Origin of the sequence: Reyranella soli (genome assembly GCF_007992495.1) — a bacterium.
GTDB lineage: Bacteria > Pseudomonadota > Alphaproteobacteria > Reyranellales > Reyranellaceae > Reyranella > Reyranella soli.
Window position 1 is genome coordinate 1 of the sequence record NZ_BKAJ01000032.1, and the last position, 112598, is coordinate 112598.

Annotated in this window: 107 protein-coding genes, 2 tRNA genes and 1 pseudogene (1 of these 110 running past the window's edge); 67 read left to right on the forward strand and 43 right to left on the reverse strand. The window is 65.8% G+C overall.

Annotated features, from left to right (window positions below):
- Positions 1–46 precede the first annotated feature (46 nt).
- The 3 genes from RSO01_RS09420 to RSO01_RS09430 form a co-directional block, all read right to left on the reverse strand.
- Positions 47–1447, reverse strand: a complete 1401-nt coding sequence (locus RSO01_RS09420) for an amidase (RefSeq protein WP_147148531.1) — start codon at positions 1445–1447, stop codon at positions 47–49.
- 107 nt (positions 1448–1554) lie between these two features.
- Positions 1555–1917, reverse strand: a complete 363-nt coding sequence (locus RSO01_RS09425) for a VOC family protein (protein ID WP_147148535.1) — start codon at positions 1915–1917, stop codon at positions 1555–1557.
- Positions 1918–1948: 31 nt separating this feature from the next.
- Positions 1949–2533 (reverse strand): TetR/AcrR family transcriptional regulator, encoded by a 585-nt coding sequence (locus RSO01_RS09430; RefSeq protein WP_147148537.1) that lies wholly within the window; start codon positions 2531–2533, stop codon positions 1949–1951.
- Between the two features lie 48 nt (positions 2534–2581).
- On the opposite strand from RSO01_RS09430, the gene RSO01_RS09435 reads away from it, so the two are divergent.
- The gene (locus RSO01_RS09435; RefSeq protein ID WP_147148540.1) at positions 2582–3040 is read left to right on the forward strand and encodes a VOC family protein; all 459 of its coding nucleotides are present in this window, start codon (positions 2582–2584) and stop codon (positions 3038–3040) included.
- A gap of 145 nt (positions 3041–3185) precedes the next feature.
- Here the strand turns inward: RSO01_RS09435 and cutA are convergent, their stop codons facing one another.
- The 4 genes from cutA to RSO01_RS09455 form a co-directional block, all read right to left on the reverse strand.
- The gene (cutA, locus tag RSO01_RS09440; protein WP_147148542.1) at positions 3186–3500 is read right to left on the reverse strand and encodes a divalent-cation tolerance protein CutA; all 315 of its coding nucleotides are present in this window, start codon (positions 3498–3500) and stop codon (positions 3186–3188) included.
- Positions 3497–4543 carry a S1C family serine protease gene (locus RSO01_RS09445; protein ID WP_147148544.1) on the reverse strand — a complete coding sequence of 349 codons (1047 nt, stop codon included), beginning with the start codon at positions 4541–4543 and terminating at the stop codon, positions 3497–3499. The genes cutA and RSO01_RS09445 overlap by 4 nt, the downstream gene beginning before the upstream one ends.
- 119 nt (positions 4544–4662) lie before the next feature.
- A complete protein-coding gene (locus RSO01_RS09450; protein ID WP_147148547.1) occupies positions 4663–6102 on the reverse strand; it encodes a glutamine synthetase family protein in 1440 nt (479 codons plus the stop codon).
- Between the two features lie 5 nt (positions 6103–6107).
- Positions 6108–7442, reverse strand: coding sequence for an aromatic ring-hydroxylating dioxygenase subunit alpha (locus RSO01_RS09455; RefSeq protein ID WP_147148549.1), 1335 nt, complete (start codon positions 7440–7442; stop codon positions 6108–6110).
- Positions 7443–7559: 117 nt separating this feature from the next.
- Between RSO01_RS09455 and RSO01_RS09460 the strand changes: the two genes are divergently transcribed.
- Positions 7560–8360, forward strand: coding sequence for an IclR family transcriptional regulator domain-containing protein (locus RSO01_RS09460; protein ID WP_147148552.1), 801 nt, complete (start codon positions 7560–7562; stop codon positions 8358–8360).
- A gap of 25 nt (positions 8361–8385) precedes the next feature.
- Here RSO01_RS09460 and RSO01_RS09465 read toward each other — a convergent pair whose 3' ends face one another.
- Genes RSO01_RS09465 through RSO01_RS09480 form a run of 4 tightly spaced genes read right to left on the reverse strand, consistent with a single transcriptional unit; the run spans position 8386 to position 11164 of the window.
- A complete protein-coding gene (locus tag RSO01_RS09465) occupies positions 8386–8619 on the reverse strand; it encodes a ribbon-helix-helix domain-containing protein (protein ID WP_147148554.1) in 234 nt (77 codons plus the stop codon).
- Between the two features lie 21 nt (positions 8620–8640).
- The gene (locus RSO01_RS09470; protein WP_147148556.1) at positions 8641–9507 is read right to left on the reverse strand and encodes an alpha/beta fold hydrolase; all 867 of its coding nucleotides are present in this window, start codon (positions 9505–9507) and stop codon (positions 8641–8643) included.
- An 18-nt stretch (positions 9508–9525) separates the two neighbouring features.
- On the reverse strand, positions 9526–10101 hold the full coding sequence (locus RSO01_RS09475; protein ID WP_147148558.1) for an amino acid synthesis family protein: 576 nt from the start codon (positions 10099–10101) through the stop codon (positions 9526–9528).
- A gap of 31 nt (positions 10102–10132) precedes the next feature.
- Positions 10133–11164, reverse strand: coding sequence for a WD40/YVTN/BNR-like repeat-containing protein (locus RSO01_RS09480; RefSeq protein WP_147148560.1), 1032 nt, complete (start codon positions 11162–11164; stop codon positions 10133–10135).
- A gap of 190 nt (positions 11165–11354) precedes the next feature.
- Between RSO01_RS09480 and RSO01_RS09485 the strand changes: the two genes are divergently transcribed.
- The 7 genes from RSO01_RS09485 to RSO01_RS09515 are packed head-to-tail and all read left to right on the forward strand — an operon-like array spanning position 11355 to position 17362.
- A complete protein-coding gene (locus RSO01_RS09485; protein ID WP_218037289.1) occupies positions 11355–12305 on the forward strand; it encodes a Bug family tripartite tricarboxylate transporter substrate binding protein in 951 nt (316 codons plus the stop codon).
- A gap of 26 nt (positions 12306–12331) precedes the next feature.
- Positions 12332–12949 carry a glutathione transferase GstA gene (gene gstA / locus RSO01_RS09490; RefSeq protein ID WP_147148564.1) on the forward strand — a complete coding sequence of 206 codons (618 nt, stop codon included), beginning with the start codon at positions 12332–12334 and terminating at the stop codon, positions 12947–12949.
- An 8-nt stretch (positions 12950–12957) separates the two neighbouring features.
- A complete protein-coding gene (gene gstA, locus RSO01_RS09495) occupies positions 12958–13626 on the forward strand; it encodes a glutathione transferase GstA (protein ID WP_147148567.1) in 669 nt (222 codons plus the stop codon).
- Positions 13623–14678, forward strand: a complete 1056-nt coding sequence (locus RSO01_RS09500; RefSeq protein ID WP_147148569.1) for a cyclase family protein — start codon at positions 13623–13625, stop codon at positions 14676–14678. The genes gstA (RSO01_RS09495) and RSO01_RS09500 overlap by 4 nt, the downstream gene beginning before the upstream one ends.
- 10 nt (positions 14679–14688) lie before the next feature.
- Positions 14689–15672, forward strand: a complete 984-nt coding sequence (locus RSO01_RS09505) for a tripartite tricarboxylate transporter substrate binding protein (RefSeq protein WP_147148571.1) — start codon at positions 14689–14691, stop codon at positions 15670–15672.
- Entirely contained in the window at positions 15669–16343 is a 675-nt protein-coding gene (locus RSO01_RS09510; protein WP_218037290.1) for a GntR family transcriptional regulator, read from the forward strand. The genes RSO01_RS09505 and RSO01_RS09510 overlap by 4 nt, the downstream gene beginning before the upstream one ends.
- Positions 16344–16357: 14 nt before the next feature.
- Entirely contained in the window at positions 16358–17362 is a 1005-nt protein-coding gene (locus RSO01_RS09515; protein ID WP_218037291.1) for a Bug family tripartite tricarboxylate transporter substrate binding protein, read from the forward strand.
- A 35-nt stretch (positions 17363–17397) separates the two neighbouring features.
- Here RSO01_RS09515 and RSO01_RS09520 read toward each other — a convergent pair whose 3' ends face one another.
- Positions 17398–18462 carry a tripartite tricarboxylate transporter substrate-binding protein gene (locus RSO01_RS09520; protein WP_147148573.1) on the reverse strand — a complete coding sequence of 355 codons (1065 nt, stop codon included), beginning with the start codon at positions 18460–18462 and terminating at the stop codon, positions 17398–17400.
- 113 nt (positions 18463–18575) lie between these two features.
- Here RSO01_RS09520 and RSO01_RS09525 point away from each other — a divergent pair, with 113 nt between their 5' ends.
- From RSO01_RS09525 to RSO01_RS09540, 4 genes are read left to right on the forward strand one after another with little or no spacing between them, the layout of a single operon-like run.
- On the forward strand, positions 18576–19769 hold the full coding sequence (locus RSO01_RS09525; protein ID WP_218037292.1) for a serine hydrolase domain-containing protein: 1194 nt from the start codon (positions 18576–18578) through the stop codon (positions 19767–19769).
- Positions 19766–20536: an SDR family NAD(P)-dependent oxidoreductase gene (locus tag RSO01_RS09530; protein ID WP_281291436.1), complete on the forward strand. Its 771-nt coding sequence runs from the start codon at positions 19766–19768 to the stop codon at positions 20534–20536. The genes RSO01_RS09525 and RSO01_RS09530 overlap by 4 nt, the downstream gene beginning before the upstream one ends.
- A 31-nt stretch (positions 20537–20567) precedes the next feature.
- Complete coding sequence (locus tag RSO01_RS09535) at positions 20568–21260, forward strand: GntR family transcriptional regulator (RefSeq protein ID WP_218037294.1); 693 nt, start codon at positions 20568–20570, stop codon at positions 21258–21260.
- 2 nt (positions 21261–21262) lie between these two features.
- Positions 21263–22018 (forward strand): SDR family NAD(P)-dependent oxidoreductase, encoded by a 756-nt coding sequence (locus tag RSO01_RS09540; protein ID WP_147148578.1) that lies wholly within the window; start codon positions 21263–21265, stop codon positions 22016–22018.
- A 13-nt stretch (positions 22019–22031) separates the two neighbouring features.
- Here the strand turns inward: RSO01_RS09540 and RSO01_RS09545 are convergent, their stop codons facing one another.
- Positions 22032–23006 (reverse strand): Bug family tripartite tricarboxylate transporter substrate binding protein, encoded by a 975-nt coding sequence (locus tag RSO01_RS09545; RefSeq protein WP_147148580.1) that lies wholly within the window; start codon positions 23004–23006, stop codon positions 22032–22034.
- Between the two features lie 172 nt (positions 23007–23178).
- Between RSO01_RS09545 and RSO01_RS09550 the strand changes: the two genes are divergently transcribed.
- The 9 genes from RSO01_RS09550 to RSO01_RS09590 all read left to right on the forward strand — a co-directional run bounded on the left by RSO01_RS09550 (position 23179) and on the right by RSO01_RS09590 (position 31722).
- Positions 23179–23940 carry an IclR family transcriptional regulator domain-containing protein gene (locus RSO01_RS09550; RefSeq protein WP_170302958.1) on the forward strand — a complete coding sequence of 254 codons (762 nt, stop codon included), beginning with the start codon at positions 23179–23181 and terminating at the stop codon, positions 23938–23940.
- 14 nt (positions 23941–23954) lie between these two features.
- Positions 23955–25145, forward strand: coding sequence for a M24 family metallopeptidase (locus tag RSO01_RS09555; protein WP_147148585.1), 1191 nt, complete (start codon positions 23955–23957; stop codon positions 25143–25145).
- Positions 25146–25371: 226 nt separating this feature from the next.
- Positions 25372–26259 carry an alpha/beta fold hydrolase gene (locus RSO01_RS09560; RefSeq protein ID WP_246158261.1) on the forward strand — a complete coding sequence of 296 codons (888 nt, stop codon included), beginning with the start codon at positions 25372–25374 and terminating at the stop codon, positions 26257–26259.
- Entirely contained in the window at positions 26256–27278 is a 1023-nt protein-coding gene (locus RSO01_RS09565; protein ID WP_147148587.1) for a zinc-binding dehydrogenase, read from the forward strand. The genes RSO01_RS09560 and RSO01_RS09565 overlap by 4 nt, the downstream gene beginning before the upstream one ends.
- A gap of 80 nt (positions 27279–27358) precedes the next feature.
- Positions 27359–27976, forward strand: coding sequence for a glutathione S-transferase family protein (locus tag RSO01_RS09570; protein ID WP_147148589.1), 618 nt, complete (start codon positions 27359–27361; stop codon positions 27974–27976).
- Between the two features lie 16 nt (positions 27977–27992).
- Positions 27993–29156, forward strand: coding sequence for a COG1470 family protein (locus tag RSO01_RS09575; RefSeq protein ID WP_147148591.1), 1164 nt, complete (start codon positions 27993–27995; stop codon positions 29154–29156).
- A gap of 10 nt (positions 29157–29166) precedes the next feature.
- Positions 29167–30105 (forward strand): ABC transporter ATP-binding protein, encoded by a 939-nt coding sequence (locus RSO01_RS09580; protein WP_147148593.1) that lies wholly within the window; start codon positions 29167–29169, stop codon positions 30103–30105.
- Complete coding sequence (locus tag RSO01_RS09585) at positions 30095–31063, forward strand: ABC transporter permease (RefSeq protein ID WP_147148595.1); 969 nt, start codon at positions 30095–30097, stop codon at positions 31061–31063. Before RSO01_RS09580 ends, RSO01_RS09585 begins: the two co-directional genes overlap by 11 nt.
- A gap of 92 nt (positions 31064–31155) precedes the next feature.
- Positions 31156–31722 carry a hypothetical protein gene (locus RSO01_RS09590; RefSeq protein ID WP_147148597.1) on the forward strand — a complete coding sequence of 189 codons (567 nt, stop codon included), beginning with the start codon at positions 31156–31158 and terminating at the stop codon, positions 31720–31722.
- Between the two features lie 13 nt (positions 31723–31735).
- Here the strand turns inward: RSO01_RS09590 and RSO01_RS09595 are convergent, their stop codons facing one another.
- Genes RSO01_RS09595 through RSO01_RS09605 form a run of 3 tightly spaced genes read right to left on the reverse strand, consistent with a single transcriptional unit; the run spans position 31736 to position 34961 of the window.
- Positions 31736–32443, reverse strand: coding sequence for an RluA family pseudouridine synthase (locus RSO01_RS09595; RefSeq protein ID WP_174825924.1), 708 nt, complete (start codon positions 32441–32443; stop codon positions 31736–31738).
- Positions 32428–33849: an amidase gene (locus RSO01_RS09600; RefSeq protein WP_246158263.1), complete on the reverse strand. Its 1422-nt coding sequence runs from the start codon at positions 33847–33849 to the stop codon at positions 32428–32430. Before RSO01_RS09600 ends, RSO01_RS09595 begins: the two co-directional genes overlap by 16 nt.
- Positions 33846–34961 (reverse strand): fumarylacetoacetate hydrolase family protein, encoded by a 1116-nt coding sequence (locus RSO01_RS09605; RefSeq protein WP_147148601.1) that lies wholly within the window; start codon positions 34959–34961, stop codon positions 33846–33848. Before RSO01_RS09605 ends, RSO01_RS09600 begins: the two co-directional genes overlap by 4 nt.
- A 59-nt stretch (positions 34962–35020) precedes the next feature.
- On the opposite strand from RSO01_RS09605, the gene RSO01_RS09610 reads away from it, so the two are divergent.
- Positions 35021–35962, forward strand: coding sequence for a dihydrodipicolinate synthase family protein (locus tag RSO01_RS09610; RefSeq protein ID WP_147148603.1), 942 nt, complete (start codon positions 35021–35023; stop codon positions 35960–35962).
- 7 nt (positions 35963–35969) lie between these two features.
- Here RSO01_RS09610 and RSO01_RS09615 read toward each other — a convergent pair whose 3' ends face one another.
- A complete protein-coding gene (locus RSO01_RS09615; protein WP_170302959.1) occupies positions 35970–36947 on the reverse strand; it encodes a serine hydrolase domain-containing protein in 978 nt (325 codons plus the stop codon).
- A complete protein-coding gene (locus RSO01_RS49430; protein WP_170302960.1) occupies positions 36932–37402 on the reverse strand; it encodes a serine hydrolase domain-containing protein in 471 nt (156 codons plus the stop codon). The genes RSO01_RS09615 and RSO01_RS49430 overlap by 16 nt, the downstream gene beginning before the upstream one ends.
- A gap of 198 nt (positions 37403–37600) precedes the next feature.
- Between RSO01_RS49430 and RSO01_RS09625 the strand changes: the two genes are divergently transcribed.
- Entirely contained in the window at positions 37601–38257 is a 657-nt protein-coding gene (locus tag RSO01_RS09625) for a methyltransferase family protein (RefSeq protein WP_147148609.1), read from the forward strand.
- Here the strand turns inward: RSO01_RS09625 and murA are convergent.
- Entirely contained in the window at positions 38251–39564 is a 1314-nt protein-coding gene (gene murA, locus RSO01_RS09630; RefSeq protein ID WP_147148611.1) for a UDP-N-acetylglucosamine 1-carboxyvinyltransferase, read from the reverse strand. The two genes, RSO01_RS09625 and murA, sit on opposite strands and share 7 nt — an antisense overlap.
- Before the next feature lie 216 nt (positions 39565–39780).
- Between murA and RSO01_RS47180 the strand changes: the two genes are divergently transcribed.
- The 4 genes from RSO01_RS47180 (at position 39781) to RSO01_RS09650 (ending at position 45165) form a co-directional block, all read left to right on the forward strand.
- On the forward strand, positions 39781–40233 hold the full coding sequence (locus RSO01_RS47180) for a GNAT family N-acetyltransferase (RefSeq protein ID WP_170302961.1): 453 nt from the start codon (positions 39781–39783) through the stop codon (positions 40231–40233).
- Between the two features lie 32 nt (positions 40234–40265).
- Positions 40266–40547 (forward strand): hypothetical protein, encoded by a 282-nt coding sequence (locus RSO01_RS09640; protein ID WP_147148615.1) that lies wholly within the window; start codon positions 40266–40268, stop codon positions 40545–40547.
- 286 nt (positions 40548–40833) lie between these two features.
- Positions 40834–41589: a hypothetical protein gene (locus RSO01_RS09645; RefSeq protein WP_147148617.1), complete on the forward strand. Its 756-nt coding sequence runs from the start codon at positions 40834–40836 to the stop codon at positions 41587–41589.
- 12 nt (positions 41590–41601) lie between these two features.
- Positions 41602–45165 (forward strand): hypothetical protein, encoded by a 3564-nt coding sequence (locus RSO01_RS09650; RefSeq protein ID WP_147148619.1) that lies wholly within the window; start codon positions 41602–41604, stop codon positions 45163–45165.
- On the opposite strand, the gene RSO01_RS09655 is transcribed toward RSO01_RS09650, so the two are convergent.
- A complete protein-coding gene (locus RSO01_RS09655) occupies positions 45131–48064 on the reverse strand; it encodes an ATP-binding protein (protein WP_170302962.1) in 2934 nt (977 codons plus the stop codon). The two genes, RSO01_RS09650 and RSO01_RS09655, sit on opposite strands and share 35 nt — an antisense overlap.
- A gap of 189 nt (positions 48065–48253) precedes the next feature.
- Complete coding sequence (locus RSO01_RS09660) at positions 48254–48871, reverse strand: glutathione S-transferase family protein (RefSeq protein WP_147148623.1); 618 nt, start codon at positions 48869–48871, stop codon at positions 48254–48256.
- A 46-nt stretch (positions 48872–48917) separates the two neighbouring features.
- On the opposite strand from RSO01_RS09660, the gene RSO01_RS09665 reads away from it, so the two are divergent.
- Positions 48918–49274 carry a cupin domain-containing protein gene (locus RSO01_RS09665; RefSeq protein WP_170302963.1) on the forward strand — a complete coding sequence of 119 codons (357 nt, stop codon included), beginning with the start codon at positions 48918–48920 and terminating at the stop codon, positions 49272–49274.
- A gap of 78 nt (positions 49275–49352) precedes the next feature.
- Here RSO01_RS09665 and RSO01_RS09670 read toward each other — a convergent pair whose 3' ends face one another.
- On the reverse strand, positions 49353–50885 hold the full coding sequence (locus tag RSO01_RS09670; protein ID WP_147148627.1) for an acyl-CoA synthetase: 1533 nt from the start codon (positions 50883–50885) through the stop codon (positions 49353–49355).
- A 69-nt stretch (positions 50886–50954) separates the two neighbouring features.
- Between RSO01_RS09670 and RSO01_RS09675 the strand changes: the two genes are divergently transcribed.
- Positions 50955–51158, forward strand: a complete 204-nt coding sequence (locus RSO01_RS09675; protein WP_147148629.1) for a hypothetical protein — start codon at positions 50955–50957, stop codon at positions 51156–51158.
- Here the strand turns inward: RSO01_RS09675 and RSO01_RS09680 are convergent.
- A complete protein-coding gene (locus RSO01_RS09680) occupies positions 51155–52714 on the reverse strand; it encodes an acyl-CoA synthetase (RefSeq protein WP_147148631.1) in 1560 nt (519 codons plus the stop codon). The two genes, RSO01_RS09675 and RSO01_RS09680, sit on opposite strands and share 4 nt — an antisense overlap.
- Positions 52715–52921: 207 nt before the next feature.
- On the opposite strand from RSO01_RS09680, the gene RSO01_RS09685 reads away from it, so the two are divergent.
- Genes RSO01_RS09685 through RSO01_RS09705 form a run of 5 tightly spaced genes read left to right on the forward strand, consistent with a single transcriptional unit; the run spans position 52922 to position 57939 of the window.
- Positions 52922–54160: a cytochrome P450 gene (locus RSO01_RS09685; RefSeq protein ID WP_147148633.1), complete on the forward strand. Its 1239-nt coding sequence runs from the start codon at positions 52922–52924 to the stop codon at positions 54158–54160.
- Positions 54161–54175: 15 nt separating this feature from the next.
- Complete coding sequence (locus tag RSO01_RS09690) at positions 54176–54883, forward strand: PP2C family protein-serine/threonine phosphatase (RefSeq protein WP_147148635.1); 708 nt, start codon at positions 54176–54178, stop codon at positions 54881–54883.
- Complete coding sequence (locus RSO01_RS09695) at positions 54880–55878, forward strand: asparaginase (RefSeq protein WP_147148637.1); 999 nt, start codon at positions 54880–54882, stop codon at positions 55876–55878. The genes RSO01_RS09690 and RSO01_RS09695 overlap by 4 nt, the downstream gene beginning before the upstream one ends.
- Complete coding sequence (locus RSO01_RS09700) at positions 55875–57143, forward strand: class I SAM-dependent RNA methyltransferase (protein WP_147148639.1); 1269 nt, start codon at positions 55875–55877, stop codon at positions 57141–57143. The genes RSO01_RS09695 and RSO01_RS09700 overlap by 4 nt, the downstream gene beginning before the upstream one ends.
- 28 nt (positions 57144–57171) lie before the next feature.
- Positions 57172–57939, forward strand: coding sequence for an SDR family NAD(P)-dependent oxidoreductase (locus tag RSO01_RS09705; RefSeq protein WP_147148641.1), 768 nt, complete (start codon positions 57172–57174; stop codon positions 57937–57939).
- A gap of 113 nt (positions 57940–58052) precedes the next feature.
- On the opposite strand, the gene xth is transcribed toward RSO01_RS09705, so the two are convergent.
- From xth to RSO01_RS09720, 3 genes are all read right to left on the reverse strand, one after another.
- Positions 58053–58841, reverse strand: a complete 789-nt coding sequence (gene xth / locus RSO01_RS09710; RefSeq protein ID WP_147148643.1) for an exodeoxyribonuclease III — start codon at positions 58839–58841, stop codon at positions 58053–58055.
- Positions 58842–58900: 59 nt separating this feature from the next.
- A complete protein-coding gene (erpA, locus tag RSO01_RS09715; RefSeq protein ID WP_147148646.1) occupies positions 58901–59233 on the reverse strand; it encodes an iron-sulfur cluster insertion protein ErpA in 333 nt (110 codons plus the stop codon).
- Between the two features lie 106 nt (positions 59234–59339).
- The gene (locus RSO01_RS09720) at positions 59340–60236 is read right to left on the reverse strand and encodes a DMT family transporter (RefSeq protein WP_147148648.1); all 897 of its coding nucleotides are present in this window, start codon (positions 60234–60236) and stop codon (positions 59340–59342) included.
- Positions 60237–60306: 70 nt separating this feature from the next.
- On the opposite strand from RSO01_RS09720, the gene RSO01_RS09725 reads away from it, so the two are divergent.
- Genes RSO01_RS09725 through RSO01_RS09735 form a run of 3 tightly spaced genes read left to right on the forward strand, consistent with a single transcriptional unit; the run spans position 60307 to position 64623 of the window.
- Positions 60307–62547, forward strand: coding sequence for a CHASE2 domain-containing protein (locus tag RSO01_RS09725; RefSeq protein ID WP_170302965.1), 2241 nt, complete (start codon positions 60307–60309; stop codon positions 62545–62547).
- Positions 62528–63445: a glutamate cyclase domain-containing protein gene (locus RSO01_RS09730; RefSeq protein WP_147148652.1), complete on the forward strand. Its 918-nt coding sequence runs from the start codon at positions 62528–62530 to the stop codon at positions 63443–63445. Before RSO01_RS09725 ends, RSO01_RS09730 begins: the two co-directional genes overlap by 20 nt.
- A gap of 11 nt (positions 63446–63456) precedes the next feature.
- Positions 63457–64623 carry an acyl-CoA dehydrogenase family protein gene (locus RSO01_RS09735; RefSeq protein ID WP_147148654.1) on the forward strand — a complete coding sequence of 389 codons (1167 nt, stop codon included), beginning with the start codon at positions 63457–63459 and terminating at the stop codon, positions 64621–64623.
- A 45-nt stretch (positions 64624–64668) separates the two neighbouring features.
- Here the strand turns inward: RSO01_RS09735 and RSO01_RS09740 are convergent, their stop codons facing one another.
- Both RSO01_RS09740 and RSO01_RS09745 read right to left on the reverse strand, forming a co-directional pair.
- Positions 64669–65793 (reverse strand): aromatic ring-hydroxylating oxygenase subunit alpha, encoded by a 1125-nt coding sequence (locus RSO01_RS09740; protein ID WP_147148657.1) that lies wholly within the window; start codon positions 65791–65793, stop codon positions 64669–64671.
- A gap of 5 nt (positions 65794–65798) precedes the next feature.
- Positions 65799–66056 carry a hypothetical protein gene (locus tag RSO01_RS09745; protein WP_147148659.1) on the reverse strand — a complete coding sequence of 86 codons (258 nt, stop codon included), beginning with the start codon at positions 66054–66056 and terminating at the stop codon, positions 65799–65801.
- A gap of 278 nt (positions 66057–66334) precedes the next feature.
- On the opposite strand from RSO01_RS09745, the pseudogene RSO01_RS49835 reads away from it, so the two are divergent.
- Positions 66335–66964 (forward strand): annotated as a pseudogene (locus tag RSO01_RS49835) (CARDB domain-containing protein); the annotation flags it as partial.
- Between the two features lie 6 nt (positions 66965–66970).
- Complete coding sequence (locus tag RSO01_RS09750; RefSeq protein WP_246158270.1) at positions 66971–70240, forward strand: CARDB domain-containing protein; 3270 nt, start codon at positions 66971–66973, stop codon at positions 70238–70240.
- A 494-nt stretch (positions 70241–70734) separates the two neighbouring features.
- On the opposite strand, the gene RSO01_RS09755 is transcribed toward RSO01_RS09750, so the two are convergent.
- Genes RSO01_RS09755 through RSO01_RS09765 form a run of 3 tightly spaced genes read right to left on the reverse strand, consistent with a single transcriptional unit; the run spans position 70735 to position 72688 of the window.
- Positions 70735–71364, reverse strand: coding sequence for an exopolysaccharide biosynthesis protein (locus tag RSO01_RS09755; protein ID WP_147148662.1), 630 nt, complete (start codon positions 71362–71364; stop codon positions 70735–70737).
- Positions 71361–72224: an HpcH/HpaI aldolase/citrate lyase family protein gene (locus tag RSO01_RS09760; protein ID WP_147148664.1), complete on the reverse strand. Its 864-nt coding sequence runs from the start codon at positions 72222–72224 to the stop codon at positions 71361–71363. Before RSO01_RS09760 ends, RSO01_RS09755 begins: the two co-directional genes overlap by 4 nt.
- 5 nt (positions 72225–72229) lie before the next feature.
- A complete protein-coding gene (locus RSO01_RS09765) occupies positions 72230–72688 on the reverse strand; it encodes a MaoC family dehydratase (RefSeq protein WP_147148666.1) in 459 nt (152 codons plus the stop codon).
- A gap of 104 nt (positions 72689–72792) precedes the next feature.
- On the opposite strand from RSO01_RS09765, the gene RSO01_RS09770 reads away from it, so the two are divergent.
- The 10 genes from RSO01_RS09770 (at position 72793) to pcp (ending at position 83825) form a co-directional block, all read left to right on the forward strand.
- Complete coding sequence (locus RSO01_RS09770; protein ID WP_147148668.1) at positions 72793–73770, forward strand: NADPH:quinone oxidoreductase family protein; 978 nt, start codon at positions 72793–72795, stop codon at positions 73768–73770.
- Positions 73771–73778: 8 nt separating this feature from the next.
- Positions 73779–74747 (forward strand): Bug family tripartite tricarboxylate transporter substrate binding protein, encoded by a 969-nt coding sequence (locus RSO01_RS09775; RefSeq protein ID WP_147148670.1) that lies wholly within the window; start codon positions 73779–73781, stop codon positions 74745–74747.
- A gap of 4 nt (positions 74748–74751) precedes the next feature.
- Positions 74752–75507 (forward strand): SDR family NAD(P)-dependent oxidoreductase, encoded by a 756-nt coding sequence (locus tag RSO01_RS09780; RefSeq protein WP_170302966.1) that lies wholly within the window; start codon positions 74752–74754, stop codon positions 75505–75507.
- A 9-nt stretch (positions 75508–75516) separates the two neighbouring features.
- Positions 75517–76614 carry a M14 family metallopeptidase gene (locus RSO01_RS09785; RefSeq protein ID WP_147148674.1) on the forward strand — a complete coding sequence of 366 codons (1098 nt, stop codon included), beginning with the start codon at positions 75517–75519 and terminating at the stop codon, positions 76612–76614.
- 82 nt (positions 76615–76696) lie between these two features.
- A complete protein-coding gene (locus tag RSO01_RS09790) occupies positions 76697–78631 on the forward strand; it encodes a glycoside hydrolase family 17 protein (protein ID WP_147148676.1) in 1935 nt (644 codons plus the stop codon).
- Positions 78632–78693: 62 nt separating this feature from the next.
- The gene (locus RSO01_RS09795) at positions 78694–79302 is read left to right on the forward strand and encodes an SRPBCC family protein (protein WP_147148678.1); all 609 of its coding nucleotides are present in this window, start codon (positions 78694–78696) and stop codon (positions 79300–79302) included.
- A gap of 135 nt (positions 79303–79437) precedes the next feature.
- A complete protein-coding gene (locus RSO01_RS09800) occupies positions 79438–79923 on the forward strand; it encodes a (2Fe-2S)-binding protein (RefSeq protein ID WP_147148681.1) in 486 nt (161 codons plus the stop codon).
- A gap of 2 nt (positions 79924–79925) precedes the next feature.
- A complete protein-coding gene (locus RSO01_RS09805) occupies positions 79926–82301 on the forward strand; it encodes a xanthine dehydrogenase family protein molybdopterin-binding subunit (protein WP_147148683.1) in 2376 nt (791 codons plus the stop codon).
- 13 nt (positions 82302–82314) lie between these two features.
- Positions 82315–83112: an FAD binding domain-containing protein gene (locus tag RSO01_RS09810; protein ID WP_147148685.1), complete on the forward strand. Its 798-nt coding sequence runs from the start codon at positions 82315–82317 to the stop codon at positions 83110–83112.
- Between the two features lie 71 nt (positions 83113–83183).
- Positions 83184–83825, forward strand: coding sequence for a pyroglutamyl-peptidase I (gene pcp, locus RSO01_RS09815; protein ID WP_147148687.1), 642 nt, complete (start codon positions 83184–83186; stop codon positions 83823–83825).
- A 62-nt stretch (positions 83826–83887) separates the two neighbouring features.
- On the opposite strand, the gene RSO01_RS09820 is transcribed toward pcp, so the two are convergent.
- A complete protein-coding gene (locus RSO01_RS09820) occupies positions 83888–84673 on the reverse strand; it encodes a helix-turn-helix transcriptional regulator (protein ID WP_218037297.1) in 786 nt (261 codons plus the stop codon).
- A gap of 76 nt (positions 84674–84749) precedes the next feature.
- On the opposite strand from RSO01_RS09820, the gene RSO01_RS09825 reads away from it, so the two are divergent.
- Positions 84750–85817 (forward strand): zinc-binding dehydrogenase, encoded by a 1068-nt coding sequence (locus RSO01_RS09825; RefSeq protein ID WP_147148691.1) that lies wholly within the window; start codon positions 84750–84752, stop codon positions 85815–85817.
- Between the two features lie 13 nt (positions 85818–85830).
- Here RSO01_RS09825 and RSO01_RS09830 read toward each other — a convergent pair whose 3' ends face one another.
- Positions 85831–88935 carry an efflux RND transporter permease subunit gene (locus tag RSO01_RS09830; RefSeq protein ID WP_147148693.1) on the reverse strand — a complete coding sequence of 1035 codons (3105 nt, stop codon included), beginning with the start codon at positions 88933–88935 and terminating at the stop codon, positions 85831–85833.
- A gap of 39 nt (positions 88936–88974) precedes the next feature.
- The gene (locus tag RSO01_RS09835; protein ID WP_147148695.1) at positions 88975–90129 is read right to left on the reverse strand and encodes an efflux RND transporter periplasmic adaptor subunit; all 1155 of its coding nucleotides are present in this window, start codon (positions 90127–90129) and stop codon (positions 88975–88977) included.
- Between the two features lie 113 nt (positions 90130–90242).
- Here RSO01_RS09835 and RSO01_RS09840 point away from each other — a divergent pair, with 113 nt between their 5' ends.
- On the forward strand, positions 90243–90902 hold the full coding sequence (locus RSO01_RS09840) for a TetR/AcrR family transcriptional regulator (protein ID WP_147148697.1): 660 nt from the start codon (positions 90243–90245) through the stop codon (positions 90900–90902).
- A 66-nt stretch (positions 90903–90968) separates the two neighbouring features.
- Here RSO01_RS09840 and RSO01_RS09845 read toward each other — a convergent pair whose 3' ends face one another.
- Positions 90969–91271 carry a putative quinol monooxygenase gene (locus RSO01_RS09845; protein WP_147148700.1) on the reverse strand — a complete coding sequence of 101 codons (303 nt, stop codon included), beginning with the start codon at positions 91269–91271 and terminating at the stop codon, positions 90969–90971.
- 18 nt (positions 91272–91289) lie between these two features.
- Positions 91290–92975 (reverse strand): N-acyl-D-amino-acid deacylase family protein, encoded by a 1686-nt coding sequence (locus RSO01_RS09850; protein WP_147148703.1) that lies wholly within the window; start codon positions 92973–92975, stop codon positions 91290–91292.
- A 68-nt stretch (positions 92976–93043) separates the two neighbouring features.
- Here RSO01_RS09850 and RSO01_RS09855 point away from each other — a divergent pair, with 68 nt between their 5' ends.
- Together RSO01_RS09855 and RSO01_RS09860 are read left to right on the forward strand one after the other, a co-directional pair.
- Positions 93044–94111, forward strand: a complete 1068-nt coding sequence (locus RSO01_RS09855) for a tartrate dehydrogenase (RefSeq protein ID WP_147148705.1) — start codon at positions 93044–93046, stop codon at positions 94109–94111.
- Between the two features lie 35 nt (positions 94112–94146).
- Positions 94147–95130, forward strand: coding sequence for a tripartite tricarboxylate transporter substrate-binding protein (locus RSO01_RS09860; protein WP_147148707.1), 984 nt, complete (start codon positions 94147–94149; stop codon positions 95128–95130).
- Positions 95131–95338: 208 nt separating this feature from the next.
- Here RSO01_RS09860 and RSO01_RS09865 read toward each other — a convergent pair whose 3' ends face one another.
- Both RSO01_RS09865 and RSO01_RS09870 read right to left on the reverse strand, forming a co-directional pair.
- Entirely contained in the window at positions 95339–95707 is a 369-nt protein-coding gene (locus tag RSO01_RS09865) for a hypothetical protein (protein WP_147148709.1), read from the reverse strand.
- A 100-nt stretch (positions 95708–95807) separates the two neighbouring features.
- Complete coding sequence (locus RSO01_RS09870) at positions 95808–96857, reverse strand: alkaline phosphatase D family protein (RefSeq protein ID WP_147148711.1); 1050 nt, start codon at positions 96855–96857, stop codon at positions 95808–95810.
- Between the two features lie 48 nt (positions 96858–96905).
- On the opposite strand from RSO01_RS09870, the gene RSO01_RS09875 reads away from it, so the two are divergent.
- Positions 96906–97415 (forward strand): hypothetical protein, encoded by a 510-nt coding sequence (locus RSO01_RS09875; protein ID WP_147148713.1) that lies wholly within the window; start codon positions 96906–96908, stop codon positions 97413–97415.
- Between the two features lie 10 nt (positions 97416–97425).
- Positions 97426–98265 carry a TauD/TfdA dioxygenase family protein gene (locus RSO01_RS09880; protein ID WP_147148715.1) on the forward strand — a complete coding sequence of 280 codons (840 nt, stop codon included), beginning with the start codon at positions 97426–97428 and terminating at the stop codon, positions 98263–98265.
- 115 nt (positions 98266–98380) lie between these two features.
- Here the strand turns inward: RSO01_RS09880 and RSO01_RS09885 are convergent, their stop codons facing one another.
- The 5 genes from RSO01_RS09885 to RSO01_RS09905 form a co-directional block, all read right to left on the reverse strand.
- Complete coding sequence (locus RSO01_RS09885; RefSeq protein ID WP_147148716.1) at positions 98381–99574, reverse strand: CaiB/BaiF CoA transferase family protein; 1194 nt, start codon at positions 99572–99574, stop codon at positions 98381–98383.
- Positions 99571–100437 (reverse strand): HTD2 family dehydratase, encoded by an 867-nt coding sequence (locus RSO01_RS09890; RefSeq protein ID WP_147148718.1) that lies wholly within the window; start codon positions 100435–100437, stop codon positions 99571–99573. Before RSO01_RS09890 ends, RSO01_RS09885 begins: the two co-directional genes overlap by 4 nt.
- A gap of 162 nt (positions 100438–100599) precedes the next feature.
- Complete coding sequence (locus tag RSO01_RS09895) at positions 100600–101016, reverse strand: nuclear transport factor 2 family protein (RefSeq protein ID WP_147148721.1); 417 nt, start codon at positions 101014–101016, stop codon at positions 100600–100602.
- 123 nt (positions 101017–101139) lie between these two features.
- Positions 101140–102546, reverse strand: coding sequence for a type I glutamate--ammonia ligase (gene glnA / locus RSO01_RS09900; protein ID WP_147148723.1), 1407 nt, complete (start codon positions 102544–102546; stop codon positions 101140–101142).
- Between the two features lie 57 nt (positions 102547–102603).
- Positions 102604–102942 (reverse strand): P-II family nitrogen regulator, encoded by a 339-nt coding sequence (locus tag RSO01_RS09905; RefSeq protein ID WP_092828392.1) that lies wholly within the window; start codon positions 102940–102942, stop codon positions 102604–102606.
- Positions 102943–103142: 200 nt separating this feature from the next.
- Between RSO01_RS09905 and RSO01_RS09910 the strand changes: the two genes are divergently transcribed.
- The 11 genes from RSO01_RS09910 to clpX form a co-directional block, all read left to right on the forward strand.
- Entirely contained in the window at positions 103143–104309 is a 1167-nt protein-coding gene (locus RSO01_RS09910) for an aminotransferase (RefSeq protein WP_147148725.1), read from the forward strand.
- Positions 104310–104499: 190 nt separating this feature from the next.
- Entirely contained in the window at positions 104500–105132 is a 633-nt protein-coding gene (locus RSO01_RS09915; RefSeq protein ID WP_147148727.1) for a TetR/AcrR family transcriptional regulator, read from the forward strand.
- An 8-nt stretch (positions 105133–105140) separates the two neighbouring features.
- Positions 105141–105755: a TetR/AcrR family transcriptional regulator gene (locus tag RSO01_RS09920; protein WP_147148729.1), complete on the forward strand. Its 615-nt coding sequence runs from the start codon at positions 105141–105143 to the stop codon at positions 105753–105755.
- Positions 105752–106378 carry a TetR/AcrR family transcriptional regulator gene (locus tag RSO01_RS09925; protein WP_147148730.1) on the forward strand — a complete coding sequence of 209 codons (627 nt, stop codon included), beginning with the start codon at positions 105752–105754 and terminating at the stop codon, positions 106376–106378. Before RSO01_RS09920 ends, RSO01_RS09925 begins: the two co-directional genes overlap by 4 nt.
- 238 nt (positions 106379–106616) lie before the next feature.
- Entirely contained in the window at positions 106617–107189 is a 573-nt protein-coding gene (locus tag RSO01_RS09930; RefSeq protein ID WP_147148732.1) for a TetR/AcrR family transcriptional regulator, read from the forward strand.
- Between the two features lie 54 nt (positions 107190–107243).
- A tRNA-His gene (locus RSO01_RS09935) sits at positions 107244–107320 on the forward strand.
- A gap of 56 nt (positions 107321–107376) precedes the next feature.
- Entirely contained in the window at positions 107377–108870 is a 1494-nt protein-coding gene (locus RSO01_RS09940; protein WP_308933086.1) for an NAD(P)H-hydrate dehydratase, read from the forward strand.
- A gap of 34 nt (positions 108871–108904) precedes the next feature.
- A tRNA-Leu gene (locus RSO01_RS09945) sits at positions 108905–108989 on the forward strand.
- A gap of 231 nt (positions 108990–109220) precedes the next feature.
- Positions 109221–110582 (forward strand): trigger factor, encoded by a 1362-nt coding sequence (gene tig / locus RSO01_RS09950; protein ID WP_147148734.1) that lies wholly within the window; start codon positions 109221–109223, stop codon positions 110580–110582.
- Between the two features lie 91 nt (positions 110583–110673).
- Entirely contained in the window at positions 110674–111321 is a 648-nt protein-coding gene (locus tag RSO01_RS09955; protein ID WP_147148736.1) for an ATP-dependent Clp protease proteolytic subunit, read from the forward strand.
- Positions 111322–111464: 143 nt separating this feature from the next.
- Positions 111465–112598: the 5' portion of an ATP-dependent Clp protease ATP-binding subunit ClpX gene (gene clpX, locus RSO01_RS09960; protein WP_147148738.1), read on the forward strand. The gene runs 138 nt beyond the window's last position; 1134 of the gene's 1272 nt are visible here — the first part of the coding sequence; its start codon is at positions 111465–111467; its stop codon lies beyond the right edge, outside the window.

A 112598-nucleotide genomic window follows, 5' to 3' on the forward strand; every position in this document is an offset into this window, starting at 1 on the left:
AACATGACCATGAGCGGGCCTGGAGGCCCGCGGTCCGGCAAGATTCTCAGTGCTCAGGATCGATCGGCTTCACCACGCCTTCGGCGGCCTCGATGACCTCGCCAGCATCGAGGCAGAGATCCTCGCGATTGCGCATGCTCATGATCTGCACGCCAGTCCGCAGCTTCTCGTGGCTGCCGACGGGCACGGCGAGCCCCGGCAGGCCGAGCAGGGGCGCCAGCAGGGCCGAGCGCATCGATTGCAGGACGTCCCTCTGTCCCTCCACGGTGACGTCGGCGCGCTGCTTGGGCGGCAGGTCGCAGAGCGTCGGCAGGATCACCAAAGGCCATTGATGGAAGAAGGTCATCCAGCGCAGCATCAGCCCTTCGCGCTCGGTCAGCGCTGCGACGTAGCCCTGCAGGTCGACGGCCTTCTGGACCTGCAGCCACGCCTGCATCGCGGCAATGGCGTCGGGATCGCCCATCTTCTGCATCTGCGGCCACAGGCCACCGAAGACGTCGGTGACGCAGATCATGTGCCAGAGCTCGACGCCGCGCTCCATGTCGGGCGGCAGGATCTCCTCGACGACATAGCCCGCGGCCTGCAGATGCTTGCCGGCGAGCCGCACGGCGGCGGCCTGGGCGGGATGGGTCGGGCCGCCCGGCACCTCGGGCACGATGGCGACCTTGATGGGCCGCGCCGGCGGCGGGCCCTGCATCGGCACGTCGTTCCAGCGCCAGTCGCGGCGATCGCCGCGCGCCATGACCTCGAGCGCCAGCCGGGCATCGCGCACCGAGCGCGTGTGGGGGCCCTGCGTCGCCATCAGGATGGCGCCGATCGGCCGGCCGGTCGGCGCGCTGGGATTCAGCGAAGGAATGCGGGCGAAGCCGGTGCGCAGGCCGACCACACCGTTGCAATAGGCAGGGATGCGGACCGACCCGCCGATGTCGTTGCCGTGGGCGATGGCGCCGATGCCGGTCGCCGTTGCCGCACCCGCGCCGCCGCTCGAGCCGCCCGGCGTCACCGTCCGGTCGCGCGGATTGTAGGTGCAGCCATGCAGGGCATTGTCGGTGAAGATACGCATCGAGAAGGCCGGCGCATTGGTGCGCCCGACGATGATCGCGCCGGCATGCTTGAGGTTGGCGACGACCGGGCTGTCCTCCTTGGCGATGAAGTCCTTCAGCGCGACGACGCCGTTGTCGGTCGGCAGCCCCGCCTGGTCGACGTTGACCTTGGTCGTCACGGGCACGCCATGCAGCGGCGGCAGGGCATGGCCACGCGCGCGGGCGGCATCGGCGGTCTCGGCGGCGGCGCGCGCCTCCGGCTCGAGCACGCGAACGACGGCGTTGACCGTCGGATTGACCGCGTGCAGCCGCTTCAGGACCGAATCGACGGCTTCGCGGGCTGAGGCTTGGCCGGTGCGGATGAGGCGGGCAAGGTCGGTCGCGTCGTATTGCCAGAGTTCCATTAAGCAAAGTCCTTCGGTTTGAGGATGACATGCGGTGTCATGCCGGAGCGCGGACCTCCAGGTCCGCCTCATGATCATGAGCGGACCTGGAGGTCCGCGCTCCGTGACTAGGAGGCTTTCTGCGATTCCATGCCGAAGAAGATCATGTTGCCGTCGAGGTCGGCAACGTCGAAGTCGCGCAGCCCGTAGTCGTAATCCTTCGGCGCCTTGAGCACGCGGGCGCCGCGCTTCACCAGGTCGGCATGGAGCCCATCGACATCGTCGACGAAGATCGACACCGCGCCATGTCCCGGCAGCCGTGGCGTCTGCGAGGCGGCGACCAGGTGCAGGCTCACCTCGCCCGAGCACAGGCCGACATAGAAGGTGGGATTGCCGTATTCGAAGGCGACGTCGAAGCCCAGTATGTCGCGGAAGTAGGCGAGGCTCGCCATGACGTCCTTCACGGTGAAGATGGTGATGCTGGCGCGCATCAAGGTGCTCTCCCCAAGATCAGGCCGAAGCCTAGAGCGCAGGGACGACCGCGTCGAGAAGCTGGTCGACGAAGCCGCGCGTGATCGGCGCGTGGCCCATCAGCAGGCGGTAGAAGAGCGGACCGAAGATGAGGTCGAGCGCCAGATCGATGTCGGCCGGCGGGAAGACCAGTTGCTCAGCGATGCACCGTTCGAGCATCAGGCGGGCCGCATCGCGGTTGCGGGCGATGAACTCGTTGCGGAACGCCTTGGCGAGCTCGGTCTCGGACTGCGCGGCCGCGACCATGGCGGCGACGCTGCGGCCGCCGGGTGCGGCGAAAGCGTCGGCCACGGCATGAAGCTGGGCGCGCAACGCCGCGAGCGGCGATCGGGACGTCTTGCCGGCGGCGGGAGCGCCCGAGGCTTCGAGAAACGCCGCCATCGCCACGGCCGGTGCGTTGGGCCAGTAGCGATAGATCGTGGGTCGGCTGACGCCGGCCTTGGCGGCGATCGCCTCGATGGTGACCGCGGTGAGGCCGCCGTTGTCGAGCAAGGCACGGGCGGCGGTGAGGATGGCCGTGCGGGTACGCGGATCGCGCGGGCGACCACGGCTGGCAGGAGAGGGGGCTTGACTCATGGGCTATTAACGTTACGATACGTAACGTAATATAACACAGGTGAGGTCATGAGCGCAAAGGATCAGACCCTTCGAGCCCACATGACGGTGCACGATGCCAAGGAGGCGATCGCCTTCTATGCCAAGGCGTTCGGCGCCACCGAGCTGTTCCGCCTGACCGAGCCGTCCGGCCGCGTCGGGCACGCGGAGATCAGGATCGGCGACAGCGTGCTCATGTTGAACGACGAGTACCCCGACTTCGGTGCGAAGAGCCCGGCGGCGATCGGCGGTTCGCCTGTGGCGTTCCATATCCAGGTACCCGACGCCGACAAGGCGGTCGATCGCGCCATCAAGGCGGGCGCCACGCTGATGCGCGAGGTGCAGGACCAGTTCTATGGCGACCGCTCGGGCATGGTCGCCTGTCCGTTCGGCTACCGCTGGTTCCTGGCGGCAACGAAGGAAGTCGTCAGCCCGGAAGAGATGCAGAAGCGCTGGACCAGGATGCTGGAAGGCGGGAAGGTCGAGTAGTCATTGGACCGCGGGCCTCCAGGCCCGCTCATACTCTTCCGGACTGCCGGCCTCCGGCCGGCATTCATGATCATGAGCCGGCCAGAGGCCGGCGGTCCGGAAGACGAAGACCATGAGCGGGCCTGGAGGCCCGCGGTCCAATGAGTCAATCCCCAGCATTCTCCGCGATCCACTCCGCATACGCCGGATAGACGTGCTCGAAGGCGAAGGCATGAATCGCCGGCAGCTCATAGGGATGCAGCTCGCGGATGGTGCTCTCGACCAGCGCGTAACGCTCGTCGGTGGTCTTGAACAGGACGCGCAGCTCGGGCTCCTGCTGGATCTCGCCCTTCCAACTGTAGACGCTCTCGATTTGCGAGATCTGCGCACACGCCGCGAGCTTGCGCTCGACCAGCGTGTGCGCCAGGCGATGCGCATCCTCGCGCGTGGCGACAGTGGTGACGACGGCGATCGGCTTCACTTGCGCTGTTCCTCGCTCCGTCCCTCCAGGCGCTCGGCCGGCAGCACGACGACCTGCTTGAGCACGCTGCCGGCGATGACGGTGAAGGACGTGGCAACGTCGATGAGCGCTCCGCTCAGCAGCCGAACCAGGTCGTCGGCGCCGGTCACCGGCTCGCCGTCCAGGGCCAGCACGATGTTGCCGGTCTGAAGGCCGGCTTTGGCCGCCGGACTGTCCGGCTCGAGGCTGGCGATCGCCACGCCGAAGGCCTGCTTCAGTCCCAGAGCGAGCGCGAGTCGGCGCGGCAGCGGCACGGTCTGGCCGGCGACGCCGATGAAGGCGCGGCGCACCCGGCCATGGCGCACGATCTCGCTCACGACATGGCTTGCCGTGTTGCTGGCGACGGCGAAGCAGATGCCCTGGGCGCCGGCGATCACGGCTGTGTTGATGCCGATGACCTCGCCGCGCGAGGAGACCAGCGGGCCGCCCGAGTTGCCGGGATTGAGCGCGGCATCGGTCTGGATGACGTCGTCGATCAGCCGGCCGCTGTAGGAGCGCAGCGAGCGGCCGAGCGCCGACACCACGCCCGCCGTCACCGTCGATTCGAAGCCGAGCGGATTGCCGATCGCGACCACGAGCTGGCCGCGGCGCAAGCCCTTGGAGTTGCCGAGCTTCGCCGCCGGCAGGGACACGTCGTCGACCACGCGCAGCAGCGCCAGGTCGGTATGCGGATCGTCGCCCAGCACGCGCGCCTTGACGGTGCGCGTGTCGGCCAGTGCCAGCCGCACGGCCGACGCGCCCTGCACGACGTGGCTATTGGTCAATACCAGGCCATCGGGCGAGATCACCACGCCCGAGCCGGTACCGCCGCGCTGCCGCTTCTCGCGGTCGGGCGGCGTCTCGACCCGCACGACGGCGGGACCGACGCGGTCGACGACGTCGACCACGGCCTGGGAGTAGGCATCGAACAGAGGCTGATCGTTGGGGGCGGTTTCCGGGAGGGAACCAACTTCCCCCGACGGGGTCGTCTCGTCGAGGACGAGAGACGGATGGAAGTCGAACATGCCCGTATATGGGGATTGGGTCGCAAGACGTCACGTCGTCCTGAGCGCAGCGAAGGACCTCATCGCCGCTTGCAACCGGAATGAGATCCTTCGCTTCGCTCAGGATGACGGCTGCGCCGTCAGAACAGCGAGAAATACTCGCGCTGCTCCCAGTCGCTGACCTCCGACTCGAACCGTTCGATCTCGGCCTGTTTCAGCTTGAGGTAATAGTCGACGAAGAAATCGCCGAACCCGGCCCGCAATGCCTTGTCCTCACCGAGGGCTGCCAGCGCCTCGCCCAGCGAGCGTGGCAGGGCTGCCGCCTTCGTTTCGTAAGGGCTGTCGGCCGACGGTCCGGGATCGAGCTTGCGGTCGATGCCGTCCAGGCCGCTCACGATCTGGCTCGCCATATATAGGTAGGGATTGGCGGCGGGCTCGCCGACGCGGTTCTCCAGATGCGTCGCCGGATCGCCCGGCCCGCCCAGCACCCGGACCATGACGCCGCGATTGTCCTGGCCCCAGACGGCATGGTCGGGCGCCAGCGAGAACGGCCGATAGCGCTTGTAGCCGTTCAGCGTCGGCGTCGAGAAGGCGGCGGCGCCACGGGCGTGGTGCAGCAGGCCCGCCATGTAGTGCATGGCGAGCGGCGACAATGGCTCGCGCCCGTCCATGAAGGCGTTGGCGTGCGTCTTGCGGTCCTTCAGCGACTGATGCAGGTGCCAGCCGCTCGACATGACGTTGGCGAGCCGTGGCCGGCACATGAAGGTGAGGTGATAGCCGTGGCGCTGGGCGATCTGCTTGGCGGCGCTGCGGAATAGCACCATGGCATCGGCCGGCTCCAGGCCAGTTCCGGCGCGGAAGGTGAACTCGACCTGGCTCGGCCCGAACTCGACCTCGATGGAACGCAGAGGCAGGCCGAGATCGACGATGTTGGTGCGCAGGATCTCCAGGATGGGATCCATCTCGTCGTAACGTTGCTCGGTCAGGTACTGGTAGCCCTGGTTCAGCAGCGACACGTCGGGCGGCTCTCCCGGCTGGCCGGGTTGACCGGCATCGCCGATGCCGAGCCTGCTCTTCTCCAGCTTGAACAGATGGAACTCGACTTCCAGGCCGGCGTAAAAATCGTAGCCGCGGTCGGCCAGCGTCTTCAGCGCGCGCTTGTAGACGTGCCGCGTGTCGAGCGGCATGGGCCGGCCGTCGGCAAAGAAGATGTCGCACAGCATCCAGCCCGAATGTGGCGCCCAGGGCAGGGCGTGGAAGGTGGCGGGGTCGGGCAGCATCAGCACGTCGGCCGCACCCTCCAGTTCTTTCATGCCGAAGCCCGCGCCCGGCTGCCAGACCGGGAACACCGTGCGGTGCGCGGTGTCCTTCAAGAGCATGGTGGCCGAGAAGCCGACGCCGTTCTTCAGCGCGGCGTCGATCTCGCTTGCCGCAAACGTCTTGCCGCGCAGCACGCCGTGCTGGTCGGCAAAGGCCAGCCGCACGACCGACATTTCGCCCGCCTGGATGCGGCGCTCGGCTTCGCGAGTCGCCGTCCTGCGTTCGTCCGTCCAGAGACCAGCGCGTTCGACCAGGGTCATGCGGGCTACGCCACCAGAGGCGAGCGCGTGTGCGCCGCCCAGCTGGACTCCTTGCGGCGGCGCTCGTCGAACTCCTTCCAATAAGACTCCCAGCCCTCGGTCGGAGCCATGCCGTCGACGGTCGCCGGCCCTCGAACGGTAGCCGCCTGCGCCGGGTCGAGCCACATCAGCGGCTTCTCGCCGTTGCTCACCTGGCCGATCGCCGATAGCAGCAGGCGGCGATAGGCGATGATCGCCTTGTCGCTGTAGCCCAGGTGCTCGCGCGTGCGGTCCTGGATCAGGCCCTGGCTTTCGATCGCCCACTGGTCGTGCACGTTGATGTCGAAGCCCATGCCGGTGAAGGTCTGGGACTTCTGTTCGGTGATATTGTAGCCGTAGTTGTTCTGCCGGCCGATGCGCGGCTTGTAGTCGGGCAGCTCGTAAAGCTGGAGCCTCTGCTCGCGCATCTGCTGGTGATCGACCGGCTTACCGAAGCTGGTGAAGATCGCGTACCAGTAGCAGGAGGTGTCGTCGATCGGCACATGCCACTGGGTGATCGTCATCTCCGTGCTCATCGGGATCACGAAGGCATAGGGGAAGACGAGGTTGGTCACCCGCACGTGGGTATGCTTTTCGCTGATCTTGCGTAGCGTGAACAGGCGCAGGCCGTAGTCGGTGCCCTCGACGTCGATGGTCGGCCGCGCATACTCGCGCATCATGCGGCTCATCGGGATGTTCGAATCGGCGGAGTTGGCGCGGAACTGCTTGCCGTAGGCCTCGCCCGACGGATCCTCGTCTTCGTAGAAGCGGTGAAGGTAGGAGGCGTGGGCGGGATCGATGCCGACCTCCAGCGCCTGCAGCCAGTTGCAGTCGATCATGCCCTTGAAGGCGAAAGCGTGTGTGCCGGGCGCCAGGAAGCAGTCGAAGTCGGGGAAGGCGGGCGCCTCGCCCTCGCCGAGATAGGCGAAGATGATCCCGTTCTTGACCACGACCGGATAGCTCTTCTGGCGGACGCGCTGGCAGAGCACGCTGCCGTCGGGCTCAGCCGGCGTCTCCAGGCACTTGCCGTCGACGTCGAACAGCCAGCCGTGGAACAGGCAGCGCAATCCGCCATCCTCGAGGCGGCCGTAGGCGAGGTCGGCACCGCGATGCGGGCAGCCGCGGTCTAGAAGGCCATGCCGGCCGCGCTCGTCGCGGAACAGCACGAAGTCCTGGCCCAGCACGCGCACCGCCTTGGCTGGGCGCTCGTCGGGCAATTCGTCGGTCAACGCCACCGGATGCCAGTAGTGGCGCATCAGCGCCCCGCACTTGGTGCCCGGACCGACCTGGGTGATCAGCTCGTTCTGCTGCTGGCTCATCATGCTGGCTGCCCTCCGACCGACTATAGGCCAAGACAGAGTGTTACATTAACGAACATTCGTTCTATAATGGATTATTCGGCGATCCGCCCTTTGCTGGCAAGACCCCATGAGCAGCGCATGAGCAGACTGCGTCCACAAGATGCCGAGGCACGCGCCCAGCGCGCCCTTGGCGCCGATTTCTCCGAGGCCCTGGCGCGCGGGCTCGGCGTCATCAGCGCCTTCGACGAGCAGCGCCGCCAGATGACGCTGAGCGACGTGGCGCGTGCCGTCGACCTGCCGCGCGCCACGGTACGACGCTCGCTGGCGACGTTGGTAGCGCTTGGCTACCTCGAGGCCGACGGTCGGATGTTCCGCCTGACGCCGCGTATCCTGAAGCTGGCGATCGCCTACCTGTCATCCGATCCCGTGCCGGCGATCCTGCAGCCGGTTTGCGAGCGCCTGTGCCGTCAGGTCGGGGCCTCGTGCTCAGTGGCGGTGCGGGACGGCGAGGAGGCGGTGATGATCGCACGCGCCGTGCCGGCGCGGCCGGCCTCGGTCGGCCTTGGCGTCGGTTATCGCCTGCCGGTGTTCTGCAGCGCCCTCGGTCGCGTGCTGGCCAGCACCATGTCCGACGCCGAACTCGACGCCTTCCTGGCGCAATTGAAGCCGGTCCGCTTCACGCGCCAGACCGTCGTGACCAAGCCCGATATCCGCCGCCTGATCCTCGACGTCCGCAAGAAGGGCTATGCGCTCGCCGACCAGGAAGCCGAAATCGGCATCCGCTCGATCGCGGTGCCGCTGGTCCGCTTCGACGGCAGGGTCGTGGCGGCGCTCAACATCGGCGTGCAGCCCGAGCAGGTGTCGGCCAAGACGATGATCGCGGACTATCTGCCCTTGCTGCTCAAGGAAGCGGCGGCGCTCAAGGAGCGGCTGGTCTGACTACGACAGCTCTCACATGCCGACATCATCGAGCGTGACGCACCCGGCTCCTGAGGCTATCGAAATAGCTATCATCGACACCGGCCGTAGTTTTCGATGCGGCGCCGTCGAGCAGGCGATCACGTAACACGACGCGATCCTGATCCGCGCGAATCAATTCACAAATATACTCGCCGCTCGTGGCGTAGCCGTGCTTGGTCGCTTGCTCGTCAACGAAGGACATGAGCGCATCCGGAAGTGAAATGTTTAGCGTGCTCATCATATGCCTTCTGGTTGGCCACTATCCCTTATCCGCAGCTTTCTCCGGTGCGGTCAAGAACGCCGAGACGCAACTAATGAACACATCAAGCTGGTCGTCGTGGATGTAGTGCCCCGCGTCCGCGATCTCTCGCCATTGGATGATGTGGTTCCGGACACACAACGACCCGGCGACATCCCGCGCCAGGTAGTCCGAACGGCCGCCGCGCAGGACGAGTGTGGGCGACCGGATCGCTTCGACATGCGGCCACAGGTCGACCTGTCGTGACGGGTCGGGGTTGAGGCGGGCCTCTGCGATGCCAGCATGATCGTACTGCCAGGTCCATGTACCGTCCGCCCGTCGCTTCAGCATGTTCTGCAGCCGGTCCAGGCGTGCAGCTTCGCTGACGGTCGGCCTCAATCTGCGCATGAACTCGGCGGCGGCATCCCAGCTTTCGAAAGAACTGGGCGCGGACTGAAGCTCCTGCCGGATGCGCGCGGAACCCGAACTGTCTGCCGACGCACCTGGGCCGGCATCCTCGATGACGAGGCGGCGAACGCGGTCGGGGTTTGCCGCGGCATAGACATAGGCGGCAATGCCACCCATCGAGTGGCCGAGCAGATCGAAGCGCTTCAGTCCGAGCTGCTGCACGACGGCCTCGAGGTCGCGAACGTAGTCTTGATTGTAATATCGCCGCAGCGGATCCCAGTCGCTCTCGCCGCGGCCTCGCTGGTCGTAGGCAATGGTGCGAAAGTGCGGCAGCAACGCCTGCGCCAACGGAGCGAATGTCCGCGCATAGCCTCGAATGCCGTGCAGCATGACGATCGGGGCCGCTGCCGGGCTACCCCATTCGATCACGCGGAGGGCGAGCCCGTCGCTCCCTTGCAGCTTGTAACTGCGCTCTTCCATCAGGTCAGCCTTTCCTGGTCACGGAGCCTGCGGCCCACCGAGCCGCGAGTGCAGGCGACCACGGGTGGCGAAGGCAAAAGCGATGACGATCTCATCCGGATTGGGGGCGTCGGCGAACATTGCGCTGATCGTGTCGTAGTGGGAGCGGACGTAAAGTTCGTCCTTGTGGGCGAGCGGTATGTCGATCGCAGACCCCGGAGAGCCGCGTTTTCCGGTCGAGGGGATCCAGGCCTTGGCGCCGCCGATTGCCGAGCGCACCGGATCGGCGAAGACCGTCGTCAGCAGCGCATTGCCATGTTCGTACTCGCCGGCCGCGCCCACGATACAGGCCTTGCCGTAGCTGGCGACGTGGGCGTTTCCAATGGCACTGTTCAGGCGTTTCCCGAATTCCTCTCCCAGCGCCGCCGACTCCCGGACCCATGCGCTCAGGTCGTCGACGAACCGGCCGGAAAAGGCGTTATGGATCGCCGCGCCGATGACGATCTTGCGGACAGGGTCGCCGTCCGCCAGGACGCCTGTTTCGTTTGCCAGGGTATCCTCGACCTGCAGGTACCATTTGCGGATGTGGAATTCGCCGAAATTTTTCGTTCGCATGGGTCGTTTGTCTGCTTTTGGAAAATCGTGCCTAGTTGACCGAGCGTGGGTGGGTCCGGACGGGCGCCTCGAACGGCGTCCATGCGACAGCGGTGATCTCCGGGAACGCTCGCCATTCCTTGAACCAGCTTGCGCCACCGTCGACAGACCGAAAGAGGTCGCCGTATTTCGTGCCGGCAAAGAGGAGGGAAGGATCGGCGGCGTGCACGCCGAACGCCCAGAAAGTGGAGTTGGGTTCAGCGTGCAGGAGGGCCGGTGCCCACGTCGCGCCGCGATCCGTTGATCGGTAGAGCCTGCTGCGCGTACCGGGCGTGCCGTCGCCGACGGCCAGGATCAGCGTCTCGTAGCCGGACAGGGGCTGGACGGTGCGCGTATAGTAAAGGCCCTCGAAGCGATCCTTTGACGCCGCGCCGCGCCAGACCTTGCCGTCATCCGTGCTGGTGAATACCGAATTGACGGTCAGCACAAAGGTCGTGCGCGGCTGCTTCGTTGCCGGCGGCAGGATGGCGATGGCATGGATGTCGGAACTGCTGATTCCGCTTTCCTGGTCGATCCGCCGCCAGGTGACGCCGTGGTCGGAGCTGCGCCAGGCGCCGCCTTCCTCGACCCCGAACCAGACCTCGGCATTGTTCGCAGGATCGACGCAGATCGTGAGGATACGGGGTCGGTTGACGCCCTGGCAGAACTCGGGGATCTCGGGCGACAGCCGCTCCCAGCTGCTGCCGCCGTCGGTCGAGCGGAAGACGATGGCGCGGGAGGGAGCTCCGGTGCCGGCATAGATGAACGATGGATCGACCGGGTCGATGGCGATCGACCAGACCGCGAGGCCATTCATCGGCGAATCGATCAGTGAAAAGTGCGCGCCGCCATCCTTGCTGAGGCAGATGCCGCAGTCTGCGCCGGCCAGAACGATGCTGGGATCGCTGGGATGGACGACGACGCTGCGGACGACGCCATCGAATTCGATGGCTTCCTTCAGGCCAAGCCGATGCCAGCTCGCGCCGTTGTCGACGCTCCGCAGAATGCCTTGGCTCGCCGTGCCGACGAGAATGGTGCCTTTCATTGTCGGTCCTCCAACGGTGTCGATGGTCAGCGTCTCATAAGGATCGGCCTGCCGACCATTCATGCCAATGGATTCGGTGCATATCAATAAAATTGTAGTACGGTAATTGACTATATTACCGTTTTTGTCGTACTAGACGCCTGCAAACGACCGGAGGCCAATGGGGATGGCGTGCAGCGTCTTGAGAGGCTTGCAATCGTTGCTGGCACTGCTGGCTTTGGTATTGCCGCTGACGGCGATGGCCGGGCCGTATCCCGACAAGCCAGTGACGCTCGTCGTGCCTTTCGAAGCGGGCGGCTCGACCGACGTGTCGGCCCGCGTCGTCGCCAAGGCCTTGTCGGAGATCCTGCGCCAGCCCGTGATCGTCATGAATCAACCAGGAGCGGGCGGACGCATCGGAACGCGTCGGGTCGCGACAGCGGATGCCGACGGATACACCTTGCTTTGGGGGAGCGGCAGCACGCTGGCGGTCGCGCCCATCCTGTACCCCGACCAGACCTATCTGACGACGCTTGTGCCGGTCAGCCTCGGCGCCCTGCAGCCGTTCCTGTTCGTTACTTCGCCTGAAACGGGTGCGCGGACGGTTGCCGACCTCGTGGCGCTTGCCCGACAGAAGCCCGACATCCTGAATTTTGCGTCGGCCGGTGTGGGTTCAAGCAACCACCTGCTTGGTGAGATCTTCATGTCGGCGACGGGCACCAAGTTCGTGCACGTGCCGTACAAGGGCTCGACGTCGGCGCGAGACGCCGTGATCAGGGGCGACGCGCAGTTGATGGACGAGGTGCTGGCGCCGTTGATGGCACAGATCAAGGCCGGGCAGCTGGTGCCACTGCTGGTCACGAGCGAAACGCGTATCCCTTCGTTGTCCGACGTTCCGACCGCGAAAGAAGCGGGCCTCCCGGACCTCTCGATCACCGGCTTCTTTGGGCTCATGGCGCCGCCGAAGACGCCATCGGAAGTCGTCGCGACGCTCAATGCGGCGATGAGAAAGGCCCTGGACTCACCCGATCTCCGCAAGTCCTTCGAGACCATGAGCTTCGACGTCGGCAATGGGTCTGCCGAGGATCTGGCGACCATCATTGCTCAGGGGCGCGAGCGCTACGGTCGCATCGTTGCCGATCGCAACATTCGGGTCGAGTGAGCGACCGTCCTACAACGGAGACCAAGATGAAGCTTTACCTTACGCCACATGCCTGCTCGCTAGCCGTCGACATCGTCGCGCGCGAGCTGGGTATTCCCCTTGCGCTCGAGTGGGTCGACGTCCGGGCCAAGCGACTTCGCGACGGGTCGGACTATTACAAGGTCAATCCGAAAGGGCAGGTGCCCACCTTGGAGTTGGATGATGGCCAGCGGCTTACCGAAGGCCCGGTCATCGTGCAGTACCTTGCCGACCGGAAGCTGGGGAGCCCGTTGCTGGCCCCCGCCGGGACGCTGGAGCGTTACCGGATCCTTGAATGGATGAACTTCATCGGCTCGGAGCTCCACAAGGGCTTCACGCCGCTCTTTCGTCCGACGACGCCCCCAGAGTACCGGACGATCGCCCGGCAGAACCTGCAGATGCGGCTGCAGTGGGTGAACGATCAGCTGGCAGGCCGGGAATTCCTGACGGGCCCGACCTTCACCGTCGCCGATGCGTACTGCTACACGATCGTGATGTGGACGAAGCTCCACGACATCGACATGGCGCCGTGGCCGCATCTCAGGGCGCATCTGGCGCGCGTCGCGTCGCGCCCAAGCGTGAAGGCTGCCGAGCAGGCCGAGCAGGAAGCAAAGGCCGCCGCCTGATGGTCCCGATGAGGCTCTATCACGAAGTCCGAGGCTGCTCGCTCGCCGTCGACATCGTCGCGCGCGAACTGGGGATTCCGCTCGACCTTATTTGGGTCGACGTGCCCAGGAAGCTTCTTCCCGACGGTTCCAACTATTATGACGTGAATCCGAAAGGGCAGGTGCCGGCCCTCGAGCTGTCCAACGGCGAATACCTCACCGAAGGCGCCGTCATCATGCAGTACCTCGCGGATCAGCGGCCCGAAAGCGGGCTTTGCGCTGCGGCCGGGACCCTCGAGAGGTACCGGATCATGGAGTGGATGAGCTTCATCGCGTCGGACCTGCACAAGGGGGGATTCATGCCGCTGTTGAAGAAGGTGACCCCGGACAACTATCGGCCCATCGCGCGCGGCCTGGTGGTGGCCCGCCTGAAGTGGCTCAACGATCACTTGGCTGACCGGGAGTACCTGACCGGGTCGCGGTTCACGATCGCCGATGCGCACTGCTACACGATCGTGATGTGGACGGAGTATCAGGGCATCGATGTCTCGCCGTGGCCGAACCTGCAGGCGTACCTCAAGCGTATCGGCGCGCGCAGCAGCGTCATTGCCGCGAAGGAAGCCGAACGCAGGGAGGCCGAGCGCCTGCTGCAGGCGGTACCTGCCGGAACCAAGTCCGCAAATGAGATTGGCCAATGAAGGCGCGCTGGAAGGTCCGGCCGGAAGGGTCGAACTGGGGCGACTTCGGTCCTGACGATCAGCTTGGGTCGATGAACCTTGTCGGTAGGGAGCAAGTCCTGAAAGGGCTGGCGGAGGTCAGGAGCGGCCAGACCTTCAGCCTATCGCTGCCACTGGATTATCCGGGCGGTACCGCTTTGCATCCCAGTCGCCATCCGCCCCGGCGCTTTGCGACGTTGCGCGCGGGGAAGAGCGCGGGCGCGCAGTGTTTCTGCTTTGCACTCGCTCGCGACAATCCGCTGCTGACGGACGTCGTCTCGGACGACGTCGTCCTTCTGCATACCCAGTACTCCACCCAGTGGGACGGCTTGGCTCACATGGGGAGTCTTTTCGACTCCGATGGATCGGGCAAGCCGGACATCACCTTCTACAACGGCTATCGCCTGCGCCACGGACTGAAGCTCGCCGAACGCAGCGACAGCGCGGAGCCCTGGGCGACATATGAGAACCCGCGGGCCGACGTCCTCGGGGTGGAGAACCTGGCGAAGCACGGTGTGCAGGGCCGTGCCGTCCTGGTCGATCTCTTCAAGCACTTCGGCCGCGCCAACCATGCCGTCACCTATGACGATCTCCAGAAGATCCTCGAGCTGGACAACGTCGTCATCGAGAAGGGCGACATGGTGTGCTTCTACACCGGACTGGACGATGTCATTCTCGGCATGGGCGGCAAGCCGGATCCGGGCGTGTTGCATGGCTCGTGCTCGGGCCTGGACGGCAGCGACAGGCGCTTGCTGTCGTGGATCACCGATACCGGGATCGCCGCCCTGATCTCGGACAATTTTGCGGTCGAGCTCATGCCCAAGGCCCCGGGTCCGCAGGTCAGTCACGCGCTGCTGCCCCTGCATGAGCATTGCTTGTTCAAGAACGGCATTCACCTCGGCGAGCTCTGGTTCCTGCGAGACCTCGCAAAATGCCTGAGAGAAGATGGAAGGAGCCGCTTTCTACTGACGGCGCCGCCGCTTCATCTTCCGGGCGCGGTGGGGTCGCCCGTGACGCCGATCGGCACTGTGTAGGAGATCGTCGATGAAGCGGAGGCTCTTCAACAGGTCGTTCCTTTCGCTGCTGGCGGCCGGCGCCAGCTGGCCGACCGCCGGTCGCGCCGAGCCTGGCGGCTTTCCTTCTCTCGTGTCGCTCGTTGTGCCTTTCGCTCCAGGCGGAGGCGCCGATCAGCTTGCCCGTGAATTTGCGAATGCGGCACAGCCACTGATTCCCGGCACCACCTTCGTCATCGACAACAAGCCTGGAGCGAATGGCGCCATTGCCAACCGGCATGTCGCGCGGCAGAAGCCGGATGGCTCGACGTTCCTGCTCGGCACGTCGAGCACGCACGCCCTCGGCCCCTTGCTGACGCGATCCGAAGTGGACCCGGTCGCCGACTTCAGCCCGGCGACGCTGCTGGCCGAGACGTCGACGGCGTGGGCCATCCAGGCAACTGCGCCGTGGCGCAATCTCCAGGAGGCGATTGCCGCTGCCCGGAAGACTCCAATGACCTATGGGACATTCGGCGTGGGCTCGTCGGCGCACCTCTACGGCCTGGTCCTGGCCGGCGCCACCGGCGCGAAGCTGGAGCATGTACCGTACAAGGGCTCCAGCCAGGCCATTACCGACCTTCTTGCCGGACACGTCGACTCGGTCTTCCTGACGACGAGTGCCCTCGATGCGATGGCAAAGCATGGCAAGATTCGTCTTCTTGCCGTAAGCGGCGCCGAGCGGACACAAATGCTGCCCGACGTTCCGACTTTCGGCGAACAAGGCGTGCCCCGCCTGGAGTTCAACGGATGGTTCGGCCTGTTCGGCCCGAAGGGTGTCGCTGCGCCGCTTCTCGATCGTCTGGCCTCGGTCGCCAGGGTTCTGGCCGACGATCAGGGCTTCAAGAACCGTCTCGTGTCGCAGGGCTACGACTGGGTGGGCTCGACGCCATCGGCCTTCGGCCGGGAACTGACGAAGACCATCGACATCTATCGGCAAATCGTCGCCACAACCCCAGCAGATGAGTTGACCCGATGAACGGCAGCACGATGAACCATGTCGAAAGCGCGACGCCGCTGCGCAAGCAGGCCGAGGAAGGTCTGCGCAAGGCGATCCTTTCAGGCCGCTACGACGCCGGGGAGCGCCTGAAAGAGCGACAGCTCATGGAGGCACTCGGTGTCAGCCGCACCGTCTTGCGGGAGGCTCTGCGCCAGATCGAGGCAGAGGGACTCGTGACGCTTGTTCCAAACAGGGGACCCGTCGTTTCCGTCCTGTCCTATGAGGATGCCGAGGAAATATACGAAGTGCGCGGGATCCTTGAATCGCAGGCCTGCATCGGCTTCGTGCTTCGGGCCTCGAGCGGCCATGTGCGCAAACTGGAGAGTGTGTTCAAGGAATTGAGACGTGCGGCGGAGGCAGGCGACGTGGGCCGCACCTTGGAGCTCAGCAGCGACTTCTACGACGTCATACTCGAGGGAAGTGGCAACAAGGTTCTTAGCTCGATGCTGAAGCTGCTGCACAACAGGATTGTCCTGTTGCGCCGAGCATCGATGTCGGAGCCGGGGCGGCTGCCGGAGACGCTCGACGAGCTCACTCAGATGTTCACGGCCCTGCGCGCGAGGGACGAGTCGGCTGCCAGCAAAGCATCTATCCATCATGTTCGTCAGGCCTCGCGCGCCGCCTTGCGGATCATGCGACAGGGGCGCTGATCGAGCGCTTGGGGATGAGCGCCAAAAACAGGCGCCGGCTGGTCGAACGGGGGATCGCGATGCATTTCTTCAGGATTCTTCTTCTTGTGTTGTTTCTGGCCGTACCTGCTCGTGCGCAGCCGGCCTATCCGTCGAAACCGATCACGCTCGTGGCGGCTTTCGCGCCGGGCGGTGCAACCGACACGGCGGCACGCATCATCGCCAAGGAACTCTCGATCGAGCTCGGCCAACCGGTCGTCGTGGACAATCGCGCCGGCGCCGGCGGTGCGATCGGTGCCTCGTCGGTCGCCCGGGCGGCTCCTGACGGCTACACATTGTTGCTGGGAACGGGATCGGAGCTCGTCGTATTGCCGGCCGTGAAGATCAAGGCGCCCTACGACGCGTTGAAGGCCTTCGAGCCGATCGCCGAGATCGGCACGATCTCCTTCGTGCTGGTCGCCCATCCTGCCGTGCCTGCCAACACCGTTCAGGAGTTGGTCGCGCTCGCGCGGGCGTCGCCGGGAAAGCTGTCCTATGCGTCGTTCGGCATGGGCTCGACAAATCACCTGCTGGGTGAGTTCTTCATGAAGAGGTCCGGCACCGACCTGCTCCATGTCCCCTACAAGGGCAGTGCCGCCGCTGCGACCGATCTGGTCGCTGGTGAAGTCAAGCTCGCATTCGATACGACGACCGTGGCAATGCCTCTGGTGCAGAGCGGCAAGCTGAAGGCGCTCGCCGTCCTGTCGTCCGCGCGGTCCAATGCCGCCCCGGACGTGCCGACGCTGACCGAGAGCGGGATCGCCCTGGCGACCGTGGGATGGGTGGGCGTGCTGGGGCCGCACGGCATGCCGGCGCCGATCGTCAGCCGACTCAACGAAGCGATCAACAAGGTGCTGGCGACGCCTGCCATCAGGGATGCGTTCGCCGAAAGAGGCGTCGGCGTCGTGACGACCACGCCGCAACAGTTCGGTGATTTCCTGAAGTCGGAAGTCAACGAATGGACGGAGGTCGTGAAGGCATCGGGAGTCCAGGTCGAGTAGGCGAGGGTGGTGGGCGCCGACCGGCCTCCAGGACTCTAGTCCATTGCCTCAAAACCGGTCGCCCGCACGATGGCTGCCCAGCGCTGGCGCTCCTGTTCAAGGCGAGCCCTGAACTCGCGCGGGCCCTCGCCGGATACCTCGAAGCCGTAGTTGCGGATCGCGTCCTGCAGATCCTTGGCCTTGAGCGCCTCGAGCGTCGCGGCATTCAGCTTGGCCACGACGTCGGCCGGCGTCTTCGCCGGCACATAGAGACCCAGGCCGTCCTCGACGACCATGTCGCTGTATCCGAGCTCGCGGAACGTCGGCACATCGCGCAAAAGCTGCGCGCGTTGCGCACCGGAGATGGCGAAGGCACGGACCTTGCCCGCCTCGATCATCGCTGCGCCGTCGGCGATGGATCCGAAGTAGACCGGAATCTGGCCGGCAACGAGATCCTGTATCCCCGGAGCGCCGCCCTTGTAGTGTGCCGGCGTCATGTCGAGGCCGGCAGCCTTGGCGAACATGGCGCCCGTAAAGTGCGGCGTGGCACCCGCCGCGGGCGTGCCATAGACGGCATACTTGGGATTCGCTTTCACCCATGCGACGAAGTCGGGCAACGTCTTCACGTTCTCCGGAACGAGCGGACCTACGAACATCGCAAGCGACATGCCGATCACGCGGGTGACCGGCGCAAAGTCGCGAAACACGTCGTAGCTCAACGACTTGTAGACGTGCGGGTAGAGGAACATCGTAGCGTCCGGCACAAAAACCATGACGCTGCCGTCGGCAGGTGCCGTGCGGACGAAATCGATCGCAATGCGGGCGCCCGCACCCACGCGGTTCTCGACGATCACGGAAGGGGCCGCGACGCCGCGCAGCTTGTCGCTGAGAATGCGCGCAAGCGCATCGGCAGCACCGCCGGGCGCAAAGCCGACGACGATCCGGGCGACCTGTGCCGGTGCTTGAGCGAAGGCCCGATGCGAGAAGGACAGGAGAGTGGCGGCTCCGACCAGCTGTCGGCGCTGGATACGACCAGGGGCACGGCGCGAGCCCTTGGTGGCGCGCCGTGGTGATGCATGTGAGAGCGACTGGCTGAATTTTGCCGACCCGTGTGACGCCATTTGCGTTTCCTCCGGATTTCCTTGCGCGAATGCTCGCGGGTTTTGTGAATCTTGGCAAGAATATTGTAATACCGTATTACGGTCTGATCGAACTTCGGCGAAGAGGGGATCATTTGTCTCTCACCACGGCAGCGACGGCGGTCCACCGCGATGTTCACCGCGGGCCGCAGTCCTTTCCCATCCATGGTTTTTGCGCGCCGGGCTTCGAGCCGGTGAGGGAGGCCTTCGAGGCCAACTTCGAGCTCGAGGATGAGATCGGCGCCTGCGCCAGCGTCATGGTCGACGGGCAGAGCGTCGTCGATCTGTGGGGCGGCTGGCGCGACGCGGCTGGCACCAAGCCGTGGGAGCGTGACACCATCGTCTGCATGATGTCGGTCGCCAAGGCCGTGTCGTCGACCTGCCTTCACATGCTGATCGACCGTGGCCTGGTCGACCTCGACGCGCCGGTCGCACGCTATTGGCCGGAGTTCGCCGCTGCCGGCAAGGAAAAGCTGCTGGTGCGCCACGTTCTGGACCATCGTGCCGGCCTGCCTATTCTCACCGAGCGCCTGCATCCGCGCGCGATGTTCGATCACGCGCTGATGGTCGGAGCCCTGGCCCGCCAGGCACCGCTGTGGGAACCCGGAACCAAAGCGGGCTACCACCTTCATAACCAGGGATTCCTGATCGACGAGATCGTTCGGCGCGTAACTGGGCTTACTCTCCCGCAGTTCCTGCGGAAGGAAGTGACGGGGCCGCTTGGGCTCGACTATCAGTTCGGCCTCTCGGCCGCCGATCAGGAGCGCTGTGCCGACTTCCTGCAGGCGACCGACGGCACGATCTTCGCGGCCCGCAACGGCGATCCCGGCAGACTCCTGTCGCGTGCATGGGACCAGCTGCCCGATCCGCTCGATCTCAATGCGCGGGAATGGCGCGAGGCCACCATCACGAGCGCCAGCGGCCACGGCAACGCACGCGCCATCGCTCGCCTCTACGGCGCCTTGGCGCACGGCGGCGAGCTCGATGGCGTACGCTTGATGTCCCAGGCAACGCTCGATCAGGCGATCGAGGAGCAGCACAACATGATCGAGGTCATGATGGAGCGGCCCTACCACCAGGCGCTGGGCTATCTGCTGACCTCACCGCCTCTGGTGTGGATGGGACCGGGACGGCGTTCGTTCGGCCATCATGGAGTCGGTGGATCGATCGGCCTGGGCGATCCCGATGCCAAGGTCGGCTTCTGCTACGCGATGAACAAGATGCATGCCCGCGTCGACAACGGGCCGCGTGCGCGGCGCCTGATCGAGGCGGTGTACCGTTGCCTGTGAACGACTCGTCGAGGATCGTCGTCATTACCGGCGGCGGCGGTGGGATTGGCGCCGCCTGCGCCAGGGCGATGGCGCGGCAGGGCTGGCACGTTGTCGTCTGCGATATCGACAAAGGCCGTGCCGAGGCTGTTGCTCGCGAGGTTGGGGGCACCGGCCGTGCATTGGATATCGCCGACGCAGCCGCGGTCGAGACGCTGGCATCCTCGGTCGAAGCCGAGGTCGGACCGTGCGCCGGTCTGATCGCATGTGCCGCTCACCTCGAGAATCCGCACCAGCCGGAAGAGCAATCGCTCGAGGAATGGCGGCGGATCGTCGACGTCAATGTGAGCGGCAGCTTTCATACCTGCCGGGCTTTCGGCGGCCGCATGGCCAAGCGCGGCCGCGGCGCCATAGTCACCATCGCCTCGATCACGGCCTTGGGCAGCTCGCCGCTCGTCGCCTACGGCCCCAGCAAGGCGGCTTTGATGACCATGACGCGGAACCTTGCGGTAGCGTGGGGCCGCCGCCAGGTGCGCGTCAACTGCGTGGCGCCCGGACCGACCCTCACGCCCGCGGTCCTGGCGAGCCACGCGCGGGGTGAGCGCGATCCGGCGGTCATGGAGCGCGCGACCGCGCTCGGCCGCCTCGTGCAACCCGATGAGGTCGCGGCGGCGGTGACCTTTCTGATGTCGGACCAGGCGTCCGCGATCACCGGTGTGGTCTTGCCGGTCGACGCGGGAGTTTCGGTCACGGGAATCTGGAACCTCTATGGCGGCGTGCCTGCCTGAAGCGGGGAGCAAAATGACTGAATCTCCGAGCATGAAAGTGATCAGGATTGCGGCGCCGCTGCGCCGGCAGGTGCTCGACAACATCCGCGAAGCCATCGCGGTCGGGCGGCTGCCCGCCGGCGGTCGCCTCGTGGAGCGCGAGCTCTGCGAGATGACGGGCGTCAGCCGCACCTTGGTCCGTGAAGCCCTACGGCAGCTGGAGAGCGAGGGCCTGGTCGAGGTGATTGCCAACAAGGGGCCGATCGTCGCCAAGTTCTCGGCGAACCAGGCCCGTGAGGTTTACGAACTGCGCGCCGAGCTCGAAGGCCTGGCGAGCGAGCTGTTTGCCGATCGCGCGGACGAGAGGCAGCGCAAGGCGTTGCAGGAGGCCTTCGCTGCCCTGCGAGCGGCATACGTCGTGGGTGAACGCAGTGGCATGCTTGCCGCAAAAACGAGATTCTACGATTGCCTCGTCCAGGGGGCAGGCAATGAAACGCTGGGCGTGATGCTGCGACAGCTGCATGCCCGCGCCATGGTCCTGCGCGGGACTTCGTTGTCGCAACCGGGCCGGACCGCCGCAAGTGAACGCGAAATCGCCGAGATCATGAAGGCGATTCGACGGCGCGATGGCGCGGCGGCGCGCAAGGCCTCCATCGGCCACATAACCAAGGCCGCGCGAGTGGCGCAGCAGGTGCTGGAGTCTGCTGCGGGGGAAACCGATGAGCTGGCGCGGAGGCGAGCCTAGCCATGACTGAGCTGCAAGACCACGTTGGCTTTGTCACCGGCGCCGGCCGTGGCATCGGGCAGGCAACGGCGCTGCTGCTGGCTCGGCGCGGCGCCACAGTCGGCATATGCGATCGCGACGGCGCGAGCGTGTCGGCCACTGTGGCTGAAATCAGGGCGCAGGGCGGCAATGCGCACGGCTATGTCGTCGATGTGGGCGAACGTCAGGCGACGCTCGATGCCGTCGGCAAGTTTGCGCACGAATGCGGACGGCTCGACTCCCTCATCGCGAGCGCCATGTGGATCCGCTACGAACCGATCGAGGACGTGAGGGACGAGGTGGTGGACCGCATGTTCGCCGTCGGCATGAAGGCCGTCCTGTGGGCCGCGCAGGCGGCGCGGCAGGCCATGCAAAGCGAGCGCGGCGGCTCGCTGGTCACCTTCGCATCGCCGGTCGCAGACCGGGGCCACCGGGGGACAGCGGTCTACACTGCCGTGAAAGGCGCGGTCGCGGCACTCACGCGACAGCTCGCCATGGAGCTGGCGCCGCGGAACATCCGGGTCAATGCCGTTACCCCCGGATCGACGGTCACGCCAGGCGCTCAGGCGATTGTCGACGAGGCGGGCTGGGAAGTGCGTCGCCGGGCAACGCCGCTCGGCAGGTTGGGCCAGCCGTCGGACATCGCCGAAGCCGTTGCCTTTCTTGTTTCTCCTCGCGCCTCGTTCGTCACTGGCGAGATCCTCCACGTTGATGGTGGCCTGACCGCCGGCGCTTTTTGACCGCGAGTCCGTCTTACTCAGGCTCGAAGTTCGCCGCCTTCAGCAGCGCGACGTTGCGCTCGATGTCGCGCGCCATGAAGTCCGTGAAGGCCGCCGGTCCGTCGAATGCCGGCACGGTGCCGACATTGGTGAATTGGCGTCGGACCTCCTCGTTCGCGACGGTACGCTGCAGCCCGTCGGCGAGCTTGTCGAGAACGGCCGGCGGCAGGCCGCGCGGGCCCCAGACGCCGTACCAGCTGTTGAAGACGAAGCCGGGCAGGCCGGATTCCGCCGCAGTCGGGACTTCGGGGGCGAGCGGGCTGCGCTCCGCGGTGGTGATCGCCAGCACCTTCATGCGACCGGCGCGCACCTGCTGAAGCGCGGCGACGCCGGCATCGATGAAGAGCTGCACGCTGTTGCTGCCGAGATCGGTGAGCGCCGCGGCGGCGCCGCGATAGGGCACCATGCTGATGTCGACGCCGGCCAGGCGGTTGAATTCGAGGGTCGCGAGATGGCCGGCCGCGCCCAGCGAGGATAGCGCGAACGAATAGCGCTGCGGCTCGCGCTTGGCCGAGGCGATCAGTTCGCCCAGCGTGTTGGCCGGGACGCTGTTGGCGGCCAGCACCAGCAGCGGCGCTTCGCCGACTCGGGCGACCGGCTGGAAGTCGGCCTGCGGGTCGTAGCGCGTGCTCTTCAGGATGTGGCGGCCGAGAGCGAAGATGCTGGCGCTGAACAGCAGCGTGTGGCCGTCGGGCGGCGACTGCCGCACGTGGTCGCTGCCGACGGTGCCCTGACCGCCGGCGCGGTTCTCGACGACGATGTTGGCGGGCAGCGCCGTCGCCAGGCCTTGCGCTGTGAGTCGCGCCGTCGAATCGGTCTGGCCGCCAGGCGGGAAGGGGACGACCCAGCGGATCGGGCGATTGTCCGGGAACGACTGCGCGAAGGCGGAGCGACCGAGCAGAGGCAGGCTCAGGCCGGCGCTCAACCAGGATCGACGAGTGAGTTGCATTGTGCAGGCGCTCCTTGATGTCTCGGCCAACTTGGGATGCAAGGTGCGGGCCGGTCAACAACGCCGGTGCGCGCGCTGCGCCCGCTGCGTTCGCCTTGCGCACGTATCGTTGAAGAGGCTTGCGCCGGCTCGTCTTATGGCGTGGCATCGCGAGATGAAGAGCGATGTCCGAATGACCTCCCGTCGCACCGGCGTGCAATCGTTCGAGCGTGGCCTGGCGCTGCTGCGCGCCTTCGGCGCCGAGCGCACGGCGATGACGACGGCCGAAGCCGCATCGGCGGCGGGGCTGACGCGCGCCGCTGCGCGGCGACTGCTGATGACTTTGCAGGAGCAGGGCTATGCCCAGTTCGACGGCAAGCGTTACACGCTGACGCCGCGCGTGCTCGAGCTTGGCTTCGCCTGGTTGTCGGCGCAGCCTTTGTTCGGTGTCGGCGAGCCGGTCGCCAAGCAACTGGCCGAGCGGCTGAACGAGACGGTGTCGATCGGCACGCTCGACATACCCGACGTCGTCTATCTGGTGCGCGCCCTTTCCTCGCGCGCGCTGCATCTGCGCGTGGGCCCGGGCACGCGCATTCCGGCGCACACTTCGTCGATGGGGCTGATCCTGCTCGGGAGCCTCGAGCCGGCTCAGCTCGACGCCTTCTTCAAGCAGTGGCCACGCCGTCGCTACACCGACCGCACGCCGGTCGAGGAGGGCGAGGTCCGTGCCTTGATCGAGGCCGCCGGGCGCGACGGCTACTGCTACCTGCGCGGCGTCATGGAAGACAGCATCGCAGGGCTCAGCGTGCCGGTGCGCGATCGCGCGAAGGGGCGGGCGATCGCCGCGCTCAATGTCAGCACCAGCCTGCAGCGCACCTCGCCGGAGGAGGCGTTCGCCAAGCTCCTGCCCGAGATGCGCGCCGCCGCCCAGTCGATCGAGGCGGCATTGCGTTGAGGGGGGGAACGGGCATGCAAGCGTTGTCGGTAGCGGTTCGCGATCACAGGCACGGCCGCCTGCGCGAGGTCATGCGTGCACAGAGGTTGGACGCCTTGCTGCTCACCGGAGCGGATTTCTTTTCCTTCGCCTCGAACCACGACATGACGGACCTCGCCTGGGAGCGACCCTTTCTGCTGGTACTGCCGGCTTCCGGCGATTCGCTGGCGATCCTGGCCGACCAGGGACGCCACCTGTTCGAGATGGAGCGGGCGCGCGGCACGCTGTGGATCGACGACCTGGTGTTCTATTCGGAGACGCCGCAGCTGCGGTCGGGTGCCAGGCCGGCGACCGAATGGCGCGAGCTGGTGGCCGAGACGCTGACGGCGCGCGGCCTGGATCGATCGCGCATCGGCTGCGACGCCGCGACGGGGCCGCTGACGGGTGCCCTGTCGCTGCTGCCCGGGATCGAGCTGGCCAATGTCAACGCAGCGCTGCGGCCGACGCGCTGGGTGAAGCATGGCGAGGAAGTCGCGGTGATGTCGGCGCTGGCCGACCTGTCGGCGGCGGTCATGCCGCACTATCGCGAGGAGCTGCGGCCTGGTCGCTCGGTGCAACAGGCCGATGCCGCCATCGCGGCGCGATTGCACGGCGAGGCGGAGCAACGTTTCGCCGGCGCGAATTTCTCCATCGTAAAGGCGACCACGGTCGCCGGCGCCGCATCGGCCTCGCCGCACGGCGACGGCGTTTCCTGTGGCAGGCGGGTGGAGGTCGACAGCGTTGCCGTCAGCACGGTGGTGACGCGCCTGAACGGCCTGGTGATGGAGATCGCGCGCACCTGGCAGATCGGCCGGCCCGGCGTGCGCCGGCATGCCCTGCACAGCTGCGCCGTCATGGCCCAGGAAGCGGCCATCGACGCTGCCATGTCGGGCGAGCCGGTCTCCGGCATCGACCGGGCGGCACGGCGGGTGATCGAGGCGTCGGGTTTCGCTTCGCATCTCCTGCACCGGAGCGGACACGGCATCGGCGTGGTCCAGCACGACTTCCCCGAGGACGTGCCGTTCAACGGCCGTCCCCTCGAGGCCGGCGAGCTCTACGCCGTCGAGCCCGGCCTCTACGTGCCCGGCGTCGGCGGGTTTCGCTGCGCCGACGTCGTGCTGGTCGGAACGCGCGCGCAGCGTCTGCCGGCGCCGCCCAAGGACATTGTTTCTTGCACGATAGTTTGACGGCATTGCTGGCATTCGACCGGCCGGACTGGGATTTTGCGTCAAACTCCCCTTTATGGGGCGCAATAATACCCGTTGCCTGATAAAAACCGTGGTTTTGGAGATTGACAGGAGAAAGAGACCCAAGTTATATTTCTTTCGTGAAATCCGTGTGCGTCGCGGAACGATAGGTTTTCACCTCCAGCCGGGGATTAACCGACCGGAAATGCCGGTCTATAGAAGGAGCATGACCTCTTCTCTCAACGGCATGCCGGGCCCGACGTCCCGCCACTACTTTTCGCAACGCCTGCGTCTTCACTATGTCGACTGGGGCAATCCCGAAGCGCCGCCGCTGCTGCTGGTCCATGGCGGCCGCGACCATTGCCGCAACTGGGACTGGGTGGCCCAGGCGCTGCGCGACGACTGGCACATCATCTGTCCCGACCTGCGCGGGCACGGCGACAGCCAGTGGTCGCCCGACGGCAACTACGCCATGTCGTCCTACATCTACGACCTCGACCAGCTGATCCATCAGCAGGGGCTGGCGCCGGTGACCATCGTTGCCCATTCGCTGGGCGGCAATATCTGCCTGCGCTACTCGGGCATCTTTCCCGACAAGGTGCGCAAGCTGGTTGCCATCGAAGGACTCGGGCCGTCGCCCAAGGTGATCGCCGAGCGCCGCGAAACGACCATGGCCGAGCGCATGCGCGAATGGGTCGGCGAGCAGCGCAAGCTCTCGGGCCGCCTGCCGCGGCGTTACCCCTCCATCGAGGACGCCTTCAAGCGCATGCAGGATGAAAATGCGCATCTGTCGGCCGAGCAGGCACGGCACCTGACGGAGCAGGGCGTCAACCAGAACGAGGACGGCACCTACAGCTGGAAGTTCGACAACTACGTCCGCGCCTGGCCGCCCTACGACATGAGCTACCGGGCGATCGAGGAGCTGTGGTCGGAGATCACCTGTCCGACGCTCCTGGTCTACGGCAAGGAGAGCTGGGCCTCCAATCCCGAGAAGGACGGCCGCATAAAGCATTTCAAGAATGCCGAGGTCGTGGAGTTCGACCAGGCCGGTCACTGGGTGCATCATGACCGCCTGCGCGATTTCCTCGCCACGACGACGGAGTTCATCAAATGAAGGCGGCGATCTTCCGCGGCGGCGACATCGTCGTCGGCGACGTGCCTGAACCGAAGCCCGCGACAGGCCAGGTCCTGGTCAAGACCCTGGCGTGCGGCATCTGCGGCTCGGACCTTCACGCGGCGCAACACGCACACCGCATGGTCGACATGTCCAAGCGCGTCTCGGGCCGCATCGCGATGGATCTGTCGCGCGACGTCGTGTTCGGCCATGAGTTCTGCTGCGAGGTGCTGGACTACGGTCCCGACACCGAGCGCCGCTTGCCACTCGGCGCGCGCGCTGTCGCCATGCCGGTGATGCCCTTGAGCGCCGAGACGCGCACGACCATCGGCTATTCCAACGATTATCCGGGCGGCTATGCCGAGCGCATGGTGCTGGCCGCACCTCTTCTGTTGGAGGTGTCCAACGGCCTTTCCGCCGAGCATGCGGCGCTGACCGAGCCATTGGCTGTCGGCATCCATGCCGTGGAGAAGGCGACGCTCGCCAGCGACGACGTTCCCCTGGTGGTCGGTTGCGGCCCGGTCGGGCTTGCTACCATCGTCGGGCTGCGGCTGAAGAATGCCCGGCCGATCATCGCCGCCGATTTCTCTCCCAAGCGGCGCGAGCTCGCCGCCAAGATGGGCGCCGACATCGTGATCGATCCGGCCAAGGAGACGCCCTATGGCAAACTTCCTGTCGGCCGTCGGGCGGTGATCTTCGAGTGCGTCGGCGTGCCTGGCCTGCTGCAGCAGATCTTCGAAGCCGCACCGCGAGACGCCCGCATCGTCGTCGCCGGCGTCTGCATGGAGCCCGACCGCATCGAGCCGTTCTTCGGCATCGTCAAGGAGCTCGCCCTGCAGTTCGTGCTCGGCTACACGCCCGCGGAGTTCGCTTGGTGCCTCAGCCTGCTCGCCGAAGGGCTGGTCGATGCCGAGGCGCTGATCACCGGCAAGGTCGGGCTCGAGGGGGTCAAGGGCGCCTTCAAGGAGCTCGCCAACCCCGAGCGCCATACCAAGATTTTGGTCGAACCATGGCGGTGAGGTTCCTCCCCACGTAGTGGGGAGGGATTGCTTGCCATCGACCGATTTGATAGCGCTTGCGCCGCTCAGGGAGGAATCAAATGAAACTCTACAACTCCATCGGGCCCAACCCGCGCATGGTCCGCATGTTCATGGCCGAAAAGGGCTTCGACGTTCCCAAGGTGGAGGTCGACTTGCTGGCCGGTGAGAACCGCCGCGAGCCTTACGCGACCAAGGTCAACCCGGCAGGCCAGTGCCCGGCGCTGGAGCTGGATGACGGTACGGTGCTGGCCGAGGTCACGGCGATCTGCGAGTACGTCGACGAGGAGAAGAAGGACACGCCCTCGCTGATCGGCGATACGCCCGAGGAGCGGGCCAAGACGCGCATGTGGACGCGCCGCATCGACCTCAACATCGTCGAGCCGGCACTCAACGGCTTCCGTTTCTCACAGGGCCTGAAGCTGTTCCAGAACCGTGTCCGCTGCATTCCCGAGGCTGCCGACGCGCTGAAGGCTACGGCACAGGATAAGCTCAAGTGGCTCGACGGGCTGATGGGCGGCAATCCTTTCGTTGGCGGCAACAAGCTCACCATGGCCGACATCATGCTGTTCACCATGGTCGACTTCATGGGCACTGTCGGCCAGGCGATCCCGGCGGACTGCAAGAACCTCACCGCCTGGTACGGCCGAATGAAGGCCCGCCCCAGCGCGGCCGCCTGATCTGGAGACCTTTACGATGCGTTGCCTGACTGCGTTGCTGGCCTTCCTTCTTGCGACCCTGGCCGTCGGGACCAGCTTTGCCCAGGGCGACACGCCCAAGGGCCTGTTCCTGACCACGGACTATCCCTCGCAGACCGTGCGCGCGGGTGAGGTGACGACCATCCGGCTGAAGCTCACCAACGCCGGACTGCCGCCCGAGCCGGTGTCACTGGCGCTGAAGGACGTTCCGGCCGGCTGGAAGATCGACATCCTGGGCGGCGGCCAAGCCGTCGCCGCGGCGATGCCGGGCGTCAACCAGGATGTCGCCCTGCAGCTGCGCGTCGACGTGCCGAAGGACGCCAAGCCCGGCTCGCAGAAGATCCTGATCAGCGCCAAGGGGCCGATCGCCCAGTCAGTCGAGCTGCCGCTGACGCTCACCGTAGGCACCGAGGCGCCGGCCAAGCTCAGCATCAAGTCACGCCTGCCGTCGCTGCGCGGCACGCCGCGCTCGGCCTTCGAGTACACGGTCACTGTCGGCAACGACAGCGGCAAGGACCTGACGGTGGCGCTGTCGGCGCAGGGGCCGGCCAACTTCCAGACCACCTTCACCGAGGGCTACGGCTCCAACGAGATCAGCTCGATCCCGATCGAGGCCGGGCAGACCAAGGACATCAAGGTCAAGGTGACGCCGCCGCGCGATGTGAAGGCGGGCGACTATCCGGTGCTGGTCAAGGTGGCGTCTGAAGGCGCCACGGCCGAGTTGCGCGTGACGCTTCAGGTCAGTGGGCAGGGCCGGATCGCGCTGTCGACCAAGGACGGCCGCCTGTCAGGCGAGGCCGAGGTCGGCAAGGCCTCGACCTATACGCTCGTGTTGTCCAACGACGGCACGGCGCCGATCGAAGAAGTCGAAATGTCGGGAACGGTGCCGACCAACTGGAAGGTCGAGTTCAACCCCAAGACCATCGCGAGCCTCGCGCCCGGTGAGAAGAAAGATGTGCAGGCGGTGGTGACGCCGGCCGACAAGGCGATCGCCGGCGACTACGTCGCCTCGTTCCGCGCAAATGGCCGCGGCGAATCGGCGTCGGCCGACTTCCGCATCACCGTCACCACCTCGACCCTGTGGGGCATCGTCGGTGTCGGCATCATCGCCGTCGCCCTGCTGGTCCTGCTGGGCGCCGTCGCGCGCTTCGGCCGGCGCTGATCGGCCGGCAATGGCTGACAACGTCATCGAGGCGCGCGGGCTGCTGAAGACCTACGGCAGCCAGCGCGCCGTCGACGCCATCGACCTCGACATCCAGCGCGGCGAGATCTTCGGCCTGCTGGGGCCCAACGGCGCGGGCAAGACCACGACCATCCTGATGATGCTGGGCCTGACCGAGATCAGCGGCGGCACCGTCCAGGTCCTGGGCTTCAATCCCGTGCGCGAGCCGCTCGAGGTCAAGCGCCGGGTCGGCTACCTGCCCGACGCGGTGGGTTTCTACGATCATCTGACGGCGCACGAGAACCTTGCCTACACGGCACGCCTGCTCGCCATCCCGCGCTCGCAGTCAGGGCGGCGCATCATGGAGGCGCTGGAGAGCGTCAAGCTCGCCGATGTGGCGGGCAAGCGCGTCGCCACCTTCTCGCGCGGCATGCGCCAGCGCCTGGGCATCGCCGAGATCGTCATGAAACAGGCCGAGGTTGCGATCCTCGACGAGCCGACCTCGGGCCTCGACCCGCATGCCACTTTCGAGCTGCTGGAGATGATCCGCGGGCTGAAGAGGGCGGGCGTGGCGGTGCTGCTGAGCTCGCACCTGCTCGATCGCGTGCAGAGCGTTTGCGATCGCGTGGCACTGTTCAACAAGGGCAAGATCGCCCTGATGGGCACGGTGGTGCAGCTCGCCAACCAGGTGCTGGGCGCGGGCCATCCCTTCCTGGTCGAGGCCCAAGGCGCCGATATCGCCGGCGCCTTGCGCGGCATCGAGGGCGTGCAGACCGTCGTGCCGGAAGGCGAGGGGGGATGGCGGGTGATGGCCGATCGCGACGTGCGGGCGGCCGCGGCGCAGCGCATCGTCTCGGTCGGTGGGTCGCTGACGCGCCTGGCCGACCTGCAGCCCAGCCTCGAGGAGGTCTATACGCGCTACTTCCAGGAGGCGCGCCATGCCGCGTAGTGCCGTGCGCGTCGGCTCGCCGTTCACCGGCCTGGCGCCGGTCTTCATGAAGGAGCTGTCCGATCACCTCAGCAGCATGCGCATGATGGTGTTGACGCTGTTCGTGATCGTGTTCGGTGCCCTGCCGGTCGGCTTCGCATTGCAGGACCTGCGCAATGTCGTGGTGTCCGATCCCTATCTCTTCCTGCGCATCTTCACCGTCACGCCCGAGCGGGTCGGGCTGTCCTTCATCGTGGCGCTCAATTTCATCATCCCGCTGATGGCGATCGGGCTCGGCTTCGATTCGGTCAACAGCGAGTTCAATCGCCGCACGCTGTCGCGCGTGCTGTCGCAGCCGATCTATCGCGACGCCCTGCTGCTCGGAAAATTTTTGGGCGGGCTCACGACCCTTGCCGTCGCGCTGGTGGCGCTGTGGCTGATCGTGCTGGGAGCGGGGCTGCTGCTGCTCGGCCTGCCGCCGCGCGGCGTCGAGGTCGCGCGCGGCATCGGCTTCCTCGTGGTGGCGATCGCCTACGGTGGCGTGTGGCTCGCTGTGGCGATGCTGTTCTCGGTGATCTTCCGCTCGACCGCGACCTCGGCGCTGTGCGCGCTCGGCCTGTGGCTGTTCTTCTTCATCCTGTGGCCGATGATCGCCTCGGCGATCACCATCGGCTTTGCGCCGGCCCAGGTGACGTCGATCGACCAGTACGTCGCCATCCAGGAGCTCGGCCTCGCTTTGCAGCGATTGTCGCCCGGCACCCTGTTCAGCGAGGCGGTGGTGGGGCTGCTCAATCCCGAGACGCGCACCTTGGGCTTCATGCTGCCGATGCAGATGCGCGGAGCGATCCCAGAAGCGCCGCTGCCGCTCGACCAGAGCCTGATCCTGATCTGGCCGCAGCTCACCGGGCTGGTCGCCGGCATGATCGTGGTGTTCGCGGTGGCCTATGTCGTCTTCCAGCGTGAGGAAGTACGCGCCTGAAGGACTGGACCCCAGCCGCCGCCCTCAACAACGCGCACTGGTGTGACGCGGTCTGCCGTGCGCACGGGCGGCCCGGCACCTTCCTGCCGCCGATGTGGGTCAATGCCCGCGAGGTGCCGCGCTTCTATCCCAACGCGGTGACCCTGGCGCGCGACGATGCCGCGATCACCGAGCAGCTGAGCAACATCGAGATCCTGCAGAAGTCGAACCTGCCCGGCCGCTGGGCGGTGAAGGACAGTTTTATGGCGCTCGATCTGGGGCGCCGAGGCTTCGACGTGCTGCATGAGGCGTCCTGGATCCGCAACGTCATGCTGACCGGCAGTTCGGCGACCGACATCGACTGGCAGCGCGAGACCGAGGGCAAGGCCGCGTGGCCCTACCATGATCCCAACTTCGCGATGTTCACCGGCCGACGCGGCTTTCGCGTGGTGGCGGGCGGCATGCTCTATCGCGCGGCCGGCGTCGTCGGCCTCAGCAACGTCGTGGCCGAGGCGGCCGATGCCGTCGCCGTCTGGCGGTCGCTGATCCTGCTGGCCAGCCGCACGTTCCCGCGCCTGCCGGTGGTCGGCTACGAATCGGGCAGCGAGCTTGCCGCCGCTCTCGATGCGGGTTTCGAGATCGGCGATCCGCTCCGCATCTGGGTCAGGGCGCGGGAGTGAGGTCGGCAGACATTTACTTGTCTCCGTAACCGCAGGCTTTCAGGGCAGCGATCATGTGCGGCGGCGGCGGCGCTTCGACAACGATCGGCGGCTTGGTCTTGGACAGCGGCAGCACGATGCCGCGCGAATGCAGATGGAGCTGCTGGCCGGGCTCGGCGGTGCCGTAGAGCCGGTCGGCAATCACCGGGCAGCCTGCGGCCGCGCAGTGCACGCGGATCTGGTGAGTGCGGCCGGTCTCGGGCTTCAGCTCCAGCCAAGTCATGTGCGGGCCGCGGCCCAGCACCTTGTAGCGCGTCACCGCCGTCTGGCCCTTGTCGGAAACCTTCACCGACCAGCCGCTGCGCGTGTTCACCTTGAGAAGCTTCTGGTCGAACACGCCTTTGTCGGCCGGCGGCGCGCCGCGCACGACGGCCCAGTAGGTCTTCTCGGTATCGCGGCCAGAAAACAGGCGGCCGAGCTTGCTGAGCGCCTTGGGATGACGCCCCAGGACCAGGACGCCCGACGTATCGGCATCGAGCCGGTGGGCGAGCGCCGGCGGCCGCGGCAGGCCGAAGCGCAGCGCATCGAAGCACTCCTCGAGGTTCGGCGCCTTGCTGGGGCCGGCATGCACGGCGAGTCCCGCCGGCTTGTCGATCACCAGGATCAGGCCATCGCGATGGAGCACGCGTGCCTGGATCTGCTCGGCCGTGAGCGGTGGCGCGCGCCTCAGAGGTCCGGCCATCGATTGAGCCAGCTCTCGCTTGCCTCATAGAGCGCGGCCGCGCGCAGCACCGAGGCCTCGTCGCGGAAATGGCCGATGAACTGCAGGCCGATCGGCAGGCCCTCGGCGTCGTAGCCGCAGCACACGGTGAGGGCGGGGTGGCCGGTGATGTTGAACGGCATGGTGTAGGGGAACCAGTTGCGCCTGAGCTCGCCCGCCTCGACGCCGTCGATCCGGATCGGCTCGAACAGATCCTGGTCGATGGGCAGCGCCGTGCGCGACAGCGTCGGCGTCACCAGGTAGTCGGCTGTCTCGAACCAGCCTTGAATACGACGGAAAAGATCGGTGCGCTGGAACATGGCGTGCTGGTAGTCGGTGCCCGACCATTCGGCCGCCATGGCGACCTGGCGGACCAGCGACGGCGACAAGCGATTGTCCTCGCGCCGCAGCAGATGATCGAAGCGCGCGCGCCAGGTCGTGTGGTTCAAAACCTTCCAGATCGGCTCCATGTTGGGCAGCTCGTCCTGCAGCTCGACCAGCTCGGCGCCGAGGTCCTTGAGCTTGACCAAGGCCTGGTCGAAGGCCGAGCGCACGTCCTTGGCGACCATCGTGTTGCCGAGCGTCACGCTGAAAAGGATGCGCTTGCCCTTGAGGCTGCCCTCGGGACGTGCGGCGGCGATGTAGTCCTGCGGGGCAATGCCGATCGACCAGGGATCGGACGGGTGAGGGCCCGCCATGGCCTGCAGCATCAAGGCGGTGTCCATCACCGTGCGCGTCATCGGCGTCACGTAGGTGTAGTTGCCGAAGGCATCGGCAACCTGGCTGTGCGGGATGACGCCGTTGCTCTGCTTCAGCCCGACCATGCCGTTGGCCGCCGCGGGAATGCGCGTCGAGCCGCCGCCGTCGGTGGCGATGCCGATCGGCCCGATGCCGGCTGCGACCGCGACCGCAGCACCACCGCTCGAGCCGCCCGACGTGCGCTCCGCGCTCCAGGCGTTGCGCGTGCGGCCGAACAATGGCGCGTCGGTCAGTCCCTTGTGGCCGAACTCCGGCGTCGTGGTCTTGCCGAACAGGATGGCGCCGGCCTGCTTCACGCGCGCCGCACAGACAGCATCCTCCTTGGGCACGTTGTCGTCGTGATGCAGCGAGCCGAAGGTGGTGCGCACGCCCGCGGTATTCACCAGGTCCTTGGCGGCGAAGGGAATGCCGTGCAGCAGGCCGAGCGGCTTGCCCTGCATGACGGCAGCTTCCGCCTGCTTTGCCGCCGCACGCGCCTGGTCGGCGACGATGGTGATGAAGCAATTCAGCACAGGCTGCAGCTTCTCAGCGCGAGCGAGGACGGCGTCCGTGAGCTCGACGGGAGAGATTTTCCTGGCAGCGATCTGCTCGCGCAGGACCGAGGCGGGCAGGCGGGTAAGGTCGTTCACTTCAAAAGTCCTCGAGACGCGAGATTGCGCATCAGCGCCGACACGCCGAAGGTCCATGGCGCGATCTTGTCGCAATGATTGACGCGGTTGGTGAGCGTGCCGAGCTTGGGCGAGCTGATCGAGACCAGGTCGCCCACCATGTGGGTGAAGCCGTGGCCATCCGGCTTGCGCTGCTCCGTCGGCGCAAAGAGCGTGCCGGTCATCAGCACCATGCCGTCGGGATACTGGTGCGTGTCGCCCATGGCATGGCGCACCAGGTCGGTCGGGTCGCGGCTGATCTTTGAAAGGTCGCTCGAGCCGCGCAGGCGGAACTGGTCGGGACCGGTGACTTCGAGGTCGACCTTGGCCTTGCGCACGTCGTCGAGGGTGAAGGTCGCATCGAACAGGCGCACGAAGGGACCGATGGCGCAGGAGGCATTGTTGTCCTTGGCGATGCCCAGCAGGAGCGCGCTGCGGCCTTCCATGTCGCGCAGGTTGACGTCGTTGCCGAGCGTGGCGCCAACGATCGTGCCCTTGGCGCTGACGACCAGCGTCACCTCGGGCTCGGGGTTGTTCCAGTCGGAGTCCGACCGGATGCCGATCTCCGCGCCATAGCCGACGGCGGCCATCGGCGGAGCTTTGGTGAAGATCTCGGCGTAAGGCCCGATGCCGACCTCGAGATAGGGCGACCAGGCGCCGCGGGCCATCAGGGTCTTCTTCAGTGCCTCGGCCTCGGCCGAGCCGGGCTTGATAGTCGTGACGTCGGCGCCGATCAGGGAGTTCAGCTCTTTGCGCACCTGGTCGGCGCGGCTGAGGTCGCCCTTGGCGTGCTCCTCGATCAGCCGTTCGAGCAGGCTGACGGCAAAAGTCACACCGGCGGCCTTGATGGCCTGCAGGTCGATGGGCGCGAGCAGGGCCGGGACCATCTCTTCGAGCGAGCCGATTCGCTGGCCCTTGCTGCGGGCAATCGCCACAGGATCGGCGGCATTGCAGAGGTCGGCCACGGTCGGCGCGGCCGCGGTGATGTCGAACACGCCCTCGGCGCGCACGGCGACGACGCTGGGGCCAGCTCGGCCCTGGATTCGGCCGATCAGGGTGCCTGCTGTGCCGTCTTGGGGAAGGATTTCTGCCACTGGACGTCTCCGGCGCTTCGTTGCAATAAGGGCGCGCCACTCCTCGGAGAAATCAAATCATGGCCGCAGCGCGGATCAAAGGCGTTCTTTCGCCCGTCGTCACCCCCTTCAAGCGCGACCTGTCGCCCGACGTCGGCCGCTTCATTGCGCATTGCAAGTGGCTGCTGAGCCAGGATTGCGGGCTCGCGGTGTTCGGCACCAACTCGGAGGCCAACTCCATGTCGGCCAAGGAGCGCATGGGGCTCCTCGAGGCGATCGTCTCGGCAGGCGTGCCGACCGACCGCATGATGCCGGGCACCGGCGCTTGCTCGATCAACGAGGCGGCCGAGGTCAGCGCGCATGCCACCAAGCTCGGCGTCGGCGGCGTGCTGATGCTGCCGCCGTTCTACTACAAGGGCGTGCCGGAAGAGGGGCTGTTCCGTTTCTTCTCGGAGGTCGTGCAGCGCGTCGGCGACGATCGCCTGCGTGTCTACCTCTACCACATCCCGCCGGTCTCGGCGGTGCCGATCACCCACAAGCTGGTCGAGCGGCTGATGAAGGCGTACCCCAAGCAGATCGCGGGCATGAAGGACAGCGCCGACGACTGGGCGCACACCAAGAGCATGATCGACGCCTTCGCCAAGGACGGCTTCGACGTCTTCTCGGGCAACGAGAAGCCGCTGATCGACAACATCAAGTCGGGCGGCGCGGGCTGCATCAGCGCCACCGCCAACATCAACCCGGGCAAGATCGCCGAGACCTACAAGAAGTACGCCACGCCCGAGGGCGAGAAGCTGCAGGGCTGGATCAACGAGGTGCGCGGCGTCATGCAGGGCTACGTCATGATCCCGGCGTTGAAGTACTGCGTCGCCCACTACGGCGACGACGCCGCTTGGACGCCGGTGCGCCCGCCGCTGATCGAGACCGACGAGAAGGCCGGCAAGGACATGATCGCCAAGCTCGACAAGCTCGGCTTCACCATGCCGGGGCTCAAGCAGGCGATAGCGGTGGCGGCCGAGTAGGCCCGCCTCAATCGTCGGTCCGGCCGGTCAGCGTCGCCTTGTAGCCGAAGGCTGCCTCGAACTTCACGTCGACGGTCTTGTCGTCGAATTCGAGCGAGACTCGCGCAGCATCGTCGCTGCCGTGGGTCTGGGTTTCGAGGACGAGTGTCTTGCCGTCTGGCAGCCACCGGGCGCGTGCGGCGCTCAGCCCGTAGCGCTGGCGTCCACCTATGCGATAGTACCCGTCGAATCCAATCGGCCCGCCGAAGCGCGCCGCCGGCGTCGCCGGGCCACCTTCGGATTCGTATTCGAAGGACGGCTCGGCGCCATCGAGCTTGAGTTTGAGCCACTTGATCCGCAGTTCGTTGGCAGCGAACCGCCAAGTCTTGCCGGAGATCGTCTTCGCCATGACCGGCTGTTCGCCTACCGGCCCTGGCCACTCGATGGCTGCGTCCTTGACCTTCTGGGCAAGCGCGGCCGTTGCCGCGGGATCGACTCGCACCGGCGCGTCCGCAGTCACGGCGCCGGCAAGTTGGTCGACCAGTGCCGTAAGGCCGTAGCGCGGTCTGCCCGGCAGGCCACTCTGAGGCGAGAACCGGGCCGAGCCGGTGGTCACCGCCACGATGTCGAGCTTGGGCATGACGACAATGAGCTGCCGGTCATAACCGACGGCCATGTAGGCGTCGCGGCCCGGTATCACCCAGAACTGGCTGCCGTAGCGCAGATCCTTCGTCCAGGACTCGCGCATGTCGATGTCCGCCTTGCGCACGGCCTCGATCCACGACGCCGGCAGGATCTGCTTGCCTTCCCATACGCCGCCGCGCAGGTAGAGATAGCCGATCTTCGCCATGTCGCGCGGATGCATGTAGAGGCCGGCGCCGCCGCCCGAGACCCCTTGCGGGTCGGCGCGCCACATCACGTCTTCGATGCCGAGGGGGCCGAACAGCGTCTCGCGCGCATAGTCGAGCGCGCTCTTGCCCGTGACCCTGGTCAGGATGGCCGACAACAGTGGCTGTTGCCGCTGTCGTAATAGAAGACCGTGCCCGGGGCCGTCGACATCGGTTGATCCAGGATGAACTGCTGCCAGTCGGAGCTGCGCTCCATGGCGATGAAGGACCTGAAGCCGTCGAGGCCCTCCGACCATTCGAGGCCGGATGTCATGTCGAGCAGGTGGCGGATCGTGATTGCCTTCTTGCGCTCATCGAGATTGGCGATGGTGCGATCGGCGAAGAATTCCAGGACCCTGCGGTCCGTGCTGTCGAGCTTGCCGTCCCTGATCGCCATGGCGACCAAGGTGCTGATGACAGCCTTGGTGGACGAGTTGATGCGATGCTTCAAGCCGGCGCGGAACGGCGCATAGGTGGCGTCGAGCACGATCCGGCCATGACGCGTCACCAACAGGCTGTCCATGTTGTTGGAGCCGCCGAATTCGACCAGGCGAGCGAGGCGGTCGGAGCTCATGCCCTGCTCCTCAGGGGAGGAGGTCGCCCATTCCTTGGTGGGCCACGGCTGCGGCTTTTCCTGTGCTGTCGCGGGTAGCGCGAGAATGAACGCAAGAAGCACGGTCAAAAGTCGAGGCATCACTGCAACCTCCGTCCGACAACAGACTAAAGCATGGCGGTGCTTTGATTTCACGCACGTCATGACCAAATGGATGGCATGTCCAAGCCCACGCTGGCATTCGCTTCAGCAGCAATGATTCTCGTCTATCTCGGCCTCGCCATTGCGGGCTGGGGCGGGATTGATGCGTTCTTTGCCAATCCGGCGCGCACCGCGCTTGTCGTCGTAACCGTCGCGATGACTGGTGCCGCCTTGTTCAGCTCCGCTAACCTCAGTGTCGGTGAACGTGAGGATCGTTCCAACCGCTGGGTCATCGCTGCATTGGGCGTGATCGGCCTCCTCTCGGCCTGGCTGCCGGCCTACACCGAGCGCAAGGAGTTCTGGACGACCGACGGCGACACCGTCCGCTGGATCGGCGTCATCCTCTATGCAAGCGGCGGTGCCTTGCGATTGTGGCCCGTCTTCGTGCTCGGGCGCCGCTTCAGCGGACTGGTCGCGATCCAGCCGGGCCACACGCTGGTGACGGACGGCATCTATCGCGGCATCCGCAATCCGAGTTATCTCGGAATGCTCGTGCTGTCGCTGGGCTGGGCGCTGGCGTTCCGCTCGCTCGCGGGCGTGCTGCTCGTCGTGCTCATGATCCCGCCGCTGGTGGCGCGCATCCGCTCGGAGGAGGCGTTGCTGCGTTCGCAGTTCGGCGGCCAGTACGACGACTACTGCGCGCGAACCTGGCGCCTCGTGCCGGGCATTTACTGACGCGAGGCGTCGGCGCCGCACAGGGCGAGCTTCGCCGCCATGCCGTCGTAGCCGCGATCCAGATGGTCGAGGCCGTGCAACGTGGTTTGCCCTGCCGAGCCAAGCGCGGCGAGCACCAGCGCCGCCGCGGCCCGTACGTCGGTGCAGGTGACGGAGGCGCCGCGCAGGCGCTCGACGCCGCGGACCCGCGCCGTGCGGCCACGGACGACGATGTCGGCGCCCATCTTGCGCAGCTCGTCGACGTGGCGAAAGCGCTGCTCGAAGATCGTCTCGGTGATGGCGCTGGCGCCTGTTGCCATGGTGAGCAATGCCATCGCGGGCGCCTGCAGATCGGTGGCGAAGCCGGGATAGGGCTGAGTGGTGACGTCGATGCCCCGAAGGCCCGTCGCGGCGCGGCGGGCGATGACGCCTTCTTCCGTTTTCTGCAGCGCGACGCCGGCAGCCTCGAAAGAGGATGCCGCCGTGCCGAGCAGCCCAATGCGCCCGTTCGGTAGCGACAGTTCGCCGTCGGTCAGCGCCGCGGCACAGGCGAGGGTGCCGAACTCGATACGGTCGGGCAGGACGGCGTGCACGGCGCCGCCCAGCAGTGCGCCGCCCTCGACCGTCAGGACGTGCGTGCCAAGGCCCGCGATCCTGGCGCCCATCGCGATCAGGCAGGCGGCGAGGTCGGCGATCTCCGGTTCACGGGCGGCATTGCGGATGGTCGTCGTGCCCGCAGCTGCAACAGCCGCCAGCAGAAGGTTCTCGGTGGCGCCGACCGACGGCTGGGGCAGCAGGATATCGGCGCCGCGGAGGCCGTTGCGTGCGGTCGCACGGATCGTGCCATCGGCGAGCTCGATGGAAGCTCCCATGGCGCGCAGGCCCGCGACATGGAAGTCGATGCCGCGCAAGCCGATGGCGTCGCCGCCCGGCATGGGCAGCGCCGCCTCGCCGCAGCGGGCGAGCAACGCACCGAGCAGCAGCACCGAAGCGCGCATGCGTGTGACCAGCTCGGGATCGATCTGCTGCGGCTGCACGCGATCGGCGGCGATCGTCACGGCGAGGCCAGACACGCTTGTTGACCAATGCATGTCGCAGCCCAGGCGCTGCAGCAGCGCGGCCAGCACGGCGACATCGAGATTGGCGGGCACGTTTCTCAGGGTCACGAGATGCGGCGTCAGCAGTGCCGACACCATCAGCGGCAGCACGGCATTCTTGGCGCCGCTGATCGGATAGCTGCCGGTGAGCGGTCGGCCACCGCGGATGAGCAGCCTTTTGCCGGTGTTGCGCCGCCACCAGGGTGCGGCCGTCGAGAGGGAAGCATTCATGGACGAGACGATACTGGAGGGCGCGTTGACAGCGCCACCGTCGCGGGCTTATACAATAACCATGACCACGAACCTGCTCCAGAAGGGTTGGTACTTTACGCTGCTGAAATAGGCGGCGCGAAGGGTTGTGACCTGACAAAGCCGCCGCTTCCCGGCGGCTTCTGTGTTTCTGGAAAGGGCCTCCGGGCCGCGGCGGGACCGCAAACGGAGGACGAGATGTCGATCATTGAAGCTGAGCATAGAACGGCGTTGCCGCCGTCGATACGCGTGCGCCTGGCGGGTCCGCGTGACTGCGAGGCGCTTGTCGCATTGCTCGACGAGCCTGCCCATGCGCGCGAACAGGTGCTGACGTGGCTCGAGACGCCGGGCACGACGCTCCTGGTGGCGCAGAGCGAGATCGGTGTGCTGGGCGTCGCCGTGCTGCTGACGCGCATCATGCCCAAGCCGGGCGGCGGCATGCACAAGGTCGTCGAAGTCGACAACCTTGTGGTTCATCCGGACCAGCGTGGCCAGCGGATCGGACGGCGCCTGTTGGCGGCCGTTGTGGAATGGGCACGCCAACGCCGCGCCGCGCAGGTCGAGGCCGTCGTCGGCGAGGGGGATGCGAGACGCTTCTACGAAAGTTTCGGTTTTGCGGCGGCCGCCGATCGGCTGGTGCTGGCGGCGTGAGCTGCGGCCCGGTTCGCATCCGCCAAGCGACCATGGACGACTACGACGCCCTGGTCGCGCTGTTCGACGAGCTGGACGAATTCCAACGGCTGGCGCGGCCGGACGTCTTTCGCCGCTTCGACGGGCCGGCGCGCACCCGCAGACAGATCGAGGAGTGGCTCACCGGCGTCGGCTCGACGGTGCTGGTCGCCGAGCTGGATAGGATTCGCGGGGGCAGGGGGCGAGCCATGTCGGCGTGGCCGTGCACGCCTTCAATCGAAATGCGCGCAGATTTTACGAACACCCCGGCTTTGCACCGTCGATCGATCGATTAACGCTCGCTCTGTGACTTTTCGCACAGATGAGTTCTGGAGCGCCGTTAGAGTTGCGACTACCGTATAGGTAGTCGCGGCTGCGTCCGGTCTTCAACCGTGGCGCGCCGTGCCGCTGGGGAGCGGGAATGCGGCGGTGGAGCAGAACTGCCGACGCGAGGCGTCGGCGTTGGCTGGGCAGGCGTCGGGTCGCCTTGCGGGCGGCGCGCACCATCATGACCACTGCAGTTTGGAGCATCCCCTCGTCCTTTGACGGTTTGATGACGCCAACAGCAGGTTAGGTCGAAGCATGCCTCCTTCCACGCCACTCAACTGGGTGAAGTCCAAGACGGCTGGTCAGGTCTCGGAGATCGCCGTCCTGGCTCCGATCAAGCTCGGCCGTATTCCCGGCGAGCGCCGGACCTACGAAGAGCGCCTTCGGTTCTCGATCGACAATCTCACGGCCCGGGTTCAGCAGGGGATCCCGATCGAGCTCGACAGAATCCGCACCATTCACTTCGGCAGGATGATCATCCTCCGACCCGAGCAGTATCTGGTCTATTCCGACGTGCCGGGCGTGCAGTACGACCAAACCGCCAGGGGCAAGGTCCCGAAGCCGTTCGACGATTACGTCCCGCTTGACGCACCTGCCGCAACACCGCCGACGTTTCGCTCGTGGCTTCTGACGCTCGTCGAGTTCGACGGCGACATCCGCGTCTATTTCCGCGATATCGCCCAGTTCATCGCCGACGACTTCGATTCTCTGTTCCGCAATTGCGAGGACTACGGCACGACGCGGAACTTCGAAGCGTTCTGGTCCTGGATCAAGCGATATCAGATCGACACAAATCTCTTCTACTCGCGTTATGGCGACCTCACGCTGGTGCGCATCAAGCAGCTCCAGGACTTCAAGCGTCGCTTCGACGAGTTCGTCGCCGAGGTCCGGCCGGCGAACGGATCGCCCGGGATACCCATGGACGAGCTGTTCGACCAATTCCTGGCACGGACGCAGCAATACGCCGGCGATTTTCCGTCGCCTGGCGGCGTCTACAAATCGAAGAGCTGAACGGGGACCGTGATGGCATACGATGGTGAGGCAGACCGGCTGCCGCCGGTATCTTCGGGACTTGCAACCTCCGTGCAGGCCCATCTCGGCCGGGCGTCACGCTTCGTCGACGGCACGACGCGCAACTGGTCGCTGTTCTTCTTCTTCCGGATCCTGTCAACGGCCCGTCTGACGGCGAACCTGAAGCAGATTGCGCTGGCGCTCGATGCCGAGGCCGCGGCCGGCGTCGCGCCGGCCAAGCTGGACGACCCGCAGGCGCCGGCTCAGCTCTTTCTGGATTGGCTGAAAATCCTCGTCGAGGCCAAGTCGGACGACTTCTGGAAGACCTTCAGGACGGAGTGCGAGAAGGCGGGTATCCAGATGCCGGCGCAAGCCGGCCCCGACCAGCAAGCGTACGAGTTCCTCTTCCAGGCGATCGAGGACTTTTCGAAAGGCGCATTCACTCGACTGCCGGCAGGCTTCACCGCGCCGATCAAGGCAGACGTTGCACGGGCGGCGTATGTCACGCTGTCGAACCCGAGCAACTTTAATGCCTTCGTGGCGAAGTTCGGCAACACCGCCGCTGCCGCCGGCCGCACGGCGTTGTCGGGCGGGCTCCTGGGGACGTTCGCCTACGAGCTGTTCCGACAATTCGCGCCGGCACAGGCTGGGCCGAAGGACGGCGTCGTCCGGCCCGCCGTGCTACGCAGCGAGGCCGTGGAAACCGGGCTGGCGCGCGACCGTGAGCAGGTCGAGAAGCAATGGGATCCGGTTCCGATCAATTTCGCCTTCACCTTCCCGGGTCTGAAGGCGCTGCAATTGAGCGAGCCGACGCTCGCTTCATTTCCCGAAGCCTTCAGGCAGGGCATGGCGGCGCGCGCCGATCGGCTTGGCGACATCGGCCCGAGCGCGCCGGAGAATTGGGAGGGAGTCCTCGGGCTCGACTGTGTGCACGGCTACTTCACCGGCGGCTATCTCGTCGATGGCGACGACCAGCCGATCTCGGAGGATTCCCGTCGACGGCTGCGCGACGATGTAAGCGCCTTCAACGACGGTACCGGCACCAACGGGTGGGGCGAGACGCTGCGCACCATCATGACGCTGTTGTGCCTGCCGCTGGGTATCGAGATCCTCCATGTCGAGCTCGGCGAAGATCCCTATCATGTCGACAGGAACGGACGGGTCGTCCGCCCACCGTATCGCATGGAACATTTCGGTTTTCGCGACGGCATTAGCCAGCCGTTCGTCGACATGAACCTCGGCGATCCGCTCCCGGGTGGTGGCACGCCAAGTCGCAACCGAACCTGGACGCCGGTTGCTCATGGCGAGATCTACCTCAGTGAGCGGGACGAGGACGGCAACGAGCATCATCTGCCCATTCACAAGCTGCTGCGGGAAGGCAGTACGTTCCTGGTCTTCCGCAAGCTCGAGCAGGACGTCGCGGCGTTTCGTGCCTATCTGGCGAGCCAACGCCCCAACGACCATGCCGCCCAGGACAAGCTCGCCGCGCAGTTCGTCGGACGCTGGCCGAACGGCACGCCGCTGACCGTGGCGCCCGATGCACCACGGGATCTGGGAAGCGATCCGGACGGGCTTCTCAACGATTTCCGCTATGCCGCGGATGATCCGCAAGGACGGCGTTGCCCTCTCGGGTCGCATACCCGCCGGACCAATCCGCGCGATATCGGCGGTACCAACGACGTGCGTCGCCATCGCCTCCTGCGCCGCGGCATGGCCTATGGCGGTTCGTTGCTGCCGATGGATTCGCCGGACGATGGTCGCAAGCGGGGCCTGTTGTTCATTGCCGCGAACTCGCGCCTGGACCTGCAGTTCGAGGTGATCCAGGGCGACTGGATCAACAAGGGTGAGATCCTGGGCCAGGCCGGCCTCAATCGCTGTCCTTTGACCGGCGCCAATCTCGGCAGGCCGACCGATTCCTTCCTCGAAAGCGGCGCCGTGTCGCCGGTGACGGGCCTGCCGCCTTTCGTGATCACGCGCGGCGGCGACTATTTCTTCGCCCCTGGCGTCAAGGCCATGCGCGAGCTCGCGAATGGCGAGAAATTCGCCGTCGACGCGGCGGACTTGCCCTACGAGGGCTACAGCATGGGCGACGCCATGGCTCCCGCGCTTCTCGACGAGAGGCGGATCAAGGGCTATGCCGGCCAGATCTTCGCAGGAGCAAAAGACGTCGTGCGTGTCGGGATGCCGTCAGCGGCTGCCGGTGATCCCGGGGCTGCGCCGGTCGCGTTCGTGGCCCGCGTTGCCCACGTCAAGCAGGCGCTCAGCATGCGGACTGATGCGGCCGGCCAGATGATCACCTCGGTTGCTCATTACCAGGAGGCCACCCGGACCATCAGCACCGGCCAGGACATGATCGTCAGCACGCAGCCGGACGCTGTCACAGGCGCGAAGCGTGCGCTCATGATCAAGATCCTGGAAGCAGGCTGGGCGGCGCTGTCGACTCCCCAGGAGTCCGTCTATGTGCGCCTGGCGCGGCTGACCAAGCGGAACATCGAAGCGACGCTGCGGCGAACAGCGTCCCACCGGACCATCGACATCGTCTATGACCTGGGATCCGTCACGACCTACAACGTGATCAGCGAGTTGTTCGGCACACCCGGTCCGGACTGGTTGACCGAGATGGCGATCGCCTTGCGCTTCTCTCGCCAGCATCTGACCCAGATCGATCCGGAATGGCTTGCCGCCATCAAAGGCGGCAAGCCCGAAGACGTCGGCTTGGCGACCTGGCAGGTCTGGTCGATCCTGATGTTCGTCGACATCGTCGGCAACTACCTGCAGCAGGAGGAGCTGAAGGCGCTCGGTGTGCAGGCAGGCCGGGAGTTCCTGACGCATATCGACACGCTGATCGTAAAGGCCAGGGTGCAGCGACTGCCGCCGCAGGCCAACCTGCTGGCGGCGTTCGTATCTCTGGAGGCGACGTTCGCGAACCCGACCCAACCAAATGCCCTGTCGGTCGAGGCCTACTATGGCCTGGTCCGCATGCTGCTGCTGGAAGTCGCAAGCTCGGCGGTCGTCATTGCACCGACTCTGGGTGCGGTCGTCCATACGGCGTTGACTGCCGGCATCGATCTATCGTCGCTCATCCAACTGATCATGAAGGTGACGCCGTCGCAGGCGAAGTTCGACGAAGGCATCGAGCGCCTGCTCTACGAGACCTGGCGGCTAAATCCCACCGTCAAGCTGCTGATGCGGCGCGCCAATCAGGATGAGCAGTACGGCAAGGACACGGTCAAGAAAGGCGACTGGATTGCAGCTCTCATCGCCGCCGCGTGCTTCGATCCCGTTGCCTTCGACCAGCCCAAGCAGTTCTCGCTCGATCCCATCCTTCCCGGACCGAAGCGAAATCTCGGGGATTACCTGCTGTTCGGCGACGCCCAGGCACCCGGCCGCCTTTGCTGGGGCAGGGACAAGCTTGCGCTCTATCTCCTCACGGAGTGCCTCAAGGCGGCAGGGCGGCTGAAGGGACTGAAGAAGGTCGCGGGCGCCGCCGGCGAGCTCAAGAAGATCGCACAGGTGAACGTCGGGCTGTCGACGCGGTTCGTCAGTGTTCTGCCGGACTGGCCAAAGAAACCCTGAGCTGCTCGTCGGCGACCAGGCCGTACTGCCGGCAGAGGCTCGTCTGCTCGGCAAGGTCGGCGGATATCTGCGCTGAGCTGGGCTCGAAGGCCGTCAGCAGGCTCGCGCGCACGCCGAGACCCTGCACGATCAGGCACGGGTTGCTGATGCTGCGCGCGATGTCGAGCGCACGATTGATCGCGGCCAGCGCATCCGACGAGGAACCCAGCCCGGCCAACGCCTCGGCGTAGCCGGCATTCAGGTAGTAAAGCTCGAGCCGGCCGGTGCGGTCCTGCAGGCCGCGCGCCAGCCAAGCCTCGACGGCCCACACGGCTTTTGCCGGTTCGCCCGTCCGCGCCAGCGCGCTCGCCAGCAGGCCGACGACGTGCGGCAATGCCGGATCGTAGCCGTATTGATCGATCAGGTTGACCGCGACCTCCAGGCAATCCGCTGCGTCACGGTCGCGCCGCAGCTTCAGCAGGTTGCGGCCCAGCCCCATCCGGGCGAGCAGCTCGGAGTAGGGTTCGCCCTCCCGCGTGGCAATCTCCAGCGCCTGCTCGGCATGACCCAGCCCTTCCTCGTAGAGGCCGACCTCCATCAGGAGCCAGCCCAGGAAGCTGCGGATAAGCGATGCAGGAATTGACACAGCGCCCAGGCGTGTCGTCTCGAGCGGACCGCTGAAGACATCGCGCAGCTCGCGCAGGACGTCGATCGCACGATTGATCTTTCCCGTGCCGTAGAGGGCGCTGCCCAGCATGAACTTGGCGCTGAATTGCAGAGGCAGATTGTCGAGCTCGCTGGCGATCACGAGCGCCCTTTCGCTCTGCTCACGGCAATCGACGTAGTTGCCCTTGAACCAGCTGAGCAAAGCCATGTGGCACAAGGCGGCGCAAACCTTGCCCACGCGATTCTGGCGCTGGGCGAGTTCCAGGGCGCGCGGCAGGTAGGGGTTCATCTTGCTGAATTCACCGATCGACACGAGTTGGGCGAACGCCATCAGCACGAAGTCGACGAACCGCCTTTCCGCCGGTTCGCCGATCCTTTCGACACACTCCATCGCGCGCTGGAAGATGAGGAAGAGCGATCCGTTTGCCGAACTGCGCCTGGCGCGCAACCCGGCCAGCCACAGATACTCGAGCGCCTGCTCGTCGTTGCGTGCACTCTCGGCGTGGAAGGCGAGGCGCTCGAGCTGGCCGCCGAGATCGGAATAGGTCGCGGTGACGGCGACGATCGCGGCGCGGTGCAGGTCCCGTCGCCGCGGCCCCGGCACTGTTTCTGAACAGGCTTCCGCGACGATGGCATGGCGAAAACGGATCGACGTGCCGATCGACGGCTGCACGATATCGAGCCGTTCGAGCTCGGCGCAGTCACGCAGCAGCGTCTCGCTGTCCTTGTTCAATACCTGCAGGGCAACTTCGACCTCGACTTCGTTGCCCAGAACACTCAATGCCTGCGCGCACTCCTTTGCGCTCGGCGAAAGGCGGTTGAGGCGGGCGTGGATCACCGACTGGACGCTTTGCGGCACCAGGTTGATGCTCTCGCTCGGGGCGTCTTCGATCGACAGCACGATCTGTTCGAGCACGAACGGCACGCCGTCCGCCCTGTCGAGAAGCTTGTCGACGATGGACGGCAGCGGCGTGCCCGGCGGCCACAGCTGGTGGGCGAGTTCGCGCATCTCGGCGCGCGGCAGGGGATCGAGCCGCAGGACCGTGGCGGCGATGTCCCGAGCCTCTGCAAGCGACTCCGGTCGTCCCGTAACCAGCAGCGTACAAGGTTCGCAGACAGCGTTCTCGCCCATCAGCCGCAGGCAGTAGATGCTTTCGAGGTCGAGAAGATGCAGATCCTCGATCACGATCAGCGTCGAAGTACCCGATGTCAGTTTCGTCAGGGCCTCGACGAGCGCGCGGGCGATCTGGGTCTGGGTCGGTTGACCCGCCGAGGCATCCTCGCCGCTGGGCCTGGCCAGCAGCACGGTGCCCAGCGGCCCATCCTTGAGATGTTGGATTCCGGCCGCCGTCAGGCCGCCGATGACCTCGTCATCCGTCGCGGCCTCGCTGAGCGAAGAGGCCGTCAGGATGAGCGAGCGCACGGCCGAGTACGGGGTCGTGCGGCGCCGTGAATCGCCCCGGAAGATCAGGACAAGCCTGCTGCTCTGCTGAGCGTCCTGGATGGCCGCGGCCGCCAGCCTGCTCTTGCCGATGCCCGGTTCGCCGATCACGGCGATGGCGCGGCAGCCGCGATCCTGCCTGGCCAGCGCCTGGCGCACCGAATCGCGCTCGCGTTGGCGGCCGATCAACGGCGTACGGTAGTTGCGCGAACCACTGTCGCCTATGCCCGGCGCGCGCGGCGGCCCGCCCAGGCTGTAAGCGCTCGCATTGATCTGTTTCAGGACCTTGACGTCTTCGAGCGGCGTGAGCTCGAGTGCCGAGCGGCACAACTCGACGGTCTTCGAGCTGACGAAGATGCTGTCAGGGGGCGCCAGCTTCTGCAAGCCCGCGGCGATGTGAACGGTGCCGCCGACCGGATCGAGCCGCGAGCCGATCTGCATGTCCATGCGTCGCAAGCCGACCAGGCCGGAATGGATGCCGACGCGGAAGCGAATCGGGCGATTGAGCATGTCACGAATGCGGCCGGCATCGCTGGCGGGATGCTGGATCAGCCACGCCGTCTCGCAGGCGCGATCGGCATGGTCTTCCATCGAGGTCGGCCATCCGAACACGGCGATGCCGCCGTCGCCTGAATAGTTCACCATCAGGCCGCCGGCGCGCCTGATCGTCCCGTCGAGATGTTCGTAGATGCGATCGAGCAGTTCCTGGGCATCGTCAGGATCGTTGCCGGCGATATGGCCGGTGGAATTGACGGTGTCTACCGCCAGCACCGTCACGATGCTGCGTTCCGCCGTTTCCGCGAGAATCCTCATAGACGTTCTGCCCCTAGTCCGCGACCGCACGGCGCTACGCGCCGAGCCTGCCATGGCCGCCATAGACCTGGTCCGCGGCGGTCCCGAGAGCTAGCCGCGTGGCCAAGCCTAGGCCATGCCTCGCCCGGAGGGAATCGGCTTTTCGCGTTGCATCTTGACTACAGCCCCCGAGAGGCGGAATGCGAACGTCTAGGCCGGCTCCTTCTCGCGAGCGTCCCACATCTTCCGATAGGCAGGACGGGCGCGACAGGCTTCGAACCAGGCCTTCACCCTGGGTGCTCCCCTGAAGAGTTCCGTGGCGCCATCGGCGTAGCGCACGACCTCCGCGACGTTTATGTCAGCCACGGTGAAGCGATCGCCGACCAGGAAGCCGTTTGGAAGCGCTTCTTGCAGCACTGCGAAGGGCGCGCGCAGGGCATCGATCGCACTGGCTGTCGGGCCGTTCTGAGCGATCGACAGCGAATGGGCCTCGACCTCGGTCGCGGCCCACAGCGACCACATGCCCATCAAGCCGTCCTCGCCGACATTGGACGGCGCCAGCGGACCGCCATGCTTTTTGGCGAGATAGAGATTGATGGCGAGCGATTCGTGCAGGACCAGGCCGTCATCCTCCAAGGTGGGGATGTGGCCATTGGGATTGACCTTGAGGAACGACGGCGACTTGGTGTGCACGACGTCCGCCGGGATCGGTTCCTTGAGGCGGTAGTGCTGGATCACCGGCACCAGCTTGAAGGGGATGCCGAGTTCATGGGCCAGCCAGATGTTGCGTGAGGCGCGGGAGCGGTGGACGCCGTAGATCGTGATCATGGCGAGGTTCATAATGGGTCCAGGTCCTTTGCGAAAGGATGGATCGATGATGAAGGCCGAACGCAGACTTCAGCCCGTCAAGGACGCCAGCCATCTCTACGAGGTGGAGCGCCGCGACCGCCATGCCGAGCGTCCCGGCTTCCGCATCAGCGAGCTGCAGCTCTCGCCGACGCAGACCGTGCCCTGGCACTTCCATACCAACATCAGCGACACCTTCTATGTCCTGGAAGGCGAGATGCGGCTGTTCCTGCAGCAGCCCAAGGAAGAGGTGCGGCTGGGTGTCGGGCAAAGCTACGTCGCCGTCGCCGGTCGGCCGCACCTGGTGACCAATGCCGGCAAGAGCTCGCTCACCTTTCTGATCCTGCAGGGCGTCGGCGAATACGACTACGTGCCGCTGGTTTAGTCTTCCGGACCGCCGGCCTCATGAGTCATGAGCCGGCCGGAGGCCGGCGGGTCCGGAAGAGGAAGACGCCCGCGCTCCTCAAGAGATCGCAGGCTTGTCCGAACCGACGAACTGAACGCGCAGCTCGCGCTTCAGCACCTTGCCGGTGGCATTGCGCGGCAGGACGTCGACGAAGACGACGGACTGCGGCACCTTGAACTTCGCAAGATTGCCGAGGCAGTGGCGGATGACATCGCCTTCCTCAAGCATCTCGCCCGACTTGCGCACGATGATCGCCAATCCGACCTCGCCCCATCGCTCGTCGGGCACGCCGATGATGGCGGCATCGGCGACGCCCGGGATCTGGAACAGCACGTTCTCGACCTCGGCCGGATAGACGTTCTCGCCGCCCGAGATGTACATGTCCTTCCAGCGATCGACGATATAGACGAAGCCTTCCTCGTCCTGGCGCGCCGCGTCGCCGGTATGCAGCCAGCCGTCGGTGAAGGCTTTCGCCGTCGCTTCCGGCTTGTTCCAGTAGCCCGGCGTGACGTTGGGCCCCTTGATCAGCAGTTCGCCGATGCCGCCCGCCGGCACGTCATTGCCTTCGTCGTCGACGATGCGGATGGCGGTGTGCATCAGCGCCTTGCCGGCCGAGCCCACCTTGCGGATGGCGTCGGCGGCATCGAGCATGGTGCCGGCAGGACTGGTCTCGGTCATGCCCCAGCCCTGCACCAGCGGCACGCCACGGGCGCTCCATCCTTCCAGGATGGCGAGCGCACAGGGCGCGCCGCCGACGCCGGCAATCCTGAGGCGGGACAGGTCGGCGCCCTGGAACTTGGGATGCTGCATCATGAACTGATAGGGCGCGGGCACGCCGAAGAAGTGGGTGATGCCGAGCGCGGGATCCGAGATGCAGTCGAGGGCGGCGCCCGGATCGAAGGTGCGCATCACCAGGATCGCGCCGCCGGCATGCAGCACGGGGTTGGCGTAGCAGTTGAGGCCGCCGGTGTGGAACAGCGGCAGGATTACGAGCTGCACGGTCTCGGGCGTGATCATGGCCGGAATGCCGAGGTTCACGCAGTTCCAGAAGTTCATGCCGTGCGTGATGATGGCGCCCTTGGGGTGCCCCGTCGTGCCGGAGGTGTACATCACCATGGCGATATCGTCGTGGCCGAGCGCGACCGCCGGGCTCGGCGGGGGCGCAGTGGCCAGCGCCCGCTCGTAGGCGCTGTCGGGCCGCTCGTGGTCGATCTCGAGCAGCCGCGTCGATAGCTGATGTGCCTGGTCGGCGAAGCTCTTGTCGTAAATAAGGAGCGACGGCGTCGAATCGGACAAGATGTACTGCAGCTCGGGCACGGCGAGCCGCCAGTTGAGCGGCAGCATGATGGCGCCGAGCCGCCCGCAGGCGAATTGAAGCTCGAAGTACTCGGCGCAGTTGGGCGCCAGCAGGGCGACGCGGTCGCCCTTGCCGATCCCTCGCGCGGTGAGGGCAGCTGCCAGCCGGTCGGTGCGGGCGTGGAGGTCGGCGTAGGTGAACTTGCGTGCGGTCTGGAGGTCGTGGATCGCAAGCCTGGCCGGCCGTCGGCCGGCGTGATGGGCGATCCAGTCGTAGTAGGGGATGGTAGGCATCTCGGATTGACTTGAATTCAAGGAGCAGTGCGCCTTCAATGACGCGTTGCTTTGAAAACGGGGGATACAGTGTTCTCACTCATCAAGGATCTCGGTCTTCTCGTCGCGGCCAAGCAAGAGGCTGTGCCGTTCCTGATCGCCTTCGGCATCGCCGAGTTCTTCTTCAAGTTCAAGAGCTTCGCACTCGAGTGCCTGGCGTTCCTGGTGGTCTGGTTCGTGCTGAGCTTCCTGCAATCGCTGATCTTTCCGCACACCAAGGAACAACGCTCCTAGTTCACGGCTTTGGTGAAGCCCTTCCAGTAGGGCTCGCGCAGCTCGCGCTTCAGCACCTTGCCGGCGCCTGAGAGCGGCAGCGGCGTGTCGCGGAAGTCGATGCTGCGTGGGCATTTGTAGCCGGCGATCTGGTCGCGGCAGTGCTCCATCACGTCGTCGGCGTTGAGCGTGATACCGGGCTTGGGGACGATGATGGCGTGCACGCGCTCGCCCCAGCGCTCGTCGGGCACGCCGATGACCGCGACCTCGCTGACGCCGGCCAGCAGCGAGATCGCATTCTCGACCTCGGCCGAGTAGACGTTCTCGCCGCCCGAGATGATCATGTCCTTCAGGCGGTCGACGATGAAGACGAAGCCCTGGTCGTCCATGTAGGCGCCGTCGCCCGAGTAGTACCAGCCGTCCTTGAGCACGCCCTCGGTCTCGGCCGGCTTGTTCCAGTAACCCTTCATGATGTTGGCGCCGCGGATGGCGAGCTCGCCCGAGGTGCCGCGCGGCACTTCCTCGCGGTTGGCGTCGACCACCTTGATCTCGCAGCCCAGCGCCACCTGGCCGCACGACTTCAGCCTGCCGGCGAACGGTCCGTCGAGCGTGGTGTAACGCGGGTCGAGCAGGGTCACGATGGGGGCCGCTTCGGTCATGCCGTAGGCGTGCATCAGCTTCACGTGCGGCATCACCTGCATGGCCTTGCGCAGGACGCCCTCGGGCATCGGCGAGGCGCCGTAGAGGATGAAGGCGAGGGTGCGGATGTCGAATTCGGCAAAGCGCGGATGATTGACGATCATGTTGATCATGGTCGGCACGAACTGGGCGTGCGTCACTTTCTCGGTCTGGATGGTCTGCAAGACCTCGACCGGCTCGAAGCGCGGCACGAAGGCATGGCGGCCGCCCGCCATGGTGACGCCGAAGGTCGAGGCGCCGTCGGCGAGATGGAACATGGGCCCGGAATGGATGTAGGTCGTGTCGGCATTGAAGCCGATGCCGGCGACGCCGTTCAGCGCATTCACCACGAGGTTGGTGTGGGTGAGCATCACTCCCTTGGACCGCCCGGTGGTGCCGCCGGTATAGAACAGTCCGGCCAGGTCGTCGTTGGCCGCGCCGACGTCGACCGCCGGATCGTAGTTGGTGAGATCCTCGAAATGCAGGAGGCCTTCCGGCCCCGATGTGTCGTCGAGCCAGACGACCTCGCGGACGGCCGCCATCTTGTTTTCGAGCGGCGTCAGGTGATGCGACATGGCGGTGTCGATGAACAGCGCCACGGCGCCTGAGTCGGACAGGATGTACTCGATTTCCGGCGCCGCCAGCCGCGTATTGATCGGCACCATGGCGGCGCCGATCCAGGGAAGGGCGTACATCAACTCGAAGTAGCGGTCGTTGTTCAGGGCCAGGATCGCCACACGGTCGCCCGGTCGCACGCCAAGCGCGAATAGTGCGCCGGCGATGCGGCTCACCCGGTCGATGGTCTGCTGCCAGGTCCGGCGGCGACCGGCAAAATGGGTCGACGGGCCGTCGGGCTTGGTCTGGGCGGCGCGACGTAATCCCTGGGTGAGTGCAAACATGCGGGGATGCTAGAGCACAGTCTGTGCGCCTTGAACAATTTTCCGCCTCACGGCCGCTTCGTTCATGCTCCTCTCCCCCGGTAGGAGGAGAGGTTGGGTGAGGGGGCCACGCGCGTCGATTCCCCCTCAGGGAAGAGGAACAAGATGTGCGTAGGGATGAGGCCACCTTGTTCGCGCCGCAAGAGGCTTCGTGGTAAGGAAATGGCCATGAACGACATGACCCCGCCCGTCGTGGACGGTGAGCCGCTCGAGTTCAATCCGCTCGATCCGGCCTTCATCGCCGACCCGTATCCGTTCTATCGCCGCCTGCGCGAGACAGCGCCTGTCTTCAAGGCACCGCAGGGTTTCTGGCTGATCACGCGCTACGAGGACGTGGCTTTCGCCCTGCGCGACAAGCGCTTCGGCAAGGACTTCGTCGGCAACATTCAGCGTCGCTACGGCAACATCGACCGCATGAGCGAGCCGGCTGTCGCCTCCCTTGCCCGCACGATGCTGGTTCAGGATCCGCCCGACCATACGCGGCTGCGTGGCCTGGTCACCAAGGCCTTCACCGCCCGTCGCGTCGCCGACATGCGTCCACGCATCAAGAAGATCGTCGATGATCAGCTCGATCGCGTCGCCGACAAGGGCGAGATGGACGTCATGCGCGACCTCGCCCATCGCCTGCCGGTGATCGTGATCTGCGACATGCTGGGCATTCCCGAAGAGCAACGGGCGCCGTTCCTGGCCGGCAGCAATGTCAACGGCCGCATCCTCGAGCCCGTGCCGATGACCCGCGAGGAGATGGACCAGGCCAACCTCAATACCCAGATGGCGGGCGTCTACTTCAAGCAACTTTGCGACCTGCGCCGCCGCGAACCGCAGGACGACCTGACCACCGAGCTGGTACGTGCCGAAGAAGCGGGCGACAAGCTCACGGCGGAGGAACTCGAGGCCAATATCGGCCTTCTGTTCGGCGCCGGCCACGAGACCACCACCAACCTGATCGGCAACGGTCTTCTGGCGCTGCATCGCCAGTCCGAGCAGTGGGAACGGCTGAAGGCCGACCCGTCGCTGATCCCCAACGCCGTCGAGGAGCTGCTGCGCTACGACTCGTCAGTGCAGCTCACCGGCCGCGTCACCAACACCGAGGTCGAGATCGGCGGCGTGACGCTCGGCGAGAGCGAGAGCATCGTTGCCCTGTTGGGCGCGGCCAACCGCGATCCAGCCCAGTATCCCGATCCCGACCGGCTCGATGTCGGCCGCGAGCACATCAGGCCGATGTCGTTCGGCGGCGGCATCCATCATTGCCTGGGCGCCCAGCTTGCCCGCCTCGAGGCGGAACTGGTCTTTGCCGCCTTGATCGAGCGCATGCCGAACCTCACCTTGCCGGAGAAGGACAAACCGGCGTGGCGGCGCAGCTTCACCCTGCGCGGGCTGAGCAAGCTGCCGGCGGTGTGGCACTAGAGGTTGGCGTCGGACATGGCAGGACGGTGGCGGGGCGAGGGCGGCCAACATCAAGGTGCGCGCCCCTATCAAGAGGACAGTTGGGCGTTGCGCACGCTCGGCGACGGCTCATTGCTGGCGGTGGTCGCCGATGGCATGGGCGGCCATGCCGGCGGCGCCGTGGCCAGCAAGGTCGCGGTCGAGGCTTTCGTGCACGCGATCGAGCAGGGTGGCGGCCTGGCTGACGGGCTTTCGGAGGCCAATGCAGCGGTCGGCAGGACCGCGGCCGGCAAGGCCGAGCTCGAGGGCATGGGGGCGACCCTGGTGGCGGCGCAGGTGCGCGGCGACGAGGTGCGCTGGATCAGCGTCGGCGATTCGCCGTTCTACCTGGTGTCGACGGGCACGATCGAGCGTCTGAACGCCGATCATTCGATGGCGCCGCAGATCGATGCCCTGGTCAGACGCGGCATGCTGACGGCGGACGAGGCCGAGCATCATCCCGGCCGCCATACGCTGCGCGAGGCCGTCATGGGCCAGCCGCTCAGCCTCATAGACAAGGGCAGCCGCAAGCTCGGTCCCGACGTCAAGCTGCTGCTGTGCAGCGACGGCGTGCAGTCGCTCAAGGAAGCGGAGATCGCCGCGAGCGCCATCAAGCCGGTCGATGGGATGATCAAGGCCGTGCTGGATACGGCCAAGGAGCATCAGGACAACGTTACGGTGGTAAAGCTGGAGCGCGCGCGATGAGCAAGTCGGTCGTCATCGAGGTCACGCGTGGTCCGGTGGTCGAGAGCCGCCACGAGGGCATCGCCGCGGTGGTGCGGCCGGACGGCGCGGTAGTGGCGTCATGGGGCGACATCGATTCGCTCATCCTGCCGCGCTCGGCCAACAAGCCGATCCAGGCCATGGCGTTCGTCGAAAGCGGCGCGGTGGAGCGCTTCGGTCTCGGCAACGAGCACATTGCGCTGGCCTGCGCCTCGCACAGCGGCGAGAGGCGGCACGTCGAGACGGTACAGGCGTGGCTCGCCAAGGTGGGCCTGAGCGAGGCCGACCTCGAATGCGGCACGCATGCGCCGCGCCTGCAGGGCACGATCGAGGAGCTGGCGCGCGCGGGCAGGATGCCGACGGCGGCATTCAACAACTGCTCGGGCAAGCATTCGGGCTTTCTCACCACGGCGGTGCAGTACGGCGAGCCGACCAAGGACTACATCAAGTACAATCACCCGGTGCAGCGCCGCCTGCGCGAGGTCATGACCGATCTCTGCGGCACGGACGCCAACAGCTTTCCGTACGGCACCGACGGGTGCGGCATCCCAACGCTCGCCACGCCGCTCAAAAGCCTGGCGCGGGCCATGGCCAGCATGGCCGAGCCCTCTCGGCTGTCGAACAAGCACGCGGAGGCGGCCAGCCGCATCCGTACCGCGATGAATGCCGAGCCGTTCATGATGGCGGGCACAGGCCGCTTCTGCACGCGCATCAACGCGGCACTGCCCGGCGTGGCGCAGATCAAGACCGGCGCCGAGGGCGTGTTCTGCGGCATGCTGCCCACGCTCGGCCTCGGCGTGGCGATCAAGATGTGGGACGGCGCCGGCCGCGCCGCCGAAGTCGCGATGGCAAGCCTGCTCGATCATCTCGGCGTGCTGCCGGCCGGTCAGCGCGAGGAGATCGTGCATCCGCCGGTGAAGAACGTGGTCGGCCTGCTGGTCGGCGAGATGCGTCCGGCGAAGAGCTGGCTGGGGTGAGACTCGACATCCTGGAGATCGGCGCCCGCGGCGATGGCATCGCCGAACATGAGGGGCGGCGCTATTTCGTACCCTTCACCTTGCCGGGCGAGACAGTCGAGGCGGCGCCACGCGACAAGCGCGGTGAGGGCATCGCGGCCGACCTGGTGAAGGTGCTCGCGCCGTCGCGCCATCGCGAGCCGCCGCCCTGTGCGCATTTCGGAGTCTGCGGCGGCTGCGCCCTGCAACACTGGCGGCGCGACGCCTATACGGCCTGGAAGGTCGATCTGATCGTCCGGACGCTGGCGCAGCGTGGTGTCGACGCGCCGCGCTTCGAGCCGCCTCTGGTTGGCGCGCCTGGCGAGCGGCGCCGTGTCGACTTCGTGCTGCGTCGGCAGGGCAGGCGCGCGCTCGCCGGCTTCCATGAGCGCACGAGCCCGCGCATCGTCGATGTCGACGTCTGCGTCGTCGCCCGGCCGACCCTCGGCGCGCTTCTGGAGCCGGTGCGGACCGCCGCTGCATCGATCCTGCCGGACGGCGCTGCGGCCGACGCCGTAGCGAACGAGACCGACAGCGGCATCGACCTGCTGCTGAGGCCGCACAAGCGCCTCGATCTGTCGCTGGAGCGGCACGAGGCGCTGGTTGCACTGGCCGAGCGCGCCGACCTGGCGCGGCTGAGCTGGGGCGATCGGGCGTCGGCCGAACCCGTCGTCGTGCGCCGCACGCCGTTGCTTCTGTTCGGCGAGGCGCGCGTCGACCCGCCACCCGGAGCCTTCCTGCAGGCCACCAAGCGCGCCGAGCAGGCGATGCGGGCTGCGGTCGCCGAATGGGTCGGCGATGCGCCGCGGCTTGCCGATCTGTTTGCGGGCGTGGGTGCGTTGTCGCTTGGCCGGGCCGGCAAGGTCACGCTGTTCGAGAGTGACAAGCCGGCTGTCACCGCGGCTGAAGCAGCGGCGCGCCGGTTGGGCGGGCGGGTGACCGTCGAGCGGCGCGATCTGTTCCGCAATCCGTTGACGGCGACCGAGCTCAACGGTTTCGATGCCGTGCTGCTCGATCCGCCGCGTGCCGGCGCTGCTGCGCAGTCGGCCGAGCTGGCGCGTTCCAAGGTGCCGCGCGTCGTCTATGCCTCGTGCGATCCCGCAAGCTTCGCGCGCGACGCGCGTACCTTGCAGGACGGCGGATACCGGCTGGAGAAACTGCTGCCGATCGACCAGTTCCTGTGGTCCGCGCATGTCGAGTTGATTGCGCTGTTCGCCCGCGCACCGCTAAGGTCGGTCAAGACCTGAAAGATCTGGAAGGCGAGGAGACGGCGCGATGATGTTCGACCTGACCGGCAAGGTGGCGGTGGTGACCGGCGGCAGCCGCGGCATCGGCCGCTCGATCTGCGAGCAGATGGCGGCCCATGGCGCCAAGGTCGTCGTGTCGAGCCGCAAGCTGCCGGCCTGCGAGGAGGTCGTGAAGGGCATCAAGGCCAAGGGCGGCGAGGCGACAGCCGTCGCCGCCAGCATCTCCGACAAGGCCCAGCTCGAGAACCTGGTCGCTGCCGCCCGCAAGGCCTACGGCAGGATCGACATCATGGTCTGCAACGCCGCGTCCAATCCCTACTTCGGGCCGCTGACGGGCCTGAAGGAAGAGGTGTTCGCCAAGATCATGCAGAACAACGTGATGTCCAACCTGTGGCTGATGAACATGGTCGGGCCGGAGATGGCGGAACGGAAGGACGGCGTGTTCATCGTCGTGTCGTCGATCGGCGCGCTGATCGGCTCGGCGCACATCGCCGCCTACAACATGAGCAAGGCGGCCGATCTCTCGCTGGTGAAGTCGCTCGCCATGGAATGGGGCAAGCACAACATCCGCGTGAACGCCATCGCGCCCGGCCTGATCCAGACCGACTTCGCCAAGGCGCTGTGGGACAATCCCGACATCCGCCGCGCCAACGAGAGCAAGGCGGCGCTGAAGCGGATCGGCCAGCCCGACGACATCGGCGGCGTAGCGGTGTTCCTGGCGTCAAAGGCCGGCAACTTCGTCTGTGGCCAATGCATCATCGCCGACGGCGGCGTGATCGGGTCGGGAGCTGAATGACGGCCAAACGTGGAACCAACGCCGGTGTCATCCCGAGCGTAGCGAGGGACCTTTCCTGCTGCCTTAAAGGTCCCTCGCTTCGCTCGGGATGACAGTTTTTCCCTAACTTCTAGCTACGAAGCCAAATCCAGCTCGCACCACACCGGAACGTGGTCGGACGGGTCCGGCAGGCCGCGTTCGGGCTTGTCGATGCCGACGTTGATCATGCGGTCGGCGGCCTGCGGCGACAGCAGCAGGTGATCGATCCGCAGGCCCCAGTTCTTGGCCCAGCAGCCGGCCTGGTAGTCCCAGAAAGTGTAGACGGTTTCGTCGGGGTGGAACGCTCGGACCGCGTCGGTTAGGCCGAGATTGAGCAGGCCGCGCAACGCAGCGCGCGACTGCGGCTGGCAGAGGGCGTCGTTGGCGAAGGCCTTCGGATCGTAGACGTCCATCTCGGTCGGGCAGACGTTGTAGTCGCCGCCCAGCACGAACATCTCCTCCTTGGCCAGAAGCTCGCGGGCGCGCTGGTTGAGGCGATCCATCCAGGCGATCTTGTAGGCGAACTTTTCCGTGGCGATGGGATTGCCGTTGGGCAGGTAGAGTCCGCCGACCGTCAGCGGTCCCTTGGGGGTCTCGATGCGGCCTTCGATGTAACGGGCCGGCTCGTCGGCTACCGCATCGGGCAGGGCGCGCGCAGTGATCTCGACCGGATGCTGCGAGAGCATGGCCACGCCGTTGAAACCCTTCTGACCGACGATCTCGACCTTGTAGCCGGCGGCTTCGACCTCGAGGCGTGGGAACTGCGGCTCCTGCGCCTTGATCTCCTGCAGCACCACGACATCCGGCTTGGCCTGCTCCAACCATGCCAGGAGGTTTCCAGTCCGCTTGCGGACGGAATTGACGTTCCAGGTCGCGATCTTCATGGGGCCTTTATCGCAGCAGGAAAGGTCCCTCGCTACGCCCGGGACGACAACGCTGTGGATCAGACGCTGAAGGAGTTGCCGCAGCCGCAGGACGAGGTGGCGTTAGGGTTCTTCACCTGGAAGGACGAACCGACCATCTCCTCGACATAGTCGAGCTCGCTGCCCTTGAGCAGCTCGAGCGACGTGCTGTCGACCAGCACCGCAGCGCCATTGCGCTCGATCACCAGGTCGTCGTCGGTGCGCTGCTCCTCGAACGAGAAGTTGTACTGGAAGCCCGAGCAGCCGCCGCCCAGCACGGCCACCCGCATCATGACGGGCTTGGCCTCCTTGGAGGCCAGGAAGGCAATCCGCTTGGCCGCGCTCTCGGTCACGGAAAAGGTGGTCTCAGTCATGCCTACAACATGTGGTTGGAGAGCGGCTTCGTCAATGCTTCAACCGGCAAATGCCCATAAATGGCCTGCGGACAATTATCCTCGCCGCACAAGGCCTTAGCGCCGGTCACGGCAGGGAGACCAGGGCGCGCTCGCGTGCCCGGATGCGCTCGCGGTGCAGGATATAGAGGCCAGACCCCATCACCAGGGGCAGGCCGAACCAGACCGTCCAGGACGGCTCCTCCTTGAACCAGAGGTAGCCGAACAGCATGGCCAGCACGATCGAGGTGTAGTCGAAGGGCGCCAGGACCGCCGTCGGCGCCAGCCGCCAGGCCCGCGTGTTCAGGATCTGCGCGACGCCGCCCAAAAGGCCCATCACGATCAGCCACAGCCAGTCGATGGACGTCGGCCACACCCAGGCGGGCACGGCGCCGACCAGCGAGGCCGCGCTGGTCGCGAGCGACAGCCAGAAGAGGGCGACGACGTCGGAGTCATGGCGGCTCAGCAGCCGCAGCATGACGGTCGACAGCGAGTAGCAGAAGGTCGCGCCCAGCACGATCAGCGACATGGCGTGGATGTCCATGCCCCAGGGGTCGAGCATGATCAGCACGCCCAGGAAGCCCACCACGACTGCCGTCCAGCGCCGCCAGCCGACCGGCTCGCCCAGCATGGGCACCGACAGCGCCACCATGAAGAGTGGGGCTGCATAGGAGATGGCATAGGCATCGACCAGCGGCATGCGCGGGAAGACGTAGAAGAAGCCCAGCGTGCTGCCGAACGCCACGATGATGCGCAGGGCCTGCAGCCACGGCCGGTTCGGACGCACCGACTTGAGCCCTCCGGCGCGCCAGATGATGACCGCCACCGGCGCCATGGCGATGGCGCTCCTGAACAGCATGAGCTGGAAGGCGTCGTAGGTACTGCCCAGCGCTTTCACCATGGCATCCATGGTACAGAACAGCACCAGCGACCCCACCTTGAGATAGATGCCGAGAAGTGCTGCGTGTTTGGGGATGATCGACAAGGTGCGCTATTTGGCTCGGGCGGCATCCTTAGTAAAGTGACGGCTGCAGGGGGACCACTGCCGAATGCGCATGAGATGGTTGTTTGGCCGAGGCAATACGCGCGCGCCGTGGATCGTCGCCGTCCTCGTGCTGATCAACGCGCTGCTGCTGCGTGCCATCGATCCACTTGAGGTCTCGCGCCTGCGCGACCTCGCCTTCGACAGCTATCAGCGGCTGAAGCCGCGCACCTACGATCCTTCCGTGCCCGTGCGGATCGTCGACGTCGACGAGGAGGCGCTCGCCGAATACGGCCAGTGGCCGTGGCCGCGCACCATCATCGCGCGGCTGGTCGACAAGCTCACCGAGCAGGGGGCCGTGGTGATCGCCTTCGACGTGGTGTTCGCCGAACCCGACCGATCGTCGATCAGTCGCATGGTGCGCGATCTCGTAGCCTACACCGATCCCGAGACGGTGAAAAAGCTCGCCGCGGCAGTGCAGGACAACGACCAGGTCCTGGCCGACGCCATGGCGCATTCGCGCGTGGTCCTGGGCTTCGGCTTCGACCTCAAGGGCGGCCAGACTCCGCCCAAGCGACAGCACGGCATGGCCTTCGCCGGCGATAATCCGCTGCAGTTCCTGCCGGAGCAGCAGGGGACGGTGAAGGCCATTCCGATCCTCGAGGCGGCGGCCAAGGGCAACGGCAGCGTCAACACCGACCTGGAGACGGTCGTGATCCGACGCGTGCCCATGCTGTTCCGCCTGGCCGGGCAGGAGGGTGTGTTTCCCGCCCTGTCGATCGAGGCGATGCGCGTGGCGCAGGGCGCCAACAGCTACGTGATCAAGTCGTCCGGCGCCAACCAGGAGGAGTCGTTCGGCACCAGGAGCGGCATCGTCGCCATCAAGACCGGCGACCTGGAGGTCCGCACCGACGCGCGTGGCCGCATGATCCTCTACGATTCAGGCCATCGCGCAGAACGCTACGTCTCGGCGGCCGCGGTGCTGAAGGGAACGGCGCCGGCGGCCAAGCTCGACGGCCAGGTCGTCTTCGTCGGCACCAGCGCGATCGGGCTGAAGGACACGCGCAGCACGCCGGTCGACGATGCCGTGCCCGGCGTCGAGGTCCATGCGCAGCTTGCCGAGCAGATGTTGACGCAGGACTTCCTCGCCCGGCCGGATTTCGCCGACGGCGCGGAATTCCTCTATCTCGGGCTGATCGGTATCCTGCTCGTGGTGCTGCTGCCGCGGCTGTCGGCCGGCCGCATGGCGGTCGTGGCGGCCATCTTTATCGGCGTCGGCCTTGCCGTGCCGTGGTTCGCCTTCTCGGAATACCATCTGCTGTTCGACCCGATCTATCCGCCACTCACCCTGGCGGCGATCTATGTCAGCGGCACGGCGATCGCCTTCATGCGTACCGAGCGCGAGCGGGCGGCGATCCGCGGCGCCTTCGGCCTCTATCTGTCGCCTGACAGGGTCGAGCAGGTCGCCCGTCATCCCGAGCTGCTGCAGCTCGGCGGCGAGCAGCGCGAGATCACCGTGATGTTCACCGACGTGCGCGGCTTCACACGCATCTCCGAGCAGTTCGATCCGCACGGGCTGACGCGGTTCATGAACCGCTTCTTGACGCCGATGACCGACCTGGTGCTGAGCCACCAGGGCACCATCGACAAGTACATGGGCGACGCGATCATGGCGTTCTGGAACGCCCCGCTCGCCGTGCCGGGCCATGCGGCGCGTGGCTGCGACACCGCGCTTGCCATGCAGGAGCAGCTGCACCGGTTGAACGAGGAGTTGCACGCGGAGGCCGTGGCGGCGGGGCGCGAGCATATTCCGCTCGCCATCGGCATCGGTCTCAACACCGGCTACGCCTCGGTCGGGAACTTCGGCTCGGCGCAGCGCCTGACCTATTCCTGCCTGGGCAACGACGTGAACCTCGCGTCGCGGCTGGAGGGGCAGTGCAAGACCTACCGGGTCGGCATCGTCATCGGCGAGAAGACCCGCCAGCAGGCCGAGGGCTACGCCACCCTCGAGCTCGATCTCGTCATGCTCAAGGGCAAGACGGAGCCGGAGCACGCCCATGCGCTGTTGGGCGGCGTTGCCATGGCCAAAACACCCGCCTATCAGGAACTGGTGCGGCGGCAGACCGAATTCCTGGCGCATTACCGGGCCGCCGCCTTCGCCGAGGCGCTTGAACTGATTCCCGGTTGTCAGGAGGCGGCCGACGCGCTGGGTTGGAACCAGGGTTACTACGAGATCATGCGTGCGCGCGTTGACGGCCTGATCGACGACTCGCCGCCCGACTGGACGGGAGTGTATGTCGCCAAGGAAAAGTGATGCCGAGCGGATCGCCGCCATCGAAGCGCTGGTCTGTCGTGATGTCGGCCGCAAGACGGCAGAGCTAATCGCCGCGAGCAGCGGAGAGCTTGCCGCTGCGGGGCAGGCGCTGACACGCGCCACGAGCGTCGGCCTGATCACCGGTTTCTTCGTGCCGCGCGGCGAGGTCGCCGCACCCGAGACCGACGGTCCGGTCGGCACGGCGCTGCTCGCGGCCGCGCTGGCCGCCTGCGGCGTGCCGGCGCGCATCGCAGTCGACACACCGTGCGCTGGCGCCGTGCGGGCGGCCGTTGCCCAGGTGGGTGAGGGCGTGGAGGTCGACGAGATCGCGGTCGAGGATCGGGCGGGCCTCGAGGACTTGGCGGCGCGCTGGCGTAAGGCCGGGATCAGCCATGCCGTCGCGATCGAGCGCTGCGGCCGCAGCCCCGACGGCCGGCCGCGCAACATGCGTGGCGTCGACGTCTCGGCCTGGACGGCGCCGCTCGATGACCTGTTCCTGGGCGGGCCTTGGCGGAAGCTGGCGGTCGGCGACGGCGGCAACGAGATCGGCATGGGCAAGCTGCCCGACGGGCTGATCGCCCGCTTTGTGCCAAACGGCGCCAGCATCGCCTGCGTCACGTCCTGCGATCATCTCGTGGTGGCCGGCGTCTCCAACTGGGGCGCCTACGGCTTGATGGCGGCGCTGGCGGTGCTGCGCCCTGAATGGTCGCCGATCATCGGTCGCTTCCTTACGGCGGAACGCGACCTCGCCGTGACGCGCGCCACTGTCGACAGGGCGGGCGCTGTCGATGGCGTAACGGCGCGCCGCGAGGCGACGGTCGATGGCTTCGGGCCGGAAATCCATGGTCCGCTGATCGACGAGCTCGGTCGCATTGCACGGGGAGAGGCGGCGGACTAGGTTCCGGCGCCATGGAAAACCCCTACGCCCCGACACATCCTGAAATTCGCGATGCGGTCCGCCAGCTCTGCCTGAAGTTCGACGGCGCCTACTGGCGCAAGCTCGATCGCGACCGCGGCTATCCGACGGAATTCGTGCAGGCGCTGACCGAGGCCGGCTGGCTCGCGATCCTGATTCCCGAGGAGTATGGCGGCTCGGGGCTCGGTATCTCAGCCGCCGCCGCAGTCCTGGAAGAGGTACAGCGTGCCGGCTGCAATGGCGCCGCTTGCCATGCCCAGATGTACATCATGGGGACGCTGCTCAGGCACGGCAGCAAGGAGCAGAAGGAACGCTACCTGCCCAAGATCGCCAGCGGCGAGCTGCGCCTGCAGGCGTTCGGCGTCACCGAGCCGACCAGCGGCACCGACACCCTGGCGCTGCGCACGACGGCGGTGAAGAAGGACAACAGCACCTACGTCGTGAATGGGCAGAAGGTGTGGACCAGCCGCGCCGAACATTCCGACCTGATGCTGCTCTTGGCGCGCACGACGCCGCGCGAGGAGGCCAAGAAGCGCACCGAGGGGCTGTCGGTGTTCCTGGTCGACATGCGCGAGACGCTGGGCAAGGGCCTCACCATCCGACCGATCCGCACCATGATGAACCACAACAGCACCGAAGTGTTCTTCGACAACATGGAGGTGCCGGCCGAGAATCTCGTGGGCGAGGAGGGACAGGGCTTCCGCTACATCCTGAGCGGCATGAACGCGGAGCGCGTGCTGATTGCCGCCGAGACCATCGGCGACTCCCGCTGGTTCATTGAGAAGGCGACCGACTACGCCAAGGAGCGCAAGCTGTTCGGCCGACCGATCGGCCAAAACCAGGGCGTGCAGTATCCCATCGCCCGAGCCTATGCCCAGACCGAGGCTGCCGATCTGATGGTGCGCAAGGCCGCGGCGCTCTACGAGGCCAACCTGCCGTGCGGCGCCGAGGCCAACATGGCCAAGATGCTGGGCTCGGAGGCGGCGTGGGCGGCCGCCGACATGTGCGTGCAGACCCACGGGGGCTTCGGCTTCGCCGAGGAGTACGACATCGAGCGCAAGTTCCGCGAGACCAAGCTCTACATGGTGGCGCCGATCTCGACCAACATGATCCTGAACTTCATTTCCGAGCACGTGCTGGATCTGCCGCGGTCGTATTAGTCTTGCCGGACCGCGGGCCTGGAGGTCCGCGGTCCGGCAAGAGACCTAGACCGCCGACCGTCCGCTCATCGCCCGCACAATCATCTTCTGGAACTGGATCACCAGCTGCTCGCTCTTGGTGAGGAACTGGCCGCGATCGGGCAGGCCGCCCGCCAGCCCTTGCTGAACGGCGTCGGTCAGGTCGTCATCTTCCTGGGCGACCTGCTTGTTGAAGGCGATCAGTGCCTCGGCGAAGCCTTCGTCGACCCCCGGCCCGAAATACTGCTCGGAGAAGCCACGGGTGGCGTTCGGGCCGTCGGGCAGCCAGACGTCGACGGACAAGTTGGGGAAGCCAGGATTGATGTTGATGGTGAGGTTCGGCCACAGGAAATGGTACTGCGACTCCGCCACCTCACCGCGCACGTCGTAGAGCTCGACCTTGGTCTTGCCCTCGAGAGCAGCCGGTCGCACGCGGCCGGCCTGGCTGGAGAACCAGCCGTGCGAGGCCAGGGTGTAGACGTCCGGCCGAACGTCAATTGCCGCACTGAAACCCGGATGGGCGACGGCGCAGTGGTAACACTCGAGGTAGTTCTCCAGCATCGCCTTCCAGTTGGCGCGTGCCTTCCAGTCGCCGCGGCTGTGCAGCTGGATGGTGCCGAGATCGATGCCGCTCCTGGCGATGATGTCGAGCACCGGGCCGTAGCAGTCCTTTGCCGAGGGCGCGTTCGGATCGAGATTGACGAACACGAACGGCCCCAGCGCCTCGACCCGGATGGGCAGCAGCGGGAAGTCCTCCAGCCGGAAGCCCGGCTCGGCGTTCGAACGCGGCGCGCGGCGCAGCCCACCCGCCAGGTCGTAGGTCCAGGCGTGATAGCCGCATTGCATCAACGAGGCGTTGCCGCGGCCCTTCATGACCAGGTGGCGGCGATGGCGGCAGACATTGACGAAGCCTGCCAGTCCCTTGTCGTTGTGCACGACCACCACCGGCACGGCGCCGGCATAGCCCGTGACGTAGTCGCCGGCCTTGGCGAGCTCGGCCAGCGGCCCGACATAGTTCCAGCTCTTGCGGAAGACGTGCAGCAGCTCCCGCTCGGTGACCGACGGATCGGTGTACCAGCGGGCCGGCAGCGACTCGCCGCGCTCGAGAGCGGCGAGAAGCGCCGCCGGCTCCTCGTCGATCGGCGCTGTCACGGGCGTCAGCTCGGCTTGACCGGCTGGGCGGGTGGCTGATCGCGGCGGATGACGCCCTTTTCCAGGAGCTGCTTCAGGAAGGCCTCGATGGTGGCGGCGCTGCGCACGAAGCCCTCGACGGACATCACCAGCATCCCGGTGGTCTCCAGCACCGGCTGCTGGCCGTCCTCGACGGGCGGCGTGACGCCCAGCTCGATGCGGACGGCCCCATTGGTCAGGCCGATTCGCTTGAATTCGTCGACGTATTGTGGATCTTTTGACACGTCTTTGGCCTCCGACTGCTCGCGTTGGCTCATCCTAGCGTCGCCAAGAATCTGCACGTACCGAGACGAGATTTGGCAATAAGCCATTAAAAAGACAAACAAAATATGGAAAGAGGGCTGGCCATTTCACAACCTGCGCGATAAGGTCCGCGGCAACCATTGCGGTACGATCTGCCTGCTTCTGCTCGGTTCTGCGGGACTATGACGGTCGATCTCGATTCTTTGCGGAGTGAAAGTGGCGTGCCGGCCCGTCCTCGGCCAATTGGCGTCGGCTGATCATGGCGACTAGTCCTGATCTGATCATAGACAGCATCACCGCCCCGCTGACTGTCGAAAAGAATGCGACCCTCAACTTCTCCTACGTCGTGAAGAATGCAGGGACAGCCGCGATATCGTCGTTTGGGAGTATCGCGACTGCCGAGATCGATGATGAGACGCCCGCCTATCCAGATGGAGCCAGCGTAAATACCGGTGCTATGGCCGCTGGCGCGACGAAAACGATCTCAGCCAATCTTAGCACGACGGGACTGGGCCTCGGCGAGCACACGCTCTGGATCGCCGCCGATTCGTTCAATGACATTGCCGAAAGCAACGAAACCAATAATCTGACGTCGGTCACGTTCACGGTCGTAAATACCAAACCCGATTTTACGATCACCACGGTGTTCCTGAACGAGCCAGAGCCGTCCGTCGTCCAGGGGGACGACCTCGATTTCGAATACATCGTTGCAAATCTCGGCGGCTCGGCGTCGGACACCGGTTCGATCTTCTACAACTTCGACACGAAACCTGACCTCTCCCATCGTACGGGCCCCATACGTGGGGCGAATTTGGAGGCGGGTGGATCGACGCTCATCAGTGATAGCATCAGCACGACCGGGCTGAGCGTTGGCACGCATACACTTTGGATAGGTGTGGATGCGACGAAGGCCAAGAGTGAGAATGACGAGACCAACAACTTCACTTCGGTCACGTTCACGGTCACGGAAAGACCTAAGCCTGACCAGATCATCGAGAGCATAACGGGGCCGGCCACCATCGTGCAGGGTGGCGATCTCAACTTCAGCTACGTCCTGAAGGACATCAACAGCGAAAACACCACGAACAGTTTCGGCTCCATCACCTTCGGTATCGACAGGCAGCCGACATCTTCGACCTACGACTATATAGTTGGTGCCGGCACTCTCCCGGCCGGGGGATCGCTGACTTTCAACGAGGTTCTGCACGCCAATCTCAGCGTCGGGCAGCATACACTGTGGATCAAGGCGGACGGTCTGGGGAACGTCGCCGAGGCAAATGAGAACAACAATCTCAAGTCGTTCACCTTTACGGTGACGGCCGCGCCGGTAAACCCGGATCTCTCGATGATCAGCCTCGATGGCCAGACGTCGGTCATGCAGGGAAGCAGCCTCAGCATCAGCTACGTGATCAAGAACGTCGGCACGCTTGCGGCCGGGCTCAGCAATGCCGGCTACATGATCGACCAGGACGTCGATGCGACCCACTACCTGAGCGCGCCCACGATCAACGCGCTGGCGGTTGACGCGACGCAGTCGCTCACCGCGATCATCGACACGAGCAGCCTCACCGTTGGACTACACACCGTCTGGTTCAAGGCGGATGTGTTCGGAACGCTCACCGAGATATCGGAGTCGAACAACTGGGGTAGCTTCACGTTCAATGTCACGGCGGCGGTGCGGCCGGACATGGTGGTGAGCAGCATCACGCCGGCCGCGACGTCGGTGGTGCAGGGGGCGAAGCTCGACTTCTCGTTCGTGCTCGAGAACAGCGGCGTGGCGGCGGCAGGCAGCAGCTGGGCGGGCTTCCGCATCGACAGCCAGCCGGACAGCCCGCATGCCGACGGGTTCGGCCTGAGCAGCGGACTGGCGGTGGGCGGCACGCAGACGCTGAACGGTGGCATCGACACGTCGCACCTCAGCGTCGGCACCCACACGCTGTATGTCATGGCCGACTACTGGAACAACCAGGTGGCCGAGAGCGACGAGACCAACAACGTGCGGTCGGTGACTTTTACGGTGACGGCGCCGCCGCGGGCGGATCTGCAGGTCGCCAGCGTCACGCCGGCGGCAACGTCGGTGGTGCAGGGGACGAAGCTCGACTTCTCGTTCATGCTCGAGAACGCCGGCGCCGCGGGCTCGGGCAGCAGCTGGGCGGGCTTCCGGATCGACAGCCAGCCGGACAGCACGCATGCCGACGGGTTCGGCCTGAGCAGCGGACTGGCGGTGGGCGGGACGCAGACGCTGAGCGGCAGCATCGACACGTCGACGCTGAGCGCCGGCACGCACACGCTGTATGTCATGGCGGACTACTGGAACAACCAGGTGGCTGAGGGTGATGAGGGCAACAACGTACGGTCGGTCACCTTCAATGTGAGGGCGCCGGTGCAGCCCGACTTGGTGGTGGCGAGCGTGACGCCGGCGGCGACGTCGGTCGTGCAGGGGACGAAGCTCGCCTTCTCCTTCTTGGTGGAGAACACCGCCGACAGCCGCCCGACGGCGGGCAGCTGGGCGGGCTTCCGGATTGACAGCCAGCCGGACAGCACGCACGCCGACGGCTACATCGCCGTCGGATCGCTGGTGGCGGACGGCACGCAGACGCTGAGCAGCAGCATCGACACGTCGAAGCTAAGTGTCGGCACGCATACGCTGTATGTCATGGCCGACTACTGGAACAACCAGGTGGCCGAGGGTGACGAGACCAACAACGTGGCGTCGTTCACCTTCACAGTGACGGCGCCGCCGCGTCCGGACCTTGTGGTGGACGGCATCACGGCGGGCACGTCGGTGATGCAGGGGCTGGCCTTCGACTTCTCCTACGTCGTGAAGAACAACGGCACGCTGCCGACGGGCGGCATGAGCTGGGCCGGGTTCATGCTCGATCAGCAGCCCGACTCGACGCACTTCGTGGGCTACAACCAGACCAACGGTCTGGCGGCGGGAGCGTCGCAGACGCTCAGCAACAGCATCGACACGTCGAAGCTCAGTGTCGGCACCCACACGCTGTACGTTGCGGCCGACTATTGGGGCAACATGGTGGGCGAAGGCAACGAGGCCAACAACTGGACGTCGATGACGTTCGACGTGACGGCGCCGGTGCAGCCCGACCTGGCGGTGAGCAGCATCACGGCCGGGTCGTCGGTGATGCAGGGCGTGGCGTTCGACTTCTCCTATGTGGTGAAGAACATCGCGGCCGGGCTGCCGTCGGGCAAGAGCTGGGCGGGCTTCATGCTCGACCACGAGGTCGATGCGACGCACGCGGCGGGCTTCGGCCTCGTCGATTCGCTGTCAGCCGGCGGCTCGCAGACTCTGGGCGGCAGCATCGACACCTCGAAGCTCAGCGTCGGCACGCACACGCTCTACGTCATGGCCGACTACTGGGGCAACCTGGTCGGCGAGGGCAACGAGGCCAACAACGCCCTGTCGGTGACATTCGACGTGACGGCACCGGTGCAGCCCGATCTGGCGGTGAGCAGCATCACGGCCGGAGCCTCCGTGATGCAGGGCGTGGCGTTCGACTTCTCCTACGTGGTGAAGAACATCGCGGCCGGCTTGCCGGCGGGGCAGAGCTGGGCCGGCTTCATGCTCGACCATGAGGCCGACCCGTCGCATTACATCGGCTTCAACCAGACAGGCGCGCTGGCGGCGGGGGCATCGCAGACGCTGGGCGGCAGCATCGACACCTCGAAGCTCAGCGTCGGCACGCATACGCTCTACGTCGCGGCCGATTACTGGGGCAACATGGTGGGCGAGGGCAACGAGGCCAATAACAGCCTGTCGGTGACGTTCGAGGTGACGGCGCCGGTGCAGCCCGACCTGGCCGTGAGCGGCATCACGGCCGGAGCTTCTGTGACGAAGGGTGTGGCGTTCGACTTCTCCTACGTGGTGAAGAATATCGCGGCCGGCTTGCCGGCGGGCCAGAGCTGGGCCGGCTTCATGCTCGACCAGCCCGCCGATCAGTCGCATTACATTGGCTTCAACCAGACCGGCGCGCTGGCGGCGGGGGTGTCGCAGAGGCTGACCAACAGCATCGACACCTCGAAGCTCAGCATCGGCACCCATACGCTCTACGTCGCGGCTGACTACTGGGGGAACATGGTCGGCGAGGGCAACGAGGCCAACAACGCCCTGTCGGTGACCTTCAACGTCATCGATCCGTTCGCGTAAGGCTGGGCAGCTCTTCACAGGATTTGGACAAGTTGGCGCGGGGCCGCCGGATTGCCAGCACTGCTGGCACCGATGCTGGACCCCGGACGTTTTTGCGCCTTTTAGCCCCTTATGGGACGCAAAAACTAGAACTTCAGTAGACTCATTGGCAAACTTAAGTTATATTGACCGTGCGTCGTCTCCCGGCGGCTCCGCTCTATGCATCGTTCATCCGACACCATCACGCGCCCGGCCGCGGCCGGACCGGCCTGCCCGGCCGAGCAATGCCAACATCTAAACTTGTAACGATCGATTCGCCGGCAGCCCCAGGGATAGTGGGCCGCCTTCCGAGCTCCACTATGAAAGTACCGGCGGAAATGCCGAAAATACCGGAAAGTCATCTCGCCGCGCCGAGGAACGCGTATGTCGTTGCTGTCGCTTTCCAGGCGACATCGCCTGGCCGCTGGCGAACGCGATTCCGTTTGCCGTTCAGCCAGTCGAACCTGTGCGAAAAGCTACTGGCCGAAAGCGGCATGTTTGATCATGGCGATGGCAGCCATGATTGCCGCATGGCCGACCATCAGCAGGAAAACCGTCCAGATGGCCGTAGTCAGCGTGAGCAGCCAGCCGAGCATGGCCATCACGCCGTCATCTTCGATCAAGGCAAGGCAGAAGAACATGATCGCCCATGCCGGCAAGAAATTATCGAACGGGATCGGCAGCGCCAGGATCACGATGTTCGCGGCCCACGCCACGAGCAGGATGCGCCGCGGCATGCCGTTGACCCACCATTCGTGCCGCGCGTGCACGGTGTCCTCGAGCCACCGGATGCAGCGTCGCGCACGGCCCAGGAAGGTCTGCAGCTTGCCGCGCCGCAGCCCGCGACGGCCGATCAATACCGGCAGCCTCGGCACCTCGCGGCCGGCGAAGAACTGCACCAGCAGGAAGACCATCGGCAGGCCGGTTATAGTCGAGAGCCAGGGAATTCCTGTCGGGATGCAGTTCGGCACGTTGAGGGCCGCGATCGCGAAGGCGTAGGAACGGCCGTGCAGCCCGCTCAAGAATTCATCGAGAGTGAGTAACGACTTTCGGTCGCCCGCAAAGAGCTCTTCGAGCGTCTGCAGAAGACCGAAATTGTCTTTCATCCACCCGTCCGGCCAAGCAGACGGCGGGCGAGCACGAGATGCGGCTTGTCCAGCATCTTGCCGTCGAGTGTGAGCACGCCCGACCCGGGATTGCTCTCGAAGGTGTCGACGACCCGCTTGGCCCAATCGACTTCCTGCGCCGTCGGCGTGAACACCTCGTGGATGACCGCGACCTGGTCGGGATGGATGGCGATCTTGCCGCCATAGCCCATGCGCCGAGCGTCGGATGCCTCGGCGCGCAGGCCGGCGACATTCTTGATGTCGGGATAGACCGTGTCGTAGGCGGTGATGCCCGCGGCCACCGATGCCATCAGGTTGACGGTGCGCGCCAGCCTGAAGGTGTCGTCGTATTCACCGGGCGCGGGGCCCTTCGCCAGCGCGCCGAGGTCGGCCATGAGATCCTCGCCACCCCATGAATGGCCGATCAGCCGGGGATGCTTGGCGGGCGCGGCCGTCAGCGCGAGCACGGCAGCCGCACTTTCGGTAGCGATGGTCAGGATCCTGGTGGCGCCGGCCTCGATGCCTTCGCGCGCCTCCAGGGCGTCGAGGTATGTCGCCAGCAGGTCGACGTTGGCCTGGCCGACGCACTTGGGAAACACGATACCGTCGGGCTTGCCCTGCATGACGACGGCGAGGTCGCCCAGCGTGAGGCCGGTGTCGAGCGCGTTGACGCGGACATAGAGCTTGGGCCCGGAGCGATTGGCCGACTTCAAGTAAGCCAGCACCATGTCGCGCGCGATCTTCTTGCGATCGGTCGCGACCGAGTCCTCGAGATCGAGGATCAGGCCGTCGGGACCGGAAGAGGGGCCCTTGGCGAGCTTGCGCTCGGAATCGCCGGGAACGAACAGGAACGAACGCATGTGTCTCAGGAGTCCTTCGGCTTCTTGCGCATCAGCGCCTGGCGCGTGCATTGCGCGACGGTCTCGCCGCGCTGGTTGATGGCGACGTGGTTGAACTCGACGATGCCGGCGTCGGGCCGCGACTTGCTCTCGCGCAGGCTCACCACCGTGGTCTTCACCCGGAGGGTGTCGCCGTGGAAGACGGGCTTGGGAAACTTCACGTCGGTCATGCCGAGATTGGCGACCGTGGTGCCGAGTGTCGTGTCGTTCACGGTGATGCCGATCATCAGGCCCAAGGTGAACAGGCTGTTGACGATGCGCTGGCCGAACTCGGTCTTGGAGGCGAACTCCTCGTCGAGATGCAGGGGCTGCACGTTCATGGTCAGCGAGCTGTACAGCACGTTGTCCATCTCGGTGACCGTGCGCGTCCAGGCATGGTTGAACACCCGGCCGACCGTGAATTCCTCGTAATAAAGCCCTGCCATCTTCCTCCCCGCGAACAGGCCCTTCTAGCACGGATGGACGCTGCCCGGCTCACCATCGTATCAATGCGGCCACAGGACGAAACATCGAAGACGGAGCGTAACCGATGCGCGCGATGATGAGCGAAACGCCGGGCGGACCGGAGAGCCTGAAGCTCATGGAATTGCCCTCCAAGCCGTTGGGCAACGGCCAGGTCCGCGTCGCCGTCAAGGCCGCCGGCGTCAACTTCCCCGACACGCTGATCATCGCCGACAAGTACCAGTTCAAGCCGCCGCGTCCGTTCGCGCCGGGCCACGAGATCGCGGGCGACATCGTCGAGGTCGGCGAGGGGGTGAGCGGCTACAAGAACGGCGATCGCGTCATCGGCATGATCGGCCATGGCGGCTACGCCTCGGAGGCCGTCGTCGACCAGGGCGCGCTGCTGCCGATGCCGCCGAACATGAGCTACGAGGACGGTTCGGCCTTCACCATGACCTACGGCACGTCCTACTACGCGCTGAAGCAGAGGAGCGACTACAAACCCGGCGAGACACTGCTGGTGACGGGCGCCTCGGGCGGCGTCGGCCTGACCGCGGTCGAGCTCGGTGCGTTGATGGGCTTGAAGGTGATCGCGGCCGTCGGCTCGGACGAGAAGATGGAGATCTGCCGCAAGTACGGCGCCACCATGTTCGTGAACTACGCCAAGGAGAAGATGCGCGACAAGGTCAAGGAGCTGACCGGCGGCAACGGTGCGGACATCATCTACGACGCCGTCGGCGGCGATGCCTTCGACGAATCGATCCGCTGCATCGCCTGGTACGGCCGCCTGCTGGTGGTGGGCTTCGCCGCCGGCCGCATCCCGTCGCTGCCGGCCAATCTCGCGCTGCTCAAGAGCTGCGACGTGCGCGGCGTGTTCTACGGCGCCTGGCGCGCCCGCGAACCCAACGAGGCGCGCAAGAACTTCGACGAGCTCCTGAAGTGGTACAGCGAGGGCAAGCTCAAGCCGCACATCTCCATGCGCTTTCCCCTGGAGAAGGGCGCCGAGGCCATGAATGCGCTGCTTTCGCGCAAGGCGACGGGCAAGGTCGTCCTGACCGTGGCGTGAGACCGCCAATGATCGGCCGGCGCCGGCTCACCGCCTTCTTCGGTGCGTCTCTCCTGCCCACGGTGGGGCGCGCCGACGATTTTCCCATCAAGCCGATCACGCTTGTGGTGCCGTTCACCCCGGGCGGTTCGATCGACATGCTGGCGCGCCTCGTCGCCCAGCAGGCGTCGGCGACGCTCGGCCAGCCGATCGTGATCGACAATCGCAGCGGCGCCGGCGGCCTCATTGCCGCGGCGGCGGTCGCCAAGGCCGAACCCGACGGCTACACGCTGCTGATGGCGTCGGCTGCCCAGGTGACGATCCCGCCGTGGATCAACCGGTCGCTCAGCTTCGATCCGCCGCGCGACCTCATACCGGTGGCGCACCTTGCCGACACGCCGATGGTGCTGATCGTCTCGTCGAGCTCCAAGGCGCAGACCGTCAACGACTTCGTGGCGATGGCGCGGGCCAATCGCGGCGGCCTCAACTATGGCTCGACCGGCGTCGGCACCATCTCCCAGCTCGTCATGGAGTGCCTGAAGCTCGCGGCCGATATCGACGTCGTGCACGTACCCTATCGTGGCGCCGCGCCGGCGCTGGCCGACCTGCATGCCGGCCAGGTGCAGGCGATGTTCACCAGCACGGCCTCGGCCGCGCCCATGGTGTCGTCAGGCAAGTTCCGGCCGCTCGCGGTGACGACCAGGACTCGCTCGCCCTTGCTGCCCGACGTACCGACCATGGCCGAAGCCGGCTGGCCGACCGCCGAGGTCGTGGTCTGGGCGGGCATCATGGCGCCGGCCGGCACGCCGCGGGTCATCATTCGCCAGCTCGAGCGCGCCTTCGTCGAAGCCTCGTTGTCGCCCGAGACACGCGAACGCCTGGTCGTGTTCGGCACCGATCCCGTCGGCGGCGGCACCAGGGCTTTCGCCGAGGTGCTGGAGAAGGACCTGGCGCTGTGGCAGCGCGTGGCGCAGGCGTCGGGTGTGAAGGTGGAGTGACATCGTGACCAGACTCTCGGGCAAGATCGCAATCGTGACAGGGGCCGCGTCCGGCATCGGAGCCGCATCGGCGAAGCTCTTCGCCGACGAAGGCGCGCAAGTGCTGGCGGTGGATCGGCCGGAATCGGCGATCGAGCAGGCGCATGCCGGCAACAATGCCATCGCCGCCTTCGGCTGCGACATCACCGGCGATGACGCGCCCAAGAAGATCGTTCAGGCGGCGCTCGCCAAGTTTGGCGCCATCGACATCCTGTTCAACAATGCCGGCGTCAGCGGACGGGCCTTCGTCGAGGAGATGACCGACGCGCAGTGGGACCACGTCAACGGCGTCAATGTGCGCGCGATGTTCAGAATATGCCGCGAGGCCATTCCGGCGCTCAAGGCACGCGCCAAGGAGAAGGGCCGGGCGCGCATCGTCAACACCGCTTCGGTGATGGCTTTCGACACCGACTATGGGCTGGCCGCCTACTGCGCCTCCAAGGCCGGCGTCGGCGGGCTGACGCGCACGCTGGCGCTCGAGCTCGGCAAGTTCAACATCACCGCCAACTATGTCTGTCCTGGCGCCATCTATACCGGCATGACGCGCACCAATTTCGACAATCCGGAAATCCGCGCGGTCTGGGAAAAGAAGGCGGCCTTGCGCCGGCTCGGTCAGCCGATCGATATTGCCCGCGGCGCGCTCCTTCTGGCGTCCGACGAGGCCGACTTCATCACCGGTCATGAGCTGGTGGTCGATGGCGGGCTCACCCTGCGTACCTGAGTAACCATCATGACCAACATCCATTCCTTCGCTGCTTCCTACGGCGAGGCGCGAGACAAGTTCCTGGCGGCAGCCCGCGTCGCCGGCGCCACGACCTACCGCTACGACAATCCCAGCAAGGGCCCGAAGGGCGAGTCGCTGTCGACCGACGTGGCTCGGCTCGGTCCCGACGACGCCTCGCGGGTGGTGGTGACGATCTCCAGCACCCATGGCGTGGAGGGCTATTGCGGCTCGGGCTTCCAGGTCGACTGGCTGGCAAGCGTCGGTGCGGGCGGCTTGCCCAAGGACACCGCTGCAGTGTTCGTGCACGCCATCAACCCCTACGGCTTTGCCTGGACGCGGCGGGTGACAGAGGAGGGCAACGACCTCAACCGCAACTATGTCGACCACAGCAAGCCCTATCCGGCGAACGAGGGCTATCTCGAGATCGCCAACTTCCTGGTGCCAACCGATCTCAGCCAGACGACCCTCGACGCCGCCGACGCCAAGCTTGCCGCCTATCGCAAGAAGGTGGGCGACATCGCCTATTTCCGCGCGGTATCTGCCGGCCAGTATAGCCATCCCGACGGCATGTTCTTCGGCGGCGGCGGGCCCTCCTGGTCGAACCGCACGCTGCACGCCATCACCGACCGATTCCTGAAGGGGCGCCAGGACGTGGCCGTCATCGATTTCCATACCGGCCTCGGTCCCTACGGCTACGGCGAGCCCATCACCCACTTCGATATCAACACGCCGGCGTCACGCCGCGTGCGTGCCTTCTGGGGTGAGTCGGTGACGGAGTCCAAGCGCGGCCAGACGGCGTCGCAGGCGCGCGACGGGCTGGGTCACTACGGCCTCAACCGCGTGCTGACCGAGCCCGAGACCCGGCTCACCATGTGCACCCTGGAGTACGGGACCTTCGATCGCGAAAGCGGCCAGAAGGCTTTTCGAGCCGACCACTGGCTGCACAAGTACGGCGATCCGCTGGGCAAGGAGGCGGGGCCGGTCCGGGCGGCGATGCGCCGGCAGTTCTATCCGGAGACCGACGACTGGAAGGAAGCGGTCCTCTTTCGCGGCCACCAGATCGTTCGTCAGGCCATCGCCGGCGTGCAGTGGGGTGCTCTTTAGGTTCTCGAGAGGAGAACATTCTGGGGACAAACCGCCCGCGAAAAGCCACACGCCTCGCAATTGATCCTGCTAAAAGCCTCCCATGCGTGTCCTGGTGGCGCTGATCGCCTTTGTGGCTGTCGCCGTGCTCAATCTTTTGTGGTGGTGGTGGCCCAACAGGCCGGTTGAGATTGCCGGCTGGACCAGCGCCCCTTTGCAGAGCGTTTCGTTCGCGCCCTACCGGCCGGGCCAGAGCCCGCTCACCCGAACCTTCCCGACGCCCGACCAGATCGAGGAAGATTTGCGCCGCCTGCAGGGCAAAGTCCGCGCCGTCCGGACCTATTCGTCGGGCGAGAACCTCGAGACGGTGCCGCAGCGCGCCGGCAAGTACGGGCTGAAGGTCTGGCACGGCGCCTGGCTGAACGACAACGACAAGGAGAACCTCGAGCAGATCAACCTGCTGATTGACCATGCCAACAAGTACAAGGACACGGTCGAGCGCGTGATCGTCGGCAACGAGGTGCTGCTGCGCAAGGAACTGACCGCGAACCAGCTCCGCCGCTACATCCGCCAGGTCAAGCAGCGTGTTTCACAGCCGGTGACGTATGCCGACGTCTGGGAATTCTGGATGCGCAACCCGTCGCTCGCAGACGAGGTCGACTTCATCACCATCCATATCCTGCCGTACTGGGAGGACGTGCCGATCGGCCTGGATCGCCGCGAGCCCGACGGCACGCCCAGCATCGAAAAGCACATCGTCGACATCTACAAGAAGGTGCAGGAGCGCTTTCCCGGCAAGACGATCGTGATCGGCGAGACCGGCTGGCCGAGCGATGGCCGCATGCGCTCCGACGCGCGCCCCGGCCGGGTCGAGCAGGTGCGCTACTTCTCGACCTTCCGTTCAATCGCCGACCGCGAGAAGTTCGACTACAACGTCGTCGAAGCCTTCGACCAGTACTGGAAGGCGCGCCAGGAGGGCACGGTGGGCGCCGCCTGGGGCCTGCTCGACGCCCAGCGCCACGACAAGTTCGAGCTCGGCAAGCCGGTATCGGCCGAGCCGCACTGGCGGATCCTGTTCATCCTCTCGACCCTGGCCGGCGGCCTGATGCTGGGCGGCTTCGTCGTCATGCGTCGCGGGGCGCGCGGCAAGGCGATTGGGATCTTTGCGGTCTTCGCCCAGCTCGTCGCCACCTGCTACGTGCAGGCGACCTGGATCGACCTTTCACGGACCTTCTACTTCGAGAAGATGGTGGGCGTGGTCTTCTGGGCCGTCCTGCTGGGGCTTTTCAGCTACGCCCTGCTGCGCGGCATCGCCGACAGCCTGACCGGCAAGATGGCCGATCCTTCGCTCTATGGCGCGCGCGTACGCGAAGCCTGGCGGGCTTGGCGCGAGCTGCCGCGCTATCAGATCCTCCGGCGCGCCGACCTGATGCTGCAGGTCCTCTACCTGGTGCTGACGGTCATCTGCATCTTCTACCTGATCGTCATCAGCATCGACTGGTACGACGGCGTCATCCGCATAAGCGACACCTTCTATCGCCAGATCGCCATCGACGGCCGCTATCGCGACTTCCCGATTTGGAGCTTCGTGATCCCGAGCATCGTGCTGATGGCCTGGAAGACGCTGACCATCGTGCGCCGCGAGCCGGTGTCGCGGGCCGACCGCTGGACCAAGGCGCTGTCGTTCGGCCGCCTGCTGGGCTACGACGGCAGCAAGGGGTTCGTCCGCATGGACCGCTCCTATAGCCGCATCCGGCCGATCCTGCCGGAAATTGCCCTTTCGTTCCTGTTGGTCTTCTGGGCCGTCATCATGGTGGTCACCGAGGGTGCCATAAAGCTGCACGACGGTGGGGCGGGCGGCTTCGTCGCCGTCGACGGTGGCCGCTGGGTGATCGGCACGCTGTTCTGGAACACCCAGGCCGACTGGTTCAGCGCTCTGGCCATCCTGATGGCCGTGCCTTATCTCGCGACCATCTACGTGTCGTTGCGCGAGCCACTGGCAGAACCGCCGCCGGACTCCTATACCAGCAAGTGGTAGGCGCATCGTCGATGCCTCACCCCCCGGGGTGAGGCGAGGGCGCTTCAGCCGGGAGTTACCGAATGGAAATCAAGGGCGAGTACAAGATCGCGGCCCCGCGCGAAAAGGTCTTTGCGGCGTTGAACGACCCGGCCGTATTGCAGGCCTGTATTCCGGGCTGCGAATCCCTGGAGAAGACGTCGGATACCGAAATGAAAGCCAAGGTGCGCATGCGCATCGGCCCGGTCAGCGCGAGCTTCTCGGGCAAGGTCACGCTCTCCGATATCGACCCGCCGAACGGCTACAGGATCTCCGGCGAAGGGCAGGGCGGGGCCGCGGGCTTCGCCAAGGGCGGCGCCGTGGTCACCTTGCGCGAGGACGCGGGCGACACCGTGCTGAACTACAATGTCGATGCCCAGGTCGGCGGCAAGATCGCCCAGGTCGGCGCCCGCCTGATCGACGGCACGGCCAAGAAGCTGGCTGACGAGTTCTTCAGCAAGTTCGCCGCCATGGTCGGCGGCCCGCCGCCGGCCGCCGCCGTGGCCGGGGCGCCGTCGGATGCGCCGCCGGCGCCCGAGACGGTTTCTCCGCCGTCACCGCCGCCCGCTGCAGCGCAGCGCGGCTATCGGCACTGGCTGGTCATCGGCATCGGTGCAGCAGTCCTGATCCTGATTTTCCTTGCGAGCCGTTAGCAGCGGCCGCCAAGTCGGTTGTCATCCGCAATTCGCTTGACCGGCGCATGAGCGGCTTGCGAGAGTCGTTTCAACGCCCAGTGGGTGTGCTTTTTGCGCGCCTGCGCAAACCAACAATGTGAGGGAGAAGAGTACATGACCATTCCCGTCGCCATGACCGTCAACGGCAAGTCCGTCTCGGGCAAGGTCGAGGCGCGCACGCTGTTGGTGCAATTCCTGCGCGAGCATCTCGGTATGACCGGCACCCACGTCGGCTGTGACACCAGCCAGTGTGGTGCCTGCGTCGTGCACGTCGACGGCAAGTCGGTGAAGTCCTGCACCATGCTTGCCGTCCAGGCCGAAGGCGCCAAGGTCATCACCATCGAAGGCCTGGCCGAGAGCGCCGAGAAACTCCATCCCATGCAGGAGGCGTTCCGCGAGAACCATGCCCTGCAGTGCGGCTTCTGCACCCCGGGCATGGTGATGAGCGCCATCGACATGGTGAAGCGCCACAACTACCAACTCGACGAAGCGACGGTGCGCCGTGAGCTCGAGGGCAACCTCTGCCGCTGCACCGGCTACCACAACATCGTGAAGGCCATCCTGGCGGCCGCGCCCGCCATGAAGTCTGCGGGGGTGTAGCCATGAACGCGCCAACCGGAATCGGCGCCCGGGTCAAGCGGAAGGAAGACCAGCGCTTCCTCACCGGCACGGGCCGTTATGTCGACGACCTGCCGCTCGCGCGCGCGACCTACGCGCACTTCCTGCGCTCGCCGCATGCCCACGCCAAGATCAAGAGCATCGACACCACGGCCGCCAAGGCGATGCCGGGCGTCGTTGCGATCTTCACCGGCAAGGACATCGCCGACGCCAAGGTCGGCGGGCTCATTTGCGGCTGGGTGGTCAAGGACAAGCATGGCCAGCCGCACAAGGCGCCGCCGCATCCGGTGATGGCGGTCGATACCGTGCGCTATGTCGGTGACACGGTGGCCATGGTCGTGGCCAACAGCCATGACGAGGCCAAGGACGCCGCCGAGGCGATCAAGGTCGACTACGAGGAGAAGCCCGCCAACGTCGACCTTGCCAAGGCGCTCGACAAGGGTGCGGCCGAGGTTCACGCGGCGGAAGCGCCCGGCAACCTGATCTACGACTGGGAGATCGGCGTGAAAGCCGATGTCGACGCCGCCTTCGCCAAGGCCGCGCACGTCACCAAGCTCGACATCGTCAACAATCGCCTGATCCCCAACGCCATGGAGCCGCGCGCCGCGGCGGCGGAGTACGACAAGGGCACGGGCAACTACACGCTCTGGTCGACGTCGCAGAACCCGCATGTGCTGCGCCTGATCCTGTCGGCCTTCGTGCTCGGCATCCCCGAGCACAAGCTGCGCGTCGTCGCCCCCGACGTGGGCGGCGGCTTCGGCAGCAAGATCTTCTGCTACAACGAAGAGACCATGGTCACCTGGGCGGCGAGTCGGGTCGGCCGTCCGATCAAGTGGACCGCCGAGCGCAGTGAATCGTTCCAGACCGACGCACATGGCCGCGACCACGTCACCCATGCCGAGCTGGCGCTCGACAAGGACGGCAAGTTCCTGGCGCTCAAGGTCGAGACCATCGCCAACATGGGCGCGTATCTCTCGACCTTCTCGACGGCGGTGCCGACCTATCTCTACGCCACGCTGCTGGCGGGCCAGTACACGACGCCGCTGATCTACGCCAACGTGAAGGCGGCGCTGACGCACACCGCGCCGGTCGACGCCTATCGCGGCGCCGGGCGGCCGGAGGCGACGTTCGTCGTCGAGACGATCGTCAGCAAGGCAGCCAAGGAGCTGAAGATGGATCCGGCCGAGCTGCGCCGGAAGAACTTCATTCCGTCGGATGCCTTCCCGTACCAGACGCCCGTGGCGCTGCAGTACGACTCGGGCAACTACCCGCCGATCATCGACGAGGCGATCAAGATCGCCGACTACAAGGGCTTCGAGGCGCGCCGCGCCGAGGCCAAGTCGCGCGGCAAGCTGCGCGGCATCGGCTTCTCGTCCTACATCGAGGCCTGCGGGCTGGCGCCTTCTCAGGTGATTGGCCAGTTGGGCGGCGGTGTCGGCCAGTGGGAATCGGCACAGCTCAAGTTCAACCCGACGGGCAACGTCCAGATCCTGACCGGCTCACACAGCCACGGCCAGGGCCATGAGACGACCTTTGCCCAGCTCGTGTCGGACAAGCTTGGCGTGCCGATGGAGAACATCGAGGTCGTCCACGGCGACACGGCGACGACGCCGTTCGGCATGGGCACCTACGGCAGCCGTTCGCTGGCGGTCGGCGGCTCGGCCATCATGAAAGCGGCCGACAAGGTCATTGCCAAGGGCAAGAAGATCGCCGCTCACTTGATGGAAGCGTCGGTCGCCGACGTCGTGTTCGAGAACGGCACTTTTAAGGTCGCCGGTACCGACAAGGCGGTGCCGCTCGGCCAGGCGGTGTTCGCCGCCTACGTGCCGCACAACTATCCGCTGGCCGAGATCGAGCCCGGCATGGACGAGAACGCCTTCTACGATCCGGCGAACTTCGTCTATCCGGCCGGTACGCAGATCTGCGAGGTCGAGATCGATCCCGACACCGGCGTCGTCGAAGTCATCAGCCACACCGCGGTCGATGATTTCGGCAACATCATCAATCCGATGATCGTCGAGGGCCAGGTGCATGGCGGCATCGTCCAGGGTGTCGGCCAGGCACTGCTCGAGAACGCCGTCTACGACAAGGAGACGGGCCAGCTCATCAGCGGCTCGTACATGGACTACACCATGCCGCGCGCGTCCGACGTGCCGTCGTTCAAGCTCGGCTACAAGGTCACGCCCTGCCCGCACAATCCGCTGGGCGTGAAGGGATGCGGCGAAGCCGGTGCGATCGCCGCACCCGCCGCCGTGATGAATGCCGTCCATGACGCGCTGGCGCCGCTCGGCGTCAGCCACGTGCCGATGCCCGCCACACCGCTCAACGTGTGGCAGGCGATCAACGGCGCGTCGAAGTAAGGGAGGATCAGAGATGTACGATTTCCATTATCATCGTCCGAAGACGCTGGCCGACGCGGTTGGCCTGCTCAAGGGCAAGGATGAGGCGCGCCCGATGTCGGGCGGCATGACCCTGATCCCGACACTGAAGCAGCGGCTCGCCAAGCCCTCCGACGTGGTCGATCTCGGCGGCATCAAGGAGCTGGCCGGCATCAAGGTCGAGGGCAACAACGTGGTGATCGGCGGCATGACCCGCCACGCCGACGTCGCGAGCTCGGCCGACGTGAAGGGCGCGATCCCGGCGCTGGCCTACCTCGCGGGCCATATCGGCGATCCGCAGGTGCGCAACCGCGGCACGATCGGCGGCTCGATCGCCAACAACGACCCGGCGGCCGACTATCCGGGCGCCGTGGTGGCGCTCAACGCGACGGTCACGACAAACACCGGCAAGCACACGGCCGACAGCTTCTTCAAGGGGCTGTTCGAGACGGCCTTGAGCGACGGTGAGCTCGTCACCTCGGTGAGCTTCCCCAAGGCCGAGAAGGCCGCCTACATGAAGTTCCCGAACCCGGCCTCGCGCTACGCCATGGTCGGCGTCTTCGTGGCCAAGACGGCGGGCGGCGTGCGCGTTGCCGTCACCGGCGCGGGCCCTTGCGTCTTCCGCGTCAAGGCGATGGAGGATGCGCTGGCCAAGAACTTCTCGTCGGACGCCATCAAGGACATCAAGGTCCCGGCTGACGGACTGAACAGCGACATCCACGCCAGCGCCGAATACCGCGCCCACCTGGTCAACGTCATGGCCCGCCGGGCCGTCGACGCGGCCAATAAGTAGCCGCCGGTTCGAGGAACGACTAACGTCAGGGGCGCCCATCGGGCGCCCCTTTCGTTTGCAGAGAGTACGATATGAAGGCTTTGGTCACGGGGTTCGATCCGTTCGGCGGGGACGAGGTGAACCCGTCGTCTCTGGCGGTCAGCAAGCTCAAGAAGCGGATTGCCGGCATCGCTGTGCACACGGTCGAGCTGCCGACGTCCTATGCGAAGTCGGCCGGCGTGCTGCGGGCGGCGATCGACAAGGTCCGGCCCGACATCGTGTTGTGTGTCGGCCAGGCCGGTGGCCGCAGCGAGCTTTGCCTGGAGCGCATCGGCATCAACGTCCAGGACGCCCGCATCCGCGACAACGACGGCAAGCAGCCGATCGACAAGCCGGTGGTGAAGGAGGGCCCGGCGGCGTACTTCGCGACCCTGCCAATCAAGGCCTGCGTGGCGGCGCTACGGAAGGCAGGGCTGCCGGCGGCCGTGTCGAACACGGCCGGCACCTTCGTCTGCAACCACATCCTCTATTCGCTGATGGACATCGCCCAGGACCATCCCGCTGCCTTCCGCGGCGGCTTCCTGCACATCCCCTATGTGCCCGAACAGGTCGCCCGACTGGGCGCTGCACCGTCGATGGCGGTGGAGGACATCGTGCGCGGCATCGAGATTATCCTCGAGGTCAGTGCCGAGCGGACCGTCGATATCCAGACAGTTGAAGGGCGCATTTCATAGAAGCCGGCAGGCAATCACCTCACCCTTAGGGCCGCTCCTCAGGGTGAGGTCGGAGCGAACATTCAAACCGGCGTGTAGATGATGAGCCTCAGGGCAGGGTCGTCACTCGCCTGAAAGCTCGCATGCTCGAAGCGCAGCAGGCCTTTCTTGGGGTGGGTCATCTGTTTGCGGCCGGAGACGGCGGCGCGGATGTCATGGGCCTTCCACCAAGTCGTGAACTCAGGACTCTCGCGGTGCAGCCGGGCCAAAAGCTCGACGAAGGCCGGATCGTCTGCCCATAGATCGTGGGTGGCGCGGAACTGGGCGACCACGCGCCGTGCCTGCTCGTTCCAGCCCACACCGAACACGCGCCGCGTCGCGGGCTTGGTCAGGATGATAATGAGGATGTTGCGATCCTCTTCAGGTAATCGGCTGAAGGCGAAGACCTCCTCGGCGGCCTTGTTCCAGACGAGCACGTCCCAGCGACGGCCGGTGACGTAGGCGGGCTGGTTGAGGCTCTCGACGACGCGCCTGATGGCCTCCGGCACGCTCTCGCGCACGAAGGCGCGGCGGCCCGGGTTGCGGGTGAGGGCGCGCAGGTGGGCGTGCTCGACCTTGCTCAGCCGCAAGGCGCGGGCGAGGGCATCGACCGTCGTGACCGATGGGCTGACCGACCGGCCCTGTTCCAGGCGGATATACCAATCGACGCCGATGCCGGCGAGCTCGGCCACTTCCTCGCGGCGCAGCCCCGGCGTGCGTCGCCGCCGGCCGGCCGGCAGCCCGGCGGCGCGCGGCGTTAGCCGTTCCCGGCGCGAGCGCAGGAAATCGCCCAGTTCATTGCGGCTGCGGTCTGCAAAGGTGGCATCCATGATCCCAGGATAATACCAGGTCTGAATGCCGATCGTCAGCGCCTGTATCCATGGTCTTCCGCAACAAGAGGCGTCCATGAAAGCAGCAGTCCTGAAGGCCTTTGGCTCACCCCTCGTCGTCGAGACCGTGCCCGATCCGGTGCTGGGCACAGGCGAGGTGGTCGTCGACGTCGCGGCGACCAAGGTGCTCGCCTATGCCGGCGAAGTGCTGAGCGGCCAGCGCCGTTATCTGCTGGAGCCGCCGGTGATCCCGGGCGCAGGCTGCATCGGCCGCGTGCGCGAGGTCGGCCCCGACGCGACGGAACTGGCGCCGGGCGACTGGGTGTTCTGCGATCCCACGGTGCGTTCGCGCGACAATGCGCAGGCGCCCGACATCATCCTGCAGGGCCTGACGGCCGGCAGTGAGCGCGCCAAGCGCCTGCAAGAGTACTTTCACGACGGGTCGTGGGCCGAGCGCACGCGCGTGCCAACAGAATGCGTCGTCCGCATCGGACCGCTCAGCGATGTAGAGGCCGTGTCGTGGTGCGCGTTCGGGAACTTCGTGGTGCCCTATGGCGGTTACGTCGCTGCTAAGCTGCAGCCTGGAGAGACCGTCCTGGTGAATGGCGCGACCGGCGCTTTCGGCAGCGGCGGCGTCGCGGTAGCCCTGGCAATGGGTGCCAGCGCCGTGATCGCCACAGGTCGCAACCAGCAGGCCCTCGACGATCTGGTGCGCCGCTTCGGCAAGCGCGTGCGACCGGTGCGCATGGCGGTCGACGAGGCGCGTGATCGCAAAGCCATCCTCGACGCGGCGCCGGCGCCGATCGACTGCGTGCTCGACCTCCTGCCGCCGGCGGCCACGCCGGCCCAGGTGCGGACCGCGCTACTCGCCGTGCGGCCCTACGGCCGCGTCGTTCTGATGGGAGGCATCCGCCAAGACATCTCGGTCCCCTATGACTGGCTGATGCGCTGTTGCATCACCATCCACGGCCAGTGGATGTACCCGCGCGATTCTATCGCCCGGTTGGTGGCGATGGTGCGGGCTGGGCTGCTGTCGCTCGATCATCACGAGGCCAAGTGCTTCGGCCTCGACGACGTGAACGAAGCGATCGCCTACGCCGCTGCCACTGCGGGTCCCTTCACGATGACAGTGCTTCGGCCTTAGTTGCCTAAGCTGCCTACTCCGCTGCGATGGCGAGTGGCGGATGGTCGGCTGGTGCCTCGACGAGCTTGGGCTTTTCTGCCGGCCGCTTGACCCGGAACCAGGCCGCGTAGAGCGCCGGCAGGAACAAGAGAGTGAGGGCGGTCGCCACCAGGAGGCCGCCCATCAGCGCCACCGCCATCGGCCCCCAGAACACGCTTCGCGACAGCGGGATCATGGCGAAGATGGCGGTGCCGGCGGTCAGCAGGATCGGCCGGGCACGGCGCACCGTGGCGTCGATCACGGCGTCCCAGGACGAGTGGCCGGCGGCGATGTCCTGGTCGATCTGGTCGACCAGGATCACCGAGTTGCGCATGATCATGCCGGCGAGCGCAATGACGCCCAGCAGCGACACGAAGCCGAAGGGCTGGTTGAAGGCGAGCAGGAACAGCGACACGCCGATCAGCCCCAGCGGTGCCGTCAGCACCACGAGCGCCAGTTTGGAGAAGCTCTGCAGCTGCAGCATCAGAAACAGCATCATCAGGAAGGCCATGACCGGCATCATCTTGAAGATGGAGCCCTGGCTCTTGGCGCTCTCCTCGCTGTCGCCGCCGACTTCGATGCGATAGCCCGGCGGCAGCTCGGCGCGCACCGGAGTGAGCGCCTTGTCGATGCGGGCGGCGACGTCGGGTCCCTGCACGCCGTCGATCACGCCGGCGCGCACCGTCATTAGCAGCTCCTTGTTGCGCCGCCACAGGATCGGCTCCTCGAGCTCGAAGCGCAGCGTCGCGAGCTGGGCAAGCGAGACCACGCCGCCGTTGCCGGTGCGCATGTTGATCGCTTCCAGGCCCTCGACGCTGAGCCGCTCGGCCGGCACGGCGCGGGCCACCACGTCGATCGTCTCGGTGCGGTCGCGGTACTGCGTCACGGTCACACCGGACAGCAGCGTCTGCAGCGTGTTGCCGAGAAGCTGGGAGTCCACGCCGAGCGCGCGCGCCTTGTTCTGGTCGACCTCCAGCCGCACCGTCTTGGCGAGCTCGTTCCAGTCGAAGTTGATGTCCTTGGTCGCCGGGTCGGCCTTGAAGATCTGGCGGACCTTCTCGGCGACGGCCCGGACCTGCTGCGGATCGTCGCCCAGCACGCGGAACATCACGGGATAGCTGACCGGCGGGCCGTTCTGCAGGCGCTGGACGCGGGCGCGCACCGCCTCGAAGCCGCTGGCAAACAGATCATTGAGCTCGGTGACGACACGCTCACGCGCGGCGAGGTCCTTGGTCATAACGATGACCTGGCCGAAATTCGCGTTGGACAGCTCCGGCACCGTCGGCAGGTAGAAGCGCGGGCTGCCGGCGCCGACATAGGATGTGTAGAAGGCGACGTCGTGATTCTCGCCCAGCCACTTCTCCAGGCGCCGCACTTCGTGGTCGGTGGCGGCCCACGAGGCGCCCTGCGCCAGCTTCAGGTCGACGATCAGCTCGGGACGGTTGGCCGTCGGGAAGAACTGCTTCTGCACGAGGGTGAAAGCGCCCATCGAAGCGACGAAGGCCAGTGCCGTGATGGCGATCGTGGTCTTGCGCCAGGTCACGCACCACACGACCAGCTTGCGGAAGGTGGTGTAGAGGCGGCCGCTGTAGGGATCGTGATGATGGACCTTGGGCGTCGGCAGCAGGTGGTAGCCCATCCACGGCGTGAAAAGCACGGCCACGAACCAGGAGATGATCAGCGACAGGCCGACCACCCAGAAGATCGAGTTGGTGTACTCGCCGGCGCTCGAGCGCGCGAAGCCCACCGGCACGAAGCCGACGGCGGTGACCAGCGTCCCGGTCAGCATGGGGAAGGCGGTCGAGGTATAGGCATAGGTCGCGGCCTCGAGCCGGCTGGCGCCCTGTTCCAGCTTCACCATCATCATCTCGACGGCGATGATGGCGTCGTCGACCAGCAGGCCGAGCGCAATGATCAGTGCGCCGAGCGAGATGCGCTGGAAGTCGATGCCGAGCAGCAGCATGCCAACGAAGGTGATGGCCAGCACGAGCGGCACCGACATCGCGACGATCACGCCGGTACGCACGCCAAGGCTGATGAACGACACGACCAGCACGATGGCCAGGGCCTCGAGCAGCGAGGAGATGAACTCCTCGAACGACTTGTCGACGACCTCGGGCTGGTTGGAAACGCGGTGCACGGTGATGCCGACCGGCAGGTCCTTCTCGACACCGTCCATCACCTTGTCGAGCGCCTTGCCCAAGGTCTGCACGTTGCCGCCCGGGGCCATCACGACGCCCAGACCGATCACCGGCTTGCCCTTGAAGCGCATGGAGATCTGCTGCGGGTCCTGGTAACCGCGCTTGATCTCGGCCACGTCCGACAGCATCAGCGTGCGGCCGTTGGCGCTGAAGGGCAGGGACGCCAGCTCCTCGGCCGAGATTGGCGCGCCGTCGACGCGCACCGACACGCGCTCGCCCTTGGTCTCGACCGTGCCGGCGGCGACGATGGCGTTCTGGCGGCGCACGATCTCCAGGATCTGGTCGACCGGCACGCCCAGCATAGCGAGCCGCGAATGGCTGAATTCGATGTAGATCTTCTCGTCCTGCAGGCCGATCAGGTCGGCCTTGGTGACGTCGGGCACGCGCAGCAGGCGCTGGCGCACCGCCTTGACGATCTCCTTGACTTCGGCCGGCGAGAAGCCGTCGGCCTCGAAGGCCCAGATCAGGCTGTAAGTGTCGCCGTACTCGTCGTTGAAGAACGGACCGACCACGCCCTGCGGCAGCGAGCCCCTGATGTCGCCGACCTTCTTGCGCACCTGGTACCAGAGGTCGGGCACCTTGGCGGGCGGGGTGTCATCGCGCAGCGAGACGTAGATCACCGTTTCACCGGGCTTGGTGTAGCTGTTGACGAAATTGAAGTAGGGCAGCTCCTGCAGCTTGGTCTCGATCTTCTCGGTGACCTGCTGCTCCATCTCGCGCGAGGTGGCGCCCGGCCAGGCCGCCGACACCACCATCTGCTTGATGGTGAAGGGCGGATCCTCGCCGCGGCCGAGATTGAAGAAGGCGTAAACGCCGGCCGCGACCAGGGCGATCATGAAGAACACGGTCAGCGTGCTGTATTTCAGCGCGAGCGCCGACAGGTTGGTGCGCGTGGTCATGAGTCTCTCCCCGACCTCGATAGATGAGAGGGTCGTTCGTCAGCGCGCGGCTTGCTGCTGCGGCTGCATGGGCTTCACCCTCTGGCCGGTCTCGAGCTTGTGGACGCCGGCGGTGGCGATCAGCTCGCCATCCTTGACGCCCGAGGCGATGGCGGCCGTCTCGTCGCGCCAGCGCGCGATGGTGACGTTGCGTAATGTGACGGTGCCGTTCTCCTTGTCGACAACCCATACGGCCGGCTGCGTGCCGCGTTGGAAGATCGCCGACAGGGGGACCTCGGCAACGGTCTGCGCATCCGGCCGCTCGAAGGCGAGCGTCGCGGTCATGCCGAGCCCGATGAAGGGCGGCTGTTCGATCACGCTGAAACGCGCCGGATAGGTCCGCGTCATCGGATCGGCGCTGGGCGAAAGCTCGCGCAAGCGCACGGTGTAGCGCCGGCCCGGGTCGGACCACAGTTCGAAGCTCGCGGCGCGCGCCTCACGTACGGTCTTCAGGCGGTGCTCGGGCACGCCGACCACGATCTCGAGTTCATCAGTGCGCGCCACGCGCACGACGCCCTGACCCTGCGCCATCACCTGGCCGACCTCGGCCTGCACGGCGGTGACCACGCCCTCCGTATCGGCGCGTAGCTCGGTATAGGCGAGATTGTTCTCGGCCGAGGAGAGCTGGCTTCTGGCTTGTTCGACGCGGGCCTGGGCCGTGGCAGCGAGCGACTGGCGCTGCTCCATCGTCTGCGCCGTGAACACCGCTGTGCCGCGCAGGTTGAGATAGCGCTCGTGATCGGCCTTGGCGCGCGCATAGTCGGCATCGGCCGAGGCGAGGGCAGCGCGGGCATTGTCGACGGCCAGGCGATAGTCGGCGGGATCGAGCTGGGCGATCAGGTCGCCGGGCTTGACCGTGCCGCCGACATCGACGGCGCGGGTGACGATCTTGCCGGCGACGCGGAAGCCCAAGGTGCTTTCGATGCGGGGCACGATGGTACCCGCCAGCACCAGCGACTGGCTGCGGCGTTGGTAGGCGATTTCCACGACCCGCGCCGGACGAACCACCGGCTCGTTGGTGGCGACCGGACGGGAGGCATTGGCGGTCCAGGAAAGGGCGGCGAACCCGGCAGCGGCGGCGGCTCCGGCTCCTAGGACGATCGCGACCGCCTTGAAGGGAACCTTACCGAGGAGCTGGGCGTACGGAACACGCATGGCTAACCGTCCTTCCAAGGTTTACAATGTTCAGAAGACCACCTGAACGGCGTTAACTGAACATTGATAAGTTATCGGCGTTCAGATAAGAGTCAAGTGGAAGGAGATCGTTTTTGACAGGGTTTGCGACAGTGTTGCCGGCCGGCCGCAAGCGCCGCGGCGAGGGCCATACTCGCCGGGAGGAGATCCTCCAGGCCGCCAAGGATCTGTTCCTGGAGCAGGGGTATGACTCGACCACGATCCGGCGAATCGCCGATCGTGTCGGCATTTCAGCGCCAGCGCTGTATCTCTATTTCAAGGACAAGGAAGCGCTGATGCTGGCGCTTTGCGATCAGACCTTTGCGCATCTGATAGAGGCGGTCGGCGAGATCGAGCGGACGGTGGCCGATCCGCTGGAGCGGGTGCGGCGGTTTGGCGAGGCGTACGTCCAGTTCGGCCTCAGCCATCCCGACGAGTACCGCCTGGTATTCCTGGGCGCCAACATCCCGGAGGCCATCCGCAAGGTCGGCCACAAGGCCGCGACCGACGATCCGACGAAGCCCGGAGTGGGCGGCGCGCTGGTCTTCAAGCGCCTGGTGGGCATCCTGACCGAGCTCGAGGCGTCGGGCACCAAGCTCAATTACCCGCCGGACACGTGCGGTGAGCTCTGCTGGATGGGCCTGCACGGCCTGGTCTCGGCCTTCATCCTGAAGCCCGAGTTCCCGTGGTCGGATCGCGAGCTGCTGGTCAAGGGCATGCTCGACATCCACCTGAAGGGCATTTTGCGCACTTAACAGGAGCACGGGCCTCTGGCCCGCTCACGAACCATGAGGCGAGCCAGAGGCCCGCGCTCCCAGCTATCAAGCGTTCTGCAGGACGTGGACGGCGCGGTTGGCCACGAGGTCCTTGTTCTTTTCGCCGTAGGCTTTCATGTGCGCCGAAGCGCCATGGGCCTTGAGGTCGTCCATCGACTCCCACTTTTCGATGACGACGAAAGTATCAGGACCGAACTTGGCGAACGGGCCGCCGTCGGTGTCGACCGTGGCGCCGTACTCGATGCAGCCCTTTTCGGCATGCACTGCCGGCACGTTGGCCTTGAAGTTCTTGAGGATTTCGTCCCGCTTGCCGGGCTTCGCGGTGATGATGGCGACGACGTGGATCATGATGTCTCCTCCTGAATTCTAAGCGGCACGCCCGTGACGTAGCAGGCGGCCGGGCAACCTGTCATTGGCCGCGACCGCATCCTTGCCGTCGCGACGGATCAGCTTGCCGTTGACGATGACGGCATCGATGCCGCTCGCCTCCGACACCAGTCGATCGGCGCCGGCCGGCAGATCGTAGACGCGCTTGAGCGGCCCCGGCCCGACTGTCTTGGGATCGAACACCACGACATCGGCCGGGCGGCCTTCGGCCAAAAGGCCGCGATCGGTGATGCCGAACATCTCGGCCGGCCGCTGCGTGAGATTGTGCACCGCCTGCTCGACCGTAAACGTCTTCTTCTCGCGTACCCAATGCCCGAGCAGGTACGTCGAATAGCAGGCGTCGCAGAGCTGGCTGGCGTGGGCGCCGGCATCGGACAGCGCGATGATCGTGTTGGGATCGGTGATGAGCTCGGCCACTTCCTTCTCGTCGAAGTTCATCACGGCCATGCGGAAGCGCGCCTGCAAGTCGTTGGCAAGCGCCAGCTCGAGCGCGAGATCGACGGGATCCTTGCCGAGCTTGCGCGCCGCATCGGCAAGCGGCTGCTCCTCGAGCTCGCGCGCCGACGGCGCCCAGGCGATGATCACCCGGTCCCACCAGTTCCGGAACAGCGGCGTCACCTCGGAGCGCAGCTTCTCGCGCCACGCCGGATCGGCATAGGCGCGGCGGCGCGTGCCGGGCGACTTCGCGTCCTCGACGGCGAGCTCGTTCATGAACTTCATGACGTCGAAGATAAACGGCTCGGCGAAGGTGAACTCGAAGTTGAGCGGCCGGCAGCTCACCTGCGGGATCACCAGCGCGCCTGCTTTCCTCTGCTCGGCGGCGAGGTCGAGCTGCTTGCGATGGCCACCCGGTCCGTAGAGGTAGGAGAGCAGGGCGGTCCACGTCACCGGCACGTTGTACTTGCGGCTGACCTCGGCCATGTGGCGCGTGGAGAAGTCGCGGCCGATGGTGATCTGCATCAGGCCGCGCTTGAGCTCGCCCATGACGGAGACCAGCGCGTCCATCTCTTCCACGGTGGCCTGGCGGCTGGGCACCGGCTTGCCGGCATAGCCGTTGTGGCTCACCGACACCGAGGTGCCGAAGCCGATGGCGCCGGCGTCCATCGCCTCGCGCACCAGCTTCTTCATGGCGCCGATCTCGTCGGCCGTGGCGGCGCGTTCGGTCGATTCCTCGCCCATGATATAGAGGCGCAACGGCGTGTGGCCGAACAGAGCGGCGACATTGATCGCCGAGCCGCGCTTCTCCAGCGCGTCGAGATACTGCGGGAAAGTCTCGAACGGCCAGCTCATGCCGAGGCCGGCCTCAAGCGCTTCGAGGCTCATGCCCTCGACCTTCTCGAGCGTCTGCATGATGAGCTTGCGATGGATCGCCTTGGTCGGCGCAACACCGAAGCCGCAGTTGCCGATCACCGTGGTGGTCACGCCATGCCACGGCGAGATGCTGAGCATGCGGTCCCACAGGATCTGGGCGTCGTAGTGCGTGTGCACGTCGACGAAGCCTGGCGAGACCACTTTGCCCTTGGCGTCGATGGTCGTAGTGCCCGGCCCCTCGGCCTTGCCCAGCGCCACAACCTTGCCGTCCTTGACGCCGACGTCACCAGTGAAGCCGGGCTTGCCAGAACCGTCGACGATCGTGCCGCCCGTGATCTTGAGGTCGTAGGTCATTGCTGCCCCTTGGGCTTGCTCCAAAACACCCGTCCAGTATACGTCGTTCGGCGTCGCAGGAGGAAAGCATGGCCAAGCATAAGATCGCACTCATTCCGGGAGACGGAATCGGCAAAGAGGTTCTGCCCGAGGGCGTGCGCGTGCTCGAAGCCGCGGCGCGGCGCTTCAACTTCCAGCTCGAGTTCACCGACTTCGACTGGTCGTGCGATCGCTTGCTGCAGACCGGCAAGATGATGCCGGACGACGGCATGGAGCAGCTCAAGGCTTTCGAGAGCATCTTCCTCGGTGCGGTCGGCTGGCCGGGCGTGCCCGACCACGTTTCGCTGTGGGGTCTGTTGATCCCGATCCGCCGCGACTTCGACGAGTACGTGAACCTGCGCCCCGTCCGCCTGTTCGAGGGCGTGCCGTCGCCGCTCGCCAACCGCAAGCCGGGCGAGATCGATTTCTGGGTGGTGCGCGAGAACACCGAGGGCGAGTACAGCCAGATCGGTGGCCGCATGTTCCAGGGCACCGACATGGAGTTCGCCATCCAGGAGGCGATCTTCACGCGTAAAGGCGTCGACCGCGTGCTGAAGTTCGCCTTCGAGTTCGCCAGCAAGACCAAGAAGAAGCACGTGACGTCGGCCACCAAGTCCAACGGCATCATCCATACGATGCCGTTCTGGGACGAGCGCTTCGCCGAAATGAAGAAGAACTATCCCGACATCAAGGCCGACCAGTATCACATCGATATTCTCACCGCGCACTTCGTGCGCAATCCCGACTGGTTCGATGTCGTGGTCGGTTCCAACCTGTTCGGCGACATCCTGTCGGATCTGGGCCCTGCGCTCACCGGCTCGATCGGCGTGGCGCCCTCGGGCAACATCAACCCCGAGCGCAAGTTCCCCTCAATGTTCGAGCCGGTGCATGGCTCGGCGCCGGACATCGCCGGCAAGTGGATCGCCAACCCGATCGGCCAGATCTGGTCGGGCGCCATGATGGTGCGACATCTCGGCTACCCCGAGGCGGCCGAGGCCATCGAGCGGGCGATTGCGGCCTCCCTGGTCGAAGGCGGCCCCCGGACGCGGGACCTGGGCGGCAATGGCGACACTAAGACCGTCGGGGCGGCCATTGCGGAGCTTGTGAAGACGGTGTAGCTCGCCCTGAGGTTGATCGCTTCAGGGAGTTTTCGATGAAAAGACGCACTCTGCTGGCCGCGACCGCGGCGAGCGGGCTTGCGGCCATGCCCGTTGCTTCGATGGCCCAGGCCTATCCGAGCAAGCCCATCACGGTGGTTGTGCCGTTCGCGGCCGGCGGCCCGACCGATGCGCTGGCCCGTATCCTGTGCCAGCGCATGGGCGAAGCGCTGGGCCAGCAGCTGATCGTGGAGAATGTCGGCGGCGCCGGCGGCACGATCGGCGTCGCCAAGGTCGCCCGTGCGACCCCCGACGGCTACACGATCGCCTTCACCCACATGGGCACGCTCGCCGTCAACATCGCGCTCTACAAGTCGCTGCCCTACGACAGCCAGAAGGACTTCGAGCCGGTCGGGCTCGGCGGCACCAATCCCATGGTGCTGGTCACCAAGAAGGACCTGCCGGCCGAGACCTTCCCGGAATTCCAGGCCTACGTGAAGGCCAATGAGAAGAAAGTGCAGTACGGCATGGCCGGCATCGGCGCCGCCTCGCATCTCGGCGGCCTGATGCTGAACAGCATGATGAAGGTCGACGTGCTCGAGATCCCGTACAAGGGAACCGGCCCGGCGCTGAACGATCTCGTGTCCGGCCAGTTCGACTACATGGTCGACCAGGCCGTGAACGTGCTGCCGCAGATCAAGAGCGGGAACATCAAGGCGCTGGGCGTGTCGACGACCAAGCGCCTGTCGCAGTTGCCCGACGTGCCGACCATCGATGAAGCCGGCCTGAAGGGGTACGAGGTCACGATCTGGAACGGCTTCTTCGCGCCCAAGGGCACGCCCAAGGACGTCGTCGCCAAGCTCAACCAGGCGCTGGTGACGACGCTCTCCGACGACAAGGTCAAGGTGCGGCTGACCGAGCTCGCCGTCGACCTGCCCGAGGGCAAGGAAACGACGCCCGAGGCGCTGGGCGCGCAGCTCAAGGCCTCGATCGACAAGTGGGTGCCCGCCGTGCGGGCCGCCGGCGTCAAGCCGGAGTAGGGCTCGCCGATCGCAGGGCCGCCCATTGTGCGGCCCTGTTCTTGCCGGAGCGTGGACCCCTGCCTTCGCCGAAGCGAAGCCGTTTCGGCTTCGCGCAGGCAGGTCCAGGTCCGCTCATACTCTTCGTCTTCCGGACCGCCGGCCTCTGGCCGGCATCAGGAGCATGAGCCGGCCGGAGGCCGGCGGTCCGGAAGAGCGCTGAGCTAGTCTAGTTGCGCGGCGCGTTGCCACCAAAGCCGCCATACTGATCGCCGCCACCCTGAGGCAGCTGGCCGCCCGGCGGCGGGCCTTGACGCTTGCCGCTGTTTGTCGTGCCGTTGCTGCTCTGGGCCCGCGATGGATCGCCGTGGTGCTTGCGCCGGTGAGATGACCCGCCCTGCTGTTGATCGCCATTGGTGCGCTGGCGCGGTGGCTTCGCAGCCGGACCATTCTGCGGATTGGAAGGAGGGGCGTCGGTATTGGTGCCGCGATTGGTCGGCGGAGGCTGGTCGCTGTTGCGATCCTGGGAGAGCACCGGTTGTGCAGAAAGAGCCGAGGCGAAAAGCGATACGAAAGCGAGTCCCTTCACATGGGTCATGCACGTCCTATGAGCTGAAGATCAGCCGATCAATCAATCGCCGGCCTTGCTCAAGTTACGACTGCGCTTCGTTCGCCATCCCTGGGTTCAATCAGGGCAATTACTTGGCAATCTGCAGTTCATCGAACGTGATGACGACGGAGCGCTGCGTCGTGCCGCCCTCATCGCGCAGCGCCAGCGTGACGTGACGCGCCCACCAATCGATGTCGACGATGCCAAAGTTCGGCGCCGCATAGAGCGCGCCGAGGCGATTGGTTCCGGGCTCTTTCGCGGCCGAGAACGCCTTGTTGATGCCGCTCGACGTCACTTCGTAGAGCGGCGGCATGTCGGCCGGTGCTTCGCGATAAAGCGCGCCGATGTGGCGATCGCCCGACAGCAGCACGACGCCTTTGGCACGCGAGTCTCGAATGGTATCGATCAGTTTCTGGAGCTCGAGCGGGAAGTTGCCCCAGCGCTCCCAGCCATGGCCTTCCGCCAGCACCTGGATGCTCGACACCAGCAGGCGAAGCTCGGCGGGCTTGCGCAGCTCCGCGGCAAGCCACGCCCATTGCGTCTCGCCCAACATGGTCTTCGCCTGATCGGGGTCGGGCAGGTAGCGTTCCTTGCCCGGCGCGCCGCGCTGGTCGGTGATCTTGAGCGGCGAGCGGAACCAGCGCATGTCGAGCAGAATGATCTGCACGCGCATACCCGGCGGGCCGATGATCTGCGCATCGTAGAGGCCTTCGCGGGTGCGCCGGACGTCGGTTGCCGGCGCCTTCCAGAAGTCCAGGAAGAGATCCTTCGACACTGCCTTGTAAGGGAAGTCGCCGCCGCCGTCGTTCAGGCCATAGTCGTGGTCGTCCCAGATCGCGAGATGGCTGACGCTGTCGCGCAGCTTGTTGTAGCCCGCGATGGCGTCGGCCGTGGCGTAGGCCTTGCGCAGAGGGCCGGCGTCGGCGGTGTTGAAATCGCCGTAGACGTTGTCGCCGGCGAAGATGAAAAGCTCGGGTTTGTAGGCGAGAATGGCGTCCCAGACGGGCTGCGAATCGGCCTGCTCGGCGCATGAGCCGAAGGCGATGCGCGTCAGCGGACGCCGGGCCTGGGCAAATAGGCCGGACGGTAGCAGCGTGGCCGCAGCCATGAGCTGGGCAAGAGTGCGGCGGAGGAGCATGGTGGTGGTCACTCAAATGCCAGGATTGCAGCTTTAGTTGTCACTACCGTGAAACGCCATCTCAAATACGCCCTCGAACTGCTGTTCGTGCCCATTGCAGCGGCGATCGTCTTCATCGAGGAGACGCTGCTGCGCTACCTTGGGCTCGCCATGGCGGCGATCGCCAAGTGGCCGCCCGTTGCGGCGATCGAAGCTTGGTTACGGCGCCTGCCGCCGTGGGGCGCTCTGCTGGCCTTCGCTGCGCCTTCACTGCTGGTGATTCCGATCAAACTTTCCGCTGTCTGGTTTGCCCTGCATCATCGCTACGGTCTGTCGCTGTTGAGTATTGTCATCGGCAAGATGCTGGCCACGGCCTTGGTGGCGCGGCTCTACATGGTGCTGCGGCCGACCCTGGTGCGGATGGCCTGGTACCTCAAGGCCGAGACTCGGCTGTTCGACTGGCGCGACCGGCTCTACGCCTTCGTGCGAGCCCTGCCGGCTTGGCAGAGGGCGAAGGCGCAGGTTCAGAGTGTGCGGCGCTGGCTGCGCGAAATGGTCTTTCGAGCTTCGTCGCGCTAGGGTTCGCAGCATGCCTGAAGTCGTTTCTTGCAAGGGGCCGCTCGGCGCGCGCATCGAGGGTCTCGATCGCAGCCGCGCCGGCGAGCCCGAAGTCACAGCTTTCCTGAACCGCACGCTGGCCGAGTACCTGCTGGTCGTGGTGCCGGGCGAGCGTATGGCGCCCAGCGAGACGCTGGCCTTCGCGCGGGCGTTCGGCACACCCAGGACCCAGCTACTGCGCTACAAGCGCAGTGGCGATGTACCGGAAGTGTCGGTCATGGTGTCGACCCTGATGGCCGACGGCACGACCGACAAAACGGCGCTCCGTGCCGAGGACTGGCATACCGACGATTCGTACTTCGCGGTCCCTGCCAAGGCGACGTTGCTGCACGGCATCGAGATCCCGAGCCGCGGCGGCTCGACCTGGTTCTGCAACATGCACTCGGTCTACGAGGCGCTGCCCGGAGAGCTTCGCCGGCGCATCGACGGCATGCGGGCCATCCACGGCTACGACACGCCGCGCGCCCGCAACCGGCCGTCGGCGCGCACGCCGCAGGAGATCGCCGAGACGCCCGACGTCGAGCATCCTCTGGTGCGCACTCACCCGGAGACTGGCCGCAAGGCGCTCTATCTCAATCCCAACCGGCTCGACCGCATCGTCGGGCTGGAGCGCGCCGAGAGCGACGCGCTGCTCGACGAACTGGCCGACGAGGCGCGCAAGCCGCGGCACCATTTCGGGCATGTCTGGGCGGCGGGCGATATCGTGATCTGGGACAACCGCGCCACCATGCACCGGGTGATGATCGACTACCCGATGGGCGAGCCGCGGGTGACGCAGCGCGTGCTGATCGAGGGCGAGAAGCCGGTCTAGTCTTGCCGGACCGCGGGCCTCCAGGCCCGCTCATAGTCTTCGTCTTCCGGACCGCGCGGGTCCTCGCTCGCCTCATGATCATGAGCGGGCCAGGAGGCCCGCGGTCCGGCAAGAGTCAACGCACGGCGCCGGCTGCTTTCATCGTCTCGATCTCGGCGTTCGAATAGCCCGCTTCCGACAGCACCTCGCTCGTGTGCTCGCCGAGCCTGGGCGCGTGGGTGAGCTTGGAGCGATCTCCGCCGGAGAAGGTGTTGGCAGGTTTGGTGCGGCGGATCTTGCCTTCGGTGGGATGGTCCTCGGCGCTGAAGAAGCCCACGTCGGTGAGATGTGGATCGGTCAGCAGGTCGTCGATCGAGTTGTAACGGGCCGCCGGGATGTCGAGCTCATCGAAGATTTTCAGCCACTCATTCGTGGTCTTCTGCGCGAGGCCCGCCTTGCGGACCTCGAAGTAGGCGGCGGAGTTGGCGGTGCGGCTGCCGGGGCTATCGAAGCGCGGGTCGGTCTTGAGCTCGGGCCGGCCGATGGCGTCGAAGAAACCGAAGGCATGCGGGTTGGTATTGGGTGCGACGGTGATGTAGCCGTCCTTGGTCGGCAATGGCCGGTAGTCGGGCGTCAGCAGGCGGTTGTCGCCGCTCGGCCCGACTGGCGGGTCGAAGGTCATGGCGCCCATGTGCTCGCTCGACACGAACGAGGCCATGTTCTCCAGCATCGGTACGTCGATCGCCTCGCCCTTGCCGGTCTTCTCGCGGCGATAGAGGGCGAAGCCGATGGCCTGCGCGGCGATCAGCCCGCTGGTGTGATCGCTCATCACCATGGGCACGAAGCGCGGCTCGCCGGTCGCGCGGGCGAGGGTGCCGGCGACACCTGACAGGCTCTGCACGATCGGATCGTAGGCGGGGCGGTTGTAGTATCGGCCGCCGCGGCCGAAGGCCAGGATCGAACAGTGAATGAGCTTGGGGTGCTTGGGCGCCAGGCTCTTGTAGTCGAGGCCGGCGCGGGCGAGGCCTTCGGGCCGCACGTTGCTCACGAACACGTCGGCGTTCGCGATCAGCCGCTTCATCGCAGCAAGCCCCTCGGCCTTCTTGAGGTCGAGCACGATCGAGCGCTTGTTGCGGTTGAAGTTGATGAACTTGCCCGACATGCCGGGGTTGCGGCTGCCACGCGCCATGGTGCGCAGAAGGTCGCCGGCCGGGGCTTCGACCTTGATCACGTCGGCGCCGTAGTCGGCCAGCGTGCGCGTGCAGATCGGCCCGACCACGACCGTCGTCAGGTCGACGACGCGCACGCCATCGAGAGGGCCGCCATTCATTGCGTGAACTCCAGGTCCATCTCGCCGCACAGCACGCCGTTCTTGTCGGCCGCCCAGATCCTGAGCTTGCCGTCCTTCTGCTGCTCGCCGCGCACCTCGATGGACTCACCGACCCACAGCGGATGGACGAGCCGCGTGGTGTAGGTTGCGAGCGTGCCCTGGGCATGCTTGAGCGCCGCATCGACCATCAGGTGCATCGACAGGCCGCCGTTGGAGACGATGGCAGGATAGCCTTCCTCGCTGCGCGTGTAGTCGCCGTCGTAGTGGATGCGATGGGCGTTCCAGGTCAGCGCCGAGAAGCGGAAGTTGAGCGTGTTCGTGAGTTCGGTGCGCTCACTCCAGGCGTGATCGGTGCGCGCCTTGGTCGGCACGGTCGCCGTGGTCTTCTGTCCCGCCGGCACCGCCTGCCGGTAGATCGCATCCATTTCGTCGACCGCGAGGGTCTTGCCGCCCTGCTCGTAGGTGTGGCGCATGGTCAGCACGAAGATGTCGCCCGAGCGGCCGGTCTTGGGGACGATGTTGGCGACCTCCGCTTTCTTCACGGCGGGCTCGCCGACGCGCAGCCGGCCCATGACCTTGACCCGGCGGCCGGCGCCCATGCGGCGCGGCATCGGGATCGGCGGAAGCACGACGCCTTTCTTGGCGTGGCCGTCCGGCCCGATCTCGCTCTGCAGCACCGTCTCGACGCCGATGAAGCTGAACCAGTGCGGCGGCAGCTCGGTGCCACGGACAATCGTCGCCGGATCTACGTTGAAGGTGCCGGCGGCACGCCGTACCGACATCAGTCCGACATCGTCCTCGACGGTGCGTACGCGGCCGATCCAGGGCCGCAGATCGTTCATCGCCTCGTCCATCCAGCTCATCTCGTCATCCTCCGTGGGAGCGGAAAATCGCACGCATCCCCGGAAAGAAGAAGGGCCTGCTTTCGCAGGCCCTCCGCATCGAAAGCGAAGGCTGTCATCCCGAGCGTAGCGAGGGACCTTTCCTGCGGCCCCAAAGGCCCCTCGCTTCGCTTGGGGTGACAGTTATTTGTTGCGGACAGCCAACAAAGCCTTGAGGCCCTGCCAACCCCAGTAGACGCGGTGATAGACGATCAGGCCGTCCTCGATGTCCATCGATTCGAACAGGTCGACCTGCGTGCTGCCGCTGGGCGTGAGCCGCGGATACTCCCAGGTGAGGAGGCGGCCGTTGGAGAAGAAGAGCCCGCTGCGATAGAGCTCAGTGAACTCCGCCTTCAGGTTCGCGAAATTGCGGGCGAACAGTTTTTCGATCTCGCTGTGACCGCGCAGGATGCCGTCGTCGCGCTCGGGGAACTGCGCCAGGACGGTGGGACTCTCGAACACGGCATGCTCGGCATAGAGCGCCATCAGGCCGGCGAGGTCCTGGGACATCAGCGTCTTGTGCCACTGTTCGTAGATGTGACGGATTTGAGCGTCTGACATGGCGGCTCTCCTGGTGAGTGGGAGCAAGCCAATAGTCTGATCCTGCTGACAGCGTTGTGTCAGCAGCGGCCAAAAAGAAAAGGGGACCCGAAGGTCCCCTTTCCATCGATCTCCGAGGCTCGCTCAGATCGAGTAGTACATCTTGTACTCGACCGGCGCCGGCTGGTGCTCCCAGTTGTAGACCTCTTCCCACTTGAGCTCCATGTAGGCGTCGATCTGGTCGTCGGTGAACACGCCGCCCTTGGTCAGGAAGGAGCGGTCGGAGTCGAGGCTGTTCAGCGCCTCGCGCAGCGAGCCCGCCACGGTCGGAACCTTGGTCAGCTCTTCCGGCGGCAGGTCGTACAGGTTCTTGTCCATCGGGTCGCCCGGATGGATCTTGTTCTGGATGCCGTCGATGCCGGCCATCAGCATCGCCGCGAAGGCGAGGTACGGGTTGGCCGACGGATCGGGGAAGCGGACTTCCACGCGCTTGCCCTTCGGCGAGGCCGAGTAGGGGATGCGGCACGAGGCCGAGCGGTTGCGCGAGGAGTAGGCCAGCAGCACCGGCGCCTCGAAGCCCGGGATGACGCGCTTGTAGGAGTTGGTGCTGGCGTTGCAGAAGGCATTGAGCGCCTTGGCGTGCTTGATGATGCCGCCGATGTAGTACAGCGCCGTCTCCGACAGGTCGGCATAGCCCGAGCCCGCGAACAGTGGCTTGTTGTCCTTCCAGATCGACTGGTGGGTGTGCATGCCCGAGCCGTTGTCGCCGTACAGCGGCTTCGGCATGAAGGTCAGCGTCTTGCCGTAGCTGTGGGCGACGTTGTGCAGGGTGTACTTGTACTTCTGCACGTTGTCGGCGGTCTTCACCAGCGTATCGAAGCGAAAACCAAGCTCGTTCTGCGCCGGCGCCACCTCATGGTGATGGATCTCCATGATGAGGCCCATGTCAGTGCAGACCGACATCATCTCGGCGCGCAGGTCGTTCATCGAATCGACGGGCTGGACCGGGAAGTAGCCGCCCTTGACGCCCGGGCGATGGCCCATGTTGCCGCCTTCGTACTCGGCGCCGGAGTTCCACGGCGATTCGCTCGAGGTGACCTTGTAGAAGCTGCCGCCCATCGAGACGTCGAAGCGCACGTCGTCGAACACGAAGAACTCGAGCTCGGGGCCGAACACGGCGGTGTCGCCCATGCCGGCCGACTTCAGGAAGGCTTCGGCGCGCTTGGCGGTCGAACGCGGGCAGCGGGCATAGAGCTGGCCAGTCGACGGCTCGACGACGTCGCAGTTCACGATCAGCGTGGTCTGCGCGGCGAAGGGATCGAGCACGGCGGTCGACGGATCGGGCATCAGGATCATGTCGGACTCGTTGATCGCCTTCCAGCCGGCGATCGATGAGCCGTCGAACATCACGCCGTCGACGAAGGAGCTTTCATCGGTGGCCGAGGCCATACGCGCGGTGTGCTGCCACTTGCCGCGCGGATCGGTGAAACGGAAGTCGACGAATTTGACGTCCTTTTCCTTGATCAGCGCGAGAACCTGTTTGGCGTCCATCTGTCGTGCTTCCCTTTGCTGTGGTCACTCTTTGCCTCTGCCCCCAGAGGCTAGGTCTCATACGGCGGCGTCTCCACGCTCGCCAGTACGAATTCGAATTGCGTCGTCGATGCTCGAGACGAAGATCTTGCCGTCGCCGATGCGGCCGGTGTGGGCCGAACTGCGGATCGCCTCGACCGCCTTTTCGACCATCTCGTCCTCGATGATCAGCTCGAGCTTCACCTTGGGCAGGAAGTCGACGACGTACTCGGCGCCGCGGTAAAGCTCGGTGTGGCCTTTCTGGCGGCCGAAGCCCTTGGCCTCGAGCACCGTGATGCCCTTGAGGCCAATCTGATTGAGGGCGTCCTTCACCTCATCGAGCTTGAAGGGCTTGATGATCGCTTCGATCTTCTTCATTTGGCTGGGACACCCCGCACGCAGACACCGGGCCTGCCTATCGAGACAGTCCGTTTGGAGTTCAAGGAAGCAGAGTTCATGCCATACTTATCAACAACGGCTGGCCGTGAATTGCACTCCTCGAGTGGCTATTCGTTGGGCTGATTGTCGAATTTCAGGGCATATAACTGATCAATAATAAGTCACATACGAGCGCGCTTATGAAACCCGTGAATTCATTGATGTCCGGCCTTGGAACGACGGTCTTCGAGGTGATGTCGGGCCTGGCCCGCGAGCATCAGTCGGTCAACCTCGGACAGGGCTTCCCCGACGACAAGGGGCCGGAAGAGGTGAGGGTGGCGGCCGCCGACTATCTGATGACGGGGCACAACCAGTACCCGCCGATGATGGGCATCCCGGAGCTGCGCCAGGCCGTGGCCGAGCACGCCAAGCGCTTCCAGGGCCTCGACATCGATTGGCAGAGCGAGGTGCTGGTCACCTCGGGCGCGACCGAGGCGCTGGGCGACTGCCTGTTCGGCCTGATCGAGCCGGGCGACGAGGTCGTGCTGATCGAGCCGCTCTACGACTCTTACCTGCCGATCGTGCGCCGGGCAGGGGGCATCCCGAAGCTGGTGCGGCTGGAGCCGCCGACATGGCGGCTGCCGCGCGAGGAACTGGCGGCGGCGTTCAGCGGTCGCACCAAGCTCATCCTGTTCAACACGCCGATGAATCCCTGCTCGAAGGTGTTCGATCGCGAGGAGCTCGACTTCATCGCCAAGCTCTGCCTCAAGCACGACGCTTATGCCGTGTGCGACGAAGTCTACGAGCACATCATCTTCGATGATCGTCGGCATCTGTCGATCATGACGCTGACGGACATGCGAGAGCGCACGGTGCGCATCGGCTCAGCCGGCAAGAGTTTCAGCCTGACGGGCTGGAAGGTGGGCTACGTCACGGCGGCGCGTGAACTCATGAAGGTCATCGCAAAGACCCATCAGTTCATGACCTTCACCACGCCGCCCAACCTGCAGTGGGGGGCGGCAACCGGGTTACGCCTGGGCGACAGTTATTTTTCAGGCCTCGCCGCCGACATGCAGCGCAAGCGGGATCATCTCGCCCATGCCCTGTCCGATATCGGTTTCGATGTCCTGCCGGCACACGGCACCTACTTCGTGACGACCGATTTCCGGCCGTTGGGCTTCAACGGCACGGACGAAGATTTCTGCCGCCACATCACGGTCGAAGCCGGGGTGACGGCCGTGCCGGTCAGCGCCTTCTATGACGCCCCCGAGCATGCCCCACGCCACCTGGCGCGCTTTTGTTTTTGTAAGCACGACGAGACGCTCAACAGCGCAATCGATCGGCTTGGACGCCACTTTAGGAAATAATCACAATGGGCTAGCCGACTTTCTTCAGTTCTGATCGGCGTCACGATCGTTACAATTTGCACCGCAGCCTACCCCAAAGTGTGCATGTACTTACTGCATTTCGATTGCTAATATATTTGTTGCAGCCCGAGGCGCCGAGACGCGAAATGCCGTGTCGCGGCGGCCGTAGGCACATGACCTGACGAAGACCGTGTCCACAACGACGACCACCGCCCCACGACCTGCCCGCATCGACGGTCGCCGCCTGCGCAGCGAGCGAACCAAGCAGTTGATCATCGAGGCTTACCTCGCGCTGCTGCGCGAGAACCCGGTGACGCCCATGCCGACGGCGGCCCGCATCGCCGAGCGTGCCGGCTATTCGGTGCGTTCGATCTTCGAGCGCTTTCCCGATCTCAACAAGCTCAGGGCCGCGGCGGCGGACTACCAGCTTGCCCAGGCGGCGGCACTTGCCCCGCCGCGCAACATCGACGGCGATCGGCAGACCAGGATCAAGTCGCAGGTCGAGACCCGCGCCGGCACCTGTGATCGCGGCGTAGCGCTGTGGCGCGTCCTGATCTTCAGCCTCGACCAGGACGAAGAGCTGAAGCCGCGGGTCCGCATCGCCCGCGAGCGCACCATCGAGCGCATGGAGATCATGTATCGGCCGGAGCTCTCGACGCTGTCGGAGCGCGACCGCAAGCACATACTGATCGCGCTCGAAGCCATCACCGATATCGAAAGCTGGGCACGCATGCGCGAGCTCTATGGCCTGTCGTTCGAGGAAGCGTGCGGCGTGTGGATACGCGCCGTCGACCGCATGCTGCCGCCGACGCCGTCGAACTGAGGACGATCATGGGTCCGCCTTCGTCTTCCCCGGACGGCCGGCGCCTGCGCAGCGAGCGGACCAAGCAGTCGATCATGGAGGCCTATATCGAGCTGCTGCGCGAGCGGCCCGAGATTCCGACGGCCGCCCAAATCGCTGCCCGCGCCGGGATTTCGACGCGGTCGGTCTTCGAGCGGTTCGTCGACCTGCAGGGACTAAGCCTTGCCACTGTGGACCATGCCTTCGCGATGGGCGAGGCGCAGGCCGTCGCACGCAACATCGATGGCGACCGGCAAACCCGCGTGCGGTCGCATGTCGAGACCCGTGCCCAGACCTGTGAGCATTGGCTGCCGGTATGGCGCGTCGTCATCGCCAACCTGGGCAGGCTCGACGCGCTGCGCGAGCGCGTCCGCTTCATTCGGCAGGTGATCGTCAAGCGCATGGAGCTGATGTATCGGCCGGAGCTCGAGGGTCTTCCCGCCCAGGAACGCCGTGACCTCTTGATCGCGCTTGAGGCGCTGGTCGATTTCGAGAGTTGGGGCCGCATGCGCGAGAGCCATGGGCTGTCGTTCGACGAGGCGTGTTCGGTGTGGATGCGGATGATCGATCGCCTCCTTCCGCCGACGCCGCACGGCCAGCCATGAGCGGGACCGATATGTCGCCGCCCCGGCCGACCCGCGTCGATGGTCGGCGTCTGCGCAGCGAGCGAACCAAGCAGTTGATCATCGAGGCCTATCTCGCTCTCGCGCAGGAGAACTCGCCGCAGGTGCCGACGGCCGCCGAGATCGCCCATCGCGCGGGCTACTCCGTGCGCTCCGTGTTCGAGCGCTTCCCCGACATCCGGGCCTTGCAGATCGCGGCGACCGACTACGCCCTGGTCCAGGTCGCGGCACTGGCGCCGGCGCGCGATAGCCACGGCGATCGCGCGACGCGCATTAGGACCCAGGTCGAGACGCGCGGCCAGAGCTGTGAGCGCTGGCTGCCGCTGTGGCGTTCGCTGGTCGTCAACCAGGGCGATTCGCCCGAGCTCAAGCAGCGGATCGTGCTGTCGCGTCAGCGTGTCATTGCCCGGCTGGAGTTGATGTACGCGCCGGAACTGTCGACGCTGCCCGAAACCGAGCGTCGCTATGTCCTGATCGTGCTGGAAGCCCTGACCGACGTCGAAAGCTGGGCGCGGATGCGGGAATTCTTCGGCTTGTCGTTCGAGGAGGCGTGTCTTGCCTGGCGCCAGGCGATCGACCGGCTGTTGCCGCCGACACCTGCCTAGTTGTAGTTACTCAGCGGTAACTTCTGGCGCTTTGTTGCAGTTACGGCTAAAATTTGCAGCACCACAATCACAATTTGCAGCTTTCGGGTTTCGGTACCCGGACTGTGCGAATGCCGACTTTGGCTTGCAGACGATCAATCCTGGCCGTTCCTGTGAATCGCCCCCGACCTGAACTGTGACTTGAACATCCTTGTCCTCCGTAATCGCTTCTAAATCTTCCCGGATCGACGGCCGGCGCTTGCGCAGTGCGCGCACGAAGCAGTTGATCATCGAGGCCTACCTCGCGCTGCTGCGCGAAAGCCCGCAAATCCCGACGGCTGCAACGATTGCCGAGCGGGCGGGGTATTCGGTGCGCTCGGTGTTCGAGCGGTTTCCGGACCTGCATGCACTGCGCGTGGCGGCCACGGACTATGCCTTTACCCAGGGCACGGCGCAGGCCGTGGCGCGCGACTTTTCCGGCGATCGCTACACCCGCGTAAAATCTCACGTCGAGACGCGTAGCTGGATCTGCGAGCAGTGGCTGCCGTTGTGGCGCGCGTTGAACGCCAACCAGGGCGATTCGAACGAACTGAAGTCCAGGATCAATCTGATACGCCAGGCGATCCTCAAGCGCATCGAGCTGATGTACGACCCCGAGCTCTCGACCCTGAACGAAACCGCGCGCCGGCAGACCTTGATCGCCATCGAGAGCCTGATCGACTTCGAGAGCTGGGCGCGGATGCGCGATTTCGGCGGCATGTCCATCGAGGAGGCGCGCGAGGTATGGGTCATGTCGATCGACCGCCTGCTGCCGCCGACGCCTGTTTCTTGACGCTTTGTGCCGGCAAGCGTAGGAAGGCGCCGCTTCGCGGGAGCGACCACGGTGGCGGCCGTAGCTCAGGTGGTTAGAGCGCCAGATTGTGATTCTGGATGTCGCCGGTTCAAGTCCGGTCGGCCGCCCCAATCGCTCGCACGCCCGTTTGCTCGGGTGCTCACGCACCTGGGCTGTTGAGCCCTCGGTGCGTGAGCTAAAGCCCCGCGACGACCTCGTCATCCTGACATGCGCCGAGATGGGCCGAGCCGACGCCGCCGCCATCGCGGGCGGCGTGCCGGGTATCGACCTGATGGAGGCGGCGGGCCGGGCCGTGGCAGATGCCGTTACCGCGCACCATGCGCGCCAACCGGTCGTCGTCCTGTGCGGTCCCGGCAACAACGGCGGCGATGGCTTCGTGGCGGGGCGTCATCTGCAGGCAAGGCGCTGGCCGGTGCGGCTGGGCCTGTTGGGCGAGCGTCGCGCGCTGAAAGGCGATGCAGCCTGGGCGGCCGCTACTTGGGCTGGCGAGGCGGCGCCGCTGACGCTCGATCTGCTCGACGGCCGGCCGCTGGTGATCGACGCGCTGTTCGGCGCGGGACTGACGCGGCCCATCCAAGGCATCGCCGGCGACCTCATCGATCGGATCAACGGCGAAGCGCTCACGACCGTGGCCGTCGATGTGCCCAGCGGCCTGCACGGCGATAGCGGCGAGATCATGGGCCGTGCGCCGATGGCGACGCGGACGGTCACGTTCTTTCGCGCCAAGCCGGGCCACTATTCGCTCGAGGGATTGCGACGCTGCGGCGCGCTCGAGGTTGCCGACATCGGCATTACGCCAACCGTGTTGCGTGAGATCGCGCCACGTCTTTGGCTGAACGCACCGGCGTTGTGGCAGTCGCATCTGCGGCGCACCGACCGCGGCGACCACAAATACGCGCGCGGCCACGCCACCATCCTGGCGGGCGAAATCGCCACCGGCGCTGCGCGTCTTGCGGCGCTCGGCGCGCGCCGGGCAGGAGCAGGGCTCGTCACCATCGCCACGCCGCCTGCGGCACTTGCCGTCTATCAAGCGGCCGAACCGGGCAATCTCGTCACGGTGTGCAAGGACGGTGACGCTTTCGCCCGGCTGCTCGAGGATGAGCGGCGCAACGCGATCCTGGTCGGGCCGGGCTCCGGCGTCGGCGAGCGCACGCGCAACGCCGCGTTGGCGGCGCTGGCGACCCGTCGCCCGGTCGTGCTCGATGCCGATGCCATCACCGTCTTTGCCAGGTCGCCGGCTGAGCTGTTCGCTGCCGTCCAGGGCCAGGCTTTGCTCACGCCCCATGAAGGCGAATTCCGGCGCCTCTTTCCCGACCTCGTGGCGATCCCCGCGAAGGTCGAGCGCGCCCGCCAGGCGGCGAGGCTGAGCGGGGCGACGGTGCTCCTGAAGGGGTCCGACACCGTGATCGCCGCGCCCGACGGACGCGCGGTCATCAACGTTCATGCTTCGCCCGGCCTCGCCACGGCAGGAGCGGGGGACGTGCTTGCAGGGATCGCCGCCGGCCTCTTGGCGCAAGGCCTGTCAGCGTTCGCCGCCGCCGCCGCTGCCGCTTGGCTCCATGGCGACTGCGCACTGCGGTTTGGCCATCCTGGCCTCATCGCCGAGGATCTGGTCGGACAAATTCCGTATGCGCTGCAGGCGGCACTAGCAGCGAATTGACCGTGTGGCCGGCGCGGGCTAGGGCAGCGGCCAAGCGGGCGTGGTGAAATTGGTAGACACGCGAGATTTAGGTTCTCGTGCCGCAAGGCGTGGGGGTTCAAGTCCCTCCGCCCGCACCAGATGCTAGGGATACCCAGGCATCACCTCGCGGATGCTAGCGTAACGATCATCGCCCCTTGCGTGCGACAGCCAGTGCAGGTAGACGCTCGCATCCTTACAAGCCAATCAAAGACCGGCGTATAGTGGAGACGTGGCACTGGGCTCGTGCTCTCAGACAATAGTCCAATGAAATCAGCGTACTGCGATTGCTCCAACGCCCTCGCCGGCGGGTCAGAAGTGAAGGTAAGACGATGCAAGTGACGGAACTCTCGGCCGAAGGGCTGAAGCGGCAATTCAAGATCGTTGTCCCGGCAGGCGACCTGTCGGCCAAGGTCGACGAGCGCCTGGCCGAGCTGGCCAAGACTGCGCAGATGCCGGGCTTCCGCCAGGGCAAGGTGCCGGTCGGACTGCTGAAGAAGCAGTATGGCCAGGCCCTGTTCGGCGAAGCGCTGGAGGCGGCCGTCAATTCGAGCACGGCCAAGGCGATCGAGGATCGCGGTCTGAAGCCTGCGCTGCAGCCGCGCGTCGACCTCAAGACGCTGGAAGAGGGCAAGGACGTCGAGTTCGAGGTCGTGATCGAAGTGCTGCCCGAGATCGGCAAGCTCGACTTCTCGGAAGTAGAGCTCGAGCGCCTCAAGGCTGCCGTGCCCGAGAAGGACGTCGAGGACGCGATCAGCCGCATCGCCAAGGCCAACCGGGAGCAGAAGCCGGTCGACCCGCCGCGCCCGGCGCAGAAGGGCGACGCCATCAAGCTCGACTTCGTGGGCTCGGTCGACGGCACGGAATTTCCTGGCGGCGCCGCACAGGACTACACGCTGGAGCTTGGCTCGGGCTCGTTCATTCCGGGCTTCGAGGATCAGCTGATCGGCGCCGAGGTCGGCAAGACCGTCGACGTGAAGGTGACCTTCCCGGCCGAGTACGGCGCGCCCGAGCTCGCCGGCAAGGACGCCGTCTTCAAGTGCACGATCAAGGAGATCCAAGAGTTCGTCGACAAGCCGGCCGACGATGAGCTCGCCAAGAAGAACAACTTCGAGAACCTCGACGCCATGCGCAAGGCCGTGGCCGATCGCATCAGCCAGGACTACGCGCAGGTCTCGCGCACGATGATCAAGCGCCAGCTGCTCGACAAGCTTGCCGACACCCATAAGTTTGAGGTGCCCGAGGGCCTGGTCGAGGGCGAGTTCAACGCCATCTGGCAGCGCATCGAGGAAGCCAAGAAGTCCGGCCAGAAGGTCGACGACGATGAAGAAAAGATGCGCAAGGACTACCGCGACATCGCCGAGCGCCGGGTTCGCCTGGGCCTGCTGCTGGCCGATGTCGGCCGTTCCAACTCGATCGACGTTACGCCCGAGGAGCTGAACCAGGCGGTGATGCGCGAGGCCATGCGCTATCCCGGCCAGGAGCGACAGGTTCTGGAATTCTACGGCAAGAACGCCGAGCTGAAGGAGCGCCTGCGCGCGCCGATCTTCGAGGAGAAGACCGTCGATTTCATCCTCGAGCTGGCCAAGGTCAACGAGAAGTCGGTTACGCCCGAGGAACTGCTGAAAGCGGCTCGCGAGGCCGAAGAGGCCGAGGACGAGGACTCGCCGAAGAAGGACGAGCCGAAGGAATAGTGGGCGACGAATTGATCCAGGGTGGAGCGATGGTCTTGAACCGGACCATCGCCGCTGCCACTTTTATGGCCAGTCACAATGGGGGCCCGCGATGAGTCGCGACCGCAATCCACTCGAGATCTACAACAACTACTATGTGCCGATGGTCGTCGAGCAGTCGGCGCGCGGCGAGCGCGGCTACGACATCTGGTCGAGACTGCTCAAGGAACGCATCATCTTCCTGAACGGTCCGATCGAGGACAACGTCGCCGGCCTGGTCTGTGCCCAGCTCCTCTATCTGGAAGCCGACAATCCGACTAAGGACATTTCGTTCTACATCAACTCGCCAGGCGGCGTGGTGACGTCGGGCATGGCGATCTACGACACCATGCAGTACATCCGCCCACAGATCTCGACCCTGGTGTTCGGCCAGGCGGCGTCGGCCGGCTCGCTGCTGCTGATGGCCGGCCAGAAGGGCAAGCGGTTCGCGCTGCCCAACTCGCGCATCATGATCCACCAGCCATCGGGCGGCGCCCAGGGCCAGGCGACCGACATCGAGATCCATGCCCGGGAGATCCTTGCGACCCGGGCACGGTTGAACCAGATGTACGTTACCCACACGGGCCGGACGATCGAGGAGATCGAACGGGCGATGGAGCGGGACAAGTTCTTCTCGCCGCCGGAGGCCAAGGAGTTCGGACTTATCGACGACGTGCTCGAGAAACGCCCGACTCCGACCATCCAAGCGGCTGCTTCGTAGGGAGCAGCCGCGACCAATTGTTTCTTGGTTGGCCCTCGGTACACCATATTTTGAGGTTGTGGCGGTCCGGGGGTCGAGTTTAACATAGTCTTGCGTGCGGGCCCGTAGTCAGCGGGCTCCCCAAGCGGAGGTGCGTTAAGGCCATGCCAGCCGCCAAGTCCGGGGGCGACTCCCGCAACACCTTGTACTGTAGCTTCTGCGGGAAGAGCCAGCACGAGGTCAGAAAGCTCATTGCCGGGCCGACGGTGTTCATCTGCGATGAATGCGTCGAACTCTGCATGGATATCATCCGGGAGGAGAGCAAGACCACCTTGGTCAAGTCCAAGGATGGGGTGCCGTCTCCCAAGGAAATCCGCCAGATCCTCGACGACTATGTGATTGGCCAGGATCAGGCCAAGCGCATCCTGGCCGTTGCGGTGCACAATCACTACAAGCGCCTCAGCCACGGCGGGAAGGCGAACGACGTCGAGATCGCCAAGTCGAACATCATGCTGATCGGCCCCACGGGCTGCGGCAAGACACTGCTCGCCCAGACGCTGGCGCGCATGCTCGACGTGCCGTTCACCATGGCCGATGCGACGACGCTGACCGAAGCGGGTTACGTCGGCGAGGACGTCGAGAACATCATCCTGAAGCTGCTGCAGTCGGCCGACTACAACGTCGAGCGGGCGCAGCGCGGCATCGTCTATATCGACGAGGTCGACAAGATCAGCCGCAAGTCCGACAACCCGTCGATCACGCGCGACGTGTCGGGTGAGGGCGTGCAGCAGGCGCTGCTCAAAATCATGGAAGGCACTGTCGCCTCCGTGCCGCCGCAGGGCGGGCGCAAGCATCCGCAGCAGGAGTTCCTGCAGGTCGACACGACCAACATCCTGTTCATCTGTGGCGGCGCCTTCTCGGGTCTCGATAAGATCATCTCGATGCGTCGCCAGGGCACGTCGATCGGTTTCGGCGCCGAAGTGCGCGGGCCGGAAGACCGTCGCACCGGCGAGGTGTTGCGCGATCTCGAGCCTGAGGATCTGCTGAAGTACGGCCTGATCCCTGAGTTCGTCGGCCGCCTCCCGGTGGTCGCGACGCTCGAGGACCTCGACGAGAGCGCGCTGATCGAGATCCTGACGCGGCCGAAGAATGCGCTGCTCAAGCAGTACCAGCGGCTGTTCGACATGGAGAGCGTGAAGCTCAAGTTCTCCGAGGACGCGCTGCGCGCCGTCGCCCAGAAGGCGATCCTGCGCAAGACCGGCGCGCGTGGCCTGCGCTCCATCATGGAGACGGTGCTG

Bases quoted from the DNA above. Each gene is read 5' to 3' on its own strand.
- RSO01_RS09845 (WP_147148700.1), bottom strand. From the start codon at position 91,271: ATGATCCACGTCGTCGCCATCATCACCGCGAAGCCCGGCAAGCGGGAC.
- RSO01_RS09770 (WP_147148668.1), top strand. From the start codon at position 72,793: ATGCGCGCGATGATGAGCGAAACGCCGGGCGGACCGGAGAGCCTGAAG.
- RSO01_RS09500 (WP_147148569.1), top strand. From the start codon at position 13,623: ATGAAGGCGCGCTGGAAGGTCCGGCCGGAAGGGTCGAACTGGGGCGAC.
- RSO01_RS09515 (WP_218037291.1), top strand. From the start codon at position 16,358: ATGAGCGCCAAAAACAGGCGCCGGCTGGTCGAACGGGGGATCGCGATG.
- RSO01_RS09760 (WP_147148664.1), bottom strand. From the start codon at position 72,224: ATGCGTTCGTTCCTGTTCGTTCCCGGCGATTCCGAGCGCAAGCTCGCC.
- RSO01_RS09640 (WP_147148615.1), top strand. From the start codon at position 40,266: ATGGACGACTACGACGCCCTGGTCGCGCTGTTCGACGAGCTGGACGAA.
- glnA (WP_147148723.1), bottom strand. From the start codon at position 102,546: ATGGACGCCAAACAGGTTCTCGCGCTGATCAAGGAAAAGGACGTCAAA.
- RSO01_RS09910 (WP_147148725.1), top strand. From the start codon at position 103,143: ATGAAACCCGTGAATTCATTGATGTCCGGCCTTGGAACGACGGTCTTC.
- RSO01_RS09685 (WP_147148633.1), top strand. From the start codon at position 52,922: ATGAACGACATGACCCCGCCCGTCGTGGACGGTGAGCCGCTCGAGTTC.
- RSO01_RS09835 (WP_147148695.1), bottom strand. From the start codon at position 90,129: ATGCGTGTTCCGTACGCCCAGCTCCTCGGTAAGGTTCCCTTCAAGGCG.
- RSO01_RS09855 (WP_147148705.1), top strand. From the start codon at position 93,044: ATGGCCAAGCATAAGATCGCACTCATTCCGGGAGACGGAATCGGCAAA.
- RSO01_RS09430 (WP_147148537.1), bottom strand. From the start codon at position 2,533: ATGAGTCAAGCCCCCTCTCCTGCCAGCCGTGGTCGCCCGCGCGATCCG.
- RSO01_RS09955 (WP_147148736.1), top strand. From the start codon at position 110,674: ATGAGTCGCGACCGCAATCCACTCGAGATCTACAACAACTACTATGTG.
- RSO01_RS09435 (WP_147148540.1), top strand. From the start codon at position 2,582: ATGAGCGCAAAGGATCAGACCCTTCGAGCCCACATGACGGTGCACGAT.
- RSO01_RS09755 (WP_147148662.1), bottom strand. From the start codon at position 71,364: ATGAAAGACAATTTCGGTCTTCTGCAGACGCTCGAAGAGCTCTTTGCG.
- RSO01_RS09450 (WP_147148547.1), bottom strand. From the start codon at position 6,102: ATGACCCTGGTCGAACGCGCTGGTCTCTGGACGGACGAACGCAGGACG.
- RSO01_RS49430 (WP_170302960.1), bottom strand. From the start codon at position 37,402: ATGAGCTCCGACCGCCTCGCTCGCCTGGTCGAATTCGGCGGCTCCAAC.
- RSO01_RS09625 (WP_147148609.1), top strand. From the start codon at position 37,601: ATGTCCAAGCCCACGCTGGCATTCGCTTCAGCAGCAATGATTCTCGTC.
- RSO01_RS09665 (WP_170302963.1), top strand. From the start codon at position 48,918: ATGATGAAGGCCGAACGCAGACTTCAGCCCGTCAAGGACGCCAGCCAT.
- RSO01_RS09535 (WP_218037294.1), top strand. From the start codon at position 20,568: ATGAAAGTGATCAGGATTGCGGCGCCGCTGCGCCGGCAGGTGCTCGAC.
- RSO01_RS09690 (WP_147148635.1), top strand. From the start codon at position 54,176: ATGGCAGGACGGTGGCGGGGCGAGGGCGGCCAACATCAAGGTGCGCGC.
- RSO01_RS09810 (WP_147148685.1), top strand. From the start codon at position 82,315: ATGTACGATTTCCATTATCATCGTCCGAAGACGCTGGCCGACGCGGTT.
- RSO01_RS09470 (WP_147148556.1), bottom strand. From the start codon at position 9,507: ATGGAAGAGCGCAGTTACAAGCTGCAAGGGAGCGACGGGCTCGCCCTC.
- RSO01_RS09660 (WP_147148623.1), bottom strand. From the start codon at position 48,871: ATGATCACGATCTACGGCGTCCACCGCTCCCGCGCCTCACGCAACATC.
- tig (WP_147148734.1), top strand. From the start codon at position 109,221: ATGCAAGTGACGGAACTCTCGGCCGAAGGGCTGAAGCGGCAATTCAAG.
- RSO01_RS09895 (WP_147148721.1), bottom strand. From the start codon at position 101,016: ATGTCAGACGCTCAAATCCGTCACATCTACGAACAGTGGCACAAGACG.
- RSO01_RS09445 (WP_147148544.1), bottom strand. From the start codon at position 4,543: ATGTTCGACTTCCATCCGTCTCTCGTCCTCGACGAGACGACCCCGTCG.
- RSO01_RS09905 (WP_092828392.1), bottom strand. From the start codon at position 102,942: ATGAAGAAGATCGAAGCGATCATCAAGCCCTTCAAGCTCGATGAGGTG.
- RSO01_RS09460 (WP_147148552.1), top strand. From the start codon at position 7,560: ATGAGCAGACTGCGTCCACAAGATGCCGAGGCACGCGCCCAGCGCGCC.
- RSO01_RS09475 (WP_147148558.1), bottom strand. From the start codon at position 10,101: ATGCGAACGAAAAATTTCGGCGAATTCCACATCCGCAAATGGTACCTG.
- RSO01_RS09695 (WP_147148637.1), top strand. From the start codon at position 54,880: ATGAGCAAGTCGGTCGTCATCGAGGTCACGCGTGGTCCGGTGGTCGAG.
- RSO01_RS09510 (WP_218037290.1), top strand. From the start codon at position 15,669: ATGAACGGCAGCACGATGAACCATGTCGAAAGCGCGACGCCGCTGCGC.
- RSO01_RS09570 (WP_147148589.1), top strand. From the start codon at position 27,359: ATGAAACTCTACAACTCCATCGGGCCCAACCCGCGCATGGTCCGCATG.
- xth (WP_147148643.1), bottom strand. From the start codon at position 58,841: ATGAAGATCGCGACCTGGAACGTCAATTCCGTCCGCAAGCGGACTGGA.
- RSO01_RS09575 (WP_147148591.1), top strand. From the start codon at position 27,993: ATGCGTTGCCTGACTGCGTTGCTGGCCTTCCTTCTTGCGACCCTGGCC.
- RSO01_RS09520 (WP_147148573.1), bottom strand. From the start codon at position 18,462: ATGGCGTCACACGGGTCGGCAAAATTCAGCCAGTCGCTCTCACATGCA.
- RSO01_RS09880 (WP_147148715.1), top strand. From the start codon at position 97,426: ATGCCTGAAGTCGTTTCTTGCAAGGGGCCGCTCGGCGCGCGCATCGAG.
- RSO01_RS09580 (WP_147148593.1), top strand. From the start codon at position 29,167: ATGGCTGACAACGTCATCGAGGCGCGCGGGCTGCTGAAGACCTACGGC.
- RSO01_RS09870 (WP_147148711.1), bottom strand. From the start codon at position 96,857: ATGCTCCTCCGCCGCACTCTTGCCCAGCTCATGGCTGCGGCCACGCTG.
- RSO01_RS09825 (WP_147148691.1), top strand. From the start codon at position 84,750: ATGAAAGCAGCAGTCCTGAAGGCCTTTGGCTCACCCCTCGTCGTCGAG.
- RSO01_RS09465 (WP_147148554.1), bottom strand. From the start codon at position 8,619: ATGAGCACGCTAAACATTTCACTTCCGGATGCGCTCATGTCCTTCGTT.
- RSO01_RS09420 (WP_147148531.1), bottom strand. From the start codon at position 1,447: ATGGAACTCTGGCAATACGACGCGACCGACCTTGCCCGCCTCATCCGC.
- RSO01_RS09590 (WP_147148597.1), top strand. From the start codon at position 31,156: ATGTGGGTCAATGCCCGCGAGGTGCCGCGCTTCTATCCCAACGCGGTG.
- RSO01_RS09610 (WP_147148603.1), top strand. From the start codon at position 35,021: ATGGCCGCAGCGCGGATCAAAGGCGTTCTTTCGCCCGTCGTCACCCCC.
- RSO01_RS09645 (WP_147148617.1), top strand. From the start codon at position 40,834: ATGCCTCCTTCCACGCCACTCAACTGGGTGAAGTCCAAGACGGCTGGT.
- RSO01_RS09865 (WP_147148709.1), bottom strand. From the start codon at position 95,707: ATGACCCATGTGAAGGGACTCGCTTTCGTATCGCTTTTCGCCTCGGCT.
- RSO01_RS09565 (WP_147148587.1), top strand. From the start codon at position 26,256: ATGAAGGCGGCGATCTTCCGCGGCGGCGACATCGTCGTCGGCGACGTG.
- RSO01_RS09655 (WP_170302962.1), bottom strand. From the start codon at position 48,064: ATGAGGATTCTCGCGGAAACGGCGGAACGCAGCATCGTGACGGTGCTG.
- RSO01_RS09555 (WP_147148585.1), top strand. From the start codon at position 23,955: ATGCAAGCGTTGTCGGTAGCGGTTCGCGATCACAGGCACGGCCGCCTG.
- RSO01_RS09425 (WP_147148535.1), bottom strand. From the start codon at position 1,917: ATGCGCGCCAGCATCACCATCTTCACCGTGAAGGACGTCATGGCGAGC.
- RSO01_RS47180 (WP_170302961.1), top strand. From the start codon at position 39,781: ATGTCGATCATTGAAGCTGAGCATAGAACGGCGTTGCCGCCGTCGATA.
- RSO01_RS09820 (WP_218037297.1), bottom strand. From the start codon at position 84,673: ATGGATGCCACCTTTGCAGACCGCAGCCGCAATGAACTGGGCGATTTC.
- RSO01_RS09560 (WP_246158261.1), top strand. From the start codon at position 25,372: ATGACCTCTTCTCTCAACGGCATGCCGGGCCCGACGTCCCGCCACTAC.
- RSO01_RS09805 (WP_147148683.1), top strand. From the start codon at position 79,926: ATGAACGCGCCAACCGGAATCGGCGCCCGGGTCAAGCGGAAGGAAGAC.
- RSO01_RS09680 (WP_147148631.1), bottom strand. From the start codon at position 52,714: ATGTTTGCACTCACCCAGGGATTACGTCGCGCCGCCCAGACCAAGCCC.
- RSO01_RS09920 (WP_147148729.1), top strand. From the start codon at position 105,141: ATGGGTCCGCCTTCGTCTTCCCCGGACGGCCGGCGCCTGCGCAGCGAG.
- RSO01_RS09705 (WP_147148641.1), top strand. From the start codon at position 57,172: ATGATGTTCGACCTGACCGGCAAGGTGGCGGTGGTGACCGGCGGCAGC.
- gstA (WP_147148567.1), top strand. From the start codon at position 12,958: ATGAGGCTCTATCACGAAGTCCGAGGCTGCTCGCTCGCCGTCGACATC.
- RSO01_RS09585 (WP_147148595.1), top strand. From the start codon at position 30,095: ATGCCGCGTAGTGCCGTGCGCGTCGGCTCGCCGTTCACCGGCCTGGCG.
- RSO01_RS09730 (WP_147148652.1), top strand. From the start codon at position 62,528: ATGTCGCCAAGGAAAAGTGATGCCGAGCGGATCGCCGCCATCGAAGCG.
- erpA (WP_147148646.1), bottom strand. From the start codon at position 59,233: ATGACTGAGACCACCTTTTCCGTGACCGAGAGCGCGGCCAAGCGGATT.
- RSO01_RS09775 (WP_147148670.1), top strand. From the start codon at position 73,779: ATGATCGGCCGGCGCCGGCTCACCGCCTTCTTCGGTGCGTCTCTCCTG.
- RSO01_RS09480 (WP_147148560.1), bottom strand. From the start codon at position 11,164: ATGAAAGGCACCATTCTCGTCGGCACGGCGAGCCAAGGCATTCTGCGG.
- RSO01_RS09830 (WP_147148693.1), bottom strand. From the start codon at position 88,935: ATGACCACGCGCACCAACCTGTCGGCGCTCGCGCTGAAATACAGCACG.
- RSO01_RS09455 (WP_147148549.1), bottom strand. From the start codon at position 7,442: ATGATGAGCCAGCAGCAGAACGAGCTGATCACCCAGGTCGGTCCGGGC.
- RSO01_RS09785 (WP_147148674.1), top strand. From the start codon at position 75,517: ATGACCAACATCCATTCCTTCGCTGCTTCCTACGGCGAGGCGCGAGAC.
- RSO01_RS09670 (WP_147148627.1), bottom strand. From the start codon at position 50,885: ATGCCTACCATCCCCTACTACGACTGGATCGCCCATCACGCCGGCCGA.
- pcp (WP_147148687.1), top strand. From the start codon at position 83,184: ATGAAGGCTTTGGTCACGGGGTTCGATCCGTTCGGCGGGGACGAGGTG.
- RSO01_RS09540 (WP_147148578.1), top strand. From the start codon at position 21,263: ATGACTGAGCTGCAAGACCACGTTGGCTTTGTCACCGGCGCCGGCCGT.
- RSO01_RS09545 (WP_147148580.1), bottom strand. From the start codon at position 23,006: ATGCAACTCACTCGTCGATCCTGGTTGAGCGCCGGCCTGAGCCTGCCT.
- RSO01_RS09850 (WP_147148703.1), bottom strand. From the start codon at position 92,975: ATGACCTACGACCTCAAGATCACGGGCGGCACGATCGTCGACGGTTCT.
- RSO01_RS09725 (WP_170302965.1), top strand. From the start codon at position 60,307: ATGAGATGGTTGTTTGGCCGAGGCAATACGCGCGCGCCGTGGATCGTC.
- RSO01_RS09795 (WP_147148678.1), top strand. From the start codon at position 78,694: ATGGAAATCAAGGGCGAGTACAAGATCGCGGCCCCGCGCGAAAAGGTC.
- RSO01_RS09860 (WP_147148707.1), top strand. From the start codon at position 94,147: ATGAAAAGACGCACTCTGCTGGCCGCGACCGCGGCGAGCGGGCTTGCG.
- RSO01_RS09735 (WP_147148654.1), top strand. From the start codon at position 63,457: ATGGAAAACCCCTACGCCCCGACACATCCTGAAATTCGCGATGCGGTC.
- RSO01_RS09800 (WP_147148681.1), top strand. From the start codon at position 79,438: ATGACCATTCCCGTCGCCATGACCGTCAACGGCAAGTCCGTCTCGGGC.
- RSO01_RS09925 (WP_147148730.1), top strand. From the start codon at position 105,752: ATGAGCGGGACCGATATGTCGCCGCCCCGGCCGACCCGCGTCGATGGT.
- RSO01_RS09505 (WP_147148571.1), top strand. From the start codon at position 14,689: ATGAAGCGGAGGCTCTTCAACAGGTCGTTCCTTTCGCTGCTGGCGGCC.
- murA (WP_147148611.1), bottom strand. From the start codon at position 39,564: ATGAATGCTTCCCTCTCGACGGCCGCACCCTGGTGGCGGCGCAACACC.
- RSO01_RS09890 (WP_147148718.1), bottom strand. From the start codon at position 100,437: ATGAGCTGGATGGACGAGGCGATGAACGATCTGCGGCCCTGGATCGGC.
- RSO01_RS09650 (WP_147148619.1), top strand. From the start codon at position 41,602: ATGGCATACGATGGTGAGGCAGACCGGCTGCCGCCGGTATCTTCGGGA.
- RSO01_RS09885 (WP_147148716.1), bottom strand. From the start codon at position 99,574: ATGAATGGCGGCCCTCTCGATGGCGTGCGCGTCGTCGACCTGACGACG.
- RSO01_RS09595 (WP_174825924.1), bottom strand. From the start codon at position 32,443: ATGGCCGGACCTCTGAGGCGCGCGCCACCGCTCACGGCCGAGCAGATC.
- gstA (WP_147148564.1), top strand. From the start codon at position 12,332: ATGAAGCTTTACCTTACGCCACATGCCTGCTCGCTAGCCGTCGACATC.
- RSO01_RS09550 (WP_170302958.1), top strand. From the start codon at position 23,179: ATGACCTCCCGTCGCACCGGCGTGCAATCGTTCGAGCGTGGCCTGGCG.
- RSO01_RS09790 (WP_147148676.1), top strand. From the start codon at position 76,697: ATGCGTGTCCTGGTGGCGCTGATCGCCTTTGTGGCTGTCGCCGTGCTC.
- RSO01_RS09765 (WP_147148666.1), bottom strand. From the start codon at position 72,688: ATGGCAGGGCTTTATTACGAGGAATTCACGGTCGGCCGGGTGTTCAAC.